Below are 115,343 nucleotides of genomic sequence, written 5' to 3' on the forward strand. Positions count from 1 at the left end.
GATTCATAATAATAGGTGCTTCATCCACAATCTTAAAATGAATCGTTTCCTTTTTGCGATTCCCAGCTGCATCTGCTGACATGAAGGTTACCTTGTGTTTCCCTTTAGACAGTCTGCCGGAGGAGGTCGTATATGGCAGGGTGATTTCCCGACCATCCAGATAGCCTTTAATCGAGGCTATTGAAGTCACCTCATCCTCGGGGTTTGCATCAATGGTGAATGTTCCCTTATAGGTTCTGCCATTCAGCGGTGTTTTTACATGGAGCTTTGGTGCTGTATTATCAAAAACAACATCTGCTTGGTGAATGGATGTGCCTTTAGATTGAATATTATGGACTCCATCCTGATAAGCCATCGTATCAATCTCTGCCTCCTCTGCTGTGAACATAGCTGCCGGGATGATAAATTCGTAGGATAGGATTAACACTCCCTGATTTCCCACCTTCCATTCCTGGGCTTCCCGAGTGCCTTCTCGATTCTCATCACCATCTGCCGTGATTGAATTTACACTGATTGGGCGAATCATCGTACCATCACCCATCAGTAGCTTTATATTCTTGATAGAAAAGCGATCGACATCTTTTTCTTCAACTGCACTTCCGGGCATAAATGTTTCCTTCTTCGTGCCTGTGTGGATGGAAATCGTATTTTTACCCGGTTTGAGTTCATCAATTGGAATTGACAATTCATATGGAAGATATAACCCTGCTGTAGGTTTTAATTTGGATATTAAACGGTCTCCCATGTAAACTGCACTTTTCTTTCTTTCATCAATGCCAAGGCCTTCAAATACAATTGCAGCAGGACGGCTCAAGATCCTCTGTGTCTTCAGTTTTTGTCCATCAACCGTAAGCTTAATCTGTTCCTCAGCTGTTGCCTTTTGAACTTGTATCTTTTTTGTACCTTTTAAAATCGTATTTTTTTGGACAGAAAGCCCCGGCTTTAGGGGTTTGTACATATCTGGATTTCCTATTTTTATCGTCTTTGTCCCTTTTTCGGGGTATCTAATGACATGCTGTCCATCCGATATTTCTATATAATACTCAAAGGTTGGAACAGAACCATAAACATCGTATCGAGATATAATTGATTGATAAGAAGTCGTGGTTTTCATAAGCATATTTGCTTGTGTAAAAGCAGAATCCTGACCTCTTTTATAAAATATTTCTGCCCGCTTAATTAGATGTTCATCCTCAATTTGAATCTCGATAGAGACATCCGAGCGTTCTGGTACTTCTTTTGGCATGGTCACAGGTCTAACAATCGGCTTAGTGGTATCCGTCTGCTTATTGGCATTTAACGGCACCTGTTCATTACTCACTTGACCTGGTGTACTTTCTTTGATTTGTTTATCCTGTTTTAATTTTTTTGCTCCCATATCCTGCTTATAATGGATGAGTCCCTTATCGTAGGTTACATATGAAATAACCGCTCCTGTATCAGTTGCCAGAACGACCGTATTTTTGCTGCTATTGTGTAAGTTACCTTCCAGGCGAATCAGTTGCTTATGATCCACCGAGGCATGAAAGTGGCGTTTGAAATCCTCAAAATCAAACTCATCTTTGCTGGCAGCATTTTTAATCCAAATGATTTTCGTAGATTTTGGCCCTATAAAAGTTGATTCTTTTATATCCCATACTTGCATCGATTTATTCATAGAGAGGTATCGCAGATTGTAATCACGTAAATCGATTGGTACGTCTGTATTATTATAGATTTCGATATATTCATACGTTTTCCCCTGCGGAGAAATCTCTGTAATCAGTATATCTGGTGGATCATTCGAAAGCGCTATGCTAATTTCGGGATTAAGCCATATACAACAAACTACAGTTAGAATCAGTACACCTATTTTTTTCATATATAATCCTCAATTCCCCATTCAAAGATTGATACCTTAGTATGGATTATTAGATAGGATTTTATGAAAAAAAGTCGCTCTTCTAAAATTTGATCTTTTAGAGGAGCGACTTTTTATTTATTTTATCTTAGCTTTTACTTTTTCAATTAATTCATCTTCTGTTGGTGCAGCTACTGGACGATTATTGACGAACGCAAATGATTTTTTGCGTCCAGGTCCACAGTAGGACTGGCATCCAATCTCAATTTTTGCATCGGGATCGAGCTTGTTTAATTTTGGTAGCAATGTCTTTAGGTTTGTAGCCTGACAGTCGTCACATACTCTAAATTCGTTCGACATGACCGCCTATCCTTTCTTGCCAAAAAATTTGACTCTTTGTTAGTTGTGAGCCTCTTGGGACTAAAGCGTATTGTATCACTCCGGATCCCTTATTTGCAAGAATCGGCTAAATATCTATTAGGTTAATGAAAAAATCTAGTAACCTGTATAAACTTTGTTCTTTTTGTCCATGCTAGAACCATAATTTGCAAATTTATTTTAAATCTTATAGAAAAGGGAGTTGCAGATCATGAAAATCAGACAAGATGCATGGACTGAAGAAAATGATTTATTACTAGCAGAAACTGTTTTAAGACACGTCCGCGAAGGCAGTACCCAATTGAATGCATTTGACGAAGTTGGAGATAAATTGAACCGTACCGCAGCTGCTTGCGGATTTAGATGGAATGCGGTTGTAAGACATACTTATGAGAAAGCATTGCAGCTTGCCCGTAAACAGCGTAAGCAACGCCAAAGATTGCTTGGAAAGGATCAGGGCGGCAAAAAGAAAATCCTGTACCAGCCACCGACTCCATCTTTACGAGACTTTGAAACAGTGACTACCGCAATGGAAGATGAATTGATGGACATGGATATTTCCACCGAACAAAAAGATACTGAAACATTTGAGCAAACAAGCCTATTTCCAGTGCTGGAAGAATACAAGACTCCGGCTTTGACGATGGACGATGTTATTGTATTCTTACAATCTTATGATACAAACAGCCTGAAACTGCAAGCATTACAATCTGAAAATGAAAGATTGCGCCTTGAAATCAGGGAACTGAAAAATACAAATAAAGAATTGCAGCACAAGCTTGATAATGTTGAAGAAAATACCGTTACGATTCAGGAAGACTACGAAACACTCATGAATATTATGAATCGTGCCCGTAAATTAGCTTTATTGGATGAAGATGACCGACAAGCTACTAAATTTAAAATGGATCGTAATGGAAATCTAGAAAAAATCGCAGAATAAATATAAAAAGCCGGCTCTTTTCAGAGGAGCCGGCTTTCATCTGTAATATCGAACCATGCTCACTTTCATTCGAGCATGTAAGAGACTACTTTTAACAGTCCTTCCTAAAACGATGGAAAAAATCAATCGATTCCCAATTTCGCATTGCGGTCTTGCATTCTTTCTAAATAGGATTCAAACAGTGGCATTTCTGCTTCCGCCAAAGAATTCATCTCAATCTGCCCGGCATGATCCTGTAATGCCTTCATTAAGCGAAGCATTACATCATTTACAGTCAGCTCGACACCGAGCAAATCAGATAAGGAAGCCATAACTTTTGGATTCACAGTAGGGTAAACAAATTTCGTCTCAGTCCCATTTAGAGCAATTTTATAAAAATCTCTCACTAATGCAGCTCTTTGTTCAGCATCCCCATTGATATCCAAGTAGATTTGTACTGCTACACCATGACGGATTCTCCTTTGAGAGATACCGGCAAATTTTTTGCCATCAATGCTTAAATCATAGCTTCCCGGACAATAAGAGCCCACGATTTCACCCGCTTTAATCTCATTATCAAAGTCTCGAAACATGCACTTAATCAGTTCCCACATAGCGTCATATCCGCGATTAATCTCAATTTTCCGGTCTTTTTCCGGAAAAACAAGCGTCAGGTTCAAAATTCCTTCATCCAATACAACTGCCAATCCGCCTGAATTTCGGACAATACAGTCATAGCCCTTCTCATGCAGGAAATCAGCAGCTTGCTTCAGCATCGGGAGCCTTCCGTCCTGGATACCCAACACAACTGTTTTTTGATGAACCCAAGCCCGTGCGGTAACTGGTGAGTTCCCAGCTCCAACCGAAGCGCATAATGTATCGTCAATCGCAAATGATTGAATGGCACGTGTATGCATACCTGATTGACTATGGTCAATGATTCTCCAGCGATCCTGCTGTAATAAATTCATCTTACCTCTCTCCATCTATAAAAAAATAGGCGCCAAAGGGCGCCATAGGTCACTTATAAACTTATTTTACCAAAGCTTGAGAAGCTGTGATCAGTGCAAGGTTGTATACATCCTCTGCGTTACATCCTCTGGATAGGTCGTTCACAGGAGCATTTAGACCTTGCAGGATTGGTCCAACTGCTTCAAATCCGCCTAGGCGTTGTGCAATTTTATATCCAATATTACCTGCTTCAAGGCTAGGGAATACAAATACATTTGCAGAACCTTGAAGTGGAGAGTTAGGAGCTTTAGATGCAGCAACAGATGGAACAATCGCTGCGTCGAATTGAATTTCTCCGTCTACGATTAATTGTGGGTCCATCTCCGTTACAAACTTAACAGCATCCGCCACTTTTGTTGTTTCTTCAGATACAGCAGAACCAACTGTGGAGAAGCTAAGCATTGCAACACGTGGATCTAGATCAAACATACGCGCTGTTCTAGCACTTTCAATTGCAATTTCAGCAAGATCCTGGCTGTCTGGAGCAATATTGATTGCGCAGTCTGCAAATACGTATTTTTCATCACCTTTAACCATGATGAATACGCCAGACGTCTTTTTAACGCCTGCTTTTGTTTTAATGATTTGCAATGCCGGACGTACTGTATCTGCTGTAGAATGCGCAGCACCGCTTACCAAACCATCTGCTTTATTTAGATATACAAGCATTGTTCCGAAATAGTTTTCGTCAAGCAAGATTTTACGTGCTTGTTCTTCAGTCGCTTTACCTTTACGACGTTCAACGAAAGCTGTCACAAGCTCGTCCATCATAATATATGTAGCAGGATCGTAAATTTCCATATTATCTACAGAAATATTCATATCCTTCGCTTTTTTTGTGATTTCATCAATATTTCCAACTAAGATTGGAATGATTGTTTTCTCAGCTGCCAATCTTCCGGCTGCTTCAAGAATTCTTTCATCCATTCCTTCTGGGAATACAATTCGCAATTGATTGCCAGAAACTTTTTCTTTTAAAGTTGTAAATAAATTACTCATTTTTTATGTCCTCCTCAAAATGTCACTCTACCTAGAATACACCTTTATGATGAATTATTTAATAGGTTTGCCTTATTTTTTAAAATTATAGCGGTATGTCAAAATATCGACAAGTTTATCGAAGCCTTGATTCAAGAAAATATGTCATTGATTGTGATATAGTAAATGGCATGAACGAAATGTTATGTGGGAGATGATAAGTATGAGTGAAGCAGCTAAAACATTAGACGGTTGGTATTGTTTACATGACTTCCGTACAATTGACTGGTTATCCTGGAAAATGTTACCTGAAGACGAACGTGCCACTGCCATCAATGAATTCCTGGGATTGGTTGAAAAATGGAATAAAACTCAGAATGAAAACCAAGGCAGTCATGCTCTTTATACAATTGTCGGACAAAAAGCAGACTTTATGATGATGCTTTTACGCCCAACAATGGAAGAATTAAATGCACTTGAATTAGAGTTTAATAAAACTAAATTAGCAGAGTTCACAATTCCGGCACATTCTTATGTATCTGTTGTTGAGCTAAGTAATTATCTGCCTTCTGATTCAGATGAAGATCCATATCAGAATCCTCATGTTCGTTCCAGACTATACCCGATCTTGCCGACATCTAAGCATGTTTGCTTCTATCCGATGGACAAGCGTCGTCAAGGCAATGATAACTGGTATATGCTTCCGATGGAGGATCGTAAAAAACTTATGTATTCTCACGGAATGATTGGCCGACAATATGCTGGCAAGGTTAAACAAATTATTTCTGGATCCGTTGGATTCGATGACTATGAGTGGGGTGTTACCCTTTTCGCAGATGATGTTCTCCAATTTAAAAAATTGGTTTATGAAATGCGTTTCGATGAAGTGAGTGCCCGTTACGGTGAATTCGGTTCCTTCTTTGTTGGAAATATCCTTACACCGGACTGTGTCAGCGAATTTTTACATGTTTAAATAGGATAAAAGGAAGTGCCTTTAAAAGCCATTATACATGGTGGATAGGGCACTTTTTTGTTGTCCAAGCACCAAGATCCCCTTTATTTCAAAATACTCTGTTCCCCTTAGATAAAGGTTGAAGCATTTCCCCAATAACCGCCTGTCTCTTCATTTGCTTCAGTATCGACTTCCCCTGTGTTGTTAACCTTTTTAAATTCCACCACACAGGAAAATTATGTGAATAGTGCGACCTGCAAAAACAAAGCAATCTCTTCTGCTCTTCTTGAAATGGATGAAGTAATATCCTTTTTTATCATAAGCCGGTCTCCCCCTGCATAATTTTCTATAGTGAGCATACCTTTTACGTATCTACAACACATCATGAAATGACCTATCGAAAAGAGGTGCTTCAAGCATGGCAGTTATAAAAGCTACTGAGGAGGATATAAAAGTTCTTGCCCGATTAATGAGAGCAGAAGCTGAGGGTGAAGGAAATTTGGGCATGTTAATGGTTGGCAATGTAGGTGTCAACAGGGTACGTGGTGAATGTTTGGATTTCGTAAATATCCGATCGATTCCTCAAATGGTTTTCCAAAACCCCGGTGGATTCGAAGCGACACAGAAAGGATACTTTTATCAACGTGCCAGAGAGAGTGAAATCAGGCTGGCAAGAAGAGTCGTCAACGGGGAACGTTTTAATCCGGCCACGAACGCTCTTTGGTTCTTCAGACCGGAAGGGGACTGCCCGGCACAATGGTTTGGACAATACAATTCTGGGCGTTACAAATCACACTGCTTCTTTGCACCGACACAATCTGATTGTCCAACTGTTTTTTAGAATACTATTGTTTATAGAGGAGGAGTCATTTTATGAAACAACCGGGTTCACAATCATACGGCGGGGGGCAAACGTATGGAGGCGGATATCAAGTCCCTTATAATCCCTATATGGCAGGACAAACAGGCATGGGGCAGCAGCAACAGTTTCAGCCACAACAACAGCAACAACAACTGCCCTTTCCGGCGCAGTCGTATACTCTAGGCGGTGGCGGATCACCGTTCCAAACTTCTCCGTCGCCTGCTCCGGGTCAATTCGTAGAACAATCCTATATCGAAAATATTCTGCGTTTAAATCGCGGTAAACTCGCTTCGGTATATATGACCTTTGAGGGAAGTAAGGATGGTAATACAAGACTATTCAAAGGAATTATTGAAGCAGCCGGCCGAGATCATCTTATCTTAAGTGATCCGCAAACAGGCATGCGCTATTTATTGCCACTGATTTACCTCGATTATGTAACTTTTGATGAAGAAATCGAATACTCCTATCCTTTTGGTTCTCCATCTCGTTAATCGAGAATGGTTAGCATACCGAGAATAAAAAATATTTGACGAGCTAATCCCTATAGTACATAGAAGAACCGCTTATGTCAGACATAAGCGGTTCTTCTATGAACATATCAAACTTATGAATATTTATAAACAGCCACAATCATTAATACCCAGGAAGCAATAAATGCTACACCGCCAAACGGCGTTATAATACCAAGCTTACCAATACTCGCTACACTGAGTACATATAAGCTTCCAGAAAAGAGGATGATTCCAACTAACATGAGCCAACCTGACCAATTTAACACTTGATGTGAGGATAATCGATCCCACAACAATCCTATTGCCAATAATCCACCTGCATGGAACATCTGATACTGAACGGCTGTTTTCCAGACCGCCAGAGACTTATCAGAAATCTTCCCCTCCAGCCCATGAGCTCCGAATGCACCGCATGCCACGGACATCGCCGCATTAATGGCTGCAATAATAATAAATGTTTTCATCCCCGTTCTCTCCTTTGCGTTTAAAAATCAAGCAGTGAATCCCCGTTTGCGTCCTCCATCTTAACTGGTTCCTCCTGAGGAAGAGAGACAGTCGGATTCGTTTGCTGAATTGGATTATATGGAACAGTTTTCTTCACAGTTTGTCCTTCCGCCTTGGTATGATCACTTATGACCAAGTCGATTAAGCTTTGAACAGCAATTAGGTATCCATTCCTTTTTTCAGCAGGCGCCATTTTAGCCTTCTGAATCAGTTCATCCATTTTGTCCAATACCTTTTCTGATGTTATTTCCACAGATTCACACCTCTTACCTTCATCTCTTCTTATTCAATTCTATCCTAACTTCGCCAAGGAATCTATTTTTCACAACCTCACAAATCAGGAATGGCCCAATCGATTTCCTTCAGCCCATTTTGTCGGAGAAATTCATTCGTTTTAGAAAATGGCTTACTTCCAAAGAAACCTCGCCGAGCAGATAGCGGGCTCGGGTGAACAGAGGTAATGATGTGATGCTTCTTCTGATCAATTAAGTGCATTTTGGATTGTGCTGGTTTTCCCCATAATAGGAAAACAACCGGTTCTGATTTTTCATTCAATGTCTCTATTATTTTATCTGTTAATCGCTCCCATCCTCTCCCCTTATGTGAATGGGCTTCTCCCTGTCTGACAGTCAAAACGGTATTTAACAAAAGTACCCCCTGATCCGCCCAACTTTTCAAGTATCCATTGTTAGGGACTGGAATTCCTAAGTCATCATTTAGTTCCTTAAAAATATTCCGTAGCGAGGGCGGGAGAGCAACTTCAGGCTGTACAGAGAAACTTAATCCATGAGCCTGATTGGGGCCATGGTAGGGATCCTGCCCGAGCAATACCACTTTTACGGATTTAAAATCAGTATAGTGCAAAGCGTTGTAGATATCTTCAGCCTTTGGATAGACAATCTCGTTTTCATACTCCTTTTTTATAAAATCACACAGGGCTGCATAATATGGTTGTTTAAATTCATCCACTAAATACTCCAGCCAGTCATTCTGTAAAATTTGGTGACTCATCCAATCCACTCCTCTATATACTTCAGAAATTATTATATTTATCGAACAATATTTTCCGCTTACACTCTCTTTACCCTGCCCAACTTATGTTTATAGATTTTTTAATAGGTTATATAAACACTGTAACTACATTTTAAATTAAAATCCAAAAATTCGAGGAGGATGCAAGATGTATCAAGTTTTTGTAGTAGAAAATTCAGTTCAAGCTAAAGAGAAAGTTGAACAACTTGCAGCTGAGGGTTTTACAAAAGAGAATGTTTATCTGTTTTCCCATAATAAAGAGTTTTCGAAGGACTTAACTGATGCTACTGATACAAGCAGCATTGGTATTGGTGAGCAAGGTTTCTTTGAAAGTGTAGGAAATCTGTTCAAAAAACGCGGTGACGAATTGCGCAGCAAGCTTCAATCACTTGGATTATCTGAGTTAGAAGCACAACAATATGAAAAAGATCTTGATGACCACAAAATTGTTATTGTTACTTCGAACCAGGCAAGTGATATTGATAATACAAAAATAATGTAACCGATACAGCATAAAAAGGGCTTAAGGATGGGTTCTCCCTTCCTTAACGCCCTTTTTTTTACTGGCTTTTTTACTACTCTGATCAAGTTACAATGCATAAGAAAAAACTTTTTTGCATATATCAATCTGATGTTATTAGAATCAATCATTGTTCATTCTCGTCTGCCATGCATCTGCTTACTATGTCTTAAATCATATAAGCGTTATTGTTATCCACTATTTTTCACTTATAGTATCATTACTATATGAGCTCTTACCTTTATAAACTCTTACTGTATACTTCCGGTTTATACCTATGATAAAATACCGCAAAATGGTAATTCAGAATTTATTGTTCACGGATTATGTATACAATTAACAGCATCAGTTTTTTTCCATACATATTGTTTTGGTATGTATTATAAAGTATAACTAAATTAAGTTTTATAATGAGGGAGGATAGGCCAATGAGTCTAAAAAAAGCATTGACTATAGCGGGATCAGACAGCAGCGGCGGAGCAGGACTTCAAGCAGATTTAAAAACATTCCAGGAGCTTGGCGTTTATGGAATGACTGCTGTTACTTCAATTGTTGCAATGGACCCTAAAAATAACTGGTCTCATAATGTATTTTCTATTGATGTTTCAACTGTGGAGGCACAACTGGATACAATCCTTTCTACAGGAATTGATGCCATGAAAACAGGGATGCTTGGGACCGTTGATATTATTGAATTGGCTGCACGAAAAATTAAAGAGTATGGCCTTGATAAAGTCGTCATAGACCCTGTAATGGTTTGCAAAGGGACAGATGAAGTGTTAATGCCTGAGAATACAGTGGCAATGAGAGAATTGCTTCTCCCTCTTGCTACGGTTGTAACACCAAATCTTTTTGAGGCTTGGCAATTATCCGGGATTGGCCCCATCACTACTATTGATGAAATGAAACAAGCTGCAAAGATTATCCATGATCAAGGGGCAAAATATGTCCTTATCAAGGGTGGCACTAAACTTGATGGGCAAGATAAAGCAATTGACCTAATTTATGATGGAACAGACTATACCATCCTTGAATCCGAAAAGTTTGCGACTACTTATACCCATGGTGCCGGTTGTACAACTGCTGCAGCCATTACTGCTGAGCTGGCTAAAGGAAAAACAGTTGAAGAAGCCTTGGCTACTGCAAAGGAATTTATCTCAGCCGCTATTGAACATAGCTGGAAGCTAAATGAGTTTGTTGGACCAGTTATGCATGGTGCTTACCGTACATATAAATAATTTCTTCTTTATAACAGGCTGTCCGAAATTTAGGACAGCTTTTTTCCATCTCCATTTTTAGCAATTTTTCAGATACTTTAGTATCATAATTAATACAACACTAATTTAATAGGAAACTAATGTGTTCCTTTTTATATAGGAGGTAATCTTAATGAAGCCAATTGACCTGCTTGATTCACAAAAAGCGCTGCAATCATATGCCGGTTTACAGGTTTATTTGCATTTAGAGACAACAAACGGCGCTTATGCCACTCATAATGATGAATCATTCTTCTCAGCAGGTGCGTTTATCCGTAATGTTTCTATTTGTTTTGAAGAAGGTAAAATTATCGGAGATGGCCCTTATCGGGTAGGATTAAGAATGAAGGAAGGCTGGGTATACGCTGAAGGGATTACCCATTACGAAATCGATGAATTCGGCCGCCTTTTAATGGCTGGACTTGACCAGAGCGGAAGACTGGCTGTCGCTTTTGAAATCAGTACCGCCCCATTTGATAAATAACAAGGAGTTGGGATAAATGGATAAAGAGAAACATGTATTAGTCATATTCCCTCATCCTGATGATGAGGCATTTGGAGTTTCCGGAACAATCGCCTCTTATACAAGAGCTGGTATCCCCGTTACCTATGCATGCTTAACGCTTGGTGAAATGGGACGTAATCTCGGAAATCCTCCTTTTGCAACACGGGAGAGTCTCCCGAAGATTCGCAAGAAAGAATTAATAGACGCAGCACAAATAATGGGTATTAAGGATTTACGTATGATGGGACTGCGCGATAAAACTGTTGAATTCGAAAATGAAGAGTGGCTAGCTAATCAAATGACTAAGCTTATTGATGAGCTTGATCCTTCCCTCATTATCACTTTCTATCCGGGATTCAGTGTCCATCCGGATCATGAAGCTTGCGGAAGAGCTGTCGTACAGGCAGTCTCTGAAATCAATCCTGAAAAAAGGCCAAAGCTTCATTGTGTAGCCTTTTCCAACAACCATCAGGATGTCCTTGGAGAGCCTGATATCATAAATAATATTCAGGATGTAATCGAGACTAAACTAAAGGCAATCTCTGCCCACCGCTCTCAAACTGAGGCGATGATGGCTGGTTGGCCTGAATTACTCGCCCAAAAGAATAAAGAGCTTGAAAGCCGCCTTTGCTTTGAAAGATTTTATTCATATAAATGGCCTGAAAAAATATAAGAATTAGATTTATAAAAGCTGTCATACTAATGACGGCTTTTTTTGCGGGCATCTTTATTTCATAAAAAAAACCGCCTTCATTACTAAAGGCGGTTCAAAAAAAGGGGGGGATACTTTGGAAAACTTCATTGTAGTACTATGATAGCCATATTCTGGACCACCTATACCTAATTTTTAAATTTATTTTTGAACGATGTACTTATAAATGATATGGGCGACACCATCCTCTTCATTTGTTAAGGTAACATCCTTGCACAGCCCTTTAATCTCATCGGATGCATTACCCATAGCAACGGACATCCCCGCTTTTTCGAACATAGATAAATCATTAAAGTTATCTCCCACAGCAATTGTTTCTTCAAGTGGGATTCGTAATTTTTCTAGCAATTTCTCCAAAGCTATTCCCTTAGAAACACCACTCTGGTTAATTTCAATATTCCCCTTACCGGATGAAGTGACAGTTAGTCCTTCCATCTCTCCAAGAATAGTGCCAGTATTTTTTAGTTTATTCATATCAGAGGAAAAGACTAGTATTTTGTATATTTCGATATCCTCTTCATTAATTAGCTGGAAGTAATCGTCTGTCGCAAATAAGAATCCAAATTTAATTCTGCCTTCAGCAAATTCACGAACTTTATCTTCTTCCTGATCAGGATTGGCACTCAAGAAGATATCGACAAGTGAATCAATAGCCTTTTCGGGGTTTTTGGAAAATGTCCCCCTGTTTGTATACATTTCAAAATAAAGATCCATTTCTTCCAAAAGCTTGACTGTCTCCACTAAGCTTTCTTGCTTCATCGGATTGGAATCCACCAAACTGCCTTCCTGATTATAAACAGCTGCTCCATTTAAACTGATAATAGGACAGTGAAAGTTAATCTCATCAAGTGCAAACCTTGCTTCTTTATAAGATCGGCCCGTAGCAACAATTACTTGTCCCCCGCTATCCCTTACTGCCTCCATCGCCTTTCGGTTCTCGTCACTTACCATTTGATGCTCATTCAGTAATGTTCCATCCATATCGGTTGCTATACACTTCATACAGTCTCCCCCTTTAGAAAATGCTTACTACCTTCTCTTCTGCTGAGAGGTGCAAGCTCTATTTTTTTTATAAAGTTCTTCACAGACTCCGGATCCGTTTTTGAATATTCTCTCAGTGCCCACCCAATCGCTTTTTGAATAAAGAATTCTTTACTATCCGCATTTTTCAATATGTAGTCATATAAGATTCTCTCATTTGTTTGCCCTTTATAGGAAAGTTGAAAGAGGATTGCTGTTCTACGTAGCCACATATTATTATCTATTACCCAATCATTCATAATAGTATCTATTAAATCAGGATTTCTTAATACCAAATTGCCAACCAGCTTAGAGGCAATCATATCTACGGTATCCCACCAAGATTTTGTCGTAATTAATGTTTTTAGTAGCGGTAAATCCTTTACTTCCAGTTTGTCGATATAGTTAGCAAGGTAATCAAGCGCAGCATTTTGCCATTCTCTCTCCGGCATATTCCAAAGCTTTAAACAAAATTCATGTGAAAGCGGCATAGCAAGAATACCTGTTTCCTTAAAGAATACAGACATACATTTTCTTCTTTCCGGGGTTTTAATCCCGTAAAAAGGAAATTGATTCTTCATATATTGCGCCATTGCTACTGCCTGTTCTTCATTCTTTTCATTCTCAAATAACTGTTTTAAACGATCAATATAATCCACATTTCCACCTCACCTATTCACCCCTGTATAATCCAGCTTCAGGGCCTAGCCGCTCGAGTCATAAGTGTAGCTGCTGCAGTAGAGGAAAAGCGCTCTCCCTCCGAGCCTCTCCTTATGCGTCGGAGCTGAGCAGTCGCCCAGCTTTTTGATTAATCTACTTTGGCTCCTAGCTCCTCGAGGTCATAAGGATAGCGATCACAAAGACCTTGCCACACGATGTGGCGTTCTTAGTCTTTGTTCCTTAATTCGCCTGCCTCCGAGCCTCTCCTTGTGCTTGTCGGAGCTGGGCAGTCGCCCAGCTTTTTGATTAATCTAGCTTCAACGGCTAGAATCTCAGGACATAAGCATGGTCTCAGCAGGAGGGAAGAACACCTCCTTCCGAGCCCCTGTCTTATGCTCCTCGCTTCTGGCAAGCCGTTTCAGCTTTTTGTATAAATGAGCCTGTATTGGATAAACATACAATTAATTAATTGAGTGTTACCTCTTTTTTATTAAGTCTAAGAATATTAAACTAGGGAAGTAGCTTCATGGAAGCTATTGCCAGAACTCATAATAACCTGGCTATGTATATACATATATTCTACGCATACATAATGACTGTTTTCAAATTTAGTGATGAAAGAATTAGGAGTGTCTACTATGAAAAAACAAACTCAATCTCCTTTATCATTTTGGGGAGGTCTGGGCTTCACTGCCTTATTGGCGCTGCTTGGATTTGTCCTTGCTGAATTGCCCTTTTTCGAATACATAGGACCATTAGCATGCAGTATTTTGCTCGCCATCCTGTATCGTAACATTCGCAGCTATCCAACAAATTTACGAACAGGCGTTCAATTTTCAGCAAGAATTCTCTTACGTGCTGCCATTATTTTATATGGGTTGAAATTAGATATGCAGATTATCTTTAGTGAAGGTCTTGGCCTTTTGGGTAAAGCTCTGATTTGTATCGTATTCTCTGTAGCCCTCATGGTATTGCTTGGCAAATGGCTGAAAATTGATCCAATGATTTCTTTCCTGCTTGGTGCAGGGACAGGAATATGCGGCGCAGCGGCTATAGCAGCCGTATCGCCTATAATGGATTCAAAGGAAGAGGATACAGCGATGAGTGTTGGGATGATTGCATTAATTGGTACAATTTTTTCAGTCGCCTATACGATGCTTATTCCAATCCTCCCCCTAACACCTACTGAATATGGAATTTGGTCCGGACTTAGCTTACATGAATTGGCTCATGTAGCTTTGGCATCTGAGCCTGCAGGGGAAGCTGCTGTTACAATGGCTTTATTAGCTAAATTATGTCGTGTTTTCTTGTTGATTCCTTTCTGTTTTGTATTAGTGTTCTGGATGAAACGTAAACAAGGCGCTGGCAGCCAATCCTCCATTCCATTTCCATGGTTTCTTCTAGGATTTCTGGCCTTAAGTATTTTTCGAACTTATCTTGCTGGCTCTTGGTTTCCTGAATACTTATATGATTACATTGCCACGCTGACCACCTTTCTGCTTTCTATGGCCATGGCTGGGCTAGGTTTAACAATTGATTTAAAAGAGCTTAAGAAACGAGCAAGCCTTCCCTTGCTTACACTGGTTATTACATCCGTTCTTCTATCAATTCTGACGTACTTTTGGGTATGAGCCATTTGAGGCTTATGCCTCTTTTTTTATGTTTTCCTTAAATTCTTTTTTGTCGTACAAGCCTGCATACATGCATATGATAATTTGAGCAATTAAAATGGAGGTATACATTGTATGTATGGATTATTGGGATATGTCTATCTAGGAATTTCCTTATCGGCCCCTCTTGGACCAATTAATGCTGCACAAATGGAAATTGGTTTAAGGCATGGATTCTTAAATGCCTGGGTATTCGGGCTTGGCGCTATTCTAGCCGACATCTGCTATATGCTTGTTGTTTATACCGGGTTGGCTCAATATATGCAAGTTCCTCTTATCCAAACCTTTCTCTGGTTATTCGGCGCTTTCGTGCTTACTTATTCCGGAGTAGAGAGTCTGGTTGCTGTATATCATAAAAAAAACCAAAGCAATATTCGGAACAAGGATATCACTCGTTCCTTTCGCTCTGGCTTTTTTATGTCGCTATTGAATCCATTATCCATTCTTTTTTGGCTTGGCATCTATGGCTCTGTACTCGCCAAAACCGTGAGTCATTTATCTCCTCAACAAATCATCATTAACAGCTTGGCTATCCTTGTGGGGATATTAATTTGGGACTATTCGATGGCGATGATGGCATCCATATTTAGGCGCTATTTAACCAATAAGCTCTTAGCAGGAATTTCAATCATATCTGGAGTTTCCTTAGTCGGCTTTGGGATTTATTTTGGTGTTATGGGGATTCAATCCCTAATTTAGTTGTTAGTTATGGATTCTTCTCCTTGTTAAAGGCCGTTTTCGTTTTCGAATCATCGCCATAATAATTGTAATCAGGCCTACAAAAGAAACAAAAGCTAGACTTACGAAAAAGCCCATTCTTGTATCCTTTTCAATGACCGTCCCAACAATAGCCAGCGCAATAAGCCCAAGCCCTATAGTACGCTTTATTTTATCCTTTGTTTTTAGGTCAGCGAGCTTGGAATACGTCAATAAGATTAATATCCAATTGTACAGTATCAGTAAACTCGCACCTGTCGTAAAATATTCATAGACCTTATCAGGCATCACTCTCGATAGAACGATCGAGATCAGCAAACCAGTCACGGTTACAGCAAAAGCAGGCAATGGGATTGCGAATCTCCCTTTTTTGGTCCCTTTTTTGCCCAGTATTTTCGGTGCATCTCGATCCTCAGCTAATGTCATTAGCATATTCGCAACGGAAAAGAGTGAAGCAGACATTGTTGAAAATCCAGCAATGATCAAGGCTCCATTAAAAAGATGCATGATGAACCTAAATGGATAATAACTCAGGACCGTTAAAAACGGGCTTTCTTTTAGATTAACCTTATCCCATGGCAACAGCATTACGACCAAGCCTAGGGATATGATGTAAATGACGGTTAACGCTAAAATCATGACTCTTCCTGCTTTTGGAGCATCCTCTTTCTTCTCTAATCGCATAGACATAATTCCAAGTACTTCAATACCTCCAAAGGCAAAGAAAGCAAAAACGAGAGATGACCAAGTTTTCTTCCAATCTGTCGGAAAAACCTCCTTAACCGTTGAAGGAATATCAAATGTTCCTTTTCCATCAATCACACCACACAAGCCAAGAATCACAATAATGACAAACATTAAAATTGCGGATACTTTAACGATTGCACTGACGTTCTCCATCGGTTCAAACAGCTTTGCTCCAATAATAATAACAATCAGTCCAAGTGCTCCGTAGATGGCTGCAAATATCCATAAAGGATATTCAGGAAACCAGAACCTAGAAAACAGAGACAGAGCTGTTAATTGGCTTCCCATTATAAGCATTTCTGAAAACCAGTAAACCCAACCATTTAAGAACCCAAAAGAACGTCCAAACGCCTTACGGGAGTATGTACGAAAAGATCCTTTTTGAGGATCTTTTTCCGTCATCTTTGCTAAAGCCTCATATACGATATATGTCGTACATGCCGCAAGTAAAAAAGCAATTAATATTGATGGCCCGGCAAGCCTGATTCCTAATCCGGAACCGAGGAAAAAGCCGGTTCCAATTGTGCAGCCTATTCCTATAAGGGAAAGCTGCCACCACTGCAGTTTTTTCTTTTCTTGATTTCCTTTCGCTGCTGCTTTTTTCATATCCTATTCCGCCCTTTGATTTATATCAGATTGTATCCTCAATTAATCTGCTCCATCCAGGCGAAACTTATGCTTTATTTGCTTGCCAATATAAAAAGGGTACAATCCGAAAAGGATTGTACCCGATGGTTTTCTAATTTAATTAGATACGCTCTACATTAGCAGCTTGTGGGCCGCGATTTCCATCAACGATTTCGAATTCAACTTCTTGACCTTCTTCAAGAGTTTTGAATCCTTCACCTTGAATAGCAGAGAAGTGTACGAATACATCGTCACCATCTTCACGCTCGATAAAACCAAAACCTTTTTCTGCATTAAACCATTTTACTTTTCCGACCATTTTTTTGGCCCCCTAACTTTTAGTGAAAATTTTAAAAGTAGAAAACCAGAAAAACCTTTTCTGTCTAAGCATGTACTTAAAGACTGTAAAAATTTTTTTGATCTTCAAACCTTTTTGCTGTTTTATTGTAACATACAGTTTCCTAATTAACAAACAATTTAAACAAATCAAACTAATCCAAAATGTGATGTTTATTCCAATATAGGGTAAAAATATAGTTTGTATCTTCTTTATCAATACAAAATGAAACTTTTGAACTGCTTCTTCATAAAGGCTCGTTAATTCAACTGGTACCACTTAATCTTCATCAGTCCCTGATTTTTAACAAAAACGCCTATCCTCTGAAATTAGGATAGGCATTTTTGACTTTGAAAAATCAACTTAATTCTCTAGTCAAATTTCATTCCTTTTAATAAATCAGCAAATGGATTGTTGATAGGCTCCGTTTCCTTTTCTTGTTGTTTCAAGTACTTTTGTACAGTTCGTTTATCCACTTTTCCGCCAGACTCTTTTTTACGCCTCTCTTCAAAAGCAGATAATTTTTCACGGTATCCACATTTACAGGTAAATATTTGTCCCTGACCTTCGCCACGGAGTTCCATTTTCTTTTTACATTGAGGGCATCGTGCATTAGTGACACGTGACACGTTCTTTCTATGACCACATTCGCGATCTTGGCAAACAAGCATTTTGCCTTTCTTTCCATTTACTTCCAACATAGGTTTCCCGCATTCTGGGCAGGATTTTGTGGAGATATTGTCGTGCTTATACTTTTTATTGCTGGCTTTAATTTCTGCCACAATTTCTTTTGTATGCTCTTTCATCTCATTAATGAATACAGCCTTTTTCATTTTCCCTTTAGCGATTAGCTCAAGTTTTTGTTCCCACTCTGCTGTTGTGGTTGGCGACTTCAATTCTTCCGGTACTAAATCAAGTAACTGGCGTCCTTTAGAAGTAATATATATATCTTTTCCACCACGTTTTTCGATTAAGAATGAATTGAATAATTTATCTATAATATCTGCACGGGTTGCAACTGTACCAAGCCCGCCAGTTATCTTTATCGTATCTACAAGCTTCTTATCCTTTGTTTCCATGTACTTCGTAGGGTTTTCCATCGCTGACAGTAAAGTAGCCTCTGTAAAACGCGCAGGCGGCTTAGTTTGACCTGAAGTTTGCGATATGATCGTAATTGCTAATTTGTCACCCTTATTGATTTTCGGAAGTAACTGTTCCTTCACCTCATCGCCAGATTCCTCTTCCTCAAAACGATTGTTATAGACTTCCTTCCAGCCTGGCTGAATCACTGTTTTACCACGGGCGATAAAGGACTCTGGGCCAATCTTCGCATGGACTGTTAATTGCTCGAATTCATGGGCCGGAAATAGAACAGCGAGGAACCGTTTCACTACCAAATCATAAATTTTACGTTCCTTATCATTAAAGGCAGCATAGTTAACGAAGCCTTCCGTTGGAATGATGGCATGGTGGTCGCTGACTTTACTGTCGTCAACAAAGGCCTTCGTCGCCTTAATAGGCTTATTTATAATCTTATTTACTAACTTACGATACTCATTACCGCCGATTGCCTTTAAGCGCTCTGGAATGGTGCTGACAATATCAGATGATATATAGCGTGAATCAGTACGTGGATATGTTAGTACTTTATGTTGTTCATATAGTTTCTGCATAATATTCAGTGTTTCTTTAGCTGAATAGCCAAAGATCTTATTAGCATCACGTTGAAGTTCTGTTAAATCATATAAGGCAGGTGCAAAGTTTTTCTTTGCTTTGCGTTCAATAGAAACTACATTCGCCTCTTTATATCCAAGCGATTTAACAATTGCATCTATTTTTTCTTTATTAAAGCTGCGGCTATTACCATTCACATCTTGCCATGTTAATTTAAGCCCAGCAGCTTGCGCTTCAATTCCATAATAAGTTTGCGGTTTAAAGTTTTTGATTTCATCTTCACGTGCTGCTACCATAGCAACTGTTGGTGTTTGGACACGACCACAATTTAATTGTGCATTAAATTTAGTTGTTAATGCACGACTTGCATTTAAACCGATATACCAGTCTGCTTCTGAGCGTGCTACTGCGGAAGCATATAAATTTTCATACGATTTGCCAGGTTTTAAGTTATTAAATCCGTCTTTTATCGCTTTATCTGTTACAGAAGATATCCATAGGCGCTTGATTGGCTTATTGACTTTTGCTTTATCAATAATCCAACGTGCAACTAATTCTCCTTCCCTTCCCGCATCAGTAGCCACAATTATTTCATTCACATCACCGCGACTTAATTGTGCTTTTACAGCATTAAACTGTTTTCCAGTTTGTTTAATGACAACTAATTTCATACGTTCTGGAAGCATAGGAAGATCTTCTAGATTCCATGTTTTATATTTATTATCATAAGCTTCAGGATCAGCTAAAGTGACTAAATGCCCTAATGCCCAAGTAACTATATATTTGTTTCCTTCGAAAAATCCATTACCCTTCTTTGTACATTTCAGTACATTCGCAATATCACGGGCAACGGAAGGTTTTTCAGCAATGACTACACTTTTTGCCATATTTCTAAACTCCTTTACTAACTATGTACTGTCAATATACCATAGTTTCAATGTTTGAATTGAATAGACATCCTATCGCTTTTTTTCCAAATTAAAACTGCCCTATAAAAGTTAGATTTAGTCTAACCTTTAGTGGGCAGTTCAACTATCTTTCATTTAGACTTCAATAATTTCTTCAAATCATCACGGACTGTCCGGTCGGTAAGTTTTACGTTTGAGCGATAAGCTGCCCGGCAGATGATATGGCCTGCTACCGGAGCAGTCAGGAATACAAAGAATATTCCGAGAAGCAACCGTATACTAACATATCCTTCACCAATTAAAAAAAACAGAAATGCTCCCAGAAGGATGAATAGTACTCCAAGTGTTGTACTTTTTGATGCTGCATGGGATCGTGTATAAACATCCGGAAGCCTAATCAGCCCAACACCACTTAGAAGGGTTAAGATTGTCCCCGTAAGAATACAGACAGCAGCAATCCACTCACTTATCATTTCCACGTTCAATGACCACACCCCTTTCTATGAATCTCGCAAACGCGATAGTCCCGATAAAAGAAAGGATCCCTAACAACAATATGATGTCCAAGAAGGCATGGGATTTGAACAGTACAGAAAAAATAGCCACACCTGAAATTAAGTGGATTCCAATTGAATCCAGTGCCATAACCCTGTCTGGCATGGATGGACCTTTATAGAGGCGATAGATGGAAATGAGAATGGATAACGTTAAAATGAATAGCGCTACAGTCATGGCTTTTTCAAACATTATCGTGTAACCTCCTTAATCGCCTTTTCAAAGCTCATTTTTGCCTGAATAATCGCTTGTTTAGATTCTTTCAAGTCCATGGCATGAATATAGAATGTTTTGTTGTCCGGCGAAATCTCCAATACCACGGAGCCTGGTGTCAGCGATAATAGCAAAGCCAACATTGGTATTTCCCAATCTCCATTCAGATCTGTCTTTAAGGCAAAAACCGCCGGCTGAACATCTATTTTTTTACGTGTGACCTGCCTCAGAACAAGCACCGTAGAAGAAACGAGCTCTTTAAGAAATACAAATAGCAACTTTAATATAGAGAGAAATGTCCCCATGTAGAAGGATTTGTTGAAAAAGCGACGTACAAAAAACAAAATAACGACTCCCACTAGATATCCGGCAAAGAACGAAGGGAAACTCCATTTATCCTGCAAGAGCATCCATAAGAAACCAATGAATATATTAAGCAAGACTTGAACGGGCACAACGACCACCCCTTTTTGTTTATAGACTAGCTACTATTCTCCTAAAACCGCATCGATATATAAATCAGGGTTCATCAAGCCTTCGGCAGCCAACTGGATATAAGATGAGATTATTTCTCCACCCAATCCCAGAAAAATTGTTGCAGCCGTCAAAAGCGTAATTGGTATAATAACCCCTCTTGTTGTCCCTTTCTCCATTTCTTCACTTAGGTTTGTCTCACCCCAGAATGCATTCATGAAGATTTTCATAACAGAATATAGCACTAACAAGCTTGATAGTAATCCAATTGCCCCCAGCCAATAATCTCCGGCTTCAAAGGTACCTTTTGTAATCAGCATCTTCCCGAGGAAACCACTGAAAGGTGGGATACCTGCCAACGCCAAGGATGCGACAAAGAACATCCAGCCAAGAAACGGATGAGTCCGGATTAAGCCGCTGATTTCCTTTAATTTAGCAGTGCCTGTTAGGTAAATAACTGTACCGCCGATTAGAAAAATCAGTGCTTTCACATTGATGTCATGCACAAGATAATAAATTGAACCTGTAATGCTGCCTGTTGTGAAAGCAGCAAGTCCGGCCATAATCAAACCGACAGAAATGATAACATTGTAGGTCAAAATTCCCTCTATATCCCATCTCGAGACCGCACCGATAGCTCCGAGTAACATTGTCGCTGCCCCTAGGATTCCGATCAACAAGTGAGTGATTTCTGGTTGATGATAGAAAATCAATGTAAACATACGGAAAATAGCATAAATTCCAACCTTGGTGAGCAAAGCCGCAAAGATTGCTGCCACCGCTGTAGGTGGAACACTATATGATCCTGGCAACCAATGAAATAGCAAGAGACCGGCCTTCAGGCTGAAAACCATGAGCAGTAAAATCGCAACGGTCGTCAGCAGCCCATTTTGTCCCGCTTCCGCAACACGGACAGACAGATGCGCCATATTCAATGTACCTGTTACAGCATATAGGTAGGCAACGGACACAAGGAAAAAGAAGGATGACATGACATTAATCAATATATATTTGATTGATTCCCTGAGCTGTTTTTTCTCCCCGCCAAGTGTAATCAATGCATAGGAGGAAATCAGCATCAGTTCGAAAAAGACAAATAGATTGAAGATATCTCCGGTCAAAAAAGATCCGTTCACACCGCTGATCATAAATAAGAACAATGGATAGAAGAAATTTTTCTCTCTTATCTTTCCAATTGTGTAATAGGCGTAAAGCAAACAACAGAAAGACACAAATGCCGTTATAATCAACAGAATGACCGCAAACATATCGGCGACAAGGCTAATTCCATAAGGGGCCGCCCATCCCCCTGCCTGCAGAACCTGTATGCCCTCCACTTTTACTTTCATAGCCATTAGCACTGAAACCATTCCCGTGGCTAGAATTGCCAGAAGAGCAATTGATCTTTGCACATATAAGTTTTTTCTGAATATGACCATGATAAGTCCCGCGATAAGCGGAATAATGACCGGCAGAATGATTATATTATTCATCTTCATTTCCCCTTAATTCATTCATATCGTCAGTTCCCAAGACTCGGTAACTACGATAGGCAACCACCAGAAAAAGACCTGTAACTGCAAAGTTAATAACAATCGCTGTCAGGATGAGCGCCTGTGGCAGCCCGTCTGTAAAGGAAGTGCTTTTCAATCCTAACAATGGCGGACCCCCGGTCTTTAATCCCCCCATTGTTAAGATTAAAAGATTGACAGCGTGGCCGATCACCGAAGTCCCAAGAATGATTCTCAGCAGGCTTTTGGATAGGACCATATATGTTCCAATTGTGAAAAAAACACCTACAAGTATAGACATAACTGTTTCCATAATTATCGATCCTCACTTATGCTCAGGATGATTGTCACAGCTGAACCAATGACAGCTAACGCTACACCAGTGTCAAATATAAGAGCGGTAGCTAGTTCCGTTTTACCTAAAATCGGAAAATCTACATAACCATACGTTTGGGAAAGAAAGGGAACACCGAACAGAAATGAACCGACACCCGTAAGAATTGCAATCAGTACACCGATCGCTGCCACTGTTTTAAAATCCACAGGAATAATCTTATTGACCGCTTCCGTCCCAAGCGTCAAATACATGAGTACTAGTGCACTGGCAATTCCCAACCCTCCGATAAATCCTCCTCCAGGGTTGTGATGCCCCGAGAAGAACAAATCAATGGAAAAGGTGAGGATAATCAATACTGCAACTTTTGTTACGGCCGTCAATAAAATATCATTAGGCTTCATTTTTTATCCCTCCCTGTAACATTGACCTTGATTAATGTAAAGACAGCCAATCCTGCAATACACAGGACCGCCACTTCGACCATCGTATCAAGTCCCCTGAAGTCAACCAAGGTCGCGTTCACTATATTTTTAGCTCCGGCAAGCGTATAGGAATCTTCGAAATACCCAGAAATCGTTTCAAACAAACGGGTACCATTGGCGGAAAGGGCCAATAGTGTTACCGTCAACCCCACTCCAACTGAAATCAACATATTGGTGAATTTGAAACGAACTTTACTTACTTCTTTTCGAAACTCTGGCAAATGATAGAAGCACAGCAGGAATAAAGCGACTGTCACTGTTTCCACAACCAATTGCGTCAGCGCCAGATCCGGTGCCTGAAAAATAACGAAAAGAATAGACACTAGATATCCAAGGGCACCAACAGCAATAATCGATGTCAGTCGATACTGGGAAAACAGTGCGATTAAAGCGGTCACCACCATACCAATGACCATCACAGCTTCATAAATGCTCACCGGTGAATCCTTAGACATATCGAAAGCAAAACCGTTGAACAGCCACAGAGAACCACCAACAATGAAAATAAAAAACGCAAAAATATAAACTAGGTAATCACGTGTATATCCAGTCATGTACTTCTTCGTTGCATAAGCAGATAGCGATTCCATAAGCAGCAGAGACTCATTGTATATATTGTTAAACGTCAGGCTTTGCGGATACCAGCCGAATACCCTGATCCACTTAGGCAGCAGCTTGTATAGCAATAGGCCAACTAATACGACACCGATTGTCATCAATAATTCTGTATTAAAACCATGCCAAGCACTAATCTCCTTACCCAACCCTCCTGCTGCCGCATAATCCGGCAAGATTGATATAAGGGCAGGATCTAAAATGTATTTTGCCAAAATGTTGGGGAAGAAGAATATCAGCACTACAAACATTGCCAATATAGCAGGCGGAATCAGCATACCGACGGGCGGTTCATGAGCAGCCTTTGACAGCATCTCAGGTTTATGTTCTCCAGTGAACGTCTTAAAGACCATAATCATACAGTAGACGAACGTTAGGATACTTGCTATCCAAGCAACAACAGGGAATATCATGCCGAACTTTTCCATCCCGAAAATATCCATCCCTGAAGCATTCACCACGCCGGTAAAAAACATTTCTTTACTCAAAAAGCCATTGAATGGCGGTAATCCTGCCATAGAGAAACTTCCAATCATAGTGATCGTGAAAGAAATCGGCATGAGGCTCATTAACCCACCCAGCCTTTGCAGATTCCGGGTTCCTGTCTCATGGTCAATGATTCCGACAACCATGAACAGACTTCCCTTAAAGGTTGAATGGTTAACCAAATGGAATACAGCGGCCATAATAGCGATTGCATATACTTTCGATTCATCGCCATAGCCAAAATAAATGGCAGCAGACCCCAATCCTAGTAGACTCATGATCAAACCGAGCTGACTAATTGTCGAATAAGCGAGCAAGGCCTTTAGATCTTTCTGACGAACTGCATTCCAGGATCCGTATAATAAAGTTACAATTCCGACCAAGGATACCGTCCAGAACCAAACTGCATCACCGCCAAACAAAGGGGTTAACCTAGCCACCAAATAGATGCCGGCTTTGACCATTGTAGCCGAATGGAGGTAAGCACTGATTGGTGTCGGTGCCTCCATCGCATCAGGTAGCCAAAGACTAAACGGAAACTGAGCTGATTTAGTGAAAGCTCCCAGTAAAATTAAAATCATCGCAGGTAAAAAGAGGACATTCTCCGGCAATGATTTAGCTTGGGAGATCATTTCACGGATGCTATATGTATCGGTAATGATGGAAAGGAGCAACAACCCGGCCAACATAGATAATCCACCGAAAATGGTGATTAGCATCGACTTCCGTGCTCCTTCTCTCGATTTTTTCCGTTGGTACCAATAAGCAATCAACAAGAAAGATGAAATACTGGTCAGTTCCCAGAACACGTAAAGGACGACAACATTATCCGAGAAAACGACTCCAAGCATGGCCCCCATAAACAACATCAGATATACATAAAAGTTATGCAGCTCCTCACGAGCCCTGGACATATAGAAAATCGAGTACAAAATGACAAGCGATCCGACACCTGTGATTAACAAACCGAATAAGAGGGACAATCCGTCGACATAAGCCGTGAAATTAATCCCGAATGATGGCAGCCATATAAATTCACTGGTCAATGTATTCCCAGCCGTTGTAATTGGGATATACTGTAATAAGGAGATAAAGATGATGACCGGCAAAAAAAGAACAAACCAGCCTATATGTAATCTTTTATTGAACATACTATGGAGGAAAGGTATCAGAACCGCAAAGAAAAACGGTAATAAAATCATTAAATTAATCATGTCCTCGCGCTCCCTTCATCATAGAATACTGTACGCACACACAAAAGTGACGATATATCCAACGAACCCTTTTTATATTAGTAATATTTACGCTATTTTGTGTAATAATAATTGACTGAAAATCTAGCATGGGCTATATTCGTAATAGTCCAATGAACTACCATCTATTTAGAGGTGAACTTTTAATGAAAAAATGCAAAAGCCGAATGGACGAAAGCATCCTTGTGTGTGTCTATTACGGCCCCAATGGTGATCGCTTGATCCAGCGCGGCAGTAAAATCGCCAACATGTTGGATTGTCCCCTATATATCTTGACAGTGGACCCAAGTCCTTTTGATGAACTAGACGCTGAGAAATCCGAAAGTATTGAGAGATGGCGTCAGCTCGCCGAGGAATTGGAAGCAGAGGAATTCATACTGAAAGATAATGAGAAACGACCGTTTGCAAAAGTAATAGCGGATGTGGCACGTGAAAAACAAATTTCACAGATCATCCTTGGTCAAACAGCACAAAGCCGTTGGGAACAGATTGCTAAAGGTTCGATTATAAATACTTTGTTGCGAGATATTCCATTTGTTGACATTCATATAATATCCGTCGCCCGGGCATTGAGAGATGACCCAGACGGCCTTTACGAAAAAGGCGTGCGTGCCTATCTCGAAAAAGAAGACAATCATTATCGGCTGAGCTTTGAACATACAAAGAAAAGTGAATTCGAGGGTATCTTCTTTAAAGAAATCGGCACTGATTTCAATACTGGTATCTTTAAATTTATGAAAAACCAAAAAACACTGCAAGTAACCGTGACTGATAACTATGTCAAAGAAACTTTATGATGTGACACCTCCACAAAAAAATGTGGGGGTTTTTTCTTTTCTAAGGAAACTGGAGTCTGTTATACCTATAGATTCACATCAACTTTGACAGGAAGTTTTTCATTTTTGTCGATTCCCAAATACCGTAATGTTTCACCAGGACTATGATGATGATAAATGTTCATCAGGATTGAAATAGCAATCCCTTTTCGATAGGCATGATAACCAAATGTCTTCCGTAACGTATGGGTTCCGATTTTTCCCGGTATCCCCACTTCCTTAGCCGCACAATTAATAATCCTGTATGCCTGTTGCCTTGAGATAGGCTGCTGATTTTTTTTGGATTTGAATAAATAATCATCCGTAGAGAAATCAAAGGTTTCTAAATAATGTTTCGCAGCTTCTCTCACATTTTGATTGAGGTAAAAAGCCCTCTCTTCCGAAGTCTTTGCATCTTTTATATAAAGGAACTCCTTGAACTTCCCGTCTTCCCAGATATCACCCACCCGTAAAGAGAGCAGTTCACTGACACGGAGACCAGTATTAATTCCAAAAACAAATAATAGTAGATCACGCAAGGATTGCTTTTTAAGAATCCTTTTTATTGCGGTAATCTTGCGGATATCCTTTATGGGATCAACGTATTCCAAGGAAATACCCCCTAACTATAATGTTACTTAATTATGATATTATCAAAAATTAAGTAACATTACAAATATAGTGACTTGTTTGATTTTTTAATCTAAAACGCTTTATAAAGAGGCTTTATTAAAGTAAGGCAGCTCCATTTACTCCCTTTTCGCGGTTCTGGCAGTGGCCTGCAGGAGCACTCCCTGGATTTCATTAGCAATGTTATGTAGTAATAGCCATCTTTTAGAATACAGGCTAACGAGGAAGTATTTAATTGTTACTTAGGAATAAAAAGAGTAAAAAAGGCGCCCCAAAATTGGGACGCACTTAAATTGCTTAGTTTTGATATTCCTTTATTAATTCATCCAGCGATAGGTAAGATGTATTGCTGTATAGGAGATCCGCTTTAGCCAGTTGTTCTTTAGAGCCTATTCCGACCGCAAACATGCCAGCACTCTTAATGCCTTCAACTCCTGCTTCTGCGTCCTCAATCCCAATGCATTCATCAGCAGGGACACCAAGCTTTTCAGCGGCTTTTAAGAAAATTTCCGGATCCGGTTTACCCCTGTTAATTGTACGCGCATCAACCATATAATCAAACTGGTCACTGAGCTGTAAGGAGTTCATCACAGCCGGCGCGTTTTTGCTAACAGAAGCAAGACCCAGCTTATAGCCGGCAGCTTTTATATCAAGCAATAGCTGTTTAATGCCAGGTAAACTATCATTTGGTGTAATTTGCTTGATTAGCTCCATATAATGCTCATTTTTCTGTGCAGCCAGTTTTTCTTTTTCTTCAACCGTATAGGAAGATTGCTTATTCCCAATTTCCAGAATGATTTCAAGGGATTCCATTCGAGAAATTCCCTTTAATCTTTCATTATCCGCTCTGGTAAACTCAATTCCCAATTCACTGGCAAGCTGTTTCCAGGCAAGATAATGATATTCTGCTGTATCCGTAATAACACCATCCAAATCAAAGATAAACGCTTTTAATTCCTTACTCACGCGACCGTGTCCTCCTTCATTAGCGGTATTTTTACAACACCATCAGCAGGCAACTCAAATTCACTGCCGTAAACCTTGAGTTTCATTGCCGGGCCAGTTTGTGAAATACTCACTTCGTTTTTATTCACTTCAATAGTTAAATGATGATCTCTATAATTGATATTAAAGCTATAACGGTCCCATGCTGCCGGAATAAATGGTGCAAACGACAGCTCCTCATTAAATGTTTTCATGCCAGCAAAACCTTGTACAATCCCTAACCAGGAGCCTGTCATACTTGTAATATGAAGGCCATCCTCCGTGTCATTGTTATAGTTATCCAGATCCAGCCTTGCTGTTCTGGTATACATCTCATATGCTTTATCTTCCAGTCCAAGTTCAGCAGCAAGTATTGCATGAATACATGGAGACAGAGAAGATTCATGAACGGTCATTGGCTCATAGAAATCAAAGTTTCGGCGTTTTTCCTCACGTGTATATTCATTATTCAGGAAATAAATTCCCTGCAGGACATCCGCCTGCTTGATAAAGCAGCTGCGCAGAATTTTATCCCAGGACCATTTCTGATTTAGCGGGCGGTCTTCTGGCTTTAATTGCGAAGCAGGCATTAAATCTTTATCCATAAATGTATCATGCTGAATAAACACTTGATTCTCCTCATCATATGGATAATACATTTTATCAATGATATCCTGCCATTTATTTAATTCATCGTCTGTCATATATAAATCTGAAAATCTCGCTTCATGTCCATTCTCTTTTAAATATCCAATAACTTCAAGGGTGTAACGTAAAGTCCAGGCTGCCATTGTATTCGTATACCAGTTATTATTGACGTTATTGTCGTATTCATTTGGACCGGTTACTCCATGAATCATATATTGCTCTTTCTTTTTATTGTAATGAACACGGTCTGCCCAGAAGCGTGAAATCCCGACCAGTACATCTATGCCATATTCGTTAAGGTAACTCTTATCCCCTGTATAATTCACATAATTATAAATAGCATAGGCAATAGCTGCATTACGGTGGATTTCTTCAAAGGTAATTTCCCACTCATTATGGCACTCCACTCCTGTGAAAGTGACCATTGGATATAGTGCCCCTTTTAACCCCTGTCTCTCAGCATTGAGATAGGCTCCTTCGAGCTGGTTATGACGATAGATTAAGAGATTACGAGCCACTTCAGGCTGAGCTGTTGCCAAATATAATGGAATCGCATATGCTTCAGTATCCCAATACGTTGCACCACCATATTTCTCGCCTGTGAATCCCTTAGGTCCGATGTTTAATCTGGCATCTTCTCCATAATAGGTTGAAAACAGCTGAAATAAATTAAAACGGATTCCCTGCTGCGCTTCAATATCTCCATCAATTTGGACGTCCGCTAACTCCCAGCGCTCTGCCCATCGATCGCAATGTGCCTTTAAGCAAGCTTCATAGCCTTGTTGCATAGCTGTATTAACAATTTCCAGACCCTTTTCACTTAAAAATTCTGAAGCATGATCACGATCTGTTGTGATAGCCACATATTTAGTTAACGTAACCGTCTTACCTTCTTCAGTTGGAATTTCAATTTTATTATCTACATATTCTTCGTGTTGGAACGGTTTGATATCGGCCGTGTTGCCATTGATTTCAAGACCCATCGTCGCAGAGACTGTAAATCTGTCTGTTCCGAAAGGGTTTTCATTTGTTTGCATAACCAAATTACCCATGAGCTCAGATGAGCTGGAGGAAATATAATTCCAGAAGTCTTCTTCATAGTTGGAATCTTCATTGCGAACTTCACCATCTAAATAAGGAATAAAGGTAATCACACTATCATGGTTAATTGGTGTAACCGAATACTTGATCACCGCTAGTTGCTTCTCTGCAATTGATAAATAGCGTACTACCTCAACAGCTGTTTCTTTACCAGCTTGTGAGACCGTAAAGCTTCTCGTAAGAACACCATTTTTCATATCGAGTTCACGGCGGTAATTACTCATTTCCACTTTATTAAGGTCAATTTCCTCCTCACCAATAAAAACACGAATTCCGATAAAATTAATGGTATTGATCACTTTACCAAAGTAATCGGGATAACCGTTTTTCCACCATCCAACCCTGGTTTTATCCGGAAACCAAACGCCTGCCACATATGTCCCTCTATGACTATCACCTGTATAGGTTTCTTCAAAATTACCTCTTAACCCCATATGCCCGTTTCCAAGACTTGTCATACTTTCAGCAAGTCTAAAATCCTCTTTATGTAACTCTTCTTCAATAATTTTCCACGGATCTATTGAGAACAGTCTTTTCATATAATACCCCTTTCCATCTTCCCTCAATTATTTATTTAATAGAATATATATAGGCTTCTACTGTTTGTGCAATCGGTTGCATAAAAGTACATTCTCATTATAACCGATTCATTAACTTATGAAAGCATAAAATTAAAAATTCTAAAATTTATCTAAAATTTATTACATCTACGTGAATTTGAATAGTAGGATAAAAAGCCTTTTTTAATGCCCTACTATCCTTTCTTCTATAATTACTCAAAAATAAAAATACCTCTAAAGAATTCTATTCCTTAGAGGTTATTCATGCTTTATTATTCGTTAGATTCAGTCCCAGGACTGTTTTCATGCGGCGGCTTACCAGGGTGGGTACCTCCAAAAGGATGTGGAGGAATATATCCGTTTGCCTGTATTCTTTCAAATCTTTTATCCATATGATTCTTTAACATATCAGCATTCTGCTTAGACATCACACCGAATTCAACATACTTTTCAACAATAGCCTTTTCCTTTTCCATCACTTCTTTATGCATCGCAGCAAGCTCTGCTTTCTGTTGTTCCGTTAAAGTTGGCCTTGTTTGCTTTGTTTGATTATCGCCATTTTCTGCCGCATGTACGACGGTATTGGATATACCAATTGAGGTAAAGCTCAAAACACATGCCATTATCAACAAGAGAGACATTTTTTTCATTAGTATTTTCACTCCTTCTTTATTTTCTGACCCTAGTTTTTACCAACTTTAATTATTTATGCATGCTGTTTTCCTATAATAAAAAAGGCTGAACTCTAATTAGAGCCAGCCCATTTCATTCTTTATTTTTTATACCTTTTAGGATTAGGTTTCTTCTTTATAGACTTTGAATTTTGATTATATACAGGTCTCTGATCTACAATTTCACCTTTAAACAGTTCCTTTTTCTGAACTTCAATATGCAGTTCCCGAGCGTATTTCTTTAATTCACGTTCTTCACGAGCCGTTACAATTGAAATAACCGTTCCACTTTCTCCCTGGCGTCCAGTCCTACCTGAACGATGCACAAATTGAGCAATCGTTTCAGGGAAATCCACATGGATTACAAATGGCAGCCCTTTAATGTCCAAGCCCCTTGCTGCCACATCTGTAGCAAGTAATATAGTTGACTCCTGCCTACGAAACTCACGTATAGCCGCTTCTCTTTCTATTTTCTTGGAATCGCCATGAATAACTCCTAAATCTACTCCCTTGAAACGAAGCTTTGAAGCCATCACATCCAAATTTCCGATGTCCTTTCCAAAAACCAATGCACGCATTTCAGGCATTTTAACTAATTTTTCAAGAATATTTATTTTATCACGCGCCTCAGTGACAAAATAAATATGATCCACCTTTGATTGAACGGTATCTTCCTTTTTAACCCGTACTTTAACAGGGTCATTCATCCATTGCTCGGCTTCTTCCTCTAACCCAGCCGGCAAAGTAGCTGAAAACAAAACTATCTGACGGTCTCTCATAGTACTTTTAATAATTGTCCCAATAGTTGGCAAATGCTCAGGGATCATTAGTTGGTCCCCTTCATCCAGCACAATTGTTTTCACTTCATGCATCTTTAGCTTTTTCTGCTTAATCAGTTCTTCTAGTCTGCCTGGTGTTCCGATGACAACATGCGGATGCTTTTTCAGCTTTTCCAATTGACGCTTCGGATTAGCACCGCCGATAAACGAAGCAGCCGTAATGCCTGTTTCTTTTGACCATGCTTGTACAACTTCAAAAATTTGCATAACAAGCTCTCTTGAAGGAGCAAGAATAACAGCCTGTACTTTTTGTTCGTCTGCTTTTATTTTATTTAAGATTGGCAGGACATAAGCAAGTGTCTTTCCTGTTCCTGTCGGCGATTCTGCCAAAACATCTTTTCCTTCATATATAGGACCAAAGGTCTCCTTCTGAACTGTAGTTGCTTCTTTGAATCCGGATAATTCCCATTGTTTTTTTAATCCATTTATTAACTCATTGACGATTGAATCATTTGTATTCATTAATTTCTCCTAACTAAACACATACTTGTATGATTCTTATTATACATATGCCAAACGATGATTATCAATAAAGGAGAGGTTCCTCCCATAATAAAGAGGTCTCTCCGTGTAAAGCCATTTTTTATTTAGTTTTTAAACCTTAACCATTTGAAAAAATAAAATGGTTTTTTCCGGGCGATAAATCAACTGTTTTAAGTATTAATTTATCTTTTACCACTTTATAATTTTTAGCCGGCTGCAAAACTCCATTAATAAATAGATTCGTATATGATACTTCTTCTGGTGAAGGTATTTTGCTATCTCGATACTCGTTCACCTGATCACAGTAAGAGAAAACACGCTGATTTTCTTTAGCATACATATAAAATTCATATAACTCGACCTTTTTAGGAATTTTATACCTATATGTCTCTGTCTCCACCATTGGATGCATAAGTAATGGTTTTGGTAAGGATGCGATATAACTATAACAATCGATATCCGTTTTTCTCATTAGCTTCACTTCCCTCGTTACCTCCTCACCTCAAAATGGTTTCATTAAACCTTTTTATTCCTTTTTCATATATATCTACACAAGGGTTAAAAGTTTAGTGAATAAAGATATTTTGCATGACCTGTTACAAAGGAGTGTTTATTTTGCCATTAGTAATTATGAAATTGGCTATTGGGCTACAACTACCACTACGGTATCTCCTATATCTACAAGGTATTTTACAGTCGTAACAGGCGATGTTGCTGGGGGTGCTACACTTACGCTTGATACTGCTGAATTTTTTGATGATGCCGGAAATACGCCAGCAGGCTTGCCTGCATTAAATCCAGATAACACTACCACTCAATTATTTATAAATGGCGTACTCCAAATGGATGGGATTTATGTCTATACACCGGGTGCTACAGGTGCAGGAAGTGTAGTGATTACCGTTCCTGAAGCGGGGTCTATTCTGGCTGGAAGTCCAATTGTGCTCGAAATTGTCAACTATACACCTACTGCCATTACGGATGTCGCCACATAAACAAAAATGGGGTTAATTCCTTATTAACCTGGGATACCTGCTCCAGGCTATCTTTTTTAAGCAATATGATGTATTGGCAAAGGTAAATACAGTTATACTAAATACAAACAATAAAATTACTATATTAGAAGAACGCACAAATAGTGAAAATGTAATTATTTTTAGGCTTCTTGCGACATGGGATTATTTCCATTAGAATGAAACTACTAGTTTATGCGAAAGAGGTTGAAGATGGTGGAGCACAATACGTCAAATTTTATTCGTAACATCGTTATTGATGATATAAAATCAGGTAAAACAGATCAAATTATTACTCGTTTCCCTCCTGAACCAAATGGTTATTTGCATATTGGACATGCAAAATCTATCGTTTTAAATTTTGAACTTGCTGATGAATTTAAAGGAAAAACAAATCTACGTTTTGATGATACAAATCCGTTAAAAGAAGATACGGAGTATGTTGAATCTATTAAAGAAGATGTCAAATGGCTTGGATTTGATTGGGACAACCTCTTCTTTGCCTCTGATTACTTTGAAGAAATGTATAATCGCGCCATCTTGTTAATTGAAAAAGGATTGGCTTATGTTGACGATTTAACCGCAGACGAAATCCGTGAATATCGCGGTTCTTTAACTGAACCAGGTAAAGAGAGTCCCTACCGTAACCGCTCTGTAGAAGAGAATTTAGAGCTATTTAAACGTATGCGTAATGGTGAATTCGTCAATGGCGAAAAGGTACTTCGTGCCAAAATTGATATGAGTTCACCAAACATCAATTTGCGCGACCCGGTTATTTACCGAATCGCTCATGCAACTCACCATAACACTGGTGATAAATGGTGTATCTATCCTATGTATGCTTTCGCCCATCCAATTGAGGATGCAATTGAGGGTGTTACTCACTCTATTTGTACGTTGGAGTTTGAAGACCAGCGTCCGCTTTACGACTGGGTTATTAAAGAATGTGAGATGGAAAGCACACCAAGACAATATGAGTTTGGCCGTTTAAATTTAACAAATACAGTTATGAGTAAACGTAAGCTAAAACAATTGGTTGAGGAAGGCTATGTAGATGGCTGGGACGATCCAAGAATGCCTACCATTTCCGGTCTGCGAAGAAGAGGCTATACTCCAGAAGCAATTCGTAATTTCTGCCGAGAAATTGGTGTCGCTAAAACAAGCGGAATTGTGGATGAGAAAATGCTCGAGCACTTCGTAAGAGAAGATTTGAAATTAAAAGCACCAAGAACGATGGGAATCTTAAAACCATTAAAGGTGGTTATCACCAACTATCCGGAAGGACAAGTTGAAATGCTTGATGCAGAAATCAATCCAGAAAATCCTGAGATGGGAACTCGCCAAATTCCATTCTCAAGAGAAATCTATATTGAGCAAGAGGACTTTATGGAGAATCCTCCAAAAAAATATTTCCGACTATTCCCTGGAAATGAAGTGCGTCTGAAGCATGCTTACTTCATCAAATGTGAAGAAGTTATTAAAGATGAGGAAGGCAATGTGATAGAGCTTCGTTGTACCTATGACCCTGAAACAAAGAGTGGAACTGGTTTCACTGGACGTAAAGTAAAGGGAACTATTCACTGGGTTGAAGCTACACAAGCTATTCCAGCTGAATTCCGCTTATATGAACCGCTTATTCTTGATGAAGAAGCAGAGGAAGACGGAAGCTTCCTTGATCATGTAAACCCTAACTCATTAATTATTGAAAACGGCTTTGTTGAGCCAAATATGAAAGATGTTCAACCTAATGAGAAATTCCAATTCTTCCGTCATGGGTACTTTAATGTTGACCCTAAGGATACAACAGCTGAACATTTAATCTTCAACTTAATTGTATCTCTGAAGAGTTCCTTTAAAATCTAAGGCTATAAACACTGAAGGACCGTGGTCATACACGGTCCTTTGTCATGTTGATTTGAAATGGAATCGGTTTTTATTCATAATTACTTGCTTTTAAATACTCCCTCGGTGACAGCCCAAACTCCTTTTTAAAGGCCCTTACAAAGGTTGAATAATCATTAAAACCTGCACTTTGGGAAATATGTGTCATGGATTCCCCCTTCGAGAGCATCGATTTTGCTAGATATAATCTCTTCTGCAAGATATACTGATGCAACGTGTACCCTGTATAGGATTTAAACTTTCTCATTAAATGATACTTACTCAAAAAACATTTTGATGCTAATACCTGTATGGAAAGATCCTCATTTAAATGTTGATTAATATACGTTAAGACTTCTGTTATATTTTTATCAAAAAGGATATCCTGTGAATGCGTTGTTGCTTCATCATGGATAAAAATACGATTAAGAATAATCAGTAATTGCATTAACAGAGCTGATTTTAAAATATCATCTCCAAAAGCAGCCTCCCGTTCAGTCTCTATTAATTCCTGAACAATGCTTTTAATTTTTCCAAGCGGCTTATCCGAAATCCGCATTAGATTAATTTCACGACGGGCAGCCAAATCAAAACACATCAACAAATTGCTATTTTCTCTGCTATGTTTGGAAACCATAGCTGGGTCGAACCAAATGATAAAACGCTCATATTCTTCCATTGGGTCAATAATAGGCTTATGGATTTGTCCATGCCCTATGATGAGCAAATCCCATGGTTTCAGTTTATAAGCCTTTCCTTCTATCATATAAGTGACGTTTCCTTTAATAAAGATGATGATTTTATTAAAATCATGATAGTGATATTCGAATTCATTCACTATTTGGTCTTTAATGTGAAAGACTTTTATTTCCTGATTTAGGATTCCCCTTCTCTCTGACTGCCATCTATTGAATTCATGCATGATATTCCTCCTGTTTAAGAGCACTTTTTACCATGTTTTAAGCAATATTTTCATAGAATGTGGTAAAATAGTCAAGTATGCTTATAGTACTAATTATTGAGAGGCAGTGAAAATAGTGAAACAAATCTTTTTAAATTATAAAGGTTCCATCATCTTACTGCTGGCAATCGCGATTGGTGGGGTAGCCGGTTATCTGATCGGTCCCGATATAGCAGTTATTAAGCCATTCGGAGATTTATTTCTGAACTTATTATTCATGATTATCGTTCCGCTTGTATTTTTCAGTATCACTTCCGCTATTGCAAATATGAGTGAAATGAAGCGTCTCGGAAAAATCATGGGCAGTATTGTCATCGTGTTCTTCACAACCGCTCTTATTGCGGCGGTACTCGGCTTTATCGGTACAACTTTTATGAATCCAATTGGGGATTCCGATGTATCATCCATTAAAGAATTAATGTCAAACACTGAAGTGGTTGAAACAGAAGAAATTTCTTTCCTGGGCCAGTTAGTTAACACTTTTACAGTAAGTGATTTCTCAGAGCTCTTATCCAAAAATCATATATTACAATTAATCGTATTTTCCGTATTAGTTGGATTGGCTACAGCTATGGCTGGGGAAAAAGGTCGGCCTGTTGCACAATTGATGAGCTCAGCAACTGAAGTATTAATGAAGGTTGTTAAAATTATCATGTACTATGCCCCTATCGGATTAGGCTGTTATTTTGCCACAATTATTGGGGAGCTTGGGCCGCAAATTCTTGAAGGATATGCCCGTTCATTTGCTCTGTATATGATTTTAAGTATCATCTACTTCTTTGGTTTCTTTACTTTATATGCTTATATAGCAGCAGGCAAAAATGGTATCAATGTATTTTGGAAGAATGCCCTTCCTCCATCCGTAACTGCTATAGCAACATGCTCAAGTGCTGCTTGTATACCTATCAACCTGGAAGCTACTAAAAGAATCGGAGTTCCAGACGATATTGCTGAGACTGTCATCCCTCTTGGTGCCAATACACATAAAGATGGATCTGTCTTTGGAGGAGTTTTGAAGATTGTCTTTCTATTCAGCCTCTTCGGCAAAGACATGACAAGTGTATCAAGTATTTTAAGTATTCTTGCTGTTTCCTTCCTTGTCGGAGCTGTCATGGGAGCTATACCTGGAGGCGGTATGATTGGAGAAATGCTCATTCTTTCTGTATTTGGTTTCTCACCAGAGGTGCTGCCAATTATCGCTGTAATCAGCACAATTATTGATATTCCTGCAACCTTATTGAACTCAACCGGAAACACAGTATGTGCAATGCTTGTAGCTCGCCTGGTTGAGGGTAAAAATTGGCTGCAAAACTCACTTAGTAAAACAGCTAAAGCATAGAACATATTATTCGTTTTTTCCCTATAAGGATCAATTCAGACTGCAGACAAAATTCCGTTTGGAATTTTGTCTGCAGTTTTTTGTATAATAAGGCTACTATCTGCTGCTTTCTGGTTGATAAGCAATGTCATATACGACTTTTAAGGAATATGGTTCTGTTGGTTACTAAAAAGGAAAAGAATCGTTGAAATTTCGTGAGACTACTACAGGAGAAGCCAGCACAGCAAGGACAAGCGAGGAATAAAACAAGGAAATATGACCGGTTGCCTGTAGAAAAAATGGGCTGGGGCCATAAGTAACATTGTTTTTATAGAGCTTTAAATATAGATTTAATACAGCCTATAACATTTACTTTTAATACTATACATATATAAAAGCAAAAAAATGACGAAAAAGAGGTTTGAACTATAAACATTAGGGAATATATGCCGATAATAGATATAGATAGGTATCCGCTTGGGGTAGGAGGAATTAGATGCTTACAATCATCTTGACTGGAATTATTGTTACCATTTTCTTTGGCATCCTGTTAAAATATTTTTTCACGAAACGTAAACAACATAATATTTTCTATAAGGAAATTTTTTCAAGTGTTTATTCACCTATTATCATTAATGCCCAACATATAAAAAAAACATATGGTTTCTTTGAAAATCAACCCTATGTAATAAGGGAACATCGTATAAAGCAATCAAATAAAGTGACAGATTCCATTTGCCTAGCCGATGAAATAATGAAACAGTTAGAGGGAAATGAACAGTATATGTCAAAGAAGATGCTGGAACTATATTTTGGTATACATAGTAAAAATAAAGAATATCACGAATTGGAAACCTCAAATTTGAACGCAAGCCACAAGGATTTTTTACTGGCTAAACTTGAATATGAAATCAATACCCAAAAGTTAATTTTGATGAACGCCTTTTTTAAAGAGATGGAGCAAACTGCTGAGAACGCGGATCTTCATTACCCAGAGCTAAAGGATATGTTCCAATTCTATTCCCATTTTACAAACCATATTTTGCTGAATGAATTAATCTTGTCTCTTCCAACATCCACATCTAAAAAAGGTGTTTCCATACATAACTAAAATGTGAGGCTACTGATGAATCTTGCAGCCTCACAATAATGGTTAGTATTATCATTCGTAAGTTATTAGTTTATCGAATATATCCAGAGTTGTCCCTGGATAAACACCTCTTCTTGGTATCTCCAACATATTATCACCTGGAGAAGCCATGCCATCTTTTATAGTGAAGGCCATATCAGTATCCAGTTCTTTCAGGATTTCTAAAGTGGATTTGTTATATTCCCCATATGGGTAAGCAAATGCACTAGAATCGCCGATGGTTTCATAGCCAGACTGAATGTCGGCCTTTACATCTTCATATTCCTTTGAAATCAAATATGATACCCCATTGTCATCGAGTTTATGGAATTCATCGGCGTGCCCGTGATAACTAAAAACATCTAAGCTTTTATTAATATCTTTAACGCTTAAAAATTGCGCGTCAACAGGATCATAATCACGAGGATTTCGGTCTATTCCTCCTGTGATCAGGAAGATTGACGCGTTGAAATTATGTTTCTTTAAGACAGGATACGCATTAATATAATTATCCTTAAAGCCATCATCAAAAGTAATCAGGACACTTTTAGTTGGTATCGCAATGTCTTCTTTCATATAGGCCTGGAATTCGGGCAATGTCAGCGTTTTGAATCCCTTATCTTTCAAATATTGCATTTGCGCTTCGAAATCATATAAAGTGACGATTGTACCATGAAGATTTCCATCTTCATCATAGTGATTTTTAACAAGATCCTTATTATCGATGACTCTGTGGTACATCAAGACAGTAATTTTTTCTGCCTTATCGTTTTCTTTAACTTTAAAATCCCTTACATTAACGGTATTTTCAATATCTAATGGTCTATCCACCCTTAAACTGAATTTAGCATGGGCAATTGTATCGAAATTATTTGTAAAATAGCCGGCTAATAATGTGAAGTGCCCTATAAAAACAATTAGGAATATAAGATTTACATTTTTCTTCAAAACTGAAACAATCCTCCTCAGCCCGCACTCTTTTTATGTTCATTCAGATCTATTACTTTTCCGTTATCCTGTATATCTTCATCATAGGTTTGATGTTGGCCGCCTACCCGCTTCACCTTATTCCAACTGTTCTTGTTTATAAAATAACCTACAGTACCAAAAGTATTGAATAAAACGCCTAAAAAACGGTATGTGACAATTTCGAATGGAACAAAGAATACAATCCGTATTTTGTCAATCCTTGAGAATGCATATCCAAATCGATTGGTAATAATCATGGCCACTAAACTTTGGAAAACCCCGAGGCTGAAAGAAAAAGCAAATAACATAAGCGCTAATATAGCCCCCTCACCCATAATCAGCATTACGAAAGGAATAATTAAGGTCGGGAATGCTGTTAATGTTCCAAGCATTAATGCATCCACAATCAAAAACAGTGAGATGCCTGGACCGAATTTTGTAAGCAGCGAAGGTCCGTATGTAATGATGCAGTCGATAAATGCTTTTTGCCAACGAATCCGTTGTTTGAATAAGTCTCTGAATGTCTCGGGACCTTCTGTGAAACATACAGCTTCAGGTATGAAAAGGATTTTTTTATAAGGATATTTTGTCTTAATCAGACGTTGTATCCTCATCGTAATGTCCATGTCTTCTCCAACAGTAATGCGATATCCTCCCACTTCAAATAATGCGTCTCGCTTAAAGACACCAAACGCTCCTGAAATAATGGCTAAAGCTTTGAATTTTGTCTGTGTAATTTTATAAAGATAAAAATTAACTAAGTATTGCAAGAATTGAAATCGTAGTAGGTGGGATATATTAAATTTCGGCTTTGGATTTGTATAATCGCCATAGAAAGCTTGTCCAATATGAACCATTCCGCCTGCTGCAATAACACTATTATCCTTAAATGCAGAATTAATGATCTGCAATGATTTTACATCCAGTCCGCTGTCAGCATCCAAGGTAATGATTGTTTCATATCCAGCAAACTCAATTCCAGCATTTAAAGAATCAGCTTTACCGCCATTTTCTTTATCAATGATAAAGATGGACGGATATAATGTAGACTGGTAAATTCCTTTGATAGGTTTATGAGAAATCTGTGAAGCTTTCTCCTTTTCAACCCTCTTTAAGTCCAGCATGGAAATAAGCAATTCCATAGTATGATCCGTCGAACCATCATTAATGATAAATGCCTCATATTTTTTGTAATCGACATGCAGGATTGCCTGAATACAATTCTTGATAACCGTTTCCTCATTGTAAGCAGGTATAAGGATGGATATACCATCTTCCGGTCCACACACTATTCTACTCCCTTCCCTATTTACACTAAAAAGAGGGACAATGATATAGAGAATTTGGAATGCAAAAAAGATAACATACAAAATAAGTGTAAAAATTAGTCCAATTGTTAAATCCATTTAAATCCTCCTTATCAATAGATATGTATGATAAAAGCTCATCTAAAACTATTATCTTAAAAATAAAAGTACCTATTGAAAGTAAAAAGCCTTGTCTTCTAAAGGCTTGTTACACACAGGTACTCATTTTAGATGAGATGCCATAACCCTTATAGCTAATTTAAGCTATTCCTGTTTCTATAACTGTGTAAGATTATCTTTTTAGTGAATTTCATCTAAATAGGACATTGTTTCTTACTCGAGGGGAAAAAGCAGGTGTGTAGTTCGAATTACATAATTATAAAAATATAGTAATTTTCTGACAAGCTTAAGTTCCATGATAATGATTCTTGTTACCTAAAGTCAATGTGCGAAAAGACATAATATACTACCATTCGACATCACTTTTTTTTAAAAATAGGTCAAATCTGCTAAAAAGACAGGATAAAAGAATCAATTATAGTGTGGGTATTTTTTCAATCCATAGCAATATCGCTCTATATGCCTAGTTCTAAAGTATTGTTTTTATATTACTTTAAAATATTTTTTAATGTTTTTTTAATTTAAAAATTAAATATGTGGTTTTCACTGCTAAACTGACTAATAAAATGATATCGGCTCTACTTAAAGGGACGTCCATATTACACGATCAATAAAGTGTTTAACTACATGTTTTTACAAAATTTTCAAAACAAGCACCAAGCCTTACAGTGGAGGAGCTTAATGATAATCTGCTTAAAGAAAACGGGTTGCTAGTACTAACGTTAAGCTATGGTATATTGCGACAATACGTAGTAAAAAAGATACTTAAACATAGAACAGAAAAAGATCCATATGCAATCCATTTTTGAGTAGATACATTCATTTTGTAGTTATTCATTTAATGACTTTCATATTTCCGAACGACAAAATTGATTGAACGTATGTCAATTCGGTATTTAAACAATCCCTTGTACGCAAAATTAAGCTGGGGTGATTATGTAGATTTATTTTCATAAAATTTCCGAGGAAATGTTAAATAGATTACCACTCTTAGTAGAGATCAACTTTGAAGAAGAAGTTAATACTTTATAACCTTAGATTGATAAAATTTCTGTAAACCCTCGGTGTTCAAGAATGAATCTAATGATTGTATCATCAACCTAACAAGTAAGAATAAAACCCCTTAATAAATATTAACTAAAGGGCTTTTCCTTGCGGATGAATAGATTTTGATTCATTCTACGGCCGCACTGTATTGCTATTTTTGCGCACGTACAATTCGGTAACTCATCGCGTCACGATATTGAAGCAAAAGCCTTTCATGCTGTTCCAGCAGATCAAATAAAACATCCGGTACATCCTCTGATGGATGAAATTCTGTCAAAGGCTCATGATCATCATAAAAGGAGGGTAACGTTCTAATTTGTACGTCCGCAAACCCAGCCTTTTTCATAGCGTCTTTCCACCTATCCTCGTTCCACATCTGTTTAAATCCATAAAATTGTCCAATCTGTTTTTGTTCTATTTCAGAAAGTGGCCCTTGCATGGTCAGTTCAATGGCATACAAAACACCACCAGGCTTTAATACTCTTAACATTTCTCTAAGAGCAGGCTCTATTTCAACAAAGGATAGAACGGATTCAGCCAGAACATAATGAGTGGATTGATTCTTCATTGGAATAGCTTCCAACGAGGCTTCTACTGTCTGTATAGGTAATTGCAATTGTAAAAACCTGTTCTTTGCTTTCTGAATCATGATTGGGTGGGCATCGAGCGCTATAATGTTTGCATGATAGGTTTTATATAAATAAGCACTGGTTTGTCCCGTACCACAGCCCGCATCAAGAATGACGGTGTCTTGATTAATAGGCTCATCCTTCAGCATAATTTCTGTTGCCCTTAGCCCTCCCGGATGAGCTCCTCCAATTCCAAGCTTAGATAATAAATCCATATACGTAAATGTGGTCATCATCCACCTCTGTCAGTGTTTTACACATTGTATGCCTCTTCTTTTTTTTGGTTCTTGGCTTAGCGTCGGATTTTTATTGGAATTTTAGGTAAACAAACAGTCAAGTTGTCCATCTATCAATACAATACAAAGAAGACATTATTCGAAAGGGGCATCAGGTAAATGAACTATTACAATCTATGCAATAAACATATTGGTCGAAATGTGCGCATAACTGACCGTCATAATCGTGTTCATGCCGGGACAATCACAAGAGTCACTAGAAGCCATGTATGGATTAAGCCACATGGCGGTCAGAATGGCTATGGCTATTGGGGCTGGGGCGGAGGAGGCTGGGGCTATCCAGTTGGACTTGGCCTTATTACCGGCTTTGCTCTCGGAGCTTTATTTTTCTAAAAAGAAGGCCTCGTATATTCATTACGAGGCCATTTTTATTATCTTGCTAATTGGATAAACACTACTTTTAAGTAATTACCCTCTGGGTATTCATTGATTGTTCTAAAATCATCAGGCAGTGAAAATTCTTCAACAATTTTATATTTCTGATGCATTTCCTTACATGCACTATCGATAAAAGATTTGAATTTATCCATTCCAAACAGACTGCAATTTGTTGAAGCAACAATCAGACCACCTTTTTCCGTGATTGCGATTGATTCCTTCAGCAGATTTGTATAATCCTTTGCTGCGCTGAAGGTGAATTTCTTCGACTTGGCAAAGCTTGGCGGGTCGAGAATAACCATATCAAACTTTAGCTCTTTTCTGCGTGCATATTTAAAATACTTAAATACATCCTCTACGATGATATCCTGTGCTTCATAATCAATTCCATTTACACTGAACTGTTCAATCGTTTTCGCCCGGCTTCTATTGGCAAGATCCACACTGGTCGTCTTTTTCGCTCCACCTAATGACGCAAACACAGAAAATGCTCCCGTATAAGAAAACATATTTACAACTGTCTTTCCTTTAGCATAGTGGTCCCGGATTGTTTTGCGTACATCACGCTGATCTAAGAAAACACCTACCATAGCACCATCATTCAGATTGACTGCAAAATGCACGCCATTTTCCTTTACGATGATTGGAAACTCACCTTCTTGCCCTTCAACAAAATCATCATCTTCAATGTATTTTCCTTTTGTATCGAAACGTTTTTTTTCATAGATTCCTTTAAAATCTGTTAATCTGCGTAAAGACTCTAAAACATATCTTTTAAATGAGTAGATCCCTTGGCTATACCATTGAATGACAAAATATCCATCATAAAAATCAATAATGAGACCGCCAATTCCGTCACCCTCACTATTGAACACACGGAAAGCTGTTGTATCTTCTTGTTGGAAATAGTGCGCTCGCTTATCCAGAGCCTTTCGAATTTTTTCATCAAAGAACGCTTGGTTAATAGATTCATTTTCCTGTCTTGTTAATACCCAGCCATATCCTTTATTCTGCTTTCCAAAATATCCTTTGGCAATAAAGCGACCTGAATCATCAACAAGCTTAAGAATTTGACCTTCCTCCTGCAGTTTTTGAGGAGACACAATAGCCTCCTTTAAAATAAGCGGAAATCCATTTCTTAATTTTTTGCTATCTCTTGGTTTTACTTCACAAATTATTTCCTTATTACTTGAACTCATCTATATTTCACATACTCTCTTTTAATCTTTTCTACTTACAGTATATCGAAAACTGCCTTCCTCTCAAAACTAATACTAAGTAAAATGAAGGATTTTCCGCTATCTCCATCAAATACTTTATGTTACATTCACAGGAAGGAGGGAATTACATGAAGGTTAAATTACTTACTCTTCTCATTTTAGTAATGAGTATTATCTATATTTTTTTCATTCCAGCTGAGCCGTTTGGAATCAAATTGCTATTCAAGCTCATTCCAATGTGGTTAATTATCTACTTTGCCTATCTTCAAAAACCTGCTGAAGGACACAAAAATAAAGGACTCATCCTTACCGGACTGTTTTTTTGTATGCTCGGTGATGGGCTGCTTCACTGGTTTATAATTGGGCTAAGCTTCTTTCTGATCGGACATATCATTTATATCGCAGGCTTTCTAAGGAGATGGAATTTCTCTAAAATTCGCCTTTTATCCATTTTTCCGCTCCTTGCATTTGACCTGATCATAGGCAATAAACTTATAAATGCCCTTCAAGAGACGGGAAATGATGGATTAATTATTCCTGTTGTTATCTATATTGGCGCTATTTCTTTTATGGCATGGGCAGCCTTCATGACGGGGAATTTATATGCGATAATCGGCAGCTTGCTCTTCGTCATTTCTGACACTATATTATCATGGAATATGTTTATATCTGATGTTCCATACTCGCATTTTTTAATCATGTCAACTTATTATGCTGCTCAATACACAATAGCCTCCAGTATTAGCAAGGCATCTGGTCTGACCACTCCTTTACGTATAAAGCCGTTAAGGGGATAATTTCTGCGCAATACTGTAACTTTCAAACCTATTAAAAAAAGCAGATTCGCACGAATCTGCTTTTTTCTAATTTATATTTATATAACTAGAGAACCAAGCCTACAATAATACCGGATAATACACTTACAAGCGTAGCTCCAAAGAGTAATTTTAAGCCAAAACGCGCTACCACATTTCCTTGCTTTTCATGTAGACCTTTCACTGCACCGGATATAATTCCGATTGAGGAGAAGTTTGCAAAGGAAACAAGGAATACAGAGATAATTCCCAGTGTACGTTCACTAAATGTATCTGCTATTTCTGTCAGGCTAATCATCGCAACAAACTCATTAGTTACTAGTTTAGTAGCCATAATTCCACCTGCGGATACTGCTTCCGACCATGGTACACCCATTATGAAGGCAAATGGTGCAAAGATATATCCAAGTATTTGTTGGAAGGATACACCAATAGTCATATCAAACAAGGCATCTATACACGCCATTAACGCCACGAAACCAATTAGCATGGCTCCTACGGTAACTGCGACTTTAAAGCCATCCATGATATATTCACCAATCATCTCGAAAAAGGTTTGTTTTTCTTCCTCTTCTGCTACAACGAGAATATCTTCTTTATCATCAACTTCATAAGGATTGATCAGTGAAGCAATAATAAATCCACCAAATAGATTGACCACTAAAGCGGTTACGACATATTTAGGATCGATCATTGTCATATATGCGCCGACAATCGACATTGAAACTGTAGACATAGCCGATGCACATAAAGTATATAAACGGTGAGGCGGTAATTGCCCCAATTGTTTTTTCACCGTTATGAATACCTCTGATTGTCCGACCATAGCTGAGGCAACTGCATTGTATGATTCAAGTTTACCCATTCCGTTCACTTTACTTAACAGAAGACCAATTCCCTTCATAATAAAAGGAAGTATTTTAAAGTGCTGTAATATTCCGATTAATACCGATATAAAAACAATTGGCAATAGTACTGTAAGGAAAAATGGTGCTTCTCCTTCATTTGCCATTCCGCCAAACACAAATGATACCCCTGCTTCTGCAAATTTCAGTAAATATCCAAATACGGTGGCAATCCCTTGGATTAAAACAAAGCCGAATTTAGTATTTAATAATAAAGCTGCTAACGCAATTTGAATAACAACCATTATCCCAATATATTTATACTTGATTTGTTTCCTGTTTGAACTCACTAACAAAGCCAACCCTACCACTGCAAGTAACCCGATGATTGAAATTAAATATTTCATAATTCCTCCACTAAGATGTTTAGATTATTTTACGTGTACACCTTAACTAAAAAACCCATTCTACTTTACAGAATCCGGCTCCAATACTACCTGTTTAGAGATTGGAGCCGGAAACGCTCTTGGTTAATGATTTAAATTATCCCGTTCAACTATTGGCCGGCGGTACCCCACCGAAGCATTAGTTTCACTTTATTTCCCCATGTCCGTCGATTTAAAAAATCCTGGCAGTAATTCTGCAATTGAAGTCTCCAACAGATCACCCTTCAAGTTGGATAGATAGACTTTTGTATTGTTATCACTAAACTCAGCTATTACTTGTCGGCAAGCTCCACATGGTGAAACCGGACCTTCCGTATCGGCAACAATAGCAATTGCCTCTACTTTTGGTTCACCTTCTGAAACAGCTTTAAATATGGCTGTGCGTTCAGCGCAATTTGTCAGGCCGTATGATGCATTTTCGATATTACATCCACGGAAAACATGTCCACTTGTAGTTAAGACAGCTGCTCCCACCTTAAATTTAGAATAAGGTGTATATGCCTGTTTACGTGCTTCGATTGCTTCTTGAATTAAACTGTTTTTATCCATTAGGGGGCCTCCCACAAACTTCTTCAATTAATTAATAGTCTGAATTTGCTGTTTCGCCTTTTGCAATAGAGACTCCAGAGCTTGCACCAATACGTGTAGCACCAGCTTCTGTCATCGCTTTTGCATCCTCAAGACTTCTAACGCCGCCGGAAGCTTTAACGCCGATTTCTGCTCCAACTGTTTTTCTCATTAGAGCGATGTCTTCCACTGTTGCTCCGCCTGTAGAGAATCCAGTTGATGTTTTAACAAAGTCTGTACCAGCAGAAACAGCCAGCTGACATGCTTTCTCAATTTCTTCTTTTGTTAATAGGCATGTTTCGATGATCACTTTTACTAATGCTTTACCTTTTGCTGCATCAACTACTGCTTTAATATCAGCTTCAACCTCATCATAACGGCCATCCTTCATAGCACCGATATTGATTACCATATCGACTTCGTCTGCACCATTTTCGATTGCATTAGTAGTTTCAAATGCTTTTACTTCAGGAGTATTCGCTCCAAGAGGGAAACCAATGACTGTACATACTTTTACTTCGGGTGTATCTTTTAGCATTTCTGCACATTTTTTTACCCATGTTGGATTCACACATACAGATGCAAATTTATATTCCTTTGCCTCTTCAACAATTGTCTTTACTTGTTCTTCTCTAGCATCCGCTTTTAATAACGTATGGTCGATTAAAGATGTTAATTTTGTAGTCATGTCTTAATTCCTGCCTTCCAAAAGCTTATATTAATGAATTTCTGTGTAAATTAATGTTGGAGCCTGTACTTTTTCAGTACTGATGTTGTATGCTCCGTAAATTTTTTCCAATACATTGGCAATTTCTTCTGAGTTGGAATGTACAGTTACAAGTGATTCGCCTTCCGCAACTTCATCGCCAACTTTTTTATTCAAAACAATTCCAACAGCCAAGTCAATTACAGATTCTTTCGTAGCACGGCCTGCTCCAAGCATCATGGCAGCAACACCAATTTCCTCCGCCTGAATACCAGCAACATATCCAGAAGACTTTGCAGGGACTTCAATAAGGTATTTAGCCGTTGGAAGTTTGGATGGATCATCTATCACAGATGCATCCCCGCCCTGTGAAGCAAGGAATGTTTTGAATACTTCAAGCGCTTTTCCATTATGCATAACTTCCTCAAGCATGCCACGTGCCTCTTCAGTTGTTTCAGCTTTACCAGCTAGTATGACCATATGGCTTCCCAAAGTTAAGCATAGTTCATGTAAATCAGCCGGACCTTTACCTACTAATGTGTCGATAGCTTCTTTAATTTCCAATGCATTACCAACTGCAAATCCAAGTGGCTGACTCATATCTGAAATGATAGCTTTTGTATTTCTGCCAACTCCATTCCCGATATCAACCATTGCTCTTGCTAATTCTTTTGCATCATCAAGGTTTTTCATGAATGCCCCATCGCCTGTTTTAACATCCAGGACAATAGCATCTGCTCCAGCTGCAATTTTCTTGCTCATGATGGAGCTTGCAATTAGAGGAATAGAATCAACTGTTGCTGTTACATCACGTAATGCGTATAGTTTTTTATCAGCTGGTGTTAAGTCACCGCTTTGTCCAATAACAGCAATTTTATTTTTATTTACAAGATTAATAAAATCCTCATTTGAAATTTCTACATGAAATCCTGGAACAGCTTCCAGCTTATCAATGGTTCCGCCTGTATGACCTAGACCACGTCCGGACATTTTTGCAACCGGTACTCCAAGTGCTGCTACTAAAGGTGCCAACACAAGTGTAGTTGTGTCACCAACACCACCAGTACTATGCTTGTCTACTTTTACGCCCTTTATTTGTGAAAGATCAATTTGATCTCCTGATTCAACCATTAGCTCAGTTAGGTTAACTCTTTCTTCCTGAGTCATACCTTGAAAATAAATCGCCATAGCAAATGCTGACATTTGATAATCGGGTATACTTCCATTCGTAAATCCTTCAATAACAAACTGGATTTCACTTTTATTCAACTCATGACCGTTACGTTTCTTTTCAATAACGTCAACCATTCTCATGATTTTACACCTCATTTTTGAATTATCGTAAAATAGCCACCATTACTTGGAATAACCATGTAAGTGAAAATATTGGTAGCACTTACAAAACTAACTATACCATATTAATTGAACAAAAGTAACATTAAAGTGTGAACAAATGTAAAACATTTTGTAGGTGTATCCTTATTGACCCCTTTATCCATTTTTTAACACTAAAAACCTCCTATTAGGATAAACAGGAGGTTAGAACCATATTCATATATAGGTGATATATTTATTTATCCAAAATAAACCTTGCCGTATATTGATCGGTGATTAATACATTGGCGAATTGTCCCTTTAGAGCCGCGTGAATGGAATCTACCTTTTGAGTACCGCCGGCAACCAATATCGAATATTCTTTTTCCTTCAGCTCTTCAAGGTCAATTCCCAAAGTACGTTCGTTCAATGAGTTGTTACATATATTTCCCTTTGAATCGAAAAAGCGTGAACAAATATCACCCACAGCCTTAGAATAAAGCATCTCCAAGTCTTCTTCCGTAAAATAACCAAGCTTAAAGAGCAGAGATTCTGGTTTAACCGGCCCACATGTGAATAATGCAATATTAGCTTCTTTTCCAGTTTCAATAATTCCTTTAATATGTCTGTCTGCCATCATTGCTTGTTTAACAACTACCTGGTCGACAATCGCCGGTAAAGGTAAATGCAATGGAGTAGTACGGAAAGCCTTCCCGAATAAATATAGAATTTCTGATACATAGGTATGCGTCTCGGAATGGCTGATTCCACCTTTAAGCTGCACAATCTTCACATTATTTACTGCCTTTTTCTTCAACTCCACTGCCACATGATAGAGAGTCGTTCCCCATGTCACTCCTATAATGTCATCATCCTTAACAATTGTATCAAGATATTCTGCAGCCTTTAATCCAATAGAAGTTTTGATAGTGTGATCCTCATATTGTGGTACAGGTGTTACTACTGCCTTTTTTAACTTATATTTTTCTTCAAGTTTAACCTCAAGATTCTCCAAATTTTCTTCCATATCATCTATTTTAATTTGGACAATCCCTTCTCTTTTAGCCGTTTGCAGCATACGTGACACCGTAGGCCTTGAAACACCGAGTTTTTTTGCAATTTCATTCTGTGTATAATCCAGTAAATAATAAAGTTTAGCAGCTTCTATCACTTTACTTTTTTTATCCGCTTCCATTTTGGTCCCCTAGTTTTCCACTAATTTTCACTCTTTTATTTTATTGACCTAAAAAACAATTGTCTTATTCCCCTGAACAATAATCCTGTCCTGTAAGTGCCATTTCACAGCTTTGCTCAGCACATTTCTTTCAATGGATTGTCCTATTTTCTTCAATTGCTGAATATTATCCTGATGATTAACCCGCATAATATCCTGTTCAATGATGGGCCCTTCATCTAAATCATCTGTTACATAATGACTGGTTGCTCCAATTAATTTAACCCCACGTGCAAACGCTCTTTCATACGGTCGTGCTCCCATAAACGCCGGCAAAAAGGAGTGATGAATATTAATGATTTTATTCTCATACATTTCAACAAAGCTTGGCGAAAGAATTTGCATGTAGCGCGCTAACACGATTAGATCGATTTGATGTTTATCGAGCAGCTCCTTCTGCCTTAACTCCGCATCTTCCTTTGTTTCCTTCGACACAGGTATATAGTAAAAAGGGATGTGCAGCGATTCTACCAGCTCTTTAGCAGCCAGATGATTACTGATTACGATCGGAATCTCTGTCATTAAATCTCCTGATTGCCACTCCCATAGCAGCTCTCTTAAACAATGGAGCTCCTTTGAAACAAATATAGCCGTTTTCTTTATGTGATAGTTAAAAATTATATCCCACTTCATCTTAAACTTATTCGCTATTGAAAGGAATTCTTCTTTTAGTTTCTTCTCGTTTTTAGCCAAATCAGGGCATTCGAATTCGATCCTCATAAAAAACGTACCGCCATTACTGTCTGTTGAATATTGATTTGATTCCAGGATGTTAGCGCCTTGTTTAAACAAGACATCAGATACTGCTGCCACAATTCCTTTTTTGTCCGGACAGCTAATTAGCAGGCGCCCTTTATCTCGCTGACTCTCTTTATACAGATTTACATGCTTTTCAGCGATCGTTTCCATTCCCTCACCATCCTGATCTGCACAGATATGTATTTATCCGCTTACATTCCTTACATTTTATCACAAATATTCCATCCTACCTGCTGAAATATTTTTATACTAATAATTTAATTGTTTCGGTAAAAGAGCAAAATGTAGCACTTCCTCATCAAGCCTTTATAATCGTTGATTTGCCAGCATTATAATTTTATTCACCAACGTTCTTATTCACCGTGTGAATGTTGATTCTTATTCATTTTGACTATTTGTTTTCCCATCTTAAGAGACGTACTTCTCGCAACAAATACGATTTATTAATTATATTTTCATTTCATGTTTCTAAAGGTATGCTTAGCGGGTAAATAGGTAAATATTGTTTTATAGTTGAAGCTGCTAATAGAGAGATGCGAGGTGGTACAAATGGGGCATAACCATACAATGATGCAATTTTTTGAGTGGCATATTTTACCTGATGGTACTCATTGGAAACGGTTGAAGGAATTAGCACCAGTATTAAAAAACTGCGGAATAGATTCTGTTTGGATCCCACCCCCAACGAAAGGACAAACACCTGAAGATACAGGTTATGGTATATATGATTTATATGATTTAGGGGAATTTGATCAAAATGGTTCTGTACGCACGAAATATGGTACGAAGGATGAGTTGATAGAAGCAGTTGAAGCATGCAAAGAAAATGATATTTGTGTGTATGCAGACATCGTTATGAACCATAAAGCAGGTGCGGATGAAACAGAGAGATTTAAGGTTGTAGAAGTTGATCAGAATGACCGTACACAAGAGATATCGGAACCATTTGATATCGATGGCTGGACGAAGTTCACGTTTCCCGGGCGCGGTAATACGTATTCTGATTTCAAATGGAATATGGAGCATTTCAATGGAACTGATTATGATGAAGGAACCATTCGAACAGGTGTATTTAAAATTCTCGGTGAAAATAAAGGCTGGAATGAACATGTTGATAAAGAGTTTGGAAACTATGACTATTTAATGTTTGCCAATATTGATTATCGCCTTCCAGATGTACGAAATGAAATGAAAAATTGGGGAAGATGGCTCGCTGAAACCATTAAATGTGAGGGGTATCGCTTAGATGCCATTAAGCATATTGATTATACCTTTATTAAAGAATTTGCCATTGAAATGAGAGAAGCTCATGGTGATGACTTTTATATGGTGGGAGAATACTGGAATCCCGATTTACGGGCATGCCAGGAGTATTTAGAAAAAGTTGATCATACACTTGATTTATTTGATGTGCCTCTCCACTATAAATTACATCAAGCTTCTCAAATGGGACGAGATTTTGACCTTACAACCATTTTTCATAATACTCTAGTAGAATCTAATCCTTTAAATGCGGTAACCTTCGTAGACAACCATGACTCACAGCCGGAAGAATCTCTGGAATCATGGATCGAAGATTGGTTTAAACCATCTGCTTATGCACTCATCTTACTTCGCCATGACGGTTACCCGTGTGTTTTTTACGGGGATTATTATGGAGTTGGCGGCGAAAACCCAGTTGGGAGAAAAAACAAACTGATTGATCCGCTTCTTTATGCAAGGGTCCATAAAGCCTATGGAGGACAGGTCGATTACTTTGACCATCCAAATACCATTGGGTGGGTAAGATTAGGAACCGAAGAAAAGGAGAACTCTGGCTGCGCTGTTGTTATTTCAAACGGTGACGAGGGCGAAAAAAGAATGTGTGTAGGAGCTGAACGTGCCGGAGAAATATGGACTGATTGTACAAGCAACCGACCAGATAAGATTGAGATTGACGAGGAAGGCTGGGCAACATTCCCTGTAAATGGTGGCAGTGTTTCTGTGTGGACCAAGCCTGACCCAGAAGATTAAAAAGCTTAAGCTAGAGTAGCATCCAGAATTTATATAAACAGGGGGCTTTTGAGTGATGAAACACTGTTTACTGCAGTGTTTCATCACTCATAGCCCCCTCATATTTTTCATCATTTCACTAAATCATACGAAATGATTGCCGGTTTACCGGTTCTGGGATCCTCTACAATAGAAGCATCAATCTGGAATACTTCTTTTAATACTTCCGAACTCATAACTTCATTAGAACTCCCCTGTAAAATTAACTGACCCTTTTTAATCGCAACCAATTCATCTGCAAACCGGCTAGCATGATTCAAATCATGGATCACCATCACAATGGTTCGGCCATCCTCGTGATTCAGTTTTTTTAAAAGCTCAAGAACCTCCAGCTGGTGAGCCATATCCAAATACGTGGTTGGTTCATCCAGTAACAATAACCCCGTCTCCTGGGCAATTGCCATTGCAATCCATGCACGCTGACGTTGCCCGCCGGATAAGGAGTCCACTGCATGATCTTTAAAATCACTTAATCCAGTAACACGAATCGACCAATCGACCATTTCTCTGTCATGTTCATTTAAGCGTGAGAAACCGCCCTGATATGGAGTTCTTCCATAAGAGACCAAGTCGGTTACAGAAAGACCGGCAGGAGCTTCCGGTGACTGGGGCAGGATAGCCATTTTTCTGGCAATCTCCTTTGTAGGTGTATTCTTAATATCTTTTCCATCTAAAATAACTGATCCATACATAGCTGGATGTAATCTTGCCATTGTCTTCAAAATAGTCGATTTTCCACAGCCATTTGGACCAATAATGGCTGTAATCGCTCCTTTTTTTATATCTAAATTCAGTGAAGGAACAATTACATTTCCGTCGTAGCCTATTTTTAAATTCCGAGCTGACAATTCCAAAAGGTTTACCCCTCCTCTACTTTGATTTCATTAAGAGATAAATAAAATATGGAGCACTGATAATAGAGACGATTACCCCTGAAGGAATATCGACACGGAACATATTTTTACCCAGCATATCTGCCAACAGCAAAATAAGGGCTCCAATCATAGCTGAAGCTGGTAAAAATGCCCCATGTTTAGGACCAACAAGCTTCCTTGCAATATGGGGTGCTATTAGTCCAAGAAAAGCAATCCCCCCGCCAACTGTCACACCTAACCCAGCCAATGCAACTGCGGCACCAATTAAAACTAAGCGCTCTTTTTCTGTACGAATTCCCAGTCCTGACGATACAAGACTCCCAAGATTTAATACATTTAGTGTGTGTGATTTATATAAAATAAATGGAATTAAGATTAAAAACCACGGCAGCAAGGCCCACACATATTTCCACTGTGTAGCCCAAAGATCTCCGGATAACCAAACTATCGCTTTCATGAAATCATGCGGATTCAATCTGAGCTGCATGGCAGTTAAGACAGCTGAAAATCCAGCATTAATACCGATTCCAACTAAAAGAAGGCGAATCGTGTGCAGCCCTTTCTTCCATGATAATGCCAATATCAATACGGCTGTAAGCATGGCTCCGGCAAATGCAAAGAAAGGCATAATAAATGTACCTATCTGGCTCTGACTGCCAAGCGTAGATTGAAATACAGTAATATAAATTAATACAGCAAGACCAGCACCTGCATTAATCCCTAATATCCCAGGCTCCGCTAATTCATTCTGAGCAACTGTTTGCAATACTGCTCCCGATATAGCCATTCCTGCTCCTACCAAAATAGCCAGTAAGATAGCCGGCAACCGGATCTCAAATAAAACAAGCTCCTGCTTAGCTGTTCCATTTCCCACAATCGTCTGCCACACCTCTGCTGGTGAAATACTGACCTTTCCTATATTCAGACTGATTAAACTGACCGTAATAATTAGTATGAACAAAGCAATCCATACTCTTGGCAAATTAGCAATCTTCTTCAAAACAATTGCCTCCCTTCACTGCGAACAAGGTACAGGAAGAAAGGAACTCCAATAAGTGCTGTCATAACACCAACCGGAGTTTCATATGGGGGATTAATCACTCTTGAGGCAACATCGGCCAACAATAACAAGGCACTTCCGAGAACAGCTGCGAGAGGCAGTAACTTTCTATAGTCCGTTCCAATCAACATCCTGGTTATATGAGGAATGACAAGACCGATAAAACCAATCGTCCCAGAGACCGCAACCGAGCTGCCAGTCAGTAATAAAATAACGATAATTCCTAAAGCTCGGACTAGCTTGATGTTAACCCCAAGCCCCTTCGTTACATCCGTACCAAGCGATAATAACGTAAGCGAATGTGCAATACTAAGTAAAATAGGCAATCCTATTAAGCCAACCGCTGTAATTATTTTTACCTCAACCCAATGACTATTCGCCAATTCACCTGCATACCAGAAGCTAATATTTTTCGTGACATCAAAATATAAAGCCATGCTGGTTGTCAAAGAACTTAAAAACATCCCAGTTGCCATACCCGCCAAAGCCAATTTAACTGGTGTTACCCCTCCTCTGGATAAGGCAGATAAAGAAAATACCAATAGGACAGCCAATCCTGCTCCAATCATGGATGCACTAATAGAACCCATTATGGATAATCCAGAGAAAACCGTTAATGATAAAACTAAAGCAAATGCAGCCCCATTGGATACTCCCAAAAGAGATGGTTCAGCAAGTGGATTTCTAGTCAATGCCTGCATAACAGCACCAGAAATGGCTAAGTATGCCCCAACAAGGCCTGCCATCAGTGCCCGCGGCAATCTGATTTCCCAAATAATCTGATGTGTCACATTATCAGGATTTCTATGGAGCAAAGCCTCCCATACTGTTGAAAGGTCTATCATTTTTGTTCCAATTATTAATGAAGTAATAAAAATAACTAGTAGTAGTAAAAAAGACAGCGGGAGAACAATGCCAATCCGTTCCCTGCGAGATGGAATATTTCTATCCTCGTTCTTCTGCACGTACGTTCAGTCCTTCAAAATTATAATATGTAGTCCAAAGGAATCCACCTTTCTAGTGTTACCTTAAAATGAATAGGTATGAATTTCCTTTGACCCTTCAAATGAGAATGATTATCATTAATAGTAACGAATTTATTTTACATACTAAAGGAGGATATAGCAATGGTAATAAATAATAAATACACACGTCTTCTGGTATTCATGCTGTGTGCAGTATTATTGCTTGCAGCCTGTGGCTCAAATGATGACAATGATACTTCTAACAAGGAGCAGTCTGACAAGAAGGTTACAGATGCAATCGGTGAAATGAGCTTCCCTAAAGACCCTAAAAGAATACTGGCACCAAATTTAGAGGATTATTTAGTCACTTTGGGCATTAAACCTGCTGCTCAATGGTCAATCGGTACAACTGTTCATAATTATTTACAGGATGAACTTAAGGATGTTCCTTTGATTTCATGGGATATGCCGATAGAAGATGTGATCGAAGCGGAACCAGACTTAATTATGTTCGAATCTGAAGCTGCTATTCAGGAAGGCCAGTATGAGGAATACAAAAAAGTAGCTCCAACCTATGTATTTAAGGAAGAAGATGCTGCTGACTGGAGAACTTTACTGACAAAAATGGGCGAGTTGTTCGGTAAAGAAGATCAGGCAAAAAAAGCAATTCAAGACTATGAGGATAAAGCTGCGGAAGCTAAAACAGCAGTTAAAGAGAAAATCGGAGATGAGTCTGCCGCTCTGATTTGGGTAACAGGCGGTCAGTACTTTGTTTTCGAGGGTGATCGTTACGCTTCAAATGTACTCTATAATGATTTAGGAATTAAGATGCCAACTTATATTAGTAAACTTGGTGAAGCACAGGCAACATGGCAGGGCACTTCACTTGAGGCATTAGCGGATTTGGATGCAGACCACCTCTTTATTGCTGCAGCGAGCGGCGAACCAGGAATGGAAACATTGGAAAACAGCTCTATTTATAGATCCATTCCGGCTGTCCAAAAAGGAAATGTTTATACATTTGAAGATTCCAGCAACTGGACAACCAATGCTAAAACGGCCAATGCTAAAACAATCGATTTGGTACTAGATTCCTTAACTAAATAATAAACAAAGGAGGCTCTTTTTTAAGAGTCTCCTTTTTATTGTATGTCTGAAGCTTACTTTTTTCTATTATATAAATCCTCTCTTCGGTCCTCAAAAACGGAGATGCGAGTTCGTACCTGATCGACTTCCTGTATGTTTAAGTCAGCATAAAGGATAGATTCTGCTGTAGAACCAATTGCAATTGTATCGCCCCATGGATTGATAACCATGGAAAACCCGCCGAATGTGTTATTAGGATCTTTTCCGACTCGGTTGACAGCTATAATAAATAGCTGGTTTTCTATGGCTCGTGCCTTCAAGAGCGTTACCCAATGATCCACTCTTGCTTCCGGCCATTCTGCCACTACGAATATAAGCTTTGCTCCCGCCAAAGCATGTTTTCTTACCCATTCGGGAAAGCGGATATCATAGCAAATCAGGCCTCCGCTCATGTTCCCATCTATCTTAAATAAATTCTCTTTTTGTCCCGCTATAAGATATTGATGTTCATCCATTACGTTAAAAAGATGAGCTTTATCATACTCAGATATGACCTCTCCAAAGCGATTGAATACATACATTCTATTAAAATACCCTTTTGAGGTTTTCACAGAAACAGAGCCGCCAACAATATTGACATTGTACTTTAAGGCCAGTGAGGAAAGTAGCTTAATCGTTTCCTTTCCTTCAAGATCAGCAAGATCCCCCAGCTGTTGCAGTGCATAGCCTGTATTCCACATTTCAGGTAGCACAATACAATCCGCACCATTCTGGGCCGCCTCAGATATAGACTCTGTTACATGCTTAAAATTTTCATTTGGCTTTCCATACTCGATATCCATTTGTACACAGGCGATTTTCAGGTGGCTTCCCCCTCTCTCTTCTATTAAATAGGTTATTTCAATACATGGCTGATAGCAACTTTGATGCTATCTGTTTACCCAATATGTAAATGAAAATGGAATCGGGCTTAATCATCAACTCCATCATCCAATTCTCACTAAGAATTTATAATTGTCTGATCATAACCATTCGGATTTTGCCTTTGCCATTTCCATGAATCTGCGCACATATCCTTCAGACTCTTTTCTGCTTTCCAGACCAGTACCTTTGCGGCCTTTACGGAATCAGCGTAACTAACAGCCACATCACCGGGCCTCCGTTCCACTAATTCGTAAGGGATTTTCCTTCCGCTAACACTTGCGAAAGCATCCACCAGGTCCAGGACACTATATCCGTTTCCTGTTCCAAGATTAAATGCTTCTACTCCAGATCTACCCTGCAGATATTCCAATGCCTTCAAATGGCCCTTCACTAAATCGACTACATGGATATAGTCGCGAACACCGGTACCATCATGAGTTTCATAATCGCTGCCAAAAACGGATAATTTATCTCTTTTTCCAATGGCAACCTGTGTGATATATGGCATTAAATTATTGGGAATACCACTTGGATTCTCACCGATTCTTCCTGATTCATGAGCTCCTATAGGATTGAAGTACCTCAGCAAGGCGATACTCCATTCTGGATCGGAAACATGCAAGTCACACAGGATTTCCTCTATCATTAATTTTGAACGGCCATATGGATTGGTTGCTGATAATGGAAAGGACTCATCAATCGGTACCCGATCCGGCATACCATATACAGTGGCAGAAGAGCTGAATACCAGCTTCTTCACCTGATGCTTCGCCATAACTTCACATAGTCTGATGGTACCCGTCACATTATTTTCATAATATTTCAGAGGCATCGAAATGGACTCACCAACTGCTTTTAAACCGGCAAAATGGACAACTGAATCAAAATCATATTTTGCAAACAATTGGTCAACAGCTTCCTTATCTACTAAATCTATATTATAGAAAGGAAAGTTCCTACCAGCTAACTCTTTCACTCTTTCAATTGCTTCCACATGACTGTTAGAGAAATTATCCAGCACCACAATATCATAATTCGCTTTTAAGAATTCAACTGCCGCATGGCTGCCTATATAACCAGCACCACCTGTAATGAGTATCGCCATCCATGATCCACTCCCCTGTTTCTCACGATTGGTAATTAGAAATACACATACACTAATTTTACCTTATTTAGAATTATGTGGTACTTAATTTCTTTATGAGTTAAAAATACTAAAAGAAGAACAGGGCAGTGGATACTCAATTTATATTGCCGCAAGTCGATATTTAGGCTTGTTTAAATATCACTTGTTTTAGCTTTAAGGAATTCATCCTTAATCCTCTGCAGTAACGACTGATTTGTCAGAAGGCGATAACCTGTATTGGCCAAGGCTTTTGCACCAGTAATGACGGCTTGGTCTCCAAGTTCTGATATAGCACACTCTCTAAATTCTTTTGTGTGGGCGATTAGATCATTCGGACCAATTTTGATATAAGGATGCGCTGTCGGAACAACATGGCTTACATTTCCTGCATCTGTTGAACCGGATGCATTCCGCGTACCCTGTACAACCTCCTCACCTAGAGCTGCCAGTTCTTCTCGAAGTACCTCATCAAGAGCCGTGTTCAGAACGAAATCATGAACTTCATTTTGAAATCTTTCTATTTTTACATCGGCTCCGGTTGCCAACGCCGCACCTTTGGCAATCTGAATAATCCTTTCCGATATTTCCTCACAACTTTTCCAAGTTGAAGCTCTAATATAGAATCTTGCAGAGGCATAATCAGGAATGATATTAGGTGCATCTCCTCCATTTGGAATAATGCCATGAACCCTTATATCTGTCGGCAGCTGCTGTCTCAATGCGCCAATCCCATTAAATAACTGGATGACCGCATCAAGTGCATTAATCCCTTCCTCTGGTGCTGCCGCAGCATGCGCCGGTTTCCCATAAAAATGAAAGTCAAGGGGATTAACAGCCAAGAAAGGCTGAGTTGTTCTCGTTTGACCAGAAGGATGAATGATAATAGCTGCATCCACACCGTCAAACAATTGATGCTTTACATAACTGCCCTTCGCACTTCCATTTTGACCCCCTTCTTCTGCCGGGGTACCGTAAACAAGTACCGTTCCCCCTATTTCCTCGAGTACTAAACCAAGCGAAATTCCAGCCGCTACGCTGGTGATGCCAATGATATTATGGCCGCATGCATGGCCAAGGCCAGGAAGCGCATCATACTCGGCAAGAAAAGCTATCGTAGGCCCCGGCTTTGAGGATGATTTCCTCGCTAAAAATCCAGTTTTATGGCCAGCAATATCATTTGTTACCTCAAAGCCAGCATCGATTAATACCTTGGTCAGTGTTTCAGATGCAAAGAATTCTTCATTCCCTATTTCTGGATTTTCATGAATTTGGTGGCTTATATTTATATATTTGTTTTTCTGCTGATCTATATATTCATTGATAATATCTTTATGAAAAATGCGACCTTCGTTTTTAATCATTGCTCTGCCTCCAATCTCTCTAATAATCTTATACCTATGTTAGTATCCGAAGTAATTCATTGATCGACTGCCGGGCTGGTCCAGGCATCCTGATAATTAACCAATTCTTCTATTGAAACAAAAGCCGGAATGGTATTTCCTTTAAATGTTTTAAGGATAAAATCCTCCACTTCCTCGGAATGATAGATGTCTGCCAGTTTTTTTAGCTCAGCGCGGTCTTTATCCCCTTTTTTTATAGCGATAATATTAATGTATGGTTTGGCCGTTGCACTTTCATGGAACAAGGCATCCTTTAATGTCAATCCTGCCTCAACCGCAAAGTTATTGTTTATAATAGATGCATCTACATCTTCAAGAAAACGCGGTGTATTCCCGGCAGCTACCAGTTCGAGTTTAATATTTTTTTGATTTGATTTAATTTTTTCCAAAGAGCCTATTCCATCAAAATTATCTGTTAGTGTAATGAAGCCAGCCTCCTGCAAAAGAAGTAGCGCCCGGCCAAGATTTGTACCTTCATTAGGGACAGCAATTTTAGCCCCATCAGGCAATTCCTTTAAATCCTTATGCTTATTTGAGTAGATTCCCATTGGTGCAATAACAGTAGAGCTTAGTGGCTCAAGATCTAATTTTCTTTCTTCCACTTGTTCTTCAAAGTAAGAAATGGTCTGGAATGCGTTAGCATCCACTTCGCCATCATTTAGAGCTGTATTCGGCAAAATATAATCACTGAACTTTACAAGCTCTATATTGAGCCCCTTCTCCTTAGCGAGTTCAGCAATATAATCCCATATTCTTGTGTCTCCGCTGCTTACTCCAACCTTAATGGTAGAGCTGCCCTCTTTTGCACTGCCTTTCGAATCGCTTCCACATGCTGCTGTTACGACAGTAAATGCAATTATTAAAATAGTAAGAAAAAGTTTTTTCATTTTTTCCATCTCCTTCTTTATCGTCTTCTTATTTTTCTAGCCAGCGTATTACCTATGGATTGTAAAAGCTGTACAATGATTACCAGTGCCGCAACGGTTACAATCATGGTGTTAGTGTCAAACCTCTGATAACCATAGGTGAGGGCAAGATCTCCAACTCCTCCAGCTCCTACTGCCCCTGCCATTGCTGAGGCTCCAACCAGCCCAATAGTTGCTGTTGTAAAGGTTAAAACAAGAGAGCTAAGTCCCTCTGGTATTAAAAACCGAAAAATGATCTGCCATTCAGTCGCGCCCATTGACTGAGCTGCTTCAATAATTCCCTTATCAACTTCCAATAATGAATTTTCAACCAATCTGGCAATATAAGGACCTGCATAAAATACAAGCGGTACAATGGCGGCATTCGTTCCAATCGCCGATCCAACAACCAATCGTGTAAATGGAATCAAAGCCACCAATAAAATAATGAAGGGAACCGAGCGTAAAATATTAATGATTGGGTTCAATATATTAAACACCCACTTATTCTCCAGAATGTGACCCTTTCTCGTTATGACGAGTAAAATCCCTAAAGGCAATCCAATCACGGCCGCGAATAGTAAGGAGAAGAAAACCATATAGAGTGTGTCACTGAATCCAATCAGTAACTGTTCAAGTGTAATTTCCATTCCTAAAAACTGTTCATTCATGATAGCTTAACCTCCTGCAAGAGCACATCCTCACTCTCTATGTATTGGATCGCCTTCTTTATTTCTTCTGTTTCACCGATGACCTCAACGATTAAATTCCCAAAAGGGGTTTCCTGTATTTCAGAAATATTGGCAGAAAGAACACTTAAATGGACATCAAAACTTTTCGCCACTGTTGAAAGTAGATGCTTGCCAGACGAAGATCCCAAAAAATTAAGTTTCCAAACTGCTGGTTTATTCTCCTTTAAGGATTTCAAAAAGCTCTGCGGAATCTCGTCGTGAATGACTGTTCTAACAAACCGCTTGGCAACCTCAGTGGTTGGCTTGGAAAAAATATCAAGAACAGGACCCTGCTCAACAACCCTCCCATTTTCCATGACAGCGACCTTATTGCATATCTCTTTAATCACCGACATTTCATGTGTAATAAGCAAAATTGTTATATTGTATTCTCGGTTTATTTTTTTCAATAGCTCTAAAACATCCCTGGTCGTCTGCGGATCCAATGCCGATGTAGCTTCGTCACATAGCAGGATAGATGGATTCGTGGCCAGAGCTCTCGCAATTCCAACCCTCTGCTTCTGTCCCCCTGACAATTCATCCGGGTAACTTCGACCCTTAGCTGATAACCCCACGAACTCCAGTAATTCTCGAACTCTATTTTGAATCGTTTCTTTACGAACGCCGGATAGTATCAATGGAATCGCTACATTATCAAATACCGTCTTAGATTGAAGTAAATTGAAATGTTGAAAGATCATCCCGATTTTCTTTTTCTCTGCCCTTAATTCCTTTGCTTTGAGACTGGCAAACGATTTACCATTCACAAGGACCTCCCCCTCAGTAGGCCGTTCAAGCATATTAACTAAACGCAAAAGTGTACTTTTCCCGGCCCCGCTGTATCCTACCACTCCAAAAATATCCCCTTTTTCAACCGTTAAATGAACGCCTCTCAGAGCATCTACGCTTTGACCATTTGCTTGATATGACTTTTTTATGTTTCGAAACTCAATCATGTTCTCTCCTCCAGGCCTAAAAAATTCGAAATGCAAAAAGCCCCTTCTGTCATTAGACAGAAGAGGCTTTGTATGAACATATACATAAAAAGACAAGTAGAAATATGTTCGCTTAAAGCTTCCTCTTATCTCTCAAACAGATGTTTGTTGGAATTAGCACAGTATTTTTACCATAGTAAAAATCCGCTGCCGAAGTATCATAGGGCCAAATCCCTCCACTTCTCTCGATAAGAATCGCTTGCTATTCAATTAAATTTGATGTTTCCAACTATATCCTATCTTGTTTAGCAATGTCAATAATAATTTATAATATTTAAAATATTTTTGATTTATAATAAAGAATATCCTAAATCAAGTTACAGCAACTAAAATTCATGAATATTTCCAATTCATGAATCATTTTGGCCAGTTATTCGTATAGGATATTAAGGTAAATTATAGAAAAAATAAGGAGGGGTACTTTGTGGGAAATATCTTCATCTATTCCATTATCATTGGGATTATATCGGCACTTATTCTTGTGCCATTCAAAAATAATGAAAAATTACGTATCCATATGAAGGGGAAAACAAAACTGCTTGTTTTTGTCAGCTTAGCTGCATTAATCACGATTGGAGCATTTTTATTTTATTACTTCACCCTATTGGATCAAACTATCTCTTCTCTTTGGATTTTTGTCATCATACTAACCTTGCTGGGTTCAATGCTTGCTACGGGTATGGAGAGAACCATTAAGGGTATTTTATTTGCAGGTAGTTTGCTTGTCGGTCTCTATTTTTTAACGGCATTTCTGTTCAATGCCGATGAAAAGTATACTATAGCTAAAATGGACATCAAAGAAGAAATTCAAACATTTGATGAAAATAAAAAGCCGGCCAGCGTGCCTCCTCAATACGCGCGCAATAAAATGAAAAAAGCATTTGGCCAGGTACCAAATACGAGCTACTACGAATTAGGGAATTTACAAATCCAAAAAGTAGATGGTGAGTATGTTTATATTGCTCCAGTCGAATTTTCAGGATTCTTCAAATGGCTGAAAGGGAAAGAAACTCCTGGTTACTTTATATTGAGTGCTACAGATTCATCAGCCAACCCAAAATTTGTTGATGCAGAAATGATCTACACTCCTTCTGCATTCTTCAATAAAGAAACAGAGCGCCGTATTCGTCTACAGTATCCATCCTACATATTCTATGGGGATTCACAGCTTGAAGTAGATGATAATGGCGCGCCATTTTATATTCGCTCTTATGGTGATTTTGTCTCTGCCAGAAATGGCTTTAAGGTAAAAGGTGTTGTGGTGATGGATGCCAAAACTGGGAAGTCCAACTCTTATTCCCTTTCTGAAGCGCCCGAATTTATTGATGGTGCCGTTGCACCAGAAGTCGTCAGTACACAAAACAGCTACTTCGGAAATTATATTCATGGCTATTGGAACAGCCTATTTGGAAAATCAGATGTTAAACTGCCTTCTGATGAGGGTACCGAAGCGAATGTAAGTCCGATCTTTGATGAAAATGGAGATATGTATTATTTCACTGATTTCACGAGTCCTAAAGAAGGCGTCGATTCTATGCTCGGCTATGCGCTCACAAATTCCAGGACAGGTAAAGCTGTCTATTATACAGGTAATATGGAGGAATCCTACATGGATTCACAGGGTGCCCTGCAAATTATCGAGAAGAAGTTTATAGAAAAGAAATGGGAAGGAGAAATGCCCATCATCTATAATTTTTACGGTGAAGCCAGTTGGTTAACAGGAGTCCTGGATTCAAATGGATTCCTACAAAATTATTTCATTGTATCTGCTGCCAATCCTGAAATAACAGCATATGGGTCAACGCCAAATGAAGCCTTAAAGCTATACAAAACAGCACTTCAAAAAGGCGGCGGAACGGTTAACGGCACCTCCACAAGTGTTGAGAAGAAAATCGATGGGAAAGTTATCAGAGTCTATAAAGAAAAATCAGGTGAATATACCGTCGTTTCGTTCCTTCTGGATAATGGACAAAGCTACAATATGTCCTCTGAAAAGGATCCTTTGATCATATATCTGCAGGAAAACGATGAGGTATCTGTAACGTACCTGGATACCGGGGAAAACTTTTTACCTGTTAACGGTATTACAATTAAGAATTTACAATAATATATACTGAAGAAAATAGATCATCCTCACTCGAGGATTGATCTATTTTTTAACAACTGGACTAATTTTATTACCCATATTTAAATTATTGTTAAATATATAGTTAGAATCGTGTTGAATAGGGTAAATAAAATTAGTCATAAATACTCATAATAGGTAGTGTTTACATTATTAAGAGGAGGGCTTTGGAGTTAAATTCTATAGATCAATACCCATACTGGATGTAGTTCCAAAAGAATTAGAGCACAAATGGAAATATACTTTAGAATTCATTCTTCAGAACTAAAATTTGCTTAAGATACACTTACATGGTTAAAGCATTCTCAGCTGTTTTCCATACATAATCAGTATTAATATGTGAGTTAGATTATTTTCACATAACATTTAGGAAGTACTTTCCATTTACAAATCTCTATATATTTTATTAGATTAAATACGTATAATACTGCTCTTTTTTTATTTCTCCACCCTTTATTACATCTTTTTCTTCACAACAAATAAATGGAAATCTTATAGTAATCTAATATTATTTGGTAAGTATTGATTGCCAAAAAACCGTATCTTTATATATACTCATAGAGATACATACATTCTGTTATAAGATTAAAACATCCCTTTTAACCCGCCCCAATTGGATATAGAGGGTTTTTAAACGTTACTTATATGAAGGAGGTTCACAATGAAGAAATTTTCAAAATTCACATTCCTAATAGCAATGGCTATTGTCATGATTGCTTCATTTATATTCCCGGCTTTAAACACGAAAGCAGAAGGAAAAAAATATGAGATTGCAACAGATATTACATTTGCCCCATTTGAATTCCAGGAAACGAATGGCGAATTTGTAGGTATAGATATCGATTTACTCAATGCTATAGCTGAAAATCAAGGGTTTGAAGTAGAAATTAAGCCGCTTGGATTTAATGCAGCCGTACAAGCACTAGAGTCCAATCAAGTAGACGGCGTTATTGCCGGAATGAGTATAACAGATGAAAGACAACTGAAATTTGATTTCTCCGATCCCTATTTTGAATCTGGTGTCGTAATGGCGGTTGCCGAGGGAAATGAAGAGATTAAATCCTATGAAGATTTAAAAGGAAAAAAGGTAGCCATTAAAACAGGTACAGAAGGTGCCAGCTTTGCAGAAAGCATAAAAGATAAATATGGCTTTAAAACGGTAACCTTTGATGATTCCGCCAATATGTATGACGATGTTAAAACAGGTAACTCTGCAGCTGTTTTTGATGATTACCCAGTTCTGGCATATGGGATTACGCAAGGCAACGGATTAGAAATCGTTACTGAAAAAGAAAAAGGCGGCTCCTATGGATTTGCTGTCGCTAAAGGGCAAAATGCGGAATTGATTGAGCAGTTCAATACAGGTCTAGCCAATCTAAAAGAATCCGGTGAATATCAGGATATTATGGATAAGTACTTGAAGGCAGAAAAAAGCACCGATACTAATAACGGTTTCTTCGGCTTATTAGAATCAAGTATGCCAAGTCTGTTAAAAGGTCTTCAAATGACCCTGATATTGACTGTCGTATCTCTCGTTATAGCATGTATCCTAGGTATTATATTTGGTCTGATGCGTGTGTCCCATCTCAAAATCTTAAGGGCAATCGGCGTCATTTACGTAGATATCTTTAGAGGAACTCCACTGATTGTTCAAGCTTTCTTTATCTATTTCGGTATTCCAGCAGCACTTGACTTCCGTATATCTGCAGTTGCTGCCGGTATCATAACATTAAGCTTAAATGCTGGTGCATATATGGCTGAAATTGTACGCGGTGGTATCGAATCCGTTGATAAGGGACAAATGGAAGCTGCCCGAAGCCTTGGTCTTCCATATAAAAAGGCAATGGCAAAGGTTATCCTTCCACAGGCAATCCGTCTGATGATTCCATCTATCATTAACCAATTTATCATTACATTAAAAGATACCTCTATCCTATCCATCATTGGTATTAATGAATTGACTCAAAGCGGAAAAATCATTATTGCCAGAAACCTTGAGTCCTTCCAAATGTGGCTGATTGTAGGGTTTATATACTTTATCATTATTATGATTTTAACTAAGGTATCAAACCGTATGGAAAGGAAGATCCAAAATGGGAAAGCTTAAAGTAAAAGGATTAAAAAAATCATACGGGAAGCTGGAAGTACTAAAGGATATCAGTCTTGAGGTTAAAGAAGGCGAAGTTGTCTGCTTAATCGGCCCTTCTGGATCCGGTAAAAGTACACTTCTGCGCTGCCTCAATTTACTTGAAGAAGTAAATGAAGGTGACGTAACAGTTGATGATAAACATTTAACTGATAAAAACACAGACATTAATAAAGTTAGGGAAAATATCGGAATGGTATTCCAGCATTTCAATCTCTTCCCGCATATGACAGTACTAGATAATATTACTTTGGCTCCTGTTGAGCTGAATAAAGCTACAAAAGAAGAAGCAAAAAAAATCGGCTTAAAGCTATTGGCTCGTGTGGGTCTTGAAGATAAGGCCAATGCCATGCCAGCTCAACTGTCCGGCGGACAAAAACAACGTGTGGCGATTGCACGAGCTCTTGCCATGAACCCTGACATTATGTTGTTTGATGAGCCTACGAGTGCACTTGATCCCGAAATGGTCGGTGAGGTTCTGAATGTTATTAAACAGCTTGCACAAGAGGGTATGACCATGGTAATTGTGACTCATGAAATGGGCTTTGCCCGTGAAGTAGCTGATCAGGTCATCTTTATGGATGGCGGTTATGTTGTGGAAAGAGGAACACCTGAAGAAATCTTCTCCAATCCGCAAAATGAACGAACTAAGGATTTTCTTGATAAAGTTTTATAAGGATAAGTTAGGGCACAGTGCTTAAGCACTGTGCCCTTTAGTATTTCTATTTTGATAACCTCCTTCTTGCTGATGTAATGACTATCCATATATGCAGTTACTAAAAGGCCTGATATATATGAATCCTGCCTTTACTCTGATATAAACTTCTATTTCCTGGTTACATGCAACCCTTCATGCAAACACTCCAATATTTTCATAAAAACCTTTATTACGCGCAAAATAAGCTTTAGTATTAATCCAGTTCCCTTACTTTCTGAATTTTCCAGTTTCGAACCGTTCTCTCCAAATGATATTATTATTTTAGTATAATAAATAAAAGTAAAAGCTATAAAATAGGAGTGTTAAAATGGATTCAATTAGCTTTATTGAAATAATACAATTTGTTTTTTTAGGATTACTGCAAGGTCTTACTGAACCTATCCCTGTATCTTCAAGTGGCCACTTGGTCATCTTTCAGCATTTTTTCGGACTTAACATTCCGGGATTAAGCTTTGAGTTGTTTGTAAACTTTGCGTCCCTACTGGCCGTTATCTTTATTTATCGAGCAGATTTAATGAAGTTGATTAAAAATGGATTTTCCTATTTAACAGGTTCTGATAAATCTACCGCCACGAAAAAGGATTTTTATTTTATTCTTTACTTAATTGTTGCTACAATTCCAGCTGCATTTATCGGTCTTTTCTTTGAGGATCAAATCGCATCTATTTTTAAGGGTGTACGTGTCATTGGCTTTGCGCTGATTATCACAGGTATTGCTTTATGGCTTATCCGTAATTTAGAGGGCAGGAAAGCTGAGGGAGAACTAACATTTAAGGATGCCATTATTGTGGGATTATCACAGGCTGTTGCTTTAATACCTGGAATCAGCCGTTCCGGTGCAACGATCGTATCCTCTATGGCTATGGGAATGAACCGTGAAACTGCGTTGAAATTCTCGTTTTTTCTATATATCCCAATCAGTCTTGGCGGCATGGTATTTTCAGTATCCGATATGGTGAACGATCCTGATTTAGGAAGACTGCTGATTCCGTATGCATTGGCATTTATAGCTTCCCTCATCGCCTCCTATTTTTCACTGCGTTGGTTTATGGATATTATGAAAAAAGGGAAATTAGGTTATTTTTCTATTTACTGTTTTATCGTAGGAATCCTCGTTATTATCTTCGGTTAACTTATAAAAAGGAGAACAAGCATTGGTGCTTGTTCTCCTTTTTATATTTGCGAGTCGTTTTTATAGTACACTATATTTATATATACTATACATTTTGAGCTTTACATGACAAAACAACTAATACCCTAAAATAGTTCGAGCTACTTTACCACTATTCGTAATCCTAATAAATAAAGAACGGGTGATGGTTATGTTTAAAATTTTATTAATTGAAGATGACACCAGCCTTTTTAAAGAAATTAAAGAGAGGTTAACCCAATGGTCTTATGAAGTATATGGCGTTCAAGATTTCGGAGAGGTACTTAATGAATTTACGGATATTCAGCCTGACTTAGTCCTTATTGATATTCAGTTGCCTAAATTTGACGGTTTCCATTGGTGCCGGCTGATACGGACGCACTCCAATGTACCCATTTTATTTTTATCATCGAGAGACCACCCTACTGACATGGTGATGTCTATGCAACTTGGTGCTGATGATTTTATACAGAAGCCCTTTAACTTTGATGTTTTAGTTGCAAAGATTCAAGCCATTTTACGAAGAGTTTATAATTATAATGCTGATCAAACACAGCTGAAAATCTGGTGCGGAGCGACCATTAATTACGAAAAAAATACGGTTGAAAATGAACTTGGATCAATAGAGCTTTCAAGGAATGAAATTTACATTTTAAAGCAGTTAATCGATCATAAGAATAAGATTATCAGCAGAGATACTTTAATTCGCAGTTTATGGGATGATGAGCGGTTTGTCAGCGATAATACATTAACGGTCAATGTGAATCGGTTGCGAAAAAGGCTGGATGAACTTGGACTCGGACATTTTATAGAAACAAAAGTAGGTCAAGGTTACATGGCAAAAGAGACGGCTGATTCTTTATGATAAAGAGCTATTTAATTGAAAGACGAAGCTGGATTATCTTATTCCTATCAATTCATCTATTTATACTCTTTGTGGCTTATATTGACCAGTCTATCCCTTTTCAATCAATTGCTTATATCGTCTTTTTATCTGTAATTTTATTTACCATCTTCATTATCATACGCTATAAAACTGAAACGCAATTTTATAGAAGTTTAGATAAACGGGAAACTGATTTAGACATCTCCACTTTGCCGGATGCAAGGAGCCCTATTGAACGAATTGTTCTAAATAGTATCCTGAATCAAACAGAGCAGCTGAAACATGCAACTGCACATAGCCAAACCTTAATTGAACAAGAAAAAGATGACTTACTCTCCTGGATTCACGAGGTTAAAACTCCGCTAACAGCCATGAATTTAATCATTGATCGCCTTGAGGATGAACGAACAAAATCTGAGCTAACCTATGAATGGATGAGAATTCAACATCTTCTTGATTCTCAACTTTTCCAAAAGCGACTTCAATTTATTGAAAACGACCTTTTAATAGAGAATTTAGATTTACGTAAAATTGTCTATAAAGAAATAAGAGAATTGCAGAGTTGGTGTATCCAGAAAAGAATCGGCTTTGACCTCCAGCTGGATATTACCGAGGTTGTAAGTGATGCCAAGTGGTTGAGCTTTATTATTAGACAGTTATTAACGAATGCAGTCAAATATAGTCATGACTCAGATATTATTATTTCAAGCCGCCCCCTGCCAAATGAACATATCATTTTAACCATACAGGATTTTGGCCGCGGCATTGATCAGAGGGATTTGCCGCGTATCTTTGATAAAGGCTACACTTCTGCTGTGGAACATACCGATAATGCTGCGACAGGTATGGGCTTATATCTAGCTAAAAAAGCAGCAAATCCTCTTATGATTGATATTGGAGTAGATTCAAAACTAGACGAAGGCACCCGATTTACGCTTACCTTTCCAAAGAAGAATGATTTTGTTGAGGTCATTAGCATGTGACAGGAATGTCACATGCTTTTCTATTTTGTTCGGAGAATAGAAGGATTTGAATAGAACGTCCTCTATATAATGAAGGTATCAATTAAAGGGAGACGATTCCATATGAATATATTAGAGGCACATAAAATCCATAAATCATTTGGTAGCAAATTTAATCAGCAAGAGGTTCTAAAAGGCATTGATATTACTATTAAAACAGGAGAATTTGTTGGAATAATGGGCGCCTCCGGTTCAGGAAAAACGACTTTACTTAATGTATTATCTTCGATTGATAAAGTCAGCACAGGGACCATCATGATTAATAATACAGAGATGACAGCAATGAAGGAAAAGCAATTAGCTGAATTCCGCAAGCATCATCTTGGCTTCATCTTTCAGGAGTACAATTTATTAGATACCTTAACTGTTAAGGAAAATATACTTTTACCATTATCTATTAGCGGCTTATCCAAAAAAGAAGCTATAAAGAAGTTTGATGAGGTAGCTAAGGATCTTAGCATCCTGGACCTGAAGGATAAATACCCAAATGAACTCTCAGGCGGTCAAAAGCAGCGAACATCTGCAGCAAGAGCGTTTATCCATGAACCAAGTATTATTTTTGCCGATGAACCTACAGGTGCCCTTGATTCTAAATCAGCATCCGATCTGTTAAATAAACTAAGTGAATTAAACCAAAAGAGGAATGCAACGATTGTATTGGTTACACATGACCCTATAGCAGCCAGTTATTGCAATCGCGTTATTTTTATTAAGGATGGACAAATCTATACACAGCTAACTAAGGGCCAAGAAGATCGTGAATCCTTTTTCAGAGGAATTATTAAAACACAAGGAATCTTGGGTGGTGTTATGGATGAGCGTTAAAACACTCATATGGAGAAACCTCAAAAAAAATATAAACAACTATTATCTCTATGTATTTGCTTTAGTTTTCAGCGTTGCCCTTTACTTTTCATTTGTTACTCTGCAGTATGACCCCGCAATGGATGCTGCTAAAGGTTCGATAAAAGGAGGGGCTGCACTTCAAGTAGGATCTATTTTGCTCATTAGCATCGTACTTGTATTCCTGCTCTTTGCCAATAGTATTTTTATTAAAAGGCGGGGCAAAGAAATTGGTCTATTCCAGTTAATCGGTATGACGAAATCGAAAATATTCCGTATTTTAAATATGGAGAATGCGATTCTCTACTTTGGTTCATTGGTGGTAGGTATTTTTATTGGATTCTCCATTTCAAAGCTTATTATGCTTATACTAATTAAATTAACTGGTGTCGAGGATATAGCTGCTCTACGTTTTTCAGGAGAAGCGCTAATCCAAACTATTATTGTGTTCAGTGTGATCTATCTACTAATCATGTTATCAAATTATCTCTTCATTAAAAGACAAACTATATTATCATTATTTAGAGTAACTTCTTCCACTGAAGTAAAAGTCAAAAAAATATCTAAATTTGAAATCACAATTGGTATACTTGGTCTTTTTTTAATAGGATCTGGATACTATATTTCAACTAAACTTTTCGGTGAAGATTTATCTACTGGCGATGAGTTAATAGCAGCAATGTTATATATTCTTGGGGCTGTGATAGTTGGGACCTATTTGTTTTATAAAGGCTCTGTGACCTTTATTTTAAATAGTATTCGTAAAAAGAAAGATGGTTATTTAAATGTGTATGAGGTTCTCTCTCTCTCATCTATCATGTTTCGCTTGAAATCGAATGCTATGTTATTAACAATCATCACAACTGTTTCAGCACTTGCAATCGGTTTACTCTCCTTAAGCTATATTTCCTTCTATTCAGTAGAGAAAACAGCGAAGAATGATGTTCCAGCTAACTTCTCCTTTATGAATGAAAAAGATGCTGATCATTTTACAAGTGTCCTTCGTGAAAATGGCATTGCTTTTAAGGAGAAGAAAGTTGACGTTATTCAATCGAGAGTTAATATTGAGCAAATTATAGAAACCAGCCTTAATGTACTTGATCTTCGACTGAATTCTATGCCAATGCCTGTTATCAGTGAAAAGGCAATTGACGATGTTGAGTTATCTGCCCATGAGGCTTATTTCACCGGGTATAGCGACATGCTGAAAAATACGTTGGATTTTAAAGACACAGGTAACATCCAAATAACAGGTAACAACATAACGATTGACCAAAAATATACAGGCCTAAATAGGGATTATGTGATTTCCTGGAACTTTACCATCAGCGGTATACCTGCTGTAGTTGTGGATGAATCTACTTTTCAAAGATTAAAGGATGATATAGATCCAGCTATCCAGGATGCTGACTCACTCTATATTGGGATTGATATCACAGATAATGAACAGCTTCCAGAAGCAAATAGTCTATTCAACCAATTAGCTACTCAGGATGATACACATGAATCTCGTATTAACATGATCCAAGATAACAAAAAAAGAATGGGATTAACGATGTTTATTGTCGGATTTCTCGGTTTAACATTCCTTATTACATCGGGCTGCATTCTTTACTTTAAACAAATGGGTGAAAGTGAGGACGAAAAGTTAAACTTCTCTATCTTAAGAAAACTTGGATTTACCCAACAGGATCTTTTGAAGGGTGTTAAGCTAAAACAATTATTTAATTTTGGAATACCACTCATATTAGGTCTTTGTCATAGCTATTTTGCAGTTAAGTCAGGTTGGTTCCTATTTGGAATAGAGATTTGGACACCGATGTTACTAGTAATGGTGTTGTATACAGTATTCTATTCTATATTTGGAGTATTATCTGTTTCATATTATAAGAAAATCATAAAAGAATCGTTATAAAATTATTTATGGAGCTCTTGCTTTAAATAGCGGGAGCCTTCTTTTCATTTTGAAGAAAATAATTCGAGGAAAATTCTATAAATAGCGTGTTTTAATGATGGGAATTTAAATTTATGGTGCATACTCTAATTGCCTTTGTCTATTCATTTTAGATAAAGGCATTTAATGAAGTATACACCATTCCTAAAGTAGCAACTTTAGAGACAAATGTTATCACAATTGCTTTCATATTAGATCCTCCCTTGTTTCAATATTAGCCCAATATCGCATATGATTAATTACATTAAACAAATAATACAAGAGCCATTGTTACAAATTTAAGTCCAAATACAATTCCTAATCCTTTCATTCTGCCTTTCCTCCTATCTTTTTTTCTTTACGTTTGCATTCCTACAAAGAGCAAATATTACTACATACAATGTTCATTACATAAATAACATTAACGCCATTGTTACAGCTTTAAATCCAAATACAATCGCTAATGGTTTCATTCCTTCTCCTCCTATCTTTTTAATTACATATTGTCCTATTACATAAAAATTTGCATTGCTGTATAAACTAACAATAATGATCCCGCTTTAAGCGCAAAAGTTGATACTACACTTTTCAATTTCACAATCTCCTTTTCAAAAATAAGTGATCTTTCAAGTTGATTTCTCAACCTTACAGATACAGTATAGTCCAAAATGACTATAACAGTCCAGTGAAATTTTCAAAAAAAGTTTGTGAAATTATTCACTTATATTTTGTTAAGCACACCGTTTAATCTATTGGTATACATAGTTGTATACAAGTATTCATAGAAAAATATGATTGTGAAAGCAATGAAAACACTTCCAAAATCATGTGATTTATTTCACAAACTGTATTACTCTATAAAAATATAGACTATAACAGTTTTGTTATCTTGATAATTTTTTTCTAGATTTTATTCACAAACTTTTGTCTGTCTGCACCCAATTAATTCGACCTTCAATCTTCAATAAAAAAACCTAACCGAATGTTAGGTTTAAATGAATGAGGAATTTAATCCTTTAACATAATAAAGATCAACTCGAACAACTCGAATATTTGTTTAGGATCTTTACTTGTTATCTCCTTAATTTTATCCAGACGATATTGCAGCGTATTTCTATGAATATGTAACTCTTTTGATGTTAATGTCATATTGCCATTCTTATTAATATAGATCTGCAAGGTCTCCAGCAATTCCGGCGAAGAGATAAGAGAACCTTTAATATAGGAGTGATTAATAAACGAATCTATACCTATCTCGCTGATTCTGGATAAAAAGGATACATCCATATAATGAATAACTCTCTTTTGAAGATTTAATTTTTCACTAATTTGCATAGCACTGATTGCTTGATGATAGCTCTCAGAAATAGTGTCTACATGACTTCCAACACTGATCTTTATAGTCGAATTTTCATTAGTTAACAGGTCAGCCAAGGGTTTGACTCCGCTATTATCCTGTAGCAGGATGATGGAATGCTCATCTTCCTCAAAAACAGGATAATTGATTCTTTTAGGACTTGGCTTTAGCTTTGCAATCAGGACAGATGTTTTTCTTGTCAGATCAAGCTGATAATTCAGGGCTTCCCTTTTTATTTCATCTGAGTATTGGTACTTCGTTTCTACTAATAACTTAAGAAACGCGGACTTCTTTTTACTAATCTCCTCCATACTCTTCAACGCGATTTCTTGTTCAATTAACAGAGAGACTGTGGTTTTGACTAGTTTGCAAAAAGGGATTACCTCACCCGGCTCGCCACTAATCCCAATAACACCTACCATCTTTTGATTAATGACAATCGGTTCATTTGTACCCTTTTTTTCGTACCTATTATCCTCTGTTATTGTAATCATCCTGCCTAAACGTAGGGCTTGGACTGCTCCAGTATGAAAGGTTCCGATTCTGTCCTTACTCCCGCTGCCGATAATGATGCCCTTTTCGTTCATAATATTGATATTATATGGAATATCCGCCATCATTTTATCGACAATATGTTGCGCCTGTTTATTAGTTAACTGATACATGGTGAACAAAACCTTTCTTTATTTCTGTACCGCCTTATCTTATGATCCGTAAATCTTCTCCTATATTTCCATTATAAACTAACAAACCTCTCATCACTTTCTTTGTGCGTTTGCACAAAGAAAATCATCTATCCATCAATAGAATTGTAACCGCTACCAAACTATAATAAGACGTATTCCACACTACTTAGGAGGTTACAAGATGGACGGGATTATGATTAGTTGGATTGGGGCTTTAGCTGGTCTGGCAATAGCCATTATCTTAATCTTAAAAAAGCTGAACCCGCTGTATGCTCTATTTTTAGGAGCCATACTCGGATGTTTAATAGGTGGAGCTAACCTTGAGGAAACAATCAATATACTTGTTGGCGGCACTCAAAGTGTTATGGGGACTGTTATTCGTGTTCTTGCCGCTGGAGTTTTGGCTGGTGTCATGATGGAATCCGGGGCTGCAGAAACAATCGCCCAATCTATTGTTTCTAAATTAGGGGAAAAGAAGGCTCTCATTGCATTAGCTCTTGCCACCATGATTATTACAGCGGTTGGGGTATTTATCCCTGTAGCTGTCCTGATTGTAGCGCCTATCGCTTTATCAATTGGTAATAAAATGGGCATTTCAAAAATTGCTCTATTATTAGCACTATCCGGAGGAGGAAAAGCGGGTAACATCATCTCGCCAAACCCGAATACAATTGCAGCAGCCCGAGGGTTTGATTTAGAACTTAGCGATGTAATGATTGCAGGTCTTATCCCAGCAATTTTCGGCTTAATCGCAACTGTTCTCATCGCCACTTTAATCAAAAATAAAGGCGAAAAAGTTTCAGATAATGAGGTTGTGGATCTTGATCATGGTTCAGCTAACTATCCTCCACTGAATAAAGCAATCGTAGCTCCATTAGTAGCCATTATCTTATTAATGATTAATCCAATCGGTTCAATTTTAAATATAGAGGCCTTATCCAGCTTTAAAGTAGATGCTATGTACATTCTCCCCCTTGCAGGTATCATTGGAACAATAGCTATGGGGAAATCAAAAAATTTATTGAAATATACAGCATCAGGCTTGGATAGAATGACAGTAACTGTGTTAATTCTAATTGGTGCAGGTGCCATCGGAGGATTAATTTCTCAATCCAATCTATCCGCACAGGTTGTTTCATTAATTGAAGCTACCGGTATCTCTGGTACATTCCTGGCACCTATAGCAGGTATTTTAATGGCAGCAGCCACTGCCTCTACATCTACTGGCGTTATTATTGCCACAGGATCATTCAGCGAAGCTATTTTAGACATGGGAGTTGCACCACTTGCCGCTTCAGTTATGGTTCACTCAGGTGCAACAGTAATTGATTCATTACCGCACGGAAATTATTTTCATGTTACAGCGCAAAGCATGAACATGTCCATTAAACAAAGGATGTCCGTAGTCGGCTACGAAGCAATTGTCGGTGCAACCATGACGATTGTAGCCACCATTTTATTCGGATTTATTTTATAACAGGAGGGGTTACAATGAGCAAAACGTTTGTACTTGCACCAGATTCTTTTAAGGAAAGCATGACAGCAAAAGAGGTATGCATTGCAATGGAAGCAGGTATTAAAAAGGTCTATCCAGATGCAGATTTTATCCATGTTCCGATGGCAGATGGCGGAGAAGGTACTGTCCAGTCACTCATTGATGCAACAGGCGGCACTCTCTATTCATTAGACGTTACAGGTCCACTCGGCAACCCCGTAACTGCTCGATATGGAATTATGGGGGATCATGAAACCGCAGTTATTGAAATGGCAGAAGCCAGCGGTATTCACTATGTCACCCAAGAAACAAAAAATCCACTCATTACTACTACATATGGTACAGGTGAATTGATTCGCGCCTGTTTAGATAAAGGGATTAAAAAAATCATCATTGGAATTGGCGGCAGTGCTACTAATGACGGAGGAACAGGTATGGCTGAGGCGCTGGGTGTTCAGTTTCTTGATAAAGAAGGAAACCATATCCCTAGAGGAGGTGGCTACTTAAATCAATTGCATACAATTGATACGTCTAAAATAGATACACGTCTAGCTGATGTAACCATGATAGTTGCCTGTGATGTAACGAACCCTTTATGCGGCGAAACTGGAGCATCTCATGTTTTCGGGCCTCAAAAAGGCGCCACACCTGAAATGGTTAAACAGCTAGATCAGAATCTAGCGCATTATGCTGACATGGTAGAGCAGCAATTAGGACAAGCTGTTCGGAACACCCCAGGCTCTGGAGCTGCTGGTGGCCTGGGTGCTGGCTTACTCCTGTTTACAAATGCCACTCTTCAAAAAGGGATTGACATTGTAATCGAATTCAGTGGGTTACGAGAAAAACTTAAGAACGCTGACTATGTGTTCACAGGCGAGGGCGGCATTGACTATCAAACTCAATTTGGCAAAACACCTTATGGGGTCGCACAAGCTGCAAAAGAACTGGACAAAAAAGTAATAGCAGTTGCCGGATACATTGGGGAAGGTATTGAAGCACTTTACGACAAAGGAATCGATGCCATCTTCGGAATCATCCCAGAACTCGCACCCCTAGACCAAACCCTAAAAAACGGCCCTAAAAACATAGAAAGAACCTGCGAGAATATTGCAAGAGTGCTGAAGGGCCTCTAATAAAGGAACGAAGACTAAAAACGCCACGTCCTGTGGCAACGTCTTCATGACCTACATCCTGTAGGCCCGCGAGGAGCTTAAGACAGGAGCTCGGAGGGGATGAATTAAGGAGCAAAGACTAAATGCACCACGTCCTGTGGTAACGTCTTTGTGACCAACATCCTGTTGCCCTCCGCAGAGGCTATGCTTATGTCCCGAACTCCTAGGCCCTGAAGCCAGACTACTTAGAGTGCTGAAGGGCCTCTAAGTAAGGAACGAAGACTAAAAACGTCACGGTTTATACACCTTCAAAAGACCTTAGAACCCTCATCTCGGAGGCTTCCGACAACGATTTGTATGCAGTTAGGAACCTATGTCAGATTTGATAGGCTTTAGTGTAGTTCCTAACGTTACAAATAATAAAAGAGATTAGATATTGTAAATCTAATCTCTTTTTTAGTCATTATAACCCTCTTATCCCTTTTGATAGTCTCTGCCTATTCTATTTTATGAAATACCAAACCAATTTCTCATGTCTTCTCCAAAATAACCGATTACTTTGACATCCATAATACCTATATTTAATTATGAACTGAGTAATGATAACTAGTTTTTTAACCTGAATCAATATAATTAATAGTAGTATTTAACTGTTATTCTAGATATCTATCCATATACCACTTTAAATTTGATATATTTGTAAGCGGAGCCTAAAACTCTCAAAAAAATACAAAGGATAGGTGCCTCGTATGAAACTATGGAGTAGTATTAAAGGTCGGATCTTTTTAACAAGTACAATGGCAATCAGCTTGGCAGCAACATCATTTATGACAAGTGAAGCAGAAGCCACCAATCACAAGCATCATAAGCCTAAGGGACAATCACAAGTAGAACTCCGTATTATGGAAACGACAGATATTCATACTAATCTTTTAAGCTATGATTATTATAAAGATAGCTCCGCCCCTAACATAGGTTTAGCTAAAACAGCTACTCTCGTAAAAAAGGCACGTTCAGAAGTAAAAAATTCTGTATTAGTTGATAATGGCGATTTAATTCAAGGGACACCTCTTGGCACATATAAAGCTAAAATCGATCCGTTAGAAAGAAGAGAAACACATCCAGCCATAAAGGCTATGAATATCATGGATTATGATATAGCGACTCTTGGAAACCACGAGTTTAACTATGGGTTGAAATATCTGAACGAAGTATATAATGACGCTGATTTTCCTGTCATTAATGCAAACGTATACATTGATGATCAGGATAACAATCCACGCAATGATGTTCATAAATTCCAGCCCTATAAAATCGTCAATAAAAAAGTTAAAGACCAATCCGGAAAAACCAAAATCATTAAGATTGGCTATATCGGTTTTGTTCCACCACAAATCAACGAATGGGACAAGGCCCATCTTGATGGAAAGGTCATTACAAAGGATGTTGTAGCAACTGCTAAAAAATACATTCCTGTCCTAGAGAAAAAAGGTGCGGATGTGATTGTTGCTATGGCTCACTCCGGTTTTAATGGGAATCTCGATAATACGGAGGATACCGTATATGCTTTAAGCAAAGTACCTGGTATTGATGCTCTCACTTTTTCACACACACATAAAGTATTCCCAGCTAAAACCGATGCTGAATTAGATGCTTTATTCAAAGATTCTGCAGGAAATCCTCTTCCTGGTGTTGATAATACTAAAGGAACCATTAATGGCGTGCCTGCTGTTCAGGCAGGGTATGGTGGCGCTGCACTTGGAATTATTGATTTGACATTAAAGCAAGTAAAAGGTGAGTGGGAAGTATCCAAATCTCAATCCTCCACAAGGAGTGTTGATGAGTCTGTACAACCTGATAAATCGATTGTTCGTGCTGTTCAAAAGGATCACGAAGGTACATTGAAATATATTGATACTCCTATCGGTACTACAACTGATGATATTTACAGCTACTTCGCACTGGTTCAGGACGATCCATCTGTTCAGGTCGTTACGAATGCACAAAAATGGTATGCAGAAAAGTACATTGAATTAAATAAACCGGAATTAAAGGATTTGCCTATATTGTCTGTTGGCGCTCCGTTTAAAGCCGGACGAAACGGTGTTGATGAGTTTACCGATATTAAAAAAGGCGATTTAACCATTCGAAGCGCCGGTGATTTATATCTTTACGACAATACATTGAAAGCCGTTAAAATCAAAGGCTCCGTAGTAAAAGAATGGATCGAAATGTCGGCAGGGAAGTTCAATACGATAGACCCTGCCAAAGAAAATGAACAAGAACTATTGAACCCTTCCTTTGCAGTATATAATTTTGATGTCATCGATGGTGTCAATTATCAAATTGATGTGACGAAGGCTCCAAAATATGCACCAAACGGTACTCTTATAAACCCAGAATCAAGCCGAGTAATTAATCTGGAGTACAATGGAAGTCCAATTGATCCAGATCAGGAATTTATCGTTGTGACAAACAACTATCGTGCCGGTGGCGGAGGTAACTTCCCTGGATTAAAAGGCAGTGAACTGGTCATTGATTCAGCAGATGAAAACCGCCAAGTTCTAATGGATTACATTTCTGAAGTAAAAGAAATCACACCAACTGCTGACCGCAACTGGTCTATTGCTCCAATATCAGGAAATGCGAATGTCACATTTACAACTTCACCAAAGGCAGAAGAGTATATTACAGATGAAACACCATTCACGTACACTGGAAAAACAGACTCTAAAGGCTTCGGAATCTTCAATATCGATCTAAATCGCGGAGTCAATGTTCAGTTACTGGGATTAAATGATTTACACGGACAGTTAGATACTGTCACTACTGTTGGAGATTTACCAACAGGACCTATTTCATATACAGCGGCAGCATTAAAGAAGGAAGAAGCTACAAATCCCAATACATTTCTAGTGCATGCCGGGGATATGATTGGAGGAAGTCCGTTAGTCTCCGCTTTATTCCAGGACGAGCCTACGGTTGAAATATTAGAAGCAATCGGATTTGATGTCGGAACATTTGGCAACCATGAGTTTGATGAGGGCATTGATGAACTCAAGCGTATGATGAATGGCGGCGACCATCCTAAAGGCAACGCTGACTATGACGGAATGAACTTTCCATTAGTTGCTGCCAATGCTTTTGACACTAGAGATGGGAATTTAATCACCCAGCCCTATACAGTTTTAGAAGCTGCGGGCGAAAAAATTGGTGTTATTGGCGTTGTAACTCAGGAAACGCCTACTATGATCGTAACAAAAGGAAATGAATCATTAAAAATCACAGATGAAGTAGCTGCCATCAACAAATATACAGATGAACTTAAGAAACAAGGAATTGAGGCTATTATCGTGCTTGCCCATAATCCCGCAACGCAAACTGGCTATACCGATTCCTTCGATGCAAGCCGGATTGCAGAGCAGATTAATGATGAAGTCGATGTGATTTTTGCGGCACATAACCACGTAAACGTGAACCGCGTCGTTGATCAAAAATTAATTGTTCAAGCTTACTCCTATGGAAATGCTTTCTCTGATGTAGACATCACCATTGATCCACTAACAGGCGATATCGTCAGCAAAACAGGAAAAATAAACACTGTTTACCAAAAGGACTATGCTCCAGATTCTGAAGTCTCATCTATTCTAAAAAAATACTCTGATCGAGTAGAGCCCATTAAGGCGCAAATAATAGGCAATAATACGGCTTCGCTTGAAAAAAGCTATCCAACTACAGCAAGGGAACTCAGTGACATTGCTCTCGGTAATTTAATTGCAGATGGTATGAAGGCAGCCATGGATTCAGATTTCGCCTTAATGAATGGCGGCGGTGTACGCTCTCCATTAGATGCAGGCGAGGTAACATTTGGTGATTTATTCGCCATTCAGCCTTTTGGTAATGTATTAAACAAAGTAAAGCTTAGCGGATCTGATTTGGAAGTCGTTTTAAATGAACAAATCACAGCAAGAGGTTTAGATTATCACGTATCCGGTTTTAAATATACCTACACTTATGATGACCAAGCAAAAACCGGTAAGGTAGTCGATATCCTTTTACCGGATGGCAGTAAAGTCGATCCGAATAAAGAATACACAGCCGTGATCAACAACTATATGTATGGAAATATCAGTACGAGCTTTGGTAAGCTATCAACAGATATGGAAGTCGGACCAGTTGATATAGATGCAACTGTTGAGTTTGTAAAAACCTTGCCTTCCCCGTTTGAGTATAAGGCAGAGGGTAGAATTCAAAAAATAGATTAACAAGTGATTAAAGGACTGCCAATTTCATAATAGGCAGTCCTTTCTTAGTTTTACTTATTAAATAAACTTAAATATTGACCGTATCCCTTTTCCTCTAACTGATCTAGAGGGATAAATCGGAGGGCGGCGGAGTTAATACAATAACGTGCTCGATCCGGTCCTGGCCCATCATCAAAAACATGCCCCAGATGAGAGTCTGATGTTTTGGACCTTACTTCAATTCTTCGCATCCCATATGAAGTATCAAGCTTTTCTTCCATTTCATGTCGCTGTATTGGTTTCGTAAAACTCGGCCAGCCACAGCCGGCATCATATTGGTCAAGTGAACTAAATAAAGGTTCACCCGAAATGATATCTACATAGATTCCCTCTTCCCTATTGTCCCAATACTCATTTTGAAACGGCGGCTCTGTTGCGTTATTCCTTGTCACCTCGTATTGGAGCGATGTTAATTCTGCTCGAAGCTGCTCATCACTTTTTGTATTCTTCCAATTATCTCTTATAAAACGAGCACGACTTGATCCCTCTTTATAGAGATTATAGCGAAAAGGATTCTTCTTATAGTAATGTTGGTGCTTCTCTTCTGCTCTGTAAAATGGACCAGCCGGGAGAATCTTCGTTACGATTTCTTTCTGAAATCGCCCACTGTTGGCCAGCTCCTTCTTAGAACCTTCTGCTAAACGATGCTGCTCTTCATTATGATAAAAAATGGCTGTTCGATAAGAATCTCCCCGATCATTAAATTGCCCTCCGGCATCTGTCGGGTCAATTTGCTGCCAATATTGTTTAAGCAATGTTTCATATGACATTTTTTCAGGGTCATATGTAATTTGAACAGCTTCATAATGGCCTGTTGTATCGCTGCAAACCTCTTCATATGTTGGATTCTCCGTATGTCCGCCCGTATAACCGGATACGACTTTTATAATTCCCGGCTGCTCGTCAAATGGTGATACCATACACCAAAAACAGCCGCCCGCAAATGTTGCCAGTTCCAACTGATGATCCATTCAGTATACACCCCACTATCATTATTTTGAGTAATCAACCTTACTATCTTTTCCAACCCTACTTCTATCGTATTCAAACTCATATGCGTATTTATATAAACAGAAAACAAATGATTCCTACTATGTATCTTATCCCTCAAGTAAAAAGGCTGCTCTAAATGGTTTTATATTAAGGCAATAATAAAGGCAGTGCAAACAAAAGGTCTCATTACCCTTTGTTTAACACTGCCCCTTTAATTCATTTATTTTTTAAATGTACCAGGCATAACGACTGCTTCGACAACTCCCCTGGCACAAAGTATTTCATCAGCATAAACCTCTGTTTCCACTTTCCACTTTTTCGGGTGGATTTCAGTTAAAGAACCGATTGCAATTAATGGGACTCCCTCAGGTGTCGGTTTCATAAAATCAACATGTAATGAAGCAGTTACGAATCGAGGTGGAATTGCATCATCTCCCACATCAAATCCGTTTTTTCGATGGAGAGCCAGAGAGGCAGAGCCAGTCCCGTGGCAATCAATTAAGGATGCAATGACTCCTCCATAGACAAACCCTGGTATTGCCATGTGATCAGATTTTGGCTCATATACGGTTTTAGTCTTATCACCATCCCAGCCAGTTCGAAAATGATGTCCATCTTTATTCAGTCGCCCACAGCCATAGCACCAAGCAAAATCATCTGGATAAATATCCTGGATTGCTTTTTCAATCATCTTTATCACCAAATCACTCCTTACTAAAATGAGTAGCTAAAGATTTTTTCAATTCAATATGCATATAAATCTGAGCACATTATCCTTTGGTTGGGTTAATGGCTGCAGGTGCAATTTCATTTTGTCATAATTATGAACCAGTCTTTTCGGATTCAATCCACATCTTCTGTTCTTCTTCCTCTACGATTCTACTTTTTTGTTGCTTTTTTAAATTAATATAGCCAATTGCTGTGACAGTGAACGCACCGAGAGCATCTACAATAATATCTCCCATCGTATCCATTACAGCGTCTCGCCCAATCAAGACAACTCCCTCTCCTGTAATGAATTTTTGCATATTTGTTGCTAAGACACCATCAGCAAGAAACTCATAAATTTCCCAAACGGTTCCACAGGTTATTGCAAAACAAAAGGCGAATAAAGCAACAAAAAAGGGACTTAAATCAATTGTTTTCTTTGTATTGTTAAGGAAATTGACAATAATGAATCCTAACGCTCCCAGCATAGCTGCACTAAAGCAATGTAGAATTAAATCCCAGTAAGGAACCTTATAATAAAAATTTCGAACCTCACCAAGGTAGATCGCACAAAATAAAAAGATAAAATACATAATTTCCATGATATCCGGTATATCTATGCGGAAGCGATGTTCAAGTTGGGATGGCAGGAAAATAACTATACATCCTGTTAAACATTGCAAAATCATTAATACATAATCACTTTTCACACGTTCATATTCATTTTGAGCAACGCCTGATGGGGCATTGATTAACATGTATATAGCATAAATGACTGATATCGCGAGTAATAGCAGAACTACTCTAAAAGTCCAGTTTTTCCTTTTTTCATATTTTATGTATTCCACTTTAACCCCTCCTCTCTCTTATTTTACCTTTATTGCCCTACATATTGGTATGGCAAATGGATACATTGCTATAAAAAGAGATTTATAATAGGATTCCATGCAATATTAGTCGCTAAAAAGCTATTGGCTAAACTAATTGTATGTTAGACTCTCTTTAATTGGTCAATAATACCAAAATATAAGATGGTTATGGTGATGATAAGATGAGGCTTCGTAATGGGATAACTGGATTCTTCGATTCAGCAGATAATCAACTGACACCAATGGACGAAAGGCAGTTCAAGCAGCTCTGTTATTCTATTGTTAAATACAATGGCGGAACGCTTAATAAATGGAGAGATCCTGCATATCCAACGAGTTTTTATCATGCACACATATCATTTAATAATGAGGAATTACATATTTTACTGAATAAGCATTATCCCTTGCTTGCTTTTGCCTCAAGTGTTGAGTATGAATACATTGAATTCATTGATCTCCCCCATCTTGTCGAGACATTTTCCTCTTTTTATAAAGTACTGCATACAAGTGAGCTGAACGAGACTGTCATTATTAAAAATCATTTAAAGCATGATTTTTTACAGTACGATCATGATTTAACTCTCGCTGAATTAGAGAAAATTAAGTATTGGAAACCTAATATAGTTGGAGAGATTATTTTTAACTATTGGGATTAGGAAACCAAGGGAACCTATTATAGGGCCTTCCTTGGATGATAGTAAAGGTAAAACAAGCAATCTATCAATCACCTATACCAACAGGCAAGTAATAGGATAGATTATTGGTAATCATTCCGCCAACCCTGTAGCCGAAGGCAGATGATTTTCCGTTAAGCAGGAAGCTTCCCAAGAGCAACCGGCCTTCCTGAAGCCCCTTTTCACTTAGATATTGTACAGTCGGCTGTTCCATATAAAGTTGATAAACTGAGGTGTACTCAGAATATGACTTTTGGCTATCTGCGTACATTAATCGGCCATTTTCACTAAAGATTTCAACTGTGTCGCCCTCACGCCCAAAGGCTGGTTTTTTCACATAAGGCAGTTGATTTTTCAAAAAGGGCTCAGCTTCAAGGTATGTCGGCAGAAAATAATCCTCTACCCACTTATGTTCCTCCTCCGTAAAAAAGGGATGCCCCTCTTCATGCAATCCCCAAATGACAGCCTGAACTGCTTTATTTTGCAGTAAAAATGCCGATGGTGGATTCAGGATGGATAGCTTCCCCTCTTCCACTAACTCTAGCAACCATAAGCCAATTGTATTCCCATCTTTGTCCTGATCCATAATAATATTTTCAATCGGAAAAGTCTGCCGATAAAGGATATCAATCCTGACTCCATTCTCATCGAATAAGCCTACGCCTCTTTGAATTTGCAGCTTATGCAAGGGAGTGAATTTGGATGAGGGTACAGCCTGTTTAAGATACTGAACGGTTTCTCTGTCCTCAATATGATCCTCATGAGCCGTAAACACGATATGCGGAGCTTTTCCCTTACTGACTTGCTGGATACTTTCCTGAACTGCCTTATACAACTGCACCTCCAAGCCATCATTTGGATTCCCTGCCCCAAACTCTTTGCAAATACGTCCATTTATATGAAATAATTCTTTAATAAATGTGGGAGTATCTGAATTAATCTCGATACACTTATAACCATCTCCGTATGGAATTAGATCCAGGCGCGCGATCACACTTTCAACCGGATGAACTTTAAGTCTTAAAAAAGAAATTGTCTCTTCTGGATAACCCATCTCGAGAAAAGTTTCATATGGAACTTTACGTAATAACGAGGCCATTTTCGAGTATACCTTGCCGATTCGTTCAGTAGCTAGGCGTATATGTGCTGCCTCTTGCCTGCCTATCAGCTTCATATCATATAAGGCATATTCCTCACCATAAAGATTAGCCCAAAAGCCCTCTATATGATCATAAAATTCGCTTCTTCTTTCATAGTACTTATCCATCAACATCATCTAATTCCTTAACATAAATCACATAAACACCCCGGTCTTCATCAATCTCAGTGGACGTCACTAACATCTATCCAGTACCCGGTACATCTACTACATCCTTCAAGAGATAGCGGAGTACTTCATAATGACTGTCGTAAGGAGCGCAAGAAAGCAGCCGATAGTTTTCCCGTAATTCATGGTTTCGGAATTCAATATGAATCCCTTGACCGCGGTAGTTTTTTTCTTTCTCCCCCTGCAAATTCCTCCCTGTTTCCTTAACCACAAGGATTTCCTCTTCAGCAGACATTTCATTCGATATTAGCTCATATTGTGTTCCTCTTACAATAAAATACGTACAAAGCTGTCTGGCATAGCACTCATCCACCCCAACAGTTGGGAGATTGTATTGATAAAAGGGCTCAAACCGCCCATTTCCTTTATCTAAATAATACGTTAATTGCTTCACTCCACTTACCTGCCTTATTTAATAGGATAGACATTTCGCTAAAATTAACCCCACAGCCAGTGACAACGAGATTAGCATGATTCCAACAGCATGATTATCTTCCTCGATTGCCTGATGAATGCTAAACCTTATCGTAAGAATCTCTGCAAGCAAGAACACAACAATCTGTGAGACAATCCCGATAACTCCCCATATCACCATATCCCTAAGCGATACGGAATATTCAATTGCTGCCCCAAGTACGATTGAGAGCCCAACGATCTTACCGCCGAGTGACATGGCTGCTGTAGAGTTCTTCTCAGAAATTAGCTTGAATTCCCTCAGCTTTGGCGTACTTATAGCAAATAAAGCAATCCCTGCAGCAAGCAATAACAAGGCTACTCCTAAATATGAAAGAAAATTAAGATATAAATTCATATAAATCCTCCCTTTTCAAAGGCTTAACCTCCAAAAGATTTTGTTCCGCTGCCAAATCCCGAACTAGCCTTAATCCCCCCCTTAAAAGAGGAACTATTTTTATAGGATTGGTAGCCCTTATTGTTCAGAAGCATGCTTCGATTTCCATAAAAATAACCGCCATAATAATAATGGCCGTGATACCTCGAGTTGTCATCATCACACTCCCAAACACCATCATCATCATCCCATTTCCAATCTCCGCAGTCTGAATCTGTGGGTTTTGGAGGAAGATCTGCATTTGATGTCCCACACCCGACCAAACCAATGGTCAACGCAGTTACAGTCACACCAATCATGATTTTTTTGGTTTTATTCAATCATCTCACCTCAATCCCTCTTTCGTTATATTTTACTAAACACTTCCAATAAAAAGTATAATAATTGGAAGAAGAATTTATGTCTTTCTCTTTAGTTATAGGGATTATTTATGTATAACACCTGCTTACGAAAGTATTTAGTATTCTAAAGTAACCGACACCCTACTAACCAACACATATAATACCTGCTGAAAAACTATTAAAGACGATTGATTTATTCTCCGAAAAAAATCACCTTCCTTACTCAGGAAAGTGATTTTATATTAATATATTGTAAATTTACTACAATACATTTTTATTAAGAGTCGTTTTTTCTAAAGGTTCAGCTGTATTTGTTCTACTTCCGATTTTCTTGGTGACGAATAGACCGATCAGACAAATCAGAGCAGCTCCGGCAAGCCAAGCCCAAGTATGTACACCAAAGCCTATTTCACTTGCGAGACCGAGTTTCGAGAATACGATATAAAAAGCAGTGACACAGAAGATCATTCCCCAGGCAGCTTCCTGACGATATTTCCATGGCTCCAGGTTTACAAGATTGCGGCTTGGAAGAACGTATGCCTCTTCTCTTGGTTTGATTTTACCGATTATCAACATAAGCAGACAGCTGATGACAAACAGAATAGCCAATTGATATAAGAAGCTCATCTCAGGTTTAACAACCAGCTGAAGGATTGCATACGTTGCAATAAAGAAGGTTATGGATATTTTCGCTGCGATAGCCGGAACTCTCTTTGTCACATAACCAATAAAGATAATCGTGAAAATTGGTACATTGAAAAAGCCGTTTATAACTTGTAAGTATTGGAACAACCCGCTTGGTGCATACATAATCAGTGGTGCGATAAACATGGAGATCAGAGCAATGAAGACACCGAACCATTTCCCTTTCCTGACAATTTCCTCATCAGATTTATTTTTTCCAAAGGTTGGCGCATATACATTGATCGCAAATAAAGTTGACGCGCTATTTAAGATTCCATTAAAGACACTCAATACAGATCCAAACATGGCAGCTGCAAACAAGCCAATTAACGGTTTCGGCATTACTTCTGTTACAAGAGCTGAATACATTGTGTCTGGGTTAGCTCCCGTATTACCGATAATCTGAAATGCCATAATCCCAGGGATAATAACAATAATCGGTGTAAAGATTTTCATTAAACCGACAAACATGATCCCCTTTTGTCCTTCTTTTAAATCCTTGGCTGCCAAAGCACGTTGAATAATAGATTGATCAGTTCCCCAATAATAAAAGTTCACTAGTAAAAGGCCCGTTAAAGCCGCTCCAAATGGAACAACATCATGATTGGTACCAATTGCATTAAACTTTTCAGGAGTCGCTGCAACAAATTGTGAAAACCCTTGAGATATGCTGCCGTCTCCTAAAGTAAGCAACGCAAAAATTGGGACTAATAAACCGCCAATGGCCAAAGCAACTCCATTAAATGTATCTGAAATCGCAACCGCTTTCAATCCACCCAATACTGCATAGAAGAAACCGATTATTCCGATTAACCACACCATAATCCAAATGCCAGCCTCATAGCTGATATGAAAAGTGCTTTCAATATCAAACATTTGGCTTAATGCAATGGCGCCCGAATAAAGGGTCGTTGGTAGCATATTTAACACATATCCCAACAAGAATAATATCGACACAAACGATTTAACTTGACTGTCATACCGATCTTCTAGAAATTCAGGAATAGTTGTGATTCCTTGTTTTAAATAACGTGGAAGCAGATAAATAGCTACTAACGCTAAAACGAATCCGGATGTAACTTCATAAGCCATGTTACTCATATTCCCCGCAAAGGATTGCCCGCTCATTCCAACGAATTGTGTGGCATTTAGGTTCGTTAATAGCAGGGACATCCCAATAACGCCCCATGTTAGACTTCTTCCGCCTAAGAAATAATTATCCTTAGATACTTTTCCTTTAACCCTTTCTTTCCTCAATTTTGAAAATGTATAGTAGGCAACTACACCCGTAAAGAGAATAAAAGAAAGAATGATATACCACTGCACAATGGTTCCCCCCTGTTGACTTATTATAAAAACGTTTTCATGGGTATCATAATAAATTTTAGTAAATTAATCAATTTATTTACTAAATACACAGAAAATAATTTTGTATCTTCTAAAAAATATCAAGGAATTATTAACACGAGTGATTGGTAGTGGTTATCGTAATGGTTATCTATATTTTATGTATTTCATACTTCTATCCCTTACACCCTTCCTTAATAAAACGAAAATAATCTAAAGAAATTTACTAAAAAGTATAGTATACTGAAAGCGCTAAAATAACCGAATTTTACTTTTAGAAAAGAAAGGGGGCAGCTGTCCAATGGCCACCATTAAAGATATCGCAAATATGGTTGGAGTTTCGATTGCGACCGTTTCAAGAGTGCTTAATTACGACAACTCATTATCAGTCAGTGATGAGACGAAAAAAAGGATTTTTGAAGCGGCTGAAGAATTAGACTATCAAAAAAAACCTAAACGCAAACCTATCATGTATAAAGTAGGAATCGTGAATTGGTATACTGAAAAAGAGGAATTAGACGATCTTTATTATATGGCAATCAGACTTGGCGTGGAAAAGCGCCTGGAATACCACAATATGAAGTTCACTAATTTTTCTATAGAGCATTTGCGTTCCCTCCAAAATGAAGGATTTCAAGGGATTATCGCAATTGGTAAATTCAGCGAAAACCAGGCTGAGGAACTAAAGAGTGTGTCAAGTAACCTTGTTTTTGTAGATAGTTCACCTAATGACGATCAATTCGATTCTGTTATAGTTGATTTCGAAAAAGCCACACGAAATATTCTTCAATATTTTCTGGATCAAGGACACACTAAAATTGGCTACTTAGGTGGGCGGGAAATTTATAAGGATCACACTTCCAAAATTGACGATCCTCGAAGAACTAGTTTTGAACGATTTCTATCGGACATGGGCCTCTATCAGGAAGCTTATGTGTATGAAGGCAAGTTTTCTGTTGAAGATGGATACCACCTGATGAAACAAGCAGTCAAGGACCACGAAGATGAAATTCCTACAGCCTTTTTTGCCGGAAATGACTCTATTGCTGTTGGAGCATTAAGGGCCCTTCAAGATGCAGGTGTCCGCGTACCGGATCAAGTTAGTATTGTTGGAGTAAATGATATTAGCATTTCAAAATATATGTCTCCCCCTTTAAGCACGGTTAAGGTCTATACCGAATTAATGGGTGAAACGGCAGTAGATTTATTGCTTGAGCAGTTTTCTGGAAGACAAGTCTCAAAGAAAGTAAGTATAGCTACACAACTTAAAATAAGAGGAAGCTCCAAGTAAAGCGCACAAATAAATGTGCGCTTTTTTGTATGGTAAACTATTTAGTAAAAATTTTAGTAAAATTAATTGACGTACTTTACTAATTTTTATTACAATAAAGTTGGATACGCTTTCAAAAAAAGGAAATATACTCTCGTTAAAAAGCAAACTGTTCGATTCACTAATTATAAAAAGCTTTACCTAAAATTTAGAGGGAAGTGACCAATATGGACCATCAAAAACTATTATCTGCATTTCACAGTATATTCTCAGGCAGTATGAATGATAAGGTTCGTACCTTTTTTTCACCTGGCAGAATCAACCTAATCGGTGAGCATACTGATTACAATGGTGGGTATGTTTTCCCATCTGCCATCACCTATGGCACATATGGGTTAGTACGACTGCGTGGAGACCGCACTATTCGGCTATATTCACTGAATTTCAAAGAGGTCGGGATAATTGAATTTTCTTTAGATGATCTGGATTATGACCCATCCCATCAATGGGCGAACTATCCTAAGGGAGTACTTCGATATATAGCCGAGAATGGAAATAATCTGCCGAACGGCCTTGATATTCTCATATACGGCAATATTCCAAATGGAGCTGGCCTTTCTTCCTCTGCTTCACTTGAAGTTTTAATCGGTGTAATGGTAAATGAAGTCTTTCAATTAGAGATAGACCGTATCGAGTTAGTAAAAATTGGTCAAAAGGTGGAAAACCAGTTTATTGGAGTAAACTCCGGTATTATGGACCAGTTTGCAATTGGAATGGGAAAAGCAAAATCAGCTATATTGCTTGATTGCCAGACTTTAAGCTATGAATATGCCCCATTTGATATAGCAGATCACCAGATTGTCATCATGAATACGAATAAACGAAGAGAACTGGCGGATTCAAAATATAATGAACGGCGAAGCGAGTGTGAAGCAGCACTTGCAAGACTGCAAACTGCAACTGATATATCCTCCCTTGGAGAACTATCTATCGATCTTTTTGATCAACATAAAGCTGTCATTGCCGATTCCACACTTGAAAAACGGGCACGCCATGCAGTTTATGAAAATGAACGCACAAAAAAAGCCTTTCAAGCCTTACAGGCTGGTGATTTAGTCCAATTCGGTATCTATATGAATGAGTCCCATATTTCACTTCGGGATGATTACGAGGTAACCGGACCGGAACTCGACGCATTAGTGGAGGCAGCCTGGCAGCAAGAAGGTACCGTTGGCTCCAGAATGACGGGTGCCGGTTTTGGCGGCTGTGCGATTGCATTGGTTCAATCAGCTCATATTGAACGTTTTATTCAGGAAGTCGGCGATGCGTACCAACAAACAATCGGTTATGAGGCAGATTTTTATGTTGCGAGCATTGGTGATGGGACAAAGGAAATTATAACGGAGGCGATCGTATGAGTATACTAGTTCTTGGTGGGGCTGGTTATATTGGTTCCCATGCCGTATACCAACTACTGGACGAAGGTTACGACACAGTGGTGGTTGATAATTTGCAAACAGGCCATAAAGGTGCCATACATCCAAAGGCAAGGTTTTATCAAGGAGATATCCGAGACAAGGACTTTTTACGTGAAGTGTTTACGACGGAAAAGGTAGACGCTGTACTTCATTTTGCTGCCTATTCACTTGTTGGAGAATCTATGGAAAAACCGCTCGAGTATTTCCGTAATAATGTATATGGAACACAAGTACTGCTTGAAGTGATGAACGAGTTTAATGTTAAGCATATTGTCTTCTCCTCTACCGCAGCTACATATGGAGAGCAGAATCAAACACCGATTACGGAGGAAATGCAGACAAATCCAACCAATGCCTACGGTGAGACAAAACTGACAATGGAGAAATTGATGAAGTGGTGTGATACAGCCTATGGCATGAATTATGTGTCGCTCCGTTATTTTAACGTTGCCGGTGCCCGTTCAACCGGGGAAATTGGTGAAGACCATCATCCAGAAACACACTTAATTCCAGTAGTCCTGCAAGTAGCATTGGGACAGCGAGAATCTATTTCCATTTTCGGAGAAGATTATCCAACGGAGGATGGTACATGTATCCGTGATTATATTCATGTTGAGGATTTAATTGATGCTCATATTTTAGCATTGAAATATCTTCAAAATGGCGGAGAAAGTAATATTTTTAACCTTGGCAGCAGCAAAGGTTTTTCAGTCAAGGAGATTGCAGAAGCAGCCAGAGCAGTAACAGGCCACGAGCTTCCCGCTAAAATCGCCCCTAAAAGAGCCGGTGATCCAAGTACGCTAATTGCCTCTTCTGAAAAAGCCGGGCGCATTTTGGGCTGGAGACCAAAGCGGACGTCCATACAAACCATTATTACCGATGCCTGGAAATGGCATCAGGCCCATCCAAACGGCTATGGAGATAAGTAACCTAGTTAAATCGATTAAAAGGGGAAGATATCATGGAGATCTATGCAGCAGTTCAACAGCTTTTGAATCAGGCTAAAAGATTACAAATGCTTGATTCAGCAGATGAAATATACGCCAGAAATCAGATATTGTCACTGCTTCATTTAGATGGCTTTTCGAAACATCCAGTAAAGAACGAGCTGTCGATCCCAGATTTATTGGATGTTATCGCTGATTATGCTGTTAAAACTAGCATTATTGAGGATTTAATAGTCAATAAAGATATTTTAAAGGCCAAGATAATGAATGTATTTATGCCAAGACCATCAGAGCTAAATCACGCTTTTTATCAAAAGTATAAAGAATGTCCTGAGGAAGCAACCAAGTATTTTTATGAGTTAAGCCAGAATAGCAATTATATCCAAACTAAACAAATAGCGAAAAACATCAGCTACACGGTTGATACGGATTATGGGGAACTGGACATAACAATTAATTTATCAAAGCCTGAAAAGGATCCTAAACAAATCGCATTGGAACGCGAGCTGAAGCCTGTTACATCTAATTATCCAACTTGTCTCCTTTGTATTGAGAATGAAGGATACGCAGGACGGTTAAATCATCCTGCCAGGTCCAATCATCGTATGGTCCAGATTCCACTCGGGGAAGAATCATGGTATTTACAGTATTCACCATACGTATATTATAACGAGCATTGCATTCTTTTGTCGGAACAACATCGTGATATGAAAATTAATTTCCGTACGTTCACCAATTTGCTGATGTTTGTTAAAAAGTTTCCGCATTATTTCTTGGGATCTAATGCCGATATCCCTATTGTAGGGGGATCTATTTTAACCCATGACCATTATCAAGGCGGACGATATGAGTTCGCGATGGCCCGAGCGAAGGAAGAAGGAACTTTTTCAATTAAAGGGTTCCCTTCTATTTCTGCAAATATCGTGAAATGGCCTATGTCCGTAATTCGTATAAAAGGAGTTCGTCTGGAGGAAGTTGCAGGCGCAGCTGATTGGATACTCAAAAAATGGATTCATTATAGTGATCCATCAGTTAATCTTGTAGCCTATTCCGGAGATACCCGTCATAACACCATAACACCGATTGCAAGAATGCGAGATGGCCAGTTCGAGCTTGATCTTGTTCTTCGCAATAATCGAACAAGTGAAGAGCATCCATTAGGAATCTTTCACCCTCACCAGGATGTTCACCATATCAAAAAAGAGAATATTGGTTTAATAGAAGTTATGGGTCTTGCTGTATTGCCTGCCCGCTTACAAAATGAGCTTATTGAGGTTGAAAAATATCTGCTCGATCAACGCAATGAAGTGGCAGATTATCACCAAGCCTGGGCTGAAGAACTAAAAGTAGTTAACGGGAAAGAAATTACTCCTGAATCTGTAAAAATGATTATCTCTCAGGCAGTCGGTTCCAAATTCCTGAGATGTTTAGAGGATGCCGGTGTATTTAAACGGACCCATGAAGGAAAGCAAGCATTCAAACGATTTATCGATATTCTCTAACCGTAAAAGAGCTTATTAGAAGCGAAAAAAGAAGGCAGATTTACGCCTTCTTTCTTCATTCCATTCATCTATACCAGTTTATGATCCATTAAAATGGATTTGTTGCTATGAAACTCGCTGTTTTCACGTAAACACGTGGATTCAATTTTAATTGGTCGACTATAAATTCTGCAAGATCCTCAGGCTGAATGAATTTCGAATCATTGTTCTCTTTAATTAAATCAAGGTCGAGAGCCAAATCTGTAGCAACTGTACTAGGTGTCAAAGCTGATACACGAATATTATTACGGCGAACCTCCTGCGCAAGTGATTCGGTAAAGCCAATCACCGCGAATTTTGAGGCACTGTAAGCACTGGATGTAGCTGCCCCATTTAATCCATTAGTGGAAGAGACATTGATAATATCTCCCCCATTTTTTTCGATTAGTTGAGGAAGTACAGCTCGTGTCACGTAATAAGTACCCATTAGGTTTATATCTATAATCCTTTTCCATTCCTCCGGATTCATCTCCGAAACTGTTCCGAATGCTGCAATTCCTGCATTATTTATCAAAATATCAGCAGTGCCTAAATTCTTGGTTAACACTTCAATCGCTGCTTCTACCTGTTCCTTTGATGAAATATCAGCTGTTGCATAAGCTACTTTTACGCCTAAACCTTCTATTTCAGCAGCTGCCTTTTTAAGATTTTCCTCTGACCTTGCAAGCAAACCAACGTTTACACCCTCTTTAGCCAGTGCAATTGCTGTCGCTCTACCAATCCCTCTAGCTCCCCCAGTGATAAACGCAATCTTTCCCTTTAATGTCTGTGCCATGATTAGAATCTCCTTTCCATATCAACCTTGAAGTTCTCTTCCACAGTATAATACGCAGCAGTTAATAAGACTAAAGGTATGCACCCGAGCTTCCTTCCTATAACGCCAATTATTTCATTAAGACAAATCTCATAGTCCAAAGTTTGAATTTCTTGCATTCACCTTTCTGGGCAATGACACATAAATTGAATAGGTAGCGTCAGGATTATTTATGATGATTTTATCAATTATGATTAACCGTAAAGACTATAAAACTTAGTTTTTCAGGAAAGGAATAATGCCGTGAATTTTATGTCATTTCGAGGTATTGTAACCGACATGAATGATTTTATGATGGGACAAAATGGGGAATCAGAGGGCTGTTTTAAACAACTTACAGTTGAAGATGGAAATAACGGAATAGTTAATTTCATCATATCACCGACTACTTACTTCGTAGAACAGGCAATTGTGGGCCTCGGTGATAAAATTACTGGTTATTATGATGGGGATGTACCAGTACCATTGATTTATCCGCCACAATATCGGGCTCTTATCGTTGTTAAGGAATATAACGATCAAAATGTTAAAGCAGATTATTTTAACAACCAACTGGTGAGCCGTGATGGTCAATTACAATTAAACCTCTCCCCTTACACTCCTATCATTTTAAGAAATGGGCAGCCATTTTCAAAAAATATCGGAAATCGGAATCTCATTGTCATCTATGGACCAGCTACAAAAAGCATCCCTGCCCAAACGACCCCCTATCGGATTATTGTTTGGTGCTAACTACACGCATAAACCTTATAATTAGTGTCGTTCGGTCTGATTATTTCTTAATGATACTGTCCAGCATTAAAATATAAGCTTTTATGGATGACGGTTCTCTAAAGTATTATAATTTGCTCCACATTGATTCTCTCTTATCTCCTGGTTAACGTATAAAAACCTACATTCCATGGGATGTAGGTTCTTCCTTTATAAGCCTTTTCTCAATTTAAATACCCAAATAACCCTCCAGATTTATTCAAGAGGGTTATTTGGATAAACTGATTTCCTAAGATTTATCCAAGAAATCAGTCTTTCTAGATAAAACTTGAGCAGTAGAAACTTTTAAAAAGAGCCATATTAATATGACTTTTCTGCTGATATCAGTTGAAAATGTTATCCACACAATCAAGAAATGGATTAATTACGGGCAATTAATGCCGCAATTCGCTTATTAATATCACCACGCATTAGCCCGCCATGATAGCAGACAACAGTCTCGATATCAAATGGTGTAAACTTCTCCAGTGATTGAAGAGCCTGTTCCATATTTACCGTAGAATACGGTGAGGAGGGTTGAAGTTCACCATTATGGATTACTAAAGCATCACCAGCTATCAGCGTCTTACTTGCGTGATGATACAGGCTTACGTGACCTGGTGTATGACCTGGTGTATAAATAACCGTCAAGCCTCCCCCCATTGGGAGTTTCATTCCATCCGTCAATATTTGCTTCACATTAGGCTTTGAAGGACTTATGAAGATATTTTCAAACGATAGGCGTACATCGTCCGGTAATGAATCTAACTCAGCTACTAAATTCTCTGGTGGGAATTTTAAAAAGCCAACTTTCCCATCAATTGTATCTCGATCAGCTTCATGAGCGTAGACATCGAACGGCGCCTCCCCTGATTCATCCAAGAATCCTGGTAAACCACCAATATGATCAATGTCTTGATGTGTCAGAATAATAGCCCTAAGTGGTTTCTTGGAAATTCCGGCCTGCTCGGCATACAAGATAATATCTTCAGCTAAACCAGGCATGCCCGTGTCAATTAACGTCCAATTGTCCTTATCATTTACAATAACAGGGTGAATCATCATAGAGCGGCCACTAAGCTTCATTTCCAATTCTAACATTTCTAACCCATCCGTAATATTCATCTTCACTGCCGAGCCGGCGGCAAAGGCCGATCCTCGGCGCCACCTCCCTTTTAGGAATATTTTAACATATCCAAAGAAGCAGACATGTAGAACTCACAGCATATATTTTCAATTTATCAGCCGAACGGGTGCATTGTAGGATCCAAATTTTAAGCTTAAGTCGCTTGCTCTATCTAATTTATATATCATTCTTATTTTATTTTTATATTGTTTGGGCTCATTTTTAATTATAAATTTGAAGAATCAGATAATTTAGTATATCATTTCTTTATTAGACTAAAGTATACACACTAAATTACTGTTCACCTAAGGGAGGGCTTATAACAGCATGACTGTATTGACAGAGTTTAAAGACACAGAAACAATCACTGCAAAAAATTATGTTAATGAAGTATTTGAAACAGTCAAAAAGCGAAATCCTAATGAAAGAGAATTTCATCAGGTTGTTAAAGAAATTTTTGATTCACTCGTCCCTTTATTTGCTAGGCATCCAGAATACATGGAGCAAAGTATCCTTGAAAGAGTTGTAGAGCCAGAAAGACTGATTACCTTTCGAGTTCCTTGGGTAGACGATCAAGGCAAGGTACAGATAAACCGTGGATTCCGTGTACAGTATAATAGCGCCATCGGTCCCTATAAAGGCGGCTTGAGATTCCACCCTACTGTTAATGCAAGTATTATTAAATTTCTCGGCTTTGAGCAGATTTTTAAAAACGCTCTTACCGGTCAACCGATTGGAGGAGGCAAAGGTGGGTCTGACTTTGATCCTAAAGGGAAATCTGATGGAGAAATCATGCGATTCACTCAAAGCTTTATGACGGAACTAAGTAGACATATAGGAATGGATATAGATGTACCAGCTGGTGATATTGGCGTTGGAGCACGAGAAATTGGATTTCTATTTGGACAGTACAAGAGAATACGCGGAGGCTATGAGGCAGGTATTCTGACAGGAAAAGGACTTGGTTACGGCGGAAGCTTAACTCGAACCGAAGCTACTGGATATGGCACTGTTTACTTTGTGCAAGAAATGCTTAAAGAACAAGGCCTTAGCTTTAAGGAAAGTACAGTGGTAGTATCCGGTTCAGGTAATGTCTCCATCTATGCAATCGAAAAAGCTACACAACTAGGAGCAAAAGTTGTCGCCTGCAGTGATTCTGACGGCTATATTTTCGACCCAAACGGTATTAACCTAGAAACCGTGAAACGTCTAAAGGAAGTTGAGCGGAAAAGAATCTCGGCATATGTAGAAGAACACCCACATGCACAATATACGAAAGGTTGCTACGGAATTTGGTCCATACCATGCGATATTGCCTTGCCATGTGCCACCCAAAATGAAATTAGCGAAAAATCAGCGAAACTTCTGGTTGCAAATGGACTAAAAGCCGTCGGCGAAGGCGCTAATATGCCATCTAGCTCCGAAGCTATTGATGTGTTTTTGGATAACCATATCCTCTTTGGTCCAGCAAAAGCTGCCAATGCAGGTGGTGTAGCCGTTTCTGCCTTAGAAATGGCACAAAACAGCGCTCGATTATCCTGGACATTTGAAGAAGTCGATGCAAAATTGCAGGATATTATGACTAACATTTACAAGGAGAGCGTCAAGGCTGCTGAGGACTATGGTCACCCAGGCAATCTAGTTGTTGGCGCTAATATCGCGGGATTTAAAAAAGTAGCCGATGCCATGATTGCACAGGGAGTTATTTAACATTTTATTTTATGAGATGTCATAAAGACCTCGACCCTTATCGTTATCCTTATCTGATATGACTTCGGTTAGTATAGGCAAAGACACGCCAATAGTCTATATCCAAGGTTACTTCGATAACTATATAAGATAAGATCTAATACAAAAAGGATGTCTCTTAAGGCCAGACATCCTTTTTGCTTGATTTATAATTCCGTAAGACTATGTGTTTTTCGTATTTTATAAGAATATCACTTTAAAATATATAAGTAAGCTTTTTACAACCAGGCCAGGTGCTAAAGTTGCGAAATTCCGCTTATGAAAAGATCTTCTATTTATATACTCAAGTCGTTATTAATTGGTCCTTTTGCTTAAGAAGATAGGCCATCAGCTTCTTACATTGAGGAATGGAAAAGCCTAAAATGGGACCCAATCCAAACGCAATGAACATGGTTCCAATCCCAACAGGACCTCCTAACATCCAACCAATGAGAAAAACGATAACTTCAATTCCATTTCTGACCAACGGGATACTCCATCCCATTTTTTCAACAATTAATAACATAAAGCTGTCTCTAGGGCCTGCTCCAAAATCGGCAGAAACGTATAATCCAATACCATATCCCATTAAAATAACACCTATGATAAAGGCAATTGTTGCTCCTGCTAAATTATCAATACTAGGTAACATCCAATTAAAAAGATCAATAAATAAACCAAGCAACATCATATTCAGAAAGGACCCTATTTGGGGCCATGCTTTATTGAAAATTGAACTGATGAACAAAAGCAATAGACCACTAATGATCGACCAAGTTCCTATAGTGAATCCGAATTTAGTAAATAGTCCATAATGAAAAACATCCCATGGTCCAATCCCTAAAAACTTTCCTTTAATTGTTAGTGCTATACCAAATGCTAATACCAATAATCCGAGAATAAAAACAGACCAGCGTAACACCCATTTCCTCTTCATAACTCTGTCCCTCTAACTTATATTTTATTTTTTTACTATAACATTAAAGCAGGACAGAATACATAATTTATATTTTCTGAAATATAACCTAAAACAATTAAAAGTAAATCATCTTTTTGTAACCCTTCTTAATTCCTTAATTCCCATATGCCAACCAATCTTTTCATACTAAAGGAAGTTATTGATCTTTAACTATGACTGCTTCTTTTCATATACATTCCACAAGAAAAACATATTAAGATAAAACAAACACCTTACTTATGATATGGTTCCCCTCGATTAATCCGAAACGCGCGATACACCTGCTCCACTAAAATCAGCCTCATCAGCTGGTGAGGGAAGGTCATTTTCGAAAAAGACAGGGTGTCATTTGCTCTTTTCATTACATCTTTACTTAGTCCAAGCGATCCGCCAATGACAAAGGCTATCTTGCTTTTTCCGTAGGTGGCGAGTTTATCTATTGTTTCTGCAAGTTCTTCAGATGATTTCATTTTCCCCTCAATCGCCAAAGCAATAACATGAGTATCGTCAGAAATTTTTGCGAGGATTCGCTCTCCTTCTTTCGCCTTGACTTGCAGCATCTCCATCTCACTTAATGTTTCAGGTGCTTTCTCATCGGGTATTTCAATTATGTCTATTTTGGCATAGGCCGATAATCTTTTTACATATTCTCCGATACCCTGTTTTAAATATTTCTCCTTCAATTTACCTACAGTTATTATCGAGATATTCACATGTTACCCTCACTTTACAAACATTTTATCCACAGGAGTTATCCACATATACACAACCATCGTCCACATATTGTGCCCGAATATTAGTTCGCCACAATATATACAGCAGGTTGTCCACAGTATTCACAGGTGAATTCATTAGAATTGTTAGTAACTTCTTTATTTTCTTCCTCTGAAATCATATTTATAAAAGGAGGGACTTCCGTCTCATCCACGATTGTATCAAGTCCAACTTCTACATGATCTTTACAGCAATAAATTTTCATATTCATTCTCCTTTTCTTGTTGTCTTTTGTAATATCTGCTTCATTTTAAGCCCGCATATTTAAAGCAGGGAATTTGGAATCCCCTGCTTTCGTACCTAACTATATCACATTTGGGCTTCAATCAATGTCATTTCGGTTGACGCTTTTTGTCCATTCCTATAGTATGTCACTTTCATTTTATCGCCAATCTGCTTATTTACATATAAATGTTTACGGAGCTCCGGAACATTAGCGATTTTCTTCCCATCCAGCTCCACAATGACATCGAACTCCTTTAACCCGGCTTTAGCAGCCGGAGAACCTGGTTCAATACTTGTAATGACGACACCTTCTGTCACACCAGTAGGTAATTTCAATGTTTCCTGCCTCTGATAATTGGTCACTTCATTCAAGGAACGAAGACTAGTTCCCATATAAGCCCGTTTCACTTTTCCATGTGCCTCTAAATCCTCAATAATCGGTATAGCATAATTGCTTGGAATCGATAATCCAATTCCCTCAACGGATGACTCGGCTATTTTCATGGAGTTTATCCCAATCACTTGGCCGCCTATATTAATTAAAGCACCTCCGCTATTCCCTGGGTTAATCGCTGCATCTGTCTGAATAACCTCTGCATTCCAGTCCTCCACACCATCTGAATTCACATCAATCGGTATAGTTCTGTTCAAACCCGAGATAATCCCTTGGGTCACGGATCCGGAGAAATTCAAACCTAGTGGATTACCAATTGCAATAACTGGTTCTCCGGCTTTTAATTTATCAGAATTACCAAATTCAGCAACTACATCAATACCATTATCATCTATTTGGATAACAGCTAAATCTGTCCATATGTCGCTTCCTAAAAGTTCTGCCTTTGTTTTAGTACCATCAGCTAAAGTAACCTCTAAGGAAGATGCACCCTCCACCACATGATTATTGGTAACGATAAACGCTTTTCCATTCTCCTTTTTATAGATGACTCCTGAGCCTGTGCCTGCCTCCTGAGTTTCATTAAAAAAATCAGAGCCTTGGATATTTGTAATCCCGATTACCGCGTCTCCCGTTTTTTCAACAGCTTTAGTAACGTCAGTCGTCACATCCATAGAAACATTTTGAGTCAATTTGGATGCATCATTACCGTTATTTGTACTAGTATTCTGATTTAATCCATTATTATTCAAGTTGCCTGTCAATAGAAGGACTAATAATGCACCAATAATAGCACCAATTAAACCAGAGAGAAAATAGCCTGCTTTACTTCCTTTTCGTTTAGTTTGCTGTTGTTCTGACTGATTATAATCTTGATCATAATAGCCCATTTGCCAACATTCCCTTCACTATTTACTTATGTAGGTCTAGTATTTGTTGTTTTCCATTTTATAAACAAAAACAGCATCGAAAGGAAATTCTTGTTGCAGAGTTTAATGATATGTTTAATAACTAGTGAGTATTCTCCAACCTTTACCAACATTATATATATTACCTAAAAAAATAACAGAGGAAACCTCCTCTGTTAAACAAGTATTAATTCAGTTGGTTCGTTAGGATCCGTATCATACAGGCTAAATTGCTCTCCCGCTCTGATCCCTTTTGTTTCAAGTGTTTGACTGACAGACATACGTGCCAGATCCTTCATATTATTGTCCTTACTTAAATGAGCCAGATAAAACCGTTTTGTACGGTCACCCGCAACTTCACTCATGGCTATAGCAGCATCCTCATTACAAACATGGCCTACATCGCTTAGTATCCGACGCTTTACACTCCATGGATATCGACCCATGCGGAGCATACTTACATCATGATTGCTCTCAAAGATGTACACATCTGCATTTTTAATAATGCCCTTCATTCGATCACTTACATACCCCGTATCTGTAATTGTCACCAGTTTCTTACCATCCTGGTGAAATACATAAAACATCGGCTCTGCCGCATCGTGCGAAACACCAAAGGACTCTACATCAAGGTTGCCAAATGACTTAACGGTCTCCATTCCAAATTCAAATTTTAAATCTGTAGGAATTTCGCCAATTAACCCATCCATTGCTCTCCATGTGTTGGCATTTGCATAAATAGGCAGCTGATATTTACGAGCCATAATACCAAGCCCTTTTATATGGTCACTGTGCTCATGTGTCACAAAAATTCCTGATAAATCCTCAGGCCTTTTATCAATTTTATTTAATAGCTCGGTCATTTTTTTGCCGCTTAAACCAGCGTCCACTAAAAATGAATGCTCTCCTGATTCCACATAGAGTGAATTCCCCGTGCTTCCACTGGCTAGAACGCTAAATTTCATCGACATTCTTCCTCACTCCGTTACATTTCCTTCTTCTGTATTCAGCACTTGTCCTTCAATACCATTTACGAAATAATCCTCTTGCTTATTTACTGTAAAATGCCATGTTGGTACAAGGACAAGCACTTTTGATTCTGATACTTCTATTAAGGTATAAAAACCAAGCTCTCCCTTTGAAACTTCACTTCCAGATGACAAGTATCCTCCATTCAACAGACTTTCTACTGCTTGAATTGGCGGATTAATCTCTTGGTTTTCATTAAATTCCTCAATATCATCGAGGTGTGTTTGTATATACGAAATTACTTCATCATTTTCATTAAGCGTAAATATTAAGGCGCCGTTTTTATTATTAAAAAGTAAACGGCTTTTGTAGGTTTGATAATATGTTATTGTCCCATCTTCTTTACGCCAAAATTTATACTCATCTCCCGAATATACATTTTTGTTAATGAAGCTTTCCAGCTCAAAATATTTCCCTTCACCAGTACCAATTTTAATTGGTTTATCCAGCGTCGATCGAATGGTTCTTTTATTATCAATAATTAAGGTTTGATTTTTGAGGGTATTTAATTCCTCTTTACTGAATTCCTTAGGCTTAGCACTTATCGTCTTTTCACTTACTCTTTCCTGAGTTCCTACATGATACTTGATTCCCTCAGCCTTTAGCCTTTCTTCAATGGTTGAATCCGAATCCTTATTGATTTCAAGCTTTGCTGCCCTAAAATCCAGGAACTGATATAGGAGGAATACATCCAGAATTAGAAACACAACAATAAATAAACCTTTTGTTTTATTCCAATCCATCCATAAGTCCTCCTAAATCCTTTTCGGGAATCTCCATCCAGCTGCCACCATACTGATAGTACCAGACAGGTTTCAATTCCAAAAGAGTCGTGCCTGAATTATCATCATAAATTAGCTTATAGCCGACAGTCATATCCGTAAGTTTATTTGCATCATATTGTTTACCCATACCGTTTTTGAAGGACTTTAAAGCTTCATTTGCAGAAGGAAGAGTAACTGCGCTTTGATCCAAGGGCTCATCCACAAGATTAAAATAGGAACGTTCATATCTCTTCACATTTTGAGTTCCATATTCCAGGTGAATTTCAGTCATACCTTCCTCATTAAATACAGGAAGTCCATCAATATATAAACGGAAAGCGACTTCTCTGCTAAACTCATCTAATGACGCATACCGGTGGCGTGTATCCCAACCGGCATGAATATTGATAAATTCTATGCTGCTTTGCAATATATGAGTTTCCAGCTTTTTCTCATCTTTGGCACCGACAACAAGATTTTTGTATTCAATCATTGATGTCTTTGGGTTCTTTTTCATTATACTCAATCCATCGGTATAGATATCCCCTTCCTGCTTAACAGTGCTTGGTCTGATAAACAGAGCTTCCTTAAAGCTTTTCACATCAGTAGCTTTTGTTAGAAAATCATATTTACTTACTTTTATTTCGCCGGATGGAACCAGGATTGAGTTAGTTTCTGATAATTTCAGCTTTGTGTAGGGTTTTAGATTTTCAACCCTCGCGTACTCTTTTGTGAAGTCTTCAATCAAACTTTTATCAACGGATGCTTCAATGACTGTTTTCTTTTCACTAGAAACAAAGTAGATAGAATCATTATCGGTATGAATAATAACCCTGTCAAATTTAACATTTGGCAACTCATTATCTTCTATTTTTAAATAATTTTTATAAAAAGACAGCGGAACGATATCATTAAATATTAATTCAATGAATCCATCCTTCTCACTAAACTTATTGATAGCAGCAGTATTTTTATACTTTGATGATTGATCCTGAAAGTTAAACATATTCCATTTTTTTATGGAGTTGATTGCTTGTGTAATCATTTCCTCAGAGTAAGTTCCATAGGATAAATTACCTTTATGATAAATCATTTTTGTTGGCTTTACGACTTCATCGGGTTCAAGATTACTGAAGATTTTCTCCTGAACATAGTTTGTATTCTCCGTCTCGTTATAGGTTGGCTGATAAAACCAATATGACCAAGTCAAAAGGCCACTTATCAAAATGAGGGACACCAATAAGATATTTTTAAATCCTTCCCAGCTCATTCCCAATCATCCTCTTGTAATGTTTCATAAGGGAGAGTAAAGAAAATGGTTGTCCCCTTCCCTTCCTCACTAGAAGCCCAAATATGCCCCTTATGTGCTTCAATCATTTCCTTCGCTATCGCGAGACCTAAACCTGTACCGCCCATCTTTCTTGATCTGGCTTTATCTACACGGTAGAATCTTTCAAATATCTTAGCTACATTTTCTTTTGGAATACCCATTCCTTCATCTCTAATGCTAATTTCCACAAATTGTCCGATTACTTGCAGCTTAAAGGTAACTTGTCCACCCTCAGGTGAATACTTCAATGCATTCGAAATAATATTATCGAGTACTTGAGTAATTTTATCCTCATCTATTTCAACACCAATTGGCTCAGATGGGATTAAACGCTTAAAAGTTACATTTCGCGATTTAGACATTTCAAAACGATCGATAATTCGGTGGAAATAACGGCCAAAATCGACCCAGGTTGTAGAAAGCTTATAGTCTGTATTATCTAGCTTTGAAAGCTGCAAGAGATCATTGACCAATCTGATCATCCGCTCTGTTTCTGTTTGAGCTATATTCAGAAAACGCGGAGCAAGCTCTTTATCTTCCATAGCGCCATCTGCCAAAGCTTCAAGATAGCTTCTCATCGTTGTCAGCGGCGTTCTAAGCTCATGGGAAACATTCGCAACAAATTCTCTTCTCTCTTCATCGATCTTTTCTTGCTCGGTAATATCATGAAGAACGACAATTAACCCATTAATAAAACCTGTTTCTCTTTGAATAACAGAGAAATTCGCTCTTAAATAAAGCAGTTTCTTTTCATTGCTGTAATTAAGGATAATGGAATCTTTCTCACTCAATAATTGATCAAAAGTGAACGTGTCCTCTAATCCTAATACCTCTGTAATCGGCTTAGATAATGACGTTTCACGTGAAACTTTCAGCATTGATAGTGCTGTGTCGTTAATCAAAATGACTCGGCCTCTGCGATCTGTTGTTAGCACGCCATCTGTCATATTAGTCAATACAGAAGAGAGCTTCCTTTTCTCTGCATCAGTTGTCGCCTGTGCATCTTGTAGCTTTTTAGTTAAACTATTGAATGTAATAGCAAGCTGGCCAATTTCATCGTATCCATACACCTTAACTTTTCTCGAAAAGTTACCACGTGACATCGCTAAAGCTTGCTTACGCATGTCAGATATTGGCCTTGTAATGGTTTGTGCCAGCAATATTCCTAAAAAGGCTGTCACTGCAAGAGAAATAATTGTTCCCTTCGCCATTATCGTATTAATTTGTTTTAATTGGGAATAGACATTCTCTATTTTCGTATTCAGATATAAATTCCCTATAATTTGTCCATCACTCAAAATCGGTTCTGACCAAAGGAGAATTCTTTTTCCCGTCTGAGAATCGATTCTGATTTCTGTTTGGGGCGTTCCTTGGTTATTTGCCCTATCAACAAGCTTTTCAGTTGAACGGCTCCCTATTATATCTTGTTTCTCCGGATCAGATGTGCCAATAATTTTTGAATCCTGATCCATTACCCGTATTTCCGTTATATCCCCAGAGGAATATCCCTCCAATGTCGTCTTAATGTCTTCTATTAAGGTGGGATCTTCAACTTTGCGGGTTTCCGTTATTTCTTTTTCTAAACTATAGGAAAGAATCGTTACCCGCTCTTGAATAGAGCTCTTAAAATTCTCCAATAGCTGCTGTTCAAGTCCCTGTGCAAAATAAACTCCGATAATTTGCATGGCAACTAAAATAAGCAGCACATAAATTAGTACAAACTTAAAATAAATCGATTTAAAGAAACCAACTTTTCTCATAATTTTTACTCCTGTTCAGGATGACGGAGGTAGTACCCAACTCCTCTTCTTGTAACAATCCATGCAGGATGGCTTGGATTATCTTCTATTTTTTCACGTAAGCGTCGAACGGTTACATCAACTGTTCTGACATCTCCATAGTAATCATAGCCCCATACTGTCTGCAGAAGATGCTCCCTTGTCATTACCTGGCCTATATGTTTAGCGAGATAAAAGAGAAGCTCAAATTCCCTATGGGTTAATTCAATGGTGTCACCTCTTTTGGATACCATATAAGAATCAGGATGTATCACTAGATTGCCAATCGTAATTTCATTTGTTTCCTCGTTATCTTCCTGCTGATTTGCAGCATGTTTTTGCCTGCGTAAATTCGCTTTTACGCGCGCAATTAATTCACGAGTACTGAACGGCTTTGTCACATAATCGTCTGCGCCCAGTTCCAGGCCAAGCACTTTATCTATTTCGGAATCCTTTGCCGTCAGCATAATAATTGGCATATCATATTTCTTCCGCACTTCCCTGCATACTTCCATTCCGTCCTGTTGCGGTAGCATGATATCTAATAAAATCAAATCTGGCTGAAGTTCTTCTACCAGTTTAATGGCATCATTACCGTCATAGGCACAATACACATCAAATCCTTCTTTTTTCAAGTTAAACTGTAATATATCTGCAATAGGCTTTTCATCATCAACAACCAGTATCTTTTTATCCATCGTCTATTTCTCCCTTTTATATAATAAAATGTCTATATTAATGACATCTGCGAGTCACAATTTTGTTAAACTATCCTAATCTTACTTTACCATTTCTATTGAAACAGGTCATCTTTTTAAAATTTAATTCCAAATATATACAAGGGTGAATACCAAAAAGGATTAGACTGGTGTCTAACCCTCAAATTCTCTATGAAATATACTAGTACTAATGATTAATTTATTCAAAAAGCTGACAAACGTTTTCGTCTGTCAGCCAGTTATTTTTTATATACCGTATGGATTGCGGAGTATATTCGTTTGATTACGGTCCGGTCCTACAGAAAAGATTGATAATGGAATACCTGTTAACTGAGATACTCTTTCTAGATAAGTACGTGCATTTGCAGGCAGTTCAGACAATGTTTTCACACCCGTGATATCTTCTGTCCAGCCTGGCAGTTCTTCATAGATTGGTTCACATTCAGCCAATATTTTCAGACTCGCCGGGAACTCCTCCAATACTTTTCCATCGTGTCGATAAGCAACACAGATTTTTAATGTTTCAATACCTGTTAAAACATCGATAGAGTTAAGAGAAAGATCAGTGATTCCACTAACGCGGCGCGCATGGCGGACAACGACGCTATCGAACCAACCTACCCTTCGCGGACGTCCCGTAGTAGTACCATATTCTCTTCCTACCTCACGAATTTGATTACCAATTTCGTTATCAAGTTCGGTAGGGAATGGTCCATCTCCAACACGTGTCGTGTAGGCTTTACATACACCCACTACATGATTGATTTTTGATGGTCCAACTCCGGAACCTATTGTCACGCCGCCCGCAACTGGGTTGGAGGATGTAACGAATGGGTATGTTCCCTGATCGATATCAAGCATTACCCCTTGTGCTCCTTCAAATAAAACACGGCGTCCTTCATCCAAGGCGTCATTTAAAACAACAGAGGTATCACACACATATTGTTTAATTTGCTGTCCATATTCATAATATTCTTCAAAGAAATCATCCATCGTAAAGCCTTCAGTTTCATAAAAACGTTCCAGCATACGGTTTTTCTCTTCCAAGTTTCTTGTTAACTTCTCTTCAAATACTTCTTTATCTAATAAATCGGCAATCCTGATACCTATACGGGCTGCTTTATCCATATAAGCCGGGCCAATTCCCTTTTTAGTAGTACCTATTTTATTACTCCCTTTTCTCTCTTCCTCTACTTCATCAAGTTTCAGATGATAAGGAAGAATCACATGGGCTCTATTGCTGATACGTAAATTATCTGTGGTAATCCCACGATCGTGCAGATAAGTAAGCTCCTCAATAAGTGCTTTAGGGTCAACGACCATACCATTTCCAATTACCGATATCTTATCCTTATAGAATATGCCTGAGGGAATCAAATGAAGCTTATATGTTTCACCATTAAATTTTATTGTATGTCCCGCATTATTTCCACCTTGATATCTGGCAATTACTTCTGCGTTTTCTGAAAGGAAATCTGTAATCTTTCCTTTACCTTCGTCTCCCCATTGTGTACCTACTACTACGACTGAAGACATTCTTTACACCTCCACTAATTTACCAACATCTTGCACTTTGGCTTAACAAACAAATTAAGTGTATCAATTACATGAAGTAATTTCAAGGAATTCACGAACGTTTATATGAAAATAGTAAAATATGTTCGTGTATTGATGTAATAAAAATAAACCCACCTTTGTTTGGTGGGTCGGTCTATAAACTATTATGCTCCAGAAGGTATGGCATCATCCTGGAATCTTCTCTCTAAATTAACAAACTTATTGTATTCCTTCACAAATGCCAGTTGAACTGTTCCAACCGGGCCATTACGCTGTTTCGCAATGATAATTTCAATAACATTTTGGTTTTCTGTTTCTTTATCATAATAATCTTCCCTGTATAAGAAGGCTACAATATCAGCATCTTGCTCAATACTTCCTGACTCACGGATATCAGACATCATCGGACGCTTGTCCTGACGTTGCTCAACACCACGAGAGAGCTGGGAAAGAGCGATAACCGGAACTTCTAGCTCCCTTGCCAAGGCCTTAAGGGAACGGGAAATTTCTGATACTTCCTGTTGTCTGTTTTCGCCTGATCTGCCATTTCCCTGAATAAGCTGGAGATAGTCAATCAGGATCATGCCAAGTCCATGTTCTTGCTTTAAACGACGGCATTTTGAACGGATTTCACTAATTCGGACACCCGGAGTATCATCTATAAATATACCTGCATTTGATAAGCTTCCCATTGCCAGTGTTAATTTGCGCCAATCTTCGTCTGTCAGAGATCCTGTTCTAAGGTTTTGAGCATTTATATTACCTTCTGCGCAAAGCATACGCATGACCAATTGTTCTGCACCCATCTCCAAACTGAAAATCGCAACATTTTCATCCGTTTTTGTTGCAACGTTTTGGGCAATATTAAGTGCAAAGGCTGTTTTACCAACAGATGGACGGGCAGCAACGATAATTAAATCATTACGCTGAAAGCCTGCTGTCATGTGATCCAAGTCATTAAAGCCTGTAGGTATTCCAGTTACATCTCCTACGCGGTTATGAAGTAACTCAATATTGTCATAGGTCCGAACTAAAACATCTTTAATGTTGTGAAAGGCTCCGGCATTTTTTCGGGAGGCAACTTCCATAATGCTCTTTTCGGCTTCACCCAAGAGACTTTCTACTTCATCTTCACGTGAATACCCATCTTGTACAATGCCAGTTGCTGTATTAATTAATCTTCTAAGAACGGACTTTTCTTCAACAATTCGGGCATAATATTCTATATTGGCCGCGGTAGGTACTGATGACGCCAGTTCTGTTAAATAGGGAACTCCCCCTACCTCTTCAAGCTGCTTTGTTGCACTTAGTTCTTCTGTTACTGTGACTAAATCGACAGCCTTTCCTTTGTCGTTTAGCTTCAGCATAACCAGGAAGATTTTTTGGTGTGCACTTCTATAAAAATCCTCAGGTATCAAAATCTCAGAGGCAAGTATTAAAGAGGAAGGCACAAGAAAAATTGCTCCTAAAACCGCTTGTTCCGCCTCAACATTTTGTGGTGGAACCAAATCAGTAAAGAGCTCATTCATTCGGCAAACCTCCTTTATATATTTAAACGTAATTATATATTTTTATTAGCAATTAAAATGGATTGCTATTCTATTGTATATGGAAATGAAGAGAATAGGTACAGGAAATTATTTATTTTAACTTTCATTTGCATTAGTAACTTCTATCATACTAAAAAAAAGTGATGAAATCAGCTAACAAGCTTTTCATCACTTTTTTTAAGAAAATTATTTCCTGGGAAAATATTTTATTGTTCTTTCACATGAACATTTAAAGTAGCGGTTACCTCATGATGAAGCTTAACCGGAACTTTTGTGTAGCCGAGAGAGCGAATTGCGTCTTCTAATTCAATTTTACGTTTATCAATTTTATGCTTATGCTGTTTTTGTAATTCGTCAGCAATCTGTTTGCTGGTAATGGATCCAAAGATTCTGCCGCCCTCACCAGTCTTCGCTTTTAATTCAATTGTAAGCTTTTCTAATTGCTCTTTTAATTTTTTTGCATTTTCTAGTTCCTCAGCTGCAAGCTGTACTTCTTTATTTTTCTGATTTTCTAGTGTTTTCATATTGCTGCCGGTTGCTTCTACAGCTAATCCCTGTTTCAAAAGGAAATTATGTGCATACCCATCTGCAACATTTTTAATTTCACCTTTTTTTCCTTTTCCTTTAACATCTTTTAAAAATATTACTCTCATGTGTTTGTGCCTCCTTCATATAGCTCATCAATTGCATCTTTCAACATTTGCTCTGCTTTTTCCATTGAAATGTCATCCAGTTGAGTTGCCGCATTTGTAAGATGCCCTCCGCCACCCAAACGTTCCATAATAACCTGAACATTTATATCGCCAAGAGATCTTGCACTTATGCCAATGCTAGTTTCTGATTTTCGTGATAACACAAAGGATGCGATCACTTCATCCATTGCTAACAATGTGTCTGCAGCCTGGGCAATCAAAACCTGATCAGCAAATTCATTTAAATCACCATGAGCAATAGCAATCCCTTTATGATAAAAATAAACGTCCTCAATCAGCTTTGCGCGCTTTAGGTAAGTATCTACATCTTCCTTAAGAAGCTTTTGTACAAGGACTGTGTCTGCACCATGCCCTCTTAAAAAAGAAGCAGCATCGAAAGTTCTGGATCCTGTTCTAAATGTAAAGGATTTTGTATCCACTATAATACCAGCCAGCAAAGCAGTTGCTTCCAGCATACCTACCTTAACACGCTTTGGCTGGTATTCAATAAGCTCCGTTACTAACTCGGCTGTAGATGATGCATATGGCTCCATATAAACCAGGATAGAATTATCTATAAATTCCTCGCCACGCCTGTGATGATCAATCACCACGATTTTTTCAGCCCGGGAAACCAGTTTTTCCTCAATGACCATGCTTGGCTTATGAGTATCTACGATAACAAGTAATGTTTTATCGGTGATTAGCTCAACACCAATTTCAGGTGATATAAATCTGGAGTCCAACTCAGGCTTTTGCTTCACTTGAGATAGAAGTCGTTTAACACTTGAATCTAATTCACTTCTGTCTAGAATAATATATCCTTCACGGTTATTCATTTCGGCAATTTTTAATATCCCTAAGGACGAACCAATAGCATCCATATCGGGAAACTTATGTCCCATTACAATAACTTTATCACTATCGACTATCAAATCACGCAGTGCATGTGAAATTACCCGTGCGCGAACTCTAGTTCTTTTCTCCATAGGATTCGTTTTGCCACCATAAAATTTCACTTTTCCATTTGGGAGTTTAATGGCAACCTGATCTCCACCTCTACCCAGAGCCAGATCAAGACTTGATTGAGCAATGCTGCCCAATTCAGGTAATGCAGAAACTCCGCTCCCCACACCTATACTCAGTGTTAACGGAACATTTTGCTTGGCCGTTGTTTCCCGTACATCATCCAGTATGGAAAATTTCGTTTTTTCTAGTTGGTTAAGAATACTTTCGCTAAAAATAGCGATAAACCGATCCGAGGAAATTCTCTTTAAAAAGACTCCATATTCTTTAGCCCAATTATTTAATAGGGCGGTTACAAAGCTATTTAAGCTGCTTTTTCGCTGGTCGTCCATTCCTTG

Annotated in this window: 106 protein-coding genes and 1 riboswitch (2 of these 107 cut by a window edge); of the genes, 37 read left to right on the top strand and 69 right to left on the bottom strand. The window is 38.4% G+C overall.

The annotated features are described in order from the left end of the window. On the bottom strand, positions 1-1,861 hold the 5' portion of the coding sequence (locus AC4BHP_RS13855; RefSeq protein ID WP_490552854.1) for a lamin tail domain-containing metallophosphoesterase family protein. 1,607 nt of this gene lie to the left of the window's left edge; 1,861 of the gene's 3,468 nt are visible here — the first part of the coding sequence; the start codon lies at positions 1,859-1,861; the stop codon falls past the left edge of the window. A 117-nt stretch (positions 1,862-1,978) separates the two neighbouring features. Beyond that, on the bottom strand, positions 1,979-2,200 hold the full coding sequence (locus AC4BHP_RS13860) for a YuzB family protein (RefSeq protein ID WP_066109413.1): 222 nt from the start codon (positions 2,198-2,200) through the stop codon (positions 1,979-1,981). A 229-nt stretch (positions 2,201-2,429) separates the two neighbouring features. On the opposite strand from AC4BHP_RS13860, the gene AC4BHP_RS13865 reads away from it, so the two are divergent. Next, complete coding sequence (locus tag AC4BHP_RS13865) at positions 2,430-3,161, top strand: RsfA family transcriptional regulator (protein ID WP_066109416.1); 732 nt, start codon at positions 2,430-2,432, stop codon at positions 3,159-3,161. A 122-nt stretch (positions 3,162-3,283) separates the two neighbouring features. Here AC4BHP_RS13865 and lipL read toward each other — a convergent pair whose 3' ends face one another. Both lipL and pta read right to left on the bottom strand, forming a co-directional pair. Then, positions 3,284-4,111, bottom strand: a complete 828-nt coding sequence (gene lipL, locus AC4BHP_RS13870) for an octanoyl-[GcvH]:protein N-octanoyltransferase (protein WP_490552857.1) — start codon at positions 4,109-4,111, stop codon at positions 3,284-3,286. 61 nt (positions 4,112-4,172) lie between these two features. Then, a complete protein-coding gene (gene pta, locus AC4BHP_RS13875; protein WP_490552859.1) occupies positions 4,173-5,150 on the bottom strand; it encodes a phosphate acetyltransferase in 978 nt (325 codons plus the stop codon). Between the two features lie 202 nt (positions 5,151-5,352). Here pta and hemQ point away from each other — a divergent pair, with 202 nt between their 5' ends. From hemQ to gerQ, 3 genes are all read left to right on the top strand, one after another. Next, positions 5,353-6,102 carry a hydrogen peroxide-dependent heme synthase gene (hemQ, locus tag AC4BHP_RS13880; protein ID WP_139892067.1) on the top strand — a complete coding sequence of 250 codons (750 nt, stop codon included), beginning with the start codon at positions 5,353-5,355 and terminating at the stop codon, positions 6,100-6,102. A gap of 397 nt (positions 6,103-6,499) precedes the next feature. Continuing rightward, positions 6,500-6,922 (top strand): cell wall hydrolase, encoded by a 423-nt coding sequence (locus AC4BHP_RS13885; RefSeq protein WP_066109429.1) that lies wholly within the window; start codon positions 6,500-6,502, stop codon positions 6,920-6,922. A gap of 32 nt (positions 6,923-6,954) precedes the next feature. Continuing rightward, a complete protein-coding gene (gene gerQ / locus AC4BHP_RS13890; RefSeq protein WP_077248193.1) occupies positions 6,955-7,437 on the top strand; it encodes a spore coat protein GerQ in 483 nt (160 codons plus the stop codon). A gap of 113 nt (positions 7,438-7,550) precedes the next feature. Here the strand turns inward: gerQ and AC4BHP_RS13895 are convergent, their stop codons facing one another. The 3 genes from AC4BHP_RS13895 to AC4BHP_RS13905 all read right to left on the bottom strand — a co-directional run bounded on the left by AC4BHP_RS13895 (position 7,551) and on the right by AC4BHP_RS13905 (position 8,973). Continuing rightward, positions 7,551-7,922 (bottom strand): DUF423 domain-containing protein, encoded by a 372-nt coding sequence (locus AC4BHP_RS13895; protein ID WP_490552862.1) that lies wholly within the window; start codon positions 7,920-7,922, stop codon positions 7,551-7,553. Positions 7,923-7,942: 20 nt separating this feature from the next. After that, entirely contained in the window at positions 7,943-8,215 is a 273-nt protein-coding gene (locus AC4BHP_RS13900; RefSeq protein ID WP_140461906.1) for a DUF5327 family protein, read from the bottom strand. A 77-nt stretch (positions 8,216-8,292) separates the two neighbouring features. Further along, complete coding sequence (locus AC4BHP_RS13905; RefSeq protein ID WP_490552864.1) at positions 8,293-8,973, bottom strand: uracil-DNA glycosylase; 681 nt, start codon at positions 8,971-8,973, stop codon at positions 8,293-8,295. 169 nt (positions 8,974-9,142) lie between these two features. Between AC4BHP_RS13905 and AC4BHP_RS13910 the strand changes: the two genes are divergently transcribed. The 4 genes from AC4BHP_RS13910 to bshB2 all read left to right on the top strand — a co-directional run bounded on the left by AC4BHP_RS13910 (position 9,143) and on the right by bshB2 (position 11,948). Further along, a complete protein-coding gene (locus tag AC4BHP_RS13910; protein WP_490552866.1) occupies positions 9,143-9,496 on the top strand; it encodes a YflT domain-containing protein in 354 nt (117 codons plus the stop codon). A gap of 446 nt (positions 9,497-9,942) precedes the next feature. After that, positions 9,943-10,752: a pyridoxine/pyridoxal/pyridoxamine kinase gene (gene pdxK / locus AC4BHP_RS13915; protein WP_066109443.1), complete on the top strand. Its 810-nt coding sequence runs from the start codon at positions 9,943-9,945 to the stop codon at positions 10,750-10,752. Between the two features lie 151 nt (positions 10,753-10,903). Continuing rightward, complete coding sequence (locus AC4BHP_RS13920) at positions 10,904-11,254, top strand: YojF family protein (RefSeq protein WP_066109446.1); 351 nt, start codon at positions 10,904-10,906, stop codon at positions 11,252-11,254. 16 nt (positions 11,255-11,270) lie between these two features. Further along, positions 11,271-11,948, top strand: a complete 678-nt coding sequence (bshB2, locus tag AC4BHP_RS13925; RefSeq protein WP_066109449.1) for a bacillithiol biosynthesis deacetylase BshB2 — start codon at positions 11,271-11,273, stop codon at positions 11,946-11,948. Positions 11,949-12,128: 180 nt separating this feature from the next. On the opposite strand, the gene AC4BHP_RS13930 is transcribed toward bshB2, so the two are convergent. Beyond that, positions 12,129-12,989: a Cof-type HAD-IIB family hydrolase gene (locus tag AC4BHP_RS13930; RefSeq protein WP_490552870.1), complete on the bottom strand. Its 861-nt coding sequence runs from the start codon at positions 12,987-12,989 to the stop codon at positions 12,129-12,131. After that, positions 12,986-13,666: a DNA alkylation repair protein gene (locus tag AC4BHP_RS13935; protein WP_490552872.1), complete on the bottom strand. Its 681-nt coding sequence runs from the start codon at positions 13,664-13,666 to the stop codon at positions 12,986-12,988. Before AC4BHP_RS13935 ends, AC4BHP_RS13930 begins: the two co-directional genes overlap by 4 nt. A 639-nt stretch (positions 13,667-14,305) precedes the next feature. On the opposite strand from AC4BHP_RS13935, the gene AC4BHP_RS13940 reads away from it, so the two are divergent. After that, the gene (locus tag AC4BHP_RS13940; protein WP_490552875.1) at positions 14,306-15,298 is read left to right on the top strand and encodes a YeiH family protein; all 993 of its coding nucleotides are present in this window, start codon (positions 14,306-14,308) and stop codon (positions 15,296-15,298) included. 114 nt (positions 15,299-15,412) lie between these two features. After that, the gene (locus AC4BHP_RS13945) at positions 15,413-16,036 is read left to right on the top strand and encodes a LysE family transporter (RefSeq protein WP_490552879.1); all 624 of its coding nucleotides are present in this window, start codon (positions 15,413-15,415) and stop codon (positions 16,034-16,036) included. A gap of 3 nt (positions 16,037-16,039) precedes the next feature. Here AC4BHP_RS13945 and AC4BHP_RS13950 read toward each other — a convergent pair whose 3' ends face one another. From AC4BHP_RS13950 to AC4BHP_RS13995, 10 genes are all read right to left on the bottom strand, one after another. After that, positions 16,040-17,407 carry an amino acid permease gene (locus AC4BHP_RS13950; RefSeq protein WP_490552881.1) on the bottom strand — a complete coding sequence of 456 codons (1,368 nt, stop codon included), beginning with the start codon at positions 17,405-17,407 and terminating at the stop codon, positions 16,040-16,042. 142 nt (positions 17,408-17,549) lie between these two features. Beyond that, a complete protein-coding gene (locus AC4BHP_RS13955; protein ID WP_066109465.1) occupies positions 17,550-17,747 on the bottom strand; it encodes a cold shock domain-containing protein in 198 nt (65 codons plus the stop codon). 389 nt (positions 17,748-18,136) lie between these two features. Then, positions 18,137-20,326, bottom strand: a complete 2,190-nt coding sequence (locus AC4BHP_RS13960) for a DNA topoisomerase III (protein ID WP_490552884.1) — start codon at positions 20,324-20,326, stop codon at positions 18,137-18,139. Positions 20,327-20,478: 152 nt separating this feature from the next. Next, on the bottom strand, positions 20,479-20,832 hold the full coding sequence (mnhG, locus tag AC4BHP_RS13965) for a monovalent cation/H(+) antiporter subunit G (protein WP_217491087.1): 354 nt from the start codon (positions 20,830-20,832) through the stop codon (positions 20,479-20,481). Continuing rightward, complete coding sequence (locus AC4BHP_RS13970) at positions 20,810-21,094, bottom strand: Na(+)/H(+) antiporter subunit F1 (RefSeq protein ID WP_066109471.1); 285 nt, start codon at positions 21,092-21,094, stop codon at positions 20,810-20,812. Before AC4BHP_RS13970 ends, mnhG begins: the two co-directional genes overlap by 23 nt. After that, positions 21,094-21,570 carry a Na+/H+ antiporter subunit E gene (locus tag AC4BHP_RS13975; protein ID WP_490552890.1) on the bottom strand — a complete coding sequence of 159 codons (477 nt, stop codon included), beginning with the start codon at positions 21,568-21,570 and terminating at the stop codon, positions 21,094-21,096. The genes AC4BHP_RS13970 and AC4BHP_RS13975 overlap by 1 nt, the downstream gene beginning before the upstream one ends. A gap of 33 nt (positions 21,571-21,603) precedes the next feature. Further along, a complete protein-coding gene (locus AC4BHP_RS13980; RefSeq protein ID WP_490552893.1) occupies positions 21,604-23,082 on the bottom strand; it encodes a Na+/H+ antiporter subunit D in 1,479 nt (492 codons plus the stop codon). Further along, the gene (locus tag AC4BHP_RS13985; RefSeq protein ID WP_490552895.1) at positions 23,075-23,413 is read right to left on the bottom strand and encodes a Na(+)/H(+) antiporter subunit C; all 339 of its coding nucleotides are present in this window, start codon (positions 23,411-23,413) and stop codon (positions 23,075-23,077) included. The genes AC4BHP_RS13980 and AC4BHP_RS13985 overlap by 8 nt, the downstream gene beginning before the upstream one ends. 2 nt (positions 23,414-23,415) lie before the next feature. Further along, a complete protein-coding gene (locus AC4BHP_RS13990) occupies positions 23,416-23,838 on the bottom strand; it encodes a Na(+)/H(+) antiporter subunit B (RefSeq protein ID WP_066109486.1) in 423 nt (140 codons plus the stop codon). Beyond that, positions 23,835-26,234: a Na+/H+ antiporter subunit A gene (locus AC4BHP_RS13995; protein WP_490552898.1), complete on the bottom strand. Its 2,400-nt coding sequence runs from the start codon at positions 26,232-26,234 to the stop codon at positions 23,835-23,837. The genes AC4BHP_RS13990 and AC4BHP_RS13995 overlap by 4 nt, the downstream gene beginning before the upstream one ends. Positions 26,235-26,419: 185 nt before the next feature. Here AC4BHP_RS13995 and AC4BHP_RS14000 point away from each other — a divergent pair, with 185 nt between their 5' ends. Then, positions 26,420-27,070, top strand: coding sequence for a universal stress protein (locus tag AC4BHP_RS14000; RefSeq protein WP_066109492.1), 651 nt, complete (start codon positions 26,420-26,422; stop codon positions 27,068-27,070). A 65-nt stretch (positions 27,071-27,135) separates the two neighbouring features. Here the strand turns inward: AC4BHP_RS14000 and AC4BHP_RS14005 are convergent, their stop codons facing one another. The 6 genes from AC4BHP_RS14005 to AC4BHP_RS14030 form a co-directional block, all read right to left on the bottom strand. Next, positions 27,136-27,699, bottom strand: a complete 564-nt coding sequence (locus AC4BHP_RS14005) for a site-specific integrase (protein WP_490552901.1) — start codon at positions 27,697-27,699, stop codon at positions 27,136-27,138. A gap of 316 nt (positions 27,700-28,015) precedes the next feature. After that, the gene (pgmB, locus tag AC4BHP_RS14010; RefSeq protein ID WP_490552903.1) at positions 28,016-28,684 is read right to left on the bottom strand and encodes a beta-phosphoglucomutase; all 669 of its coding nucleotides are present in this window, start codon (positions 28,682-28,684) and stop codon (positions 28,016-28,018) included. Beyond that, positions 28,681-30,990 (bottom strand): glycoside hydrolase family 65 protein, encoded by a 2,310-nt coding sequence (locus AC4BHP_RS14015; RefSeq protein ID WP_490552905.1) that lies wholly within the window; start codon positions 30,988-30,990, stop codon positions 28,681-28,683. The genes pgmB and AC4BHP_RS14015 overlap by 4 nt, the downstream gene beginning before the upstream one ends. A gap of 293 nt (positions 30,991-31,283) precedes the next feature. After that, a complete protein-coding gene (locus AC4BHP_RS14020) occupies positions 31,284-31,661 on the bottom strand; it encodes a YckD family protein (protein WP_066109504.1) in 378 nt (125 codons plus the stop codon). A gap of 122 nt (positions 31,662-31,783) precedes the next feature. After that, entirely contained in the window at positions 31,784-32,983 is a 1,200-nt protein-coding gene (locus AC4BHP_RS14025) for a DEAD/DEAH box helicase (RefSeq protein WP_490552908.1), read from the bottom strand. A 139-nt stretch (positions 32,984-33,122) separates the two neighbouring features. Beyond that, positions 33,123-33,476 (bottom strand): DUF4183 domain-containing protein, encoded by a 354-nt coding sequence (locus AC4BHP_RS14030; protein WP_490553018.1) that lies wholly within the window; start codon positions 33,474-33,476, stop codon positions 33,123-33,125. 97 nt (positions 33,477-33,573) lie between these two features. Between AC4BHP_RS14030 and AC4BHP_RS14035 the strand changes: the two genes are divergently transcribed. Both AC4BHP_RS14035 and AC4BHP_RS14040 read left to right on the top strand, forming a co-directional pair. Beyond that, entirely contained in the window at positions 33,574-33,999 is a 426-nt protein-coding gene (locus AC4BHP_RS14035) for a DUF4183 domain-containing protein (protein ID WP_490552911.1), read from the top strand. 231 nt (positions 34,000-34,230) lie between these two features. Then, on the top strand, positions 34,231-35,880 hold the full coding sequence (locus tag AC4BHP_RS14040; RefSeq protein ID WP_490552913.1) for a glutamine--tRNA ligase/YqeY domain fusion protein: 1,650 nt from the start codon (positions 34,231-34,233) through the stop codon (positions 35,878-35,880). Positions 35,881-35,950: 70 nt separating this feature from the next. Here the strand turns inward: AC4BHP_RS14040 and AC4BHP_RS14045 are convergent, their stop codons facing one another. Next, a complete protein-coding gene (locus tag AC4BHP_RS14045; RefSeq protein ID WP_490552915.1) occupies positions 35,951-36,820 on the bottom strand; it encodes an AraC family transcriptional regulator in 870 nt (289 codons plus the stop codon). 112 nt (positions 36,821-36,932) lie between these two features. On the opposite strand from AC4BHP_RS14045, the gene AC4BHP_RS14050 reads away from it, so the two are divergent. Then, positions 36,933-38,198 carry a dicarboxylate/amino acid:cation symporter gene (locus AC4BHP_RS14050; RefSeq protein ID WP_373925486.1) on the top strand — a complete coding sequence of 422 codons (1,266 nt, stop codon included), beginning with the start codon at positions 36,933-36,935 and terminating at the stop codon, positions 38,196-38,198. A gap of 475 nt (positions 38,199-38,673) precedes the next feature. Further along, complete coding sequence (locus tag AC4BHP_RS14055; protein ID WP_490552917.1) at positions 38,674-39,288, top strand: hypothetical protein; 615 nt, start codon at positions 38,674-38,676, stop codon at positions 39,286-39,288. A 51-nt stretch (positions 39,289-39,339) separates the two neighbouring features. Here AC4BHP_RS14055 and AC4BHP_RS14060 read toward each other — a convergent pair whose 3' ends face one another. From AC4BHP_RS14060 to AC4BHP_RS14070, 3 genes are all read right to left on the bottom strand, one after another. Then, positions 39,340-40,254, bottom strand: coding sequence for a polysaccharide deacetylase family protein (locus tag AC4BHP_RS14060; RefSeq protein WP_490552918.1), 915 nt, complete (start codon positions 40,252-40,254; stop codon positions 39,340-39,342). Positions 40,255-40,271: 17 nt separating this feature from the next. Beyond that, entirely contained in the window at positions 40,272-41,681 is a 1,410-nt protein-coding gene (locus AC4BHP_RS14065; protein WP_490552920.1) for a glycosyltransferase family 2 protein, read from the bottom strand. Between the two features lie 1,219 nt (positions 41,682-42,900). Further along, positions 42,901-43,614: a class I SAM-dependent methyltransferase gene (locus AC4BHP_RS14070; protein WP_490552922.1), complete on the bottom strand. Its 714-nt coding sequence runs from the start codon at positions 43,612-43,614 to the stop codon at positions 42,901-42,903. 159 nt (positions 43,615-43,773) lie between these two features. Here AC4BHP_RS14070 and AC4BHP_RS14075 point away from each other — a divergent pair, with 159 nt between their 5' ends. Further along, a complete protein-coding gene (locus tag AC4BHP_RS14075) occupies positions 43,774-44,007 on the top strand; it encodes a hypothetical protein (protein ID WP_066109526.1) in 234 nt (77 codons plus the stop codon). 38 nt (positions 44,008-44,045) lie between these two features. Here the strand turns inward: AC4BHP_RS14075 and AC4BHP_RS14080 are convergent, their stop codons facing one another. Beyond that, positions 44,046-45,251: a class I SAM-dependent rRNA methyltransferase gene (locus AC4BHP_RS14080; RefSeq protein ID WP_148630359.1), complete on the bottom strand. Its 1,206-nt coding sequence runs from the start codon at positions 45,249-45,251 to the stop codon at positions 44,046-44,048. A gap of 149 nt (positions 45,252-45,400) precedes the next feature. On the opposite strand from AC4BHP_RS14080, the gene AC4BHP_RS14085 reads away from it, so the two are divergent. Continuing rightward, positions 45,401-46,069: a lysoplasmalogenase gene (locus AC4BHP_RS14085; protein ID WP_490552925.1), complete on the top strand. Its 669-nt coding sequence runs from the start codon at positions 45,401-45,403 to the stop codon at positions 46,067-46,069. Positions 46,070-46,154: 85 nt separating this feature from the next. On the opposite strand, the gene AC4BHP_RS14090 is transcribed toward AC4BHP_RS14085, so the two are convergent. The 6 genes from AC4BHP_RS14090 to purU form a co-directional block, all read right to left on the bottom strand. After that, complete coding sequence (locus AC4BHP_RS14090) at positions 46,155-47,339, bottom strand: NupC/NupG family nucleoside CNT transporter (RefSeq protein WP_139892053.1); 1,185 nt, start codon at positions 47,337-47,339, stop codon at positions 46,155-46,157. Between the two features lie 189 nt (positions 47,340-47,528). Continuing rightward, positions 47,529-47,927, bottom strand: a complete 399-nt coding sequence (locus AC4BHP_RS14095; RefSeq protein ID WP_066109535.1) for a cytidine deaminase — start codon at positions 47,925-47,927, stop codon at positions 47,529-47,531. A 31-nt stretch (positions 47,928-47,958) separates the two neighbouring features. Next, positions 47,959-48,633: a deoxyribose-phosphate aldolase gene (gene deoC / locus AC4BHP_RS14100; protein ID WP_139892052.1), complete on the bottom strand. Its 675-nt coding sequence runs from the start codon at positions 48,631-48,633 to the stop codon at positions 47,959-47,961. A gap of 30 nt (positions 48,634-48,663) precedes the next feature. Next, positions 48,664-49,965: a pyrimidine-nucleoside phosphorylase gene (locus AC4BHP_RS14105; protein WP_139892051.1), complete on the bottom strand. Its 1,302-nt coding sequence runs from the start codon at positions 49,963-49,965 to the stop codon at positions 48,664-48,666. Between the two features lie 256 nt (positions 49,966-50,221). Beyond that, positions 50,222-51,160 (bottom strand): DNA-binding transcriptional repressor DeoR, encoded by a 939-nt coding sequence (gene deoR / locus AC4BHP_RS14110; RefSeq protein WP_148630355.1) that lies wholly within the window; start codon positions 51,158-51,160, stop codon positions 50,222-50,224. Positions 51,161-51,208: 48 nt separating this feature from the next. Further along, positions 51,209-52,108, bottom strand: a complete 900-nt coding sequence (gene purU, locus AC4BHP_RS14115; protein ID WP_139892049.1) for a formyltetrahydrofolate deformylase — start codon at positions 52,106-52,108, stop codon at positions 51,209-51,211. A gap of 399 nt (positions 52,109-52,507) precedes the next feature. Here purU and AC4BHP_RS14120 point away from each other — a divergent pair, with 399 nt between their 5' ends. Next, the gene (locus AC4BHP_RS14120) at positions 52,508-53,971 is read left to right on the top strand and encodes an alpha-amylase (protein ID WP_139892048.1); all 1,464 of its coding nucleotides are present in this window, start codon (positions 52,508-52,510) and stop codon (positions 53,969-53,971) included. A gap of 110 nt (positions 53,972-54,081) precedes the next feature. On the opposite strand, the gene AC4BHP_RS14125 is transcribed toward AC4BHP_RS14120, so the two are convergent. From AC4BHP_RS14125 to AC4BHP_RS14135, 3 genes are read right to left on the bottom strand one after another with little or no spacing between them, the layout of a single operon-like run. Then, positions 54,082-54,864 (bottom strand): ABC transporter ATP-binding protein, encoded by a 783-nt coding sequence (locus tag AC4BHP_RS14125; RefSeq protein ID WP_490552929.1) that lies wholly within the window; start codon positions 54,862-54,864, stop codon positions 54,082-54,084. Positions 54,865-54,880: 16 nt separating this feature from the next. After that, positions 54,881-55,885 (bottom strand): FecCD family ABC transporter permease, encoded by a 1,005-nt coding sequence (locus AC4BHP_RS14130; RefSeq protein WP_066109556.1) that lies wholly within the window; start codon positions 55,883-55,885, stop codon positions 54,881-54,883. Next, positions 55,882-56,910, bottom strand: a complete 1,029-nt coding sequence (locus AC4BHP_RS14135; RefSeq protein ID WP_066109560.1) for a FecCD family ABC transporter permease — start codon at positions 56,908-56,910, stop codon at positions 55,882-55,884. The genes AC4BHP_RS14130 and AC4BHP_RS14135 overlap by 4 nt, the downstream gene beginning before the upstream one ends. Positions 56,911-57,072: 162 nt before the next feature. Here AC4BHP_RS14135 and AC4BHP_RS14140 point away from each other — a divergent pair, with 162 nt between their 5' ends. Beyond that, complete coding sequence (locus tag AC4BHP_RS14140; protein ID WP_066109564.1) at positions 57,073-58,017, top strand: ABC transporter substrate-binding protein; 945 nt, start codon at positions 57,073-57,075, stop codon at positions 58,015-58,017. A 53-nt stretch (positions 58,018-58,070) separates the two neighbouring features. Here AC4BHP_RS14140 and AC4BHP_RS14145 read toward each other — a convergent pair whose 3' ends face one another. The 6 genes from AC4BHP_RS14145 to AC4BHP_RS14170 all read right to left on the bottom strand — a co-directional run bounded on the left by AC4BHP_RS14145 (position 58,071) and on the right by AC4BHP_RS14170 (position 64,038). Next, positions 58,071-58,859: a carbon-nitrogen family hydrolase gene (locus tag AC4BHP_RS14145; RefSeq protein ID WP_139892045.1), complete on the bottom strand. Its 789-nt coding sequence runs from the start codon at positions 58,857-58,859 to the stop codon at positions 58,071-58,073. Between the two features lie 137 nt (positions 58,860-58,996). Continuing rightward, entirely contained in the window at positions 58,997-60,025 is a 1,029-nt protein-coding gene (gene galE / locus AC4BHP_RS14150; protein ID WP_490552933.1) for a UDP-glucose 4-epimerase GalE, read from the bottom strand. Positions 60,026-60,198: 173 nt separating this feature from the next. Then, complete coding sequence (locus tag AC4BHP_RS14155; protein ID WP_066109570.1) at positions 60,199-61,407, bottom strand: M20 family metallopeptidase; 1,209 nt, start codon at positions 61,405-61,407, stop codon at positions 60,199-60,201. Between the two features lie 56 nt (positions 61,408-61,463). Then, positions 61,464-62,333, bottom strand: a complete 870-nt coding sequence (locus AC4BHP_RS14160) for a MetQ/NlpA family ABC transporter substrate-binding protein (protein WP_490552936.1) — start codon at positions 62,331-62,333, stop codon at positions 61,464-61,466. Between the two features lie 17 nt (positions 62,334-62,350). Then, on the bottom strand, positions 62,351-63,001 hold the full coding sequence (locus tag AC4BHP_RS14165; protein ID WP_066109774.1) for a methionine ABC transporter permease: 651 nt from the start codon (positions 62,999-63,001) through the stop codon (positions 62,351-62,353). 17 nt (positions 63,002-63,018) lie between these two features. After that, entirely contained in the window at positions 63,019-64,038 is a 1,020-nt protein-coding gene (locus tag AC4BHP_RS14170) for a methionine ABC transporter ATP-binding protein (protein WP_066109575.1), read from the bottom strand. Positions 64,039-64,160: 122 nt separating this feature from the next. After that, positions 64,161-64,272: riboswitch (SAM riboswitch) on the bottom strand. A 229-nt stretch (positions 64,273-64,501) separates the two neighbouring features. Between AC4BHP_RS14170 and AC4BHP_RS14175 the strand changes: the two genes are divergently transcribed. From AC4BHP_RS14175 to AC4BHP_RS14210, 8 genes are all read left to right on the top strand, one after another. Then, on the top strand, positions 64,502-66,184 hold the full coding sequence (locus AC4BHP_RS14175; RefSeq protein WP_490552940.1) for a YrzE family protein: 1,683 nt from the start codon (positions 64,502-64,504) through the stop codon (positions 66,182-66,184). Between the two features lie 679 nt (positions 66,185-66,863). After that, positions 66,864-68,309: an amino acid ABC transporter substrate-binding protein/permease gene (locus AC4BHP_RS14180; RefSeq protein WP_066109582.1), complete on the top strand. Its 1,446-nt coding sequence runs from the start codon at positions 66,864-66,866 to the stop codon at positions 68,307-68,309. Beyond that, a complete protein-coding gene (locus AC4BHP_RS14185; protein WP_066109585.1) occupies positions 68,296-69,024 on the top strand; it encodes an amino acid ABC transporter ATP-binding protein in 729 nt (242 codons plus the stop codon). The genes AC4BHP_RS14180 and AC4BHP_RS14185 overlap by 14 nt, the downstream gene beginning before the upstream one ends. A 349-nt stretch (positions 69,025-69,373) precedes the next feature. Beyond that, positions 69,374-70,198, top strand: a complete 825-nt coding sequence (locus tag AC4BHP_RS14190; protein WP_066109587.1) for an undecaprenyl-diphosphate phosphatase — start codon at positions 69,374-69,376, stop codon at positions 70,196-70,198. Positions 70,199-70,388: 190 nt separating this feature from the next. Next, the gene (locus AC4BHP_RS14195; RefSeq protein ID WP_066109590.1) at positions 70,389-71,081 is read left to right on the top strand and encodes a response regulator transcription factor; all 693 of its coding nucleotides are present in this window, start codon (positions 70,389-70,391) and stop codon (positions 71,079-71,081) included. Further along, a complete protein-coding gene (locus AC4BHP_RS14200; RefSeq protein ID WP_066109593.1) occupies positions 71,078-72,085 on the top strand; it encodes a sensor histidine kinase in 1,008 nt (335 codons plus the stop codon). The genes AC4BHP_RS14195 and AC4BHP_RS14200 overlap by 4 nt, the downstream gene beginning before the upstream one ends. Before the next feature lie 102 nt (positions 72,086-72,187). Further along, positions 72,188-72,949, top strand: coding sequence for an ABC transporter ATP-binding protein (locus AC4BHP_RS14205; RefSeq protein WP_148630348.1), 762 nt, complete (start codon positions 72,188-72,190; stop codon positions 72,947-72,949). Beyond that, positions 72,939-74,882, top strand: a complete 1,944-nt coding sequence (locus AC4BHP_RS14210) for an ABC transporter permease (protein WP_066109599.1) — start codon at positions 72,939-72,941, stop codon at positions 74,880-74,882. The genes AC4BHP_RS14205 and AC4BHP_RS14210 overlap by 11 nt, the downstream gene beginning before the upstream one ends. Before the next feature lie 1,026 nt (positions 74,883-75,908). Here AC4BHP_RS14210 and AC4BHP_RS14215 read toward each other — a convergent pair. Continuing rightward, positions 75,909-76,922 carry a CdaR family transcriptional regulator gene (locus tag AC4BHP_RS14215; RefSeq protein WP_490552945.1) on the bottom strand — a complete coding sequence of 338 codons (1,014 nt, stop codon included), beginning with the start codon at positions 76,920-76,922 and terminating at the stop codon, positions 75,909-75,911. Positions 76,923-77,124: 202 nt separating this feature from the next. On the opposite strand from AC4BHP_RS14215, the gene AC4BHP_RS14220 reads away from it, so the two are divergent. From AC4BHP_RS14220 to AC4BHP_RS14230, 3 genes are all read left to right on the top strand, one after another. Then, on the top strand, positions 77,125-78,420 hold the full coding sequence (locus AC4BHP_RS14220; protein WP_066109605.1) for a GntP family permease: 1,296 nt from the start codon (positions 77,125-77,127) through the stop codon (positions 78,418-78,420). A gap of 14 nt (positions 78,421-78,434) precedes the next feature. Continuing rightward, the gene (locus AC4BHP_RS14225) at positions 78,435-79,571 is read left to right on the top strand and encodes a glycerate kinase (RefSeq protein ID WP_490552949.1); all 1,137 of its coding nucleotides are present in this window, start codon (positions 78,435-78,437) and stop codon (positions 79,569-79,571) included. Positions 79,572-80,299: 728 nt separating this feature from the next. Beyond that, positions 80,300-83,815: a bifunctional 2',3'-cyclic-nucleotide 2'-phosphodiesterase/3'-nucleotidase gene (locus AC4BHP_RS14230; protein WP_490552954.1), complete on the top strand. Its 3,516-nt coding sequence runs from the start codon at positions 80,300-80,302 to the stop codon at positions 83,813-83,815. Positions 83,816-83,865: 50 nt separating this feature from the next. Here the strand turns inward: AC4BHP_RS14230 and msrA are convergent, their stop codons facing one another. From msrA to AC4BHP_RS14245, 3 genes are all read right to left on the bottom strand, one after another. Continuing rightward, on the bottom strand, positions 83,866-84,825 hold the full coding sequence (msrA, locus tag AC4BHP_RS14235) for a peptide-methionine (S)-S-oxide reductase MsrA (RefSeq protein ID WP_490552956.1): 960 nt from the start codon (positions 84,823-84,825) through the stop codon (positions 83,866-83,868). 242 nt (positions 84,826-85,067) lie between these two features. Further along, positions 85,068-85,538 carry a PaaI family thioesterase gene (locus tag AC4BHP_RS14240; RefSeq protein ID WP_139892341.1) on the bottom strand — a complete coding sequence of 157 codons (471 nt, stop codon included), beginning with the start codon at positions 85,536-85,538 and terminating at the stop codon, positions 85,068-85,070. Positions 85,539-85,668: 130 nt separating this feature from the next. Further along, positions 85,669-86,403 carry a DUF2238 domain-containing protein gene (locus tag AC4BHP_RS14245; protein WP_490552958.1) on the bottom strand — a complete coding sequence of 245 codons (735 nt, stop codon included), beginning with the start codon at positions 86,401-86,403 and terminating at the stop codon, positions 85,669-85,671. A 203-nt stretch (positions 86,404-86,606) separates the two neighbouring features. On the opposite strand from AC4BHP_RS14245, the gene AC4BHP_RS14250 reads away from it, so the two are divergent. Next, complete coding sequence (locus AC4BHP_RS14250) at positions 86,607-87,080, top strand: hypothetical protein (RefSeq protein ID WP_490552960.1); 474 nt, start codon at positions 86,607-86,609, stop codon at positions 87,078-87,080. 64 nt (positions 87,081-87,144) lie between these two features. On the opposite strand, the gene AC4BHP_RS14255 is transcribed toward AC4BHP_RS14250, so the two are convergent. The 5 genes from AC4BHP_RS14255 to AC4BHP_RS14275 all read right to left on the bottom strand — a co-directional run bounded on the left by AC4BHP_RS14255 (position 87,145) and on the right by AC4BHP_RS14275 (position 91,626). Continuing rightward, positions 87,145-88,365 carry a glutathionylspermidine synthase family protein gene (locus tag AC4BHP_RS14255; RefSeq protein ID WP_490552962.1) on the bottom strand — a complete coding sequence of 407 codons (1,221 nt, stop codon included), beginning with the start codon at positions 88,363-88,365 and terminating at the stop codon, positions 87,145-87,147. A gap of 76 nt (positions 88,366-88,441) precedes the next feature. Next, positions 88,442-88,819, bottom strand: coding sequence for an RNA helicase (locus AC4BHP_RS14260; RefSeq protein ID WP_490552964.1), 378 nt, complete (start codon positions 88,817-88,819; stop codon positions 88,442-88,444). 18 nt (positions 88,820-88,837) lie between these two features. Continuing rightward, positions 88,838-89,236, bottom strand: a complete 399-nt coding sequence (locus AC4BHP_RS14265) for a DUF350 domain-containing protein (RefSeq protein WP_490552966.1) — start codon at positions 89,234-89,236, stop codon at positions 88,838-88,840. A gap of 23 nt (positions 89,237-89,259) precedes the next feature. Then, the gene (locus AC4BHP_RS14270) at positions 89,260-89,595 is read right to left on the bottom strand and encodes an aminotransferase yhxA (RefSeq protein ID WP_066109628.1); all 336 of its coding nucleotides are present in this window, start codon (positions 89,593-89,595) and stop codon (positions 89,260-89,262) included. 282 nt (positions 89,596-89,877) lie between these two features. After that, positions 89,878-91,626 carry a solute:sodium symporter family transporter gene (locus AC4BHP_RS14275; RefSeq protein WP_490552968.1) on the bottom strand — a complete coding sequence of 583 codons (1,749 nt, stop codon included), beginning with the start codon at positions 91,624-91,626 and terminating at the stop codon, positions 89,878-89,880. A 322-nt stretch (positions 91,627-91,948) separates the two neighbouring features. Between AC4BHP_RS14275 and AC4BHP_RS14280 the strand changes: the two genes are divergently transcribed. The 4 genes from AC4BHP_RS14280 to galT all read left to right on the top strand — a co-directional run bounded on the left by AC4BHP_RS14280 (position 91,949) and on the right by galT (position 96,844). Then, complete coding sequence (locus AC4BHP_RS14280) at positions 91,949-92,938, top strand: LacI family DNA-binding transcriptional regulator (RefSeq protein WP_066109631.1); 990 nt, start codon at positions 91,949-91,951, stop codon at positions 92,936-92,938. A 206-nt stretch (positions 92,939-93,144) separates the two neighbouring features. Continuing rightward, positions 93,145-94,335 (top strand): galactokinase, encoded by a 1,191-nt coding sequence (locus AC4BHP_RS14285; RefSeq protein WP_490552970.1) that lies wholly within the window; start codon positions 93,145-93,147, stop codon positions 94,333-94,335. Continuing rightward, a complete protein-coding gene (gene galE / locus AC4BHP_RS14290) occupies positions 94,332-95,324 on the top strand; it encodes a UDP-glucose 4-epimerase GalE (protein ID WP_490552972.1) in 993 nt (330 codons plus the stop codon). The genes AC4BHP_RS14285 and galE (AC4BHP_RS14290) overlap by 4 nt, the downstream gene beginning before the upstream one ends. A gap of 32 nt (positions 95,325-95,356) precedes the next feature. Then, on the top strand, positions 95,357-96,844 hold the full coding sequence (galT, locus tag AC4BHP_RS14295) for a UDP-glucose--hexose-1-phosphate uridylyltransferase (protein ID WP_490552974.1): 1,488 nt from the start codon (positions 95,357-95,359) through the stop codon (positions 96,842-96,844). Positions 96,845-96,932: 88 nt separating this feature from the next. On the opposite strand, the gene AC4BHP_RS14300 is transcribed toward galT, so the two are convergent. Then, positions 96,933-97,658, bottom strand: coding sequence for a 3-ketoacyl-ACP reductase (locus tag AC4BHP_RS14300; protein WP_490552976.1), 726 nt, complete (start codon positions 97,656-97,658; stop codon positions 96,933-96,935). Positions 97,659-97,949: 291 nt separating this feature from the next. Between AC4BHP_RS14300 and AC4BHP_RS14305 the strand changes: the two genes are divergently transcribed. Then, positions 97,950-98,429, top strand: coding sequence for a hypothetical protein (locus AC4BHP_RS14305; RefSeq protein ID WP_148630756.1), 480 nt, complete (start codon positions 97,950-97,952; stop codon positions 98,427-98,429). Positions 98,430-98,828: 399 nt separating this feature from the next. On the opposite strand, the gene AC4BHP_RS14310 is transcribed toward AC4BHP_RS14305, so the two are convergent. Then, a complete protein-coding gene (locus AC4BHP_RS14310; protein ID WP_490552978.1) occupies positions 98,829-99,548 on the bottom strand; it encodes an MBL fold metallo-hydrolase in 720 nt (239 codons plus the stop codon). A gap of 352 nt (positions 99,549-99,900) precedes the next feature. Between AC4BHP_RS14310 and gdhA the strand changes: the two genes are divergently transcribed. Next, positions 99,901-101,283, top strand: coding sequence for an NADP-specific glutamate dehydrogenase (gdhA, locus tag AC4BHP_RS14315; protein WP_490552980.1), 1,383 nt, complete (start codon positions 99,901-99,903; stop codon positions 101,281-101,283). A 322-nt stretch (positions 101,284-101,605) separates the two neighbouring features. Here the strand turns inward: gdhA and AC4BHP_RS14320 are convergent, their stop codons facing one another. From AC4BHP_RS14320 to AC4BHP_RS14380, 13 genes are all read right to left on the bottom strand, one after another. Further along, positions 101,606-102,238, bottom strand: a complete 633-nt coding sequence (locus AC4BHP_RS14320) for a YczE/YyaS/YitT family protein (protein ID WP_490552981.1) — start codon at positions 102,236-102,238, stop codon at positions 101,606-101,608. 254 nt (positions 102,239-102,492) lie between these two features. Beyond that, entirely contained in the window at positions 102,493-102,972 is a 480-nt protein-coding gene (gene rlmH, locus AC4BHP_RS14325; RefSeq protein WP_066109652.1) for a 23S rRNA (pseudouridine(1915)-N(3))-methyltransferase RlmH, read from the bottom strand. Between the two features lie 83 nt (positions 102,973-103,055). Then, positions 103,056-103,238 (bottom strand): CxxH/CxxC protein, encoded by a 183-nt coding sequence (locus tag AC4BHP_RS14330; RefSeq protein ID WP_066109653.1) that lies wholly within the window; start codon positions 103,236-103,238, stop codon positions 103,056-103,058. Positions 103,239-103,342: 104 nt separating this feature from the next. Next, the gene (locus AC4BHP_RS14335; RefSeq protein WP_490552984.1) at positions 103,343-104,542 is read right to left on the bottom strand and encodes a S1C family serine protease; all 1,200 of its coding nucleotides are present in this window, start codon (positions 104,540-104,542) and stop codon (positions 103,343-103,345) included. A 194-nt stretch (positions 104,543-104,736) separates the two neighbouring features. Then, positions 104,737-105,531 (bottom strand): MBL fold metallo-hydrolase, encoded by a 795-nt coding sequence (locus AC4BHP_RS14340; RefSeq protein WP_066109662.1) that lies wholly within the window; start codon positions 105,529-105,531, stop codon positions 104,737-104,739. A 6-nt stretch (positions 105,532-105,537) separates the two neighbouring features. After that, positions 105,538-106,332: a two-component system regulatory protein YycI gene (locus AC4BHP_RS14345; protein ID WP_066109666.1), complete on the bottom strand. Its 795-nt coding sequence runs from the start codon at positions 106,330-106,332 to the stop codon at positions 105,538-105,540. After that, positions 106,319-107,623, bottom strand: coding sequence for a YycH family regulatory protein (locus AC4BHP_RS14350; protein WP_066109672.1), 1,305 nt, complete (start codon positions 107,621-107,623; stop codon positions 106,319-106,321). Before AC4BHP_RS14350 ends, AC4BHP_RS14345 begins: the two co-directional genes overlap by 14 nt. Further along, positions 107,620-109,443 carry a cell wall metabolism sensor histidine kinase WalK gene (walK, locus tag AC4BHP_RS14355; protein WP_066109673.1) on the bottom strand — a complete coding sequence of 608 codons (1,824 nt, stop codon included), beginning with the start codon at positions 109,441-109,443 and terminating at the stop codon, positions 107,620-107,622. Before walK ends, AC4BHP_RS14350 begins: the two co-directional genes overlap by 4 nt. Positions 109,444-109,448: 5 nt before the next feature. Next, positions 109,449-110,159, bottom strand: coding sequence for a response regulator YycF (gene yycF, locus AC4BHP_RS14360; RefSeq protein ID WP_066109676.1), 711 nt, complete (start codon positions 110,157-110,159; stop codon positions 109,449-109,451). Positions 110,160-110,426: 267 nt separating this feature from the next. After that, entirely contained in the window at positions 110,427-111,716 is a 1,290-nt protein-coding gene (locus AC4BHP_RS14365; RefSeq protein WP_066109679.1) for an adenylosuccinate synthase, read from the bottom strand. 185 nt (positions 111,717-111,901) lie between these two features. Continuing rightward, positions 111,902-113,266 (bottom strand): replicative DNA helicase, encoded by a 1,365-nt coding sequence (dnaB, locus tag AC4BHP_RS14370; RefSeq protein WP_066109682.1) that lies wholly within the window; start codon positions 113,264-113,266, stop codon positions 111,902-111,904. Between the two features lie 227 nt (positions 113,267-113,493). Continuing rightward, positions 113,494-113,940 (bottom strand): 50S ribosomal protein L9, encoded by a 447-nt coding sequence (gene rplI / locus AC4BHP_RS14375; protein ID WP_066109684.1) that lies wholly within the window; start codon positions 113,938-113,940, stop codon positions 113,494-113,496. Beyond that, positions 113,937-115,343: the 3' portion of a DHH family phosphoesterase gene (locus tag AC4BHP_RS14380; RefSeq protein ID WP_148630324.1), read on the bottom strand. Its footprint extends 567 nt past the window's final position; only the last 1,407 of its 1,974 coding nucleotides appear in the window; its start codon lies off the right edge, out of view; its stop codon occupies positions 113,937-113,939. Before AC4BHP_RS14380 ends, rplI begins: the two co-directional genes overlap by 4 nt.

This window comes from Pradoshia sp. Z4_20, from assembly GCF_058216035.1.

Coding starts and splice junctions, on each gene's coding strand:
- AC4BHP_RS13970 (WP_066109471.1), bottom strand. CDS start 21,094: ATGTTTGAAAAAGCCATGACTGTAGCGCTATTCATTTTAACGTTATCC.
- AC4BHP_RS13995 (WP_490552898.1), bottom strand. CDS start 26,234: ATGATTAATTTAATGATTTTATTACCGTTTTTCTTTGCGGTTCTGATA.
- AC4BHP_RS14120 (WP_139892048.1), top strand. CDS start 52,508: ATGGGGCATAACCATACAATGATGCAATTTTTTGAGTGGCATATTTTA.
- walK (WP_066109673.1), bottom strand. CDS start 109,443: ATGAGAAAAGTTGGTTTCTTTAAATCGATTTATTTTAAGTTTGTACTA.
- AC4BHP_RS14040 (WP_490552913.1), top strand. CDS start 34,231: ATGGTGGAGCACAATACGTCAAATTTTATTCGTAACATCGTTATTGAT.
- AC4BHP_RS14305 (WP_148630756.1), top strand. CDS start 97,950: ATGTCATTTCGAGGTATTGTAACCGACATGAATGATTTTATGATGGGA.
- AC4BHP_RS13980 (WP_490552893.1), bottom strand. CDS start 23,082: ATGAATAATATAATCATTCTGCCGGTCATTATTCCGCTTATCGCGGGA.
- AC4BHP_RS14365 (WP_066109679.1), bottom strand. CDS start 111,716: ATGTCTTCAGTCGTAGTAGTAGGTACACAATGGGGAGACGAAGGTAAA.
- bshB2 (WP_066109449.1), top strand. CDS start 11,271: ATGGATAAAGAGAAACATGTATTAGTCATATTCCCTCATCCTGATGAT.
- AC4BHP_RS13905 (WP_490552864.1), bottom strand. CDS start 8,973: ATGAGTCACCAAATTTTACAGAATGACTGGCTGGAGTATTTAGTGGAT.
- AC4BHP_RS14090 (WP_139892053.1), bottom strand. CDS start 47,339: ATGAAATATTTAATTTCAATCATCGGGTTACTTGCAGTGGTAGGGTTG.
- AC4BHP_RS14180 (WP_066109582.1), top strand. CDS start 66,864: ATGAAGAAATTTTCAAAATTCACATTCCTAATAGCAATGGCTATTGTC.
- AC4BHP_RS14025 (WP_490552908.1), bottom strand. CDS start 32,983: ATGAATACAAATGATTCAATCGTCAATGAGTTAATAAATGGATTAAAA.
- AC4BHP_RS14105 (WP_139892051.1), bottom strand. CDS start 49,965: ATGAGAATGGTTGACGTTATTGAAAAGAAACGTAACGGTCATGAGTTG.
- AC4BHP_RS14335 (WP_490552984.1), bottom strand. CDS start 104,542: ATGGGCTATTATGATCAAGATTATAATCAGTCAGAACAACAGCAAACT.
- AC4BHP_RS14215 (WP_490552945.1), bottom strand. CDS start 76,922: ATGTATCAGTTAACTAATAAACAGGCGCAACATATTGTCGATAAAATG.
- pdxK (WP_066109443.1), top strand. CDS start 9,943: ATGAGTCTAAAAAAAGCATTGACTATAGCGGGATCAGACAGCAGCGGC.
- AC4BHP_RS14340 (WP_066109662.1), bottom strand. CDS start 105,531: ATGTCGATGAAATTTAGCGTTCTAGCCAGTGGAAGCACGGGGAATTCA.
- AC4BHP_RS14350 (WP_066109672.1), bottom strand. CDS start 107,623: ATGAGCTGGGAAGGATTTAAAAATATCTTATTGGTGTCCCTCATTTTG.
- AC4BHP_RS14155 (WP_066109570.1), bottom strand. CDS start 61,407: ATGATTAAAAACGAAGGTCGCATTTTTCATAAAGATATTATCAATGAA.
- AC4BHP_RS13945 (WP_490552879.1), top strand. CDS start 15,413: ATGTATGGATTATTGGGATATGTCTATCTAGGAATTTCCTTATCGGCC.
- AC4BHP_RS14225 (WP_490552949.1), top strand. CDS start 78,435: ATGAGCAAAACGTTTGTACTTGCACCAGATTCTTTTAAGGAAAGCATG.
- AC4BHP_RS13940 (WP_490552875.1), top strand. CDS start 14,306: ATGAAAAAACAAACTCAATCTCCTTTATCATTTTGGGGAGGTCTGGGC.
- AC4BHP_RS14140 (WP_066109564.1), top strand. CDS start 57,073: ATGGTAATAAATAATAAATACACACGTCTTCTGGTATTCATGCTGTGT.
- AC4BHP_RS14185 (WP_066109585.1), top strand. CDS start 68,296: ATGGGAAAGCTTAAAGTAAAAGGATTAAAAAAATCATACGGGAAGCTG.
- AC4BHP_RS14075 (WP_066109526.1), top strand. CDS start 43,774: ATGAACTATTACAATCTATGCAATAAACATATTGGTCGAAATGTGCGC.
- AC4BHP_RS14205 (WP_148630348.1), top strand. CDS start 72,188: ATGAATATATTAGAGGCACATAAAATCCATAAATCATTTGGTAGCAAA.
- AC4BHP_RS13990 (WP_066109486.1), bottom strand. CDS start 23,838: ATGAAGCCTAATGATATTTTATTGACGGCCGTAACAAAAGTTGCAGTA.
- AC4BHP_RS14080 (WP_148630359.1), bottom strand. CDS start 45,251: ATGAGTTCAAGTAATAAGGAAATAATTTGTGAAGTAAAACCAAGAGAT.
- AC4BHP_RS14190 (WP_066109587.1), top strand. CDS start 69,374: ATGGATTCAATTAGCTTTATTGAAATAATACAATTTGTTTTTTTAGGA.
- AC4BHP_RS14265 (WP_490552966.1), bottom strand. CDS start 89,236: ATGAATTTATATCTTAATTTTCTTTCATATTTAGGAGTAGCCTTGTTA.
- AC4BHP_RS13920 (WP_066109446.1), top strand. CDS start 10,904: ATGAAGCCAATTGACCTGCTTGATTCACAAAAAGCGCTGCAATCATAT.
- purU (WP_139892049.1), bottom strand. CDS start 52,108: ATGGAAACGATCGCTGAAAAGCATGTAAATCTGTATAAAGAGAGTCAG.
- AC4BHP_RS14045 (WP_490552915.1), bottom strand. CDS start 36,820: ATGCATGAATTCAATAGATGGCAGTCAGAGAGAAGGGGAATCCTAAAT.
- AC4BHP_RS14020 (WP_066109504.1), bottom strand. CDS start 31,661: ATGAAAAAAATGTCTCTCTTGTTGATAATGGCATGTGTTTTGAGCTTT.
- dnaB (WP_066109682.1), bottom strand. CDS start 113,266: ATGAATGAGCTCTTTACTGATTTGGTTCCACCACAAAATGTTGAGGCG.
- AC4BHP_RS14300 (WP_490552976.1), bottom strand. CDS start 97,658: ATGGCACAGACATTAAAGGGAAAGATTGCGTTTATCACTGGGGGAGCT.
- AC4BHP_RS13865 (WP_066109416.1), top strand. CDS start 2,430: ATGAAAATCAGACAAGATGCATGGACTGAAGAAAATGATTTATTACTA.
- AC4BHP_RS14055 (WP_490552917.1), top strand. CDS start 38,674: ATGCTTACAATCATCTTGACTGGAATTATTGTTACCATTTTCTTTGGC.
- AC4BHP_RS13955 (WP_066109465.1), bottom strand. CDS start 17,747: ATGGTCGGAAAAGTAAAATGGTTTAATGCAGAAAAAGGTTTTGGTTTT.
- AC4BHP_RS14015 (WP_490552905.1), bottom strand. CDS start 30,990: ATGAAAAGACTGTTCTCAATAGATCCGTGGAAAATTATTGAAGAAGAG.
- AC4BHP_RS14310 (WP_490552978.1), bottom strand. CDS start 99,548: ATGTTAGAATTGGAAATGAAGCTTAGTGGCCGCTCTATGATGATTCAC.
- galT (WP_490552974.1), top strand. CDS start 95,357: ATGGAGATCTATGCAGCAGTTCAACAGCTTTTGAATCAGGCTAAAAGA.
- AC4BHP_RS13950 (WP_490552881.1), bottom strand. CDS start 17,407: ATGAAAAAAGCAGCAGCGAAAGGAAATCAAGAAAAGAAAAAACTGCAG.
- AC4BHP_RS14030 (WP_490553018.1), bottom strand. CDS start 33,476: ATGAGAAAAACGGATATCGATTGTTATAGTTATATCGCATCCTTACCA.
- AC4BHP_RS13860 (WP_066109413.1), bottom strand. CDS start 2,200: ATGTCGAACGAATTTAGAGTATGTGACGACTGTCAGGCTACAAACCTA.
- AC4BHP_RS13885 (WP_066109429.1), top strand. CDS start 6,500: ATGGCAGTTATAAAAGCTACTGAGGAGGATATAAAAGTTCTTGCCCGA.
- AC4BHP_RS14200 (WP_066109593.1), top strand. CDS start 71,078: ATGATAAAGAGCTATTTAATTGAAAGACGAAGCTGGATTATCTTATTC.
- galE (WP_490552933.1), bottom strand. CDS start 60,025: ATGGCGATACTCATTACAGGTGGTGCTGGTTATATAGGCAGCCATGCG.
- AC4BHP_RS14280 (WP_066109631.1), top strand. CDS start 91,949: ATGGCCACCATTAAAGATATCGCAAATATGGTTGGAGTTTCGATTGCG.
- lipL (WP_490552857.1), bottom strand. CDS start 4,111: ATGAATTTATTACAGCAGGATCGCTGGAGAATCATTGACCATAGTCAA.
- hemQ (WP_139892067.1), top strand. CDS start 5,353: ATGAGTGAAGCAGCTAAAACATTAGACGGTTGGTATTGTTTACATGAC.
- AC4BHP_RS13910 (WP_490552866.1), top strand. CDS start 9,143: ATGTATCAAGTTTTTGTAGTAGAAAATTCAGTTCAAGCTAAAGAGAAA.
- gerQ (WP_077248193.1), top strand. CDS start 6,955: ATGAAACAACCGGGTTCACAATCATACGGCGGGGGGCAAACGTATGGA.
- AC4BHP_RS13960 (WP_490552884.1), bottom strand. CDS start 20,326: ATGGCAAAAAGTGTAGTCATTGCTGAAAAACCTTCCGTTGCCCGTGAT.
- deoR (WP_148630355.1), bottom strand. CDS start 51,160: ATGGAAGCGGATAAAAAAAGTAAAGTGATAGAAGCTGCTAAACTTTAT.
- AC4BHP_RS13895 (WP_490552862.1), bottom strand. CDS start 7,922: ATGAAAACATTTATTATTATTGCAGCCATTAATGCGGCGATGTCCGTG.
- AC4BHP_RS14165 (WP_066109774.1), bottom strand. CDS start 63,001: ATGGAAATTACACTTGAACAGTTACTGATTGGATTCAGTGACACACTC.
- AC4BHP_RS14330 (WP_066109653.1), bottom strand. CDS start 103,238: ATGAAAATTTATTGCTGTAAAGATCATGTAGAAGTTGGACTTGATACA.
- AC4BHP_RS13985 (WP_490552895.1), bottom strand. CDS start 23,413: ATGGAAACAGTTATGTCTATACTTGTAGGTGTTTTTTTCACAATTGGA.
- rplI (WP_066109684.1), bottom strand. CDS start 113,940: ATGAGAGTAATATTTTTAAAAGATGTTAAAGGAAAAGGAAAAAAAGGT.
- AC4BHP_RS14220 (WP_066109605.1), top strand. CDS start 77,125: ATGGACGGGATTATGATTAGTTGGATTGGGGCTTTAGCTGGTCTGGCA.
- AC4BHP_RS14230 (WP_490552954.1), top strand. CDS start 80,300: ATGAAACTATGGAGTAGTATTAAAGGTCGGATCTTTTTAACAAGTACA.
- AC4BHP_RS14070 (WP_490552922.1), bottom strand. CDS start 43,614: ATGATGACCACATTTACGTATATGGATTTATTATCTAAGCTTGGAATT.
- gdhA (WP_490552980.1), top strand. CDS start 99,901: ATGACTGTATTGACAGAGTTTAAAGACACAGAAACAATCACTGCAAAA.
- AC4BHP_RS14345 (WP_066109666.1), bottom strand. CDS start 106,332: ATGGATTGGAATAAAACAAAAGGTTTATTTATTGTTGTGTTTCTAATT.
- galE (WP_490552972.1), top strand. CDS start 94,332: ATGAGTATACTAGTTCTTGGTGGGGCTGGTTATATTGGTTCCCATGCC.
- AC4BHP_RS14250 (WP_490552960.1), top strand. CDS start 86,607: ATGAGGCTTCGTAATGGGATAACTGGATTCTTCGATTCAGCAGATAAT.
- AC4BHP_RS14195 (WP_066109590.1), top strand. CDS start 70,389: ATGTTTAAAATTTTATTAATTGAAGATGACACCAGCCTTTTTAAAGAA.
- AC4BHP_RS14320 (WP_490552981.1), bottom strand. CDS start 102,238: ATGAAGAGGAAATGGGTGTTACGCTGGTCTGTTTTTATTCTCGGATTA.
- AC4BHP_RS14000 (WP_066109492.1), top strand. CDS start 26,420: ATGAAAAAATGCAAAAGCCGAATGGACGAAAGCATCCTTGTGTGTGTC.
- yycF (WP_066109676.1), bottom strand. CDS start 110,159: ATGGATAAAAAGATACTGGTTGTTGATGATGAAAAGCCTATTGCAGAT.
- AC4BHP_RS14170 (WP_066109575.1), bottom strand. CDS start 64,038: ATGATTGAGTTTCGAAACATAAAAAAGTCATATCAAGCAAATGGTCAA.
- msrA (WP_490552956.1), bottom strand. CDS start 84,825: ATGGATCATCAGTTGGAACTGGCAACATTTGCGGGCGGCTGTTTTTGG.
- AC4BHP_RS14240 (WP_139892341.1), bottom strand. CDS start 85,538: ATGATTGAAAAAGCAATCCAGGATATTTATCCAGATGATTTTGCTTGG.
- AC4BHP_RS14085 (WP_490552925.1), top strand. CDS start 45,401: ATGAAGGTTAAATTACTTACTCTTCTCATTTTAGTAATGAGTATTATC.
- AC4BHP_RS14065 (WP_490552920.1), bottom strand. CDS start 41,681: ATGGATTTAACAATTGGACTAATTTTTACACTTATTTTGTATGTTATC.
- AC4BHP_RS14095 (WP_066109535.1), bottom strand. CDS start 47,927: ATGGATAAAAACAGTTTAATTCAAGAAGCAATCGAAGCACGTAAACAG.
- AC4BHP_RS13930 (WP_490552870.1), bottom strand. CDS start 12,989: ATGAAGTGTATAGCAACCGATATGGATGGAACATTACTGAATGAGCAT.
- AC4BHP_RS14255 (WP_490552962.1), bottom strand. CDS start 88,365: ATGGATAAGTACTATGAAAGAAGAAGCGAATTTTATGATCATATAGAG.
- deoC (WP_139892052.1), bottom strand. CDS start 48,633: ATGACTACAAAATTAACATCTTTAATCGACCATACGTTATTAAAAGCG.
- pta (WP_490552859.1), bottom strand. CDS start 5,150: ATGAGTAATTTATTTACAACTTTAAAAGAAAAAGTTTCTGGCAATCAA.
- AC4BHP_RS14160 (WP_490552936.1), bottom strand. CDS start 62,333: ATGAAAAAACTTTTTCTTACTATTTTAATAATTGCATTTACTGTCGTA.
- AC4BHP_RS14210 (WP_066109599.1), top strand. CDS start 72,939: ATGAGCGTTAAAACACTCATATGGAGAAACCTCAAAAAAAATATAAAC.
- AC4BHP_RS14285 (WP_490552970.1), top strand. CDS start 93,145: ATGGACCATCAAAAACTATTATCTGCATTTCACAGTATATTCTCAGGC.